Genomic DNA, 115,343 nt, shown 5'->3' with positions numbered 1-115,343 from the left:
ACGAAGGCGAAGAACGCAACGCCACGTCCGAGCCTGTTACCGAAGAGCCGATTGTTGCGCCAGTCGAAACGGTCGCTGAACCGGTAGCTCAGAAACAGGTTGCCTCCAAATCCGACGAAACGGGTTCAAACAACGATGTGCGGGCAACGCCGCTCGCTCGCAGGCTTGCGCGTGAAGCCGGCATCGATCTGGCTGCGGTTCAGGGCTCGGGTCCGAAGGGCCGCGTACAGAAGAAGGATGTCGAAGGCGACGTCGGCAATTTGAAGCCTGCGATCCCAGCTAAATCGTTTGCAAGCAAGAATGCGGAACCAACCGCGCTCGGCCGGCTCAATGCAGTCTGGCTGCGTGAGGGGGAAGCAGGGCGTTTGCCGATTGTTCTGCTCCACGGTTTTGCAGCTGATCTCAATTCGTGGCGGGGATTGTTTGCAGGTGCATCGCTCGGCCATCCTATCCTGGCGCTTGATCTTCCGGGACACGGTAATTCACCGCGTACCGTTCCTGAAAGTATCGATGACATTGCCGCCGCAGTGGAAGCGACACTCGGGTCCCTGAGCGTGAGTTCGTGCCTTCTGGTTGGGCATTCGCTCGGCGGTGCGGTGGCGACCCTCATCGCAGCGCGCGGTGTTGTCGATGTGCGTTCCTTGCTGCTGATCTCGTCGGGCGGGTTGGGACCCCAGATCAACGGTGCCTTTATCAAGGGGCTTGTCGGCGCGAAAAGCGAAGCCAGCATCGTTCCCTGGCTGAAGCTGCTCGTCGTCGACGAGAACCAACTGACCAGGCCGTTCATCAATGCAACAGTTGCGCAGGCTGCCGATACGGAACTGCGCAATACGCAGGAAGCGATTGGCGCCCGATTCTTTGCAGATGGCACGCAAACCTTCGAGGTTCGCTCAAGCATTGCAGCTCTTGCGATGCCGGTGCGGCTTATCTTCGGAGCGGAAGACCGGGTTATTCCCGTTGCTCACGCGCATGGTCTGCCGGGCAAAGTTGGCGTCCACATCTTCGCAGGTTGCGGACATATGCCACAAATCGAGGAGCGGGCTGCGGTGCTGCAAATCCTGAAAGAGTGCGCAGCCGCTGCCTAACCAAGATAATCAAGAACAGCACATCGCTTTGCAGCGATGTGCTGTCTCTCATTCCGCTTGCACCTTTTCACGGAGCATCTGTGCGGCACTTTCTTCATCGGTGATGAGAACGGTCGGTTTCAGAAGCTTTATTGCCCCAAGCAGGGCTGCAATCTTCTCTTTTCCGCCTGATGTGAGGATACGCTGCGGCGTCTTTTGAAGGCTCTCGATCTTCGCCGACATGACACGATCATGGACCGGATCATCGACGATCTTGCCGTCCTTGTCATAGAAGTGGAACAATACGTCGCCGACGGCACCGTTTTCGATGAGCGACAGTTTCTGCGCCTCATCGATCAGTCCCACACGATAAGATGTGCTGCTGGCGGTTTGAATATCGCCGACGCTGAGCAGAACCATGTCCAGTTCTTCGGCCATGTCGAGCACGGTGTTCAGGCCGCAGCGCTCAATGAGGGCAATGCGGGTTTCCTTGCTGTCGACGAGAGCCGGGGCGGGAATCAGATAGCCTTCGCCTTGAAAAATCTGCGCGAATTGCCAAGCAAATTCCGGCGGATTGGAACGGCGTGGCTGTACGATGCCGCCGAGCAGGGAAATGACCTTCAGATCGTTGAGCGGACGCGCGCCGATATGTTGCAGGGTGCTGGAAAGGGTACGTCCCCAGCCGACCCCTATCGTCATGCCGTGCTGCACCTTTTCAGAAAGATAGGCGCCAGTGGCGGCGCTGATCGGCGGGATAGGGTCGATATCAGGCGAAGAGAGGGGAGCGACGATGGCGCGCTCGAGGCCGAAGGTCTTTTCAAGCTCGACCTCAAGAGATGTCAGGCTTGCCAGCTTGCCCTCGATAGTAATCTTTACTTCATTGCGAGCACGGGCATCAGCCAGAAGGCGAACGATTGTGACACGTCCTACCCCGAGCGCTTCCGCAATGTCATTCTGGGTCATTTGTTCAACATAATACATCCACGCAGCACGTGTCCGCAGCCGGCTTGTACGGTTTTCGGCGGCCACACCTTCCGATCCGATGATGAGATCTGCCGTTTCCGGATTCTTCTGGGTCTTTCTGCCAGCCTTTTTCAAAACCATCCCTCAAATTAATGGCGTAATACTGCATTATAGAAGCGCTGTTCTTACACCGAAACTATTGCTTTTCCGAATGAAGGCAAACCATAATTCATGAGTCCGATCCATCCTGTCACGATGTGCCGCCGTCAAGGAAACTGAACATGTTACGCACTCTTTCGGAAGAAATCGCAGTCAATCTGAAGGACCGCCTGCGTGAGGTTCGATACATGATTCGTTGCAATCGCCACGACAGCTTGCCGGGTGCTCCACGACATAGCGATATACCGTCTCCTGAACTGTTGCTGGAACATGCGGCAAGCATGATGGACAGGGCGCTGACGACAGCCGAAACTATTTCCATTTCGCTGATTTCGTCGGACCCGAAAGTACATAACAGCGCGCCGCATGTGAAAAGCCTTTCGGTTTATTTTGGCAGCAGCGGGGAAGGGGTACGCGCTTTCCGCAAGGATATGTATTATCTCACCAAGGAAGTGCTGCGCCGCCATCAGTTGCAAAACGTGCTTATTCAGGAAGCCGCATTTGTAACGGTCCATGCGAGGATGATGCGAAAACACGGCTCGTTGCTGAAGAGCGCGTTTTGCGCAGAAGCAGGTGAAACAAAAATTGCGGCAACGTCAAAAGCCGTGACCGCCCTGTTTCTGGAAATGCTTGGCGAAAGGCCGGTACGATTTATTTCGATGGATGGTCATTGCGACCCGCAGGCCTTGCGCAAATTCGAAACGACCTGTTTTGCAGCGGTGGGACTTGCCTGCGGTCTGGCCACTGCAAAGGCGGCCGATCTGACGGGCGTCGATCCTTTGGAAAGTGCAATTCTGGCGCTGGACGTGCGCCACGATCGTCTCATGCAGGCATCAGAAGATCGCGATCAGACGCAGCTCGAAACTTTGTTCCAGACGCTAATTGCTCATCTTCCCTGACCCCGGGGCAGCCGGCTGAAACATATCCAAGATCAGCTTCTTTGCCCGGGGAATTGACGCCGGGCTCATGCTGAGTTCGGTCAGCCCCATTCGCAGGAACTCACCGATGAGTTCCGGCTTGCCTGCCGCCTCGCCGCACATGCCGACCGTGATGCCTGCTTCCGTTCCGGCTTTCGCAGTCATCTCGATTGCCGCCATTACAGCCGGGTGGCTTACATCGTTGAGTTTCGCAACGGTTGGGTTGAGTCGGTCCGCAGCCATTACATACTGTGTCAGGTCGTTGGTGCCGATGGAGAAGAAAGCCGCTTCCTTTGCAAGTTCTCGCGCCGCGAAAACCGCCGCCGGGGTCTCGATCATCACGCCAAGATCAAATCCGGCAAAAGCCTTGCCTTCGCTTTCAAGCTCGCTGATGCATTCGCTGATAAGGCGTTTGGTTGAGCGGATTTCTTCGACATCCGAAACCATCGGCAACATGACTTTGAGATTGCCGTTAACCGCTGCGCGCAAGAGCGCGCGCAACTGCGGCTTGAACACGTCCGGGCGGTCCAGGCACATGCGGATGCCGCGCCAACCCAGGAAAGGGTTTTCTTCCTCCGGAAATTGAATGCCCGCAATTGGCTTGTCACCGCCTATATCCAATGTGCGAACGATGACGGGGTTCGGTGCAAAGGCTTTCAGAAGCGCCGAATAGGTTTCGGTCTGCATATCCTCTGAAGGCAGGTGAATATGCTTCATGAAGAGAAGTTCGGTTCGGAAAAGCCCGACACCCATCGCGCCGGCTTCAAGGGCGACTTCGATTTCTTCCAGCGCACCCATATTTGCCGCGACTTCTATGATCGTGCCGTCGGTTCGGCGTGGGGTGGCGGAGCGGTAGGCATCCAGCGCCTGCTTTTCCTGCAAGGCCCTGGAAATGCGTGCTTCAATTTCGTTGCGGGTAGCGTCGTCAGGATCGGAGTGAACGATGCCTGAACTTCCATCCACCGCTACGGTTTTCGCGTTTCGTAGTTGTTGCACGGCGCTTCCGAGGCCCAAAACTGCTGGAATGCCATGTGTGCGCGCAATAATGGCGACATGCGATGTCGCACCTCCATGTCCGCAGACAACACCTTTGATCTTCTTGAGTGGCGCGCGCGCCAGATCCCAGGCGCCGATGTCTTCGGCAATCAGCACCGAGCCTTCCGGCAAACCTTCCAGATTGACGTCGTCTTTTCCGAGAAGCGCAAGACAAATCTGACGGCTGACAGCGTGAACATCGTCTGCCCGTGCGTTGAGATAGGGATCATCAAGGGTCGCGAACTGCCCCGCAACTGTCGAAGCCGCGGCGAGCATGGCTGAAACAGCATCGAGACCGCCGCGAATAAGCCCAAGCGCTTCATCCGTCAGGCTGTCATCCGCCGCAATATCCTTTAGCGCTGCGATAATGCCTCTGTCAGTGTCAGCGAGATCACCGCTGGAAAGGGAAGCATCCATCCGCTGCTGTACGGTAGCGATGGCGGCTCTGAAGTGAGCAATTTCAGCCTCTATTTCAGCCGATGCCAACTTTCGGCCCAAAGGCTTGATTTCTTCGGGAAAGAACGGAAAAGCTGTGCCCAGAGAGATGCCTTCGCTTGCGCCGACACCTTTTATCTGCCCTGCGGGAAGCACTGGGTTGATCGCGGCTTGCAACGTGGTTTCGGCTTCAGGTGCAGCCGAAGGTTCAGGTGTGACGGGGGTTGCTGTTTCCTCCAGCCCCGCCTGTGGGTTTTCCAGATAGCCGATCAAGGCTTCGATGGCTTCAATCGCATCTGCTCCATCGGCACGAACGGTCACCTCATCGAGCTCTTTGACGCCAAGCAGCATCAGCTTGACGGAGCTTTTGGCGCTTACGCTTTTCCCGGCCTTGGCGATTTCAATATCACTCTCAAAACCCTTGGCCAGTTTAACGAAGCGGGTTGCAGGGCGCGCATGCAGCCCCTCACGCACCCGGACGATAGTCGAGCGTTCCATCTATGTAAGCCTCAAATCGATACTGAAACCTCCCAACGTCCTCGGCGTTGGAACCTGTTCCAATTATCTGTTTTAACACGCAATCTTAAGCCTTGGGAGGTCCGGTTTCAGCCGCCTATGGTTATAATCTGCCCTTCCTTCAGAGCAGCGACAAGCTCTTCGCCCGCTATTTCACTGGCACAGATTTCACCGGGACGATCTGTCGAATCTGCCCCCGTGAATGAAATGACGACATGTCCGATTTCGCGCACTTTTTGCCAGGCGCTTTCGCCAACGGCGGTGATTTCGGCCTTGAGTGCACCGATTGCGATCTTCGTTCCTATGGCAGGAGCCGAAGCCTCGGGGCCTTCCTCCACCACGTGGAGGACAGATACTTCCGCCAGTTCCGGGGGGGAACCGTCAGCAAACAGGATGAGAACGCCGCCTTCAGCGAGGTCCGCGACTTCCGGGCCGATTGCGGTGATCCGCGTTTTCAGATGTATCGACATAGAGGCGGTCCTTTCTTTCTATGGTATTCGATGCTTGGCGAAACCGATCGGAAAACATCGTTACTGCACGTGTTTGGGAGGGTGCCCGCCGCCGCCTTTGCTGCGGCGGGCTGAAAGTTCAAAGCACCGCGAGGCTGACCAGCCATGCGATCAGAACCGAAAGCGGGCCCATGATCTGACGGCTGATCAGAACTGCTGGCACACCGATCTCGATGGTCTTGGGTTTGGCTTCTCCGAGCGCCAGACCGACCGGCACGAAGTCGCAACCGACCTGCGTGTTATAAGCAAACAGGGCGGGCAAGGCCATCGCCGGTGCGATTGTGCCGTTTGCAATTTGCGGGCCGATAATCGCCACGCCGACGACCTGCGCGATAACCGCACCCGGTCCGAGGATTGGCGACAGGAACGGCAGCCCGCAAATTGCGGAAAGCACCAGCAAACCGACAATATTATTGGCCAGCGGGCCGAGCGGCTGTGCGAGAATATCGCCGATGCCGGTATAGAGGATCAGGCCGATCAGCATCGTCACGAAAGCCATGAACGGCAGAACGTTACGGATAACCTGATCGATTGTGCGGCGTCCGGCCTGGAAGAAGATGCCAACGACGCGACCCATGACGCGGCCGATGCTGCTGATAAGTCCGACAAGGCCGCCTTCGCTTGGCTGCTCCACAGGCGCTGGCTTTTCTTCCTCAACGGCAGCTGCAGCCGGAGCTGCGGCGGCTGAGCCATCGGCCGGAACAATGTTTTCCGGCTTCACGCCTGAGACATAGATGTCTTCGGTGATGAATTGCGCCAACGGTCCTGCCTGTCCGACCGGCGTGATGTTCACGGTCGGGATGCGCTTGCGTGGATAGACGCCGCAACGGGCTGTGCCGCCGCAATCGACAACCACGACTGCCATTTCGCTTTCGATTGGTGGTGAGCGAAAGCCGTCAACGGCTTCCGCGCCTGTCAGTTCGGCGATCTGGCGTGCAAGCGGATGGATACCGCCGCCAGTGACCGAAACCACCTTGTTGCGCTGATCGGTCGGCTGAATGACAAGCGGGCCACCCCAGCCGTTTGAGCCGCGGGAAATCTTGACTGCCTTATAGGTCTTAACCATGGTTTTCTCCCCCGTGCCGACTTAAAGCTCGATGCCCTGACGCCGCGCCATGATGGCGGTGATGCGTTCAGTGAGCATGCCTTTGAGGAGGATCACCACGAGACCCACAATGGCGTACCAGATGGCGACATTGATGTGATAGCCGGTTGGAACCGCGCCTTTTTTCTCAAGCTCCAGAAGGGCAACCAGAACGCCACCCCAGACAAAATATTCGCCGGGATTGATATGCGGGAAGAGACCCAGCGGCGGATGGACGTAGGACACAGCCGCATCATAGAAGGCGGGTTTGTATTTTTCGTCCAGGAACGAGCCGAATGTGTAAGCCATCGGGTTAGTCAGGAAGAATACCGAAAGAACCGGCAGAACCGTGTAGCGGGTGAGCGCAATTCGCCCCGCGCTGCGTGCGATGCCATGCACGCGCTTTTCGCCGACCAGTTCGGTTACGGCATAGAAGGCGGTCATCAGCACGACGAGTGTGGGAATGATGCCGGTGACAAACCCTGCAAAAACTTCGCCGCCTTTCTGGAAGACGCCAATGAAGTGCTTGCCGATGGAGGCAAGCCAGCCAAGCTGCTCTTCCTGCTGGACGTTCTGAAGCCGTTCCTTGAACTGATCCACGGTAATCCCGCTGCTACCAGCGTCGCCCGGCGCGGTGGTGGTTGCTTGTGCAAGCTGCAAAAGGTCATTTCCGGCGTGCTCTGCGGCATGTTTGCCATGCAGCGCCGCATCGGAAATCATGCCGCCAGCCATGTGTATGGATTGAATTGTTACGTCGGCGTGTTGCGCCAACATCGTCACTATCGACATTGCTCCTCCTCGATTGCTTGTTTCAGGCAAGCAACTCCTATGCTCCCACTGCCTTCAGACCTTCGAGTTCGATCCCGTCGGATTGGTTACTTATGCGACCGATCTGCTCTATCGCCTGCGTGGCGGCAGCCACCACTTCAGGCGTTCCTTCTCCAATAGCGGGATTGTCCTGCAATTCGCCGAGACGCATTCCCTCAAAACCTTCGCGGCGGATGAATTTTGCAAAAACCGTTCTTCCGCTCATCTGGAGGAAGCGTCGCACAACCAGGTTGCGATCTACGACGATCAACACGATGACACCTTTGCCGAAGCGTCCCCGTACATGCCCCGCGCCAACAAAGCCGTCGGAATATTTCGAAGTGATGCCCTTCATCACATCGGAGTAGTGACCCATCTGGAACCAGACCCCAAGCGACTGGAAGCCCCACAGCAAGGCGAGCGCCAGCAAAGCCCATTGCCAGATAGCCATCTTGTTCTCCTCCCACGAAGGGCGAACGCGATATTTTCGGAGTTCGCCTTTCGTCAATTAGAGAACATTTGTCTTCTTGAATGTCAATATGTATAATTTTATCGTTACCGGAAGACGAATGAAGACTGACATTTCAATTGGCTTCGCGTAATGTCGCCTGCAAACAGGAGGCCGCTTGCGCTATGGATTTGCTGCTTAGGGAACAAATGGCATCGATGCCCGATCTGCGTCATCGACTGCGTCAGCTGCGTTGGTTCAGGGCGACATTTCGCAAGCATGCAAGCCTTCTGCATGATCTTTATGGTGTTGAATACGATATTAATGAGAAGAAGCTCACCGAGGCGTTTTTGAACTGGGTGGAGCTGGTCGACCAGAACAAGCGTTTTGCCAAGGTGGATCGCAAGGATTTTATCACCTTCGCAGCTGGCCTTGTGCTGCGTGAACTGATCCGTTTGTCGCCCGCGAAGGTCGTCTCACCGCCAAATCGGGCCAGTGGCGACGCTGCGCGCCTTTATGAGATCGTCAGCTTCTGGCCCGAGGGTTTTCTCTACACCAACTATTGCATCTGCGCCATTGCCGCCGTGCAGGAACAGGAGTTCGGCACGGTTCCGGATATAGATCAATGTGCCGACGAGTTGCGTACATGGTGGTCCTATAAGGAAAATATCGCCGAAATGCCCGGGTATGCCATTGCATTTCTCGATAAGTTTCTTGGTGGAGAGCCCAACTGGGTTATGCCTGATCTGGCATCCGCACGCGCAGCGGTGAAGCGCGCGCTGGGCGCAGATAAACCGGTTACGGAAATCCGGAATAAATAGTCGCTGCTTCACTCTGCCGTCTCCCCCTGTTGGAGGGGGAAGGCCGTCCAGGTGTCGCGGCTTTTGACTGGTTCAATCCGCCTCTTGGACATAATGTGGACAGAGCATTTCCAGCAACTTGTGAAGAACAGGAAATAGCTCTTATCGGCATAGACGGTTGCCAAAAAACCATATTTAGCCAACAAGGGTTGGTATCAAACGCTCAGCGTCAAGAATGGAACGTCACTTGAAACGCATCAAAATCGGCTTGGTTTGTCTCTTTCTGGCAGGTGTTTTGCCAGCGCATGCTTTTGAAGCCGGTTCTCCGGCCCTTTTGAAGCCTTCGCCGGAGCAAGTTCAAGCCGCTCATCTGACAGCGGAATTCCTCACACGTTTTCACTATCGGCCTGTCCCGCTCGATGATGCGTTGTCGGTTCGGATCATGAACCGGTTTATTGACTCGCTGGACCCGGATCGCCTCATCTTTCTCCAGGCGGATGTCGACAAATTCCTGACCGGCAGCAAGGAGATCGACGATGCTATCGACCGGCAGGACCTGACCATTCCCTTTTCCATTTTTAACGTCTACCAGACGCGCATCATCGAGCGCATGACGTTTGCGCGCGGTCTGCTCAAGCAGAATTTCGATTTCAGCAAGCAGGAAAATTTCTCCATCGTGCGCGACAAGGAGCCGTGGCCGCGATCGAACGAGGAAAGCGATGATCTATGGCGCAAGCGCGTCAAGAATGACTGGTTGCGTCTGAAGCTCGCCGGCAAGGATGATGCGACTATTCGCAAGACGCTCGATAAGCGCTATGAGAATTCCATCGAGCGCACGTACAAGTATAAAAGCGATGATGCCTTTCAGTCATTTATGGCTGCCTATACGACATCAGTCGATCCCCATACCGACTATTTCGGCGTCAAGGCTTCGGCCGAATTCGACATTTCGATGAAGCTGTCGCTGGTTGGTATCGGCGCTGTGCTTCAGGAGAGAGACGACTATACGACAATCCGCGAACTTGTTGCCGGTGGCCCGGCGCAGTCGTCGGGCAAGCTTTCCGTGGGCGACCGTATCATCGGCGTTGGTCAGGGCAAAGACGGTCCGATCAAGGAAGTGATTGGCATGCGCCTCGATGAAGTTGTACAGATGATCCGCGGTGACAAGGGATCGGTCGTGCGGCTCGATATTCTTCCGGCCGATGCCGGCGCCGACGGCAAGCACCATGTCATCACGCTGGTTCGTGACAAGATCAGCCTCGATAAGCAGGCCGCAAAGAAAACGATCCTTTCGGTAAAGGACGGAGACGTTACCCGTAAGATCGGTGTGATCACTCTCCCGGCGTTCTACGAAGATATTCAAGCGCGACGCAAGGGTGACAAGAACTACAGGAGTGCGAGCCGCGATGTTGCCAAGCTGATCGCCGAGTTGAAGCAGGATAAGGTCGATGGTGTCCTGGTTGATCTGCGCAACAATGGTGGCGGTTCGCTGAGCGAGGCGATTGATCTGACAGGTCTGTTTGTCGGAAAGGGACCGGTCGTCCAGCAACGCAATGCAAACGGCGAAGTCAAGGTTGAAAGCGACAATCTCCCGGCTCCCGCCTGGAAAGGACCGCTGGGCGTGCTCATCAATCGCGGCTCTGCTTCCGCTTCAGAAATTTTTGCTGCGGCAATACAGGATTACGGCCGTGGCGTGGTCATCGGCGAACCAAGTTTCGGCAAGGGAACCGTGCAGACCGTGGTCGATCTCGATGAAGTGGCCAACAATCCCAAACCGGAATATGGTGAGCTTAAATTTACTGTAGCACAGTTCTTTCGTGTTGACGGTGGAACGACGCAATTGCGCGGCGTGACGCCCGATATAAGCCTGCCTGGGCTCTTCGATCTCAAGCTTATCGGTGAATCGAGCTTCGACAATGCTTTGCCTTGGTCGCAGGTAAGCGCCGCGAAATACAAATCATCCGACGATATTAAGGCGTTGTTACCAAAGCTGCGAAAACTGCATGAGGAGCGTGTGCAGAAATCCCGAGAGTTCCAGGACTTTGTGGAAGATGTTGCGGCGCTCAAGGCACAGCGTGAGAAAACGGTCATCTCCCTTAACGAAACTGTGCGGCGCAATGAGATGACTGCTCAGGAAAATCGCGCCAAAGCTCGCGGAAAAACCGATGATGGTATTGATACGCAGATTGACGACGGCCTGCAGTCGAATGAGCGAAGCCTGAGTGCTGATTTGGCAATCGAGAAAAGCCGCCAAAACGCCACTGATGTTCTGCAAAAGGAAGCCGCTGCAATTGTGACCGATCTGGCGGTCCTGCAAGGCAATGCGCCCCAACGTGCGGCAAATTAAAGCGGCCGCCGGGGCCGCTTTCTCCGTTCCAGTATAAAAAGAAGCCGACCGCGAACGGTTCGGTCGGCTTCGAGAGAACTTGCCGCGTATGGCGGCTTCCAACTTAACGCACTGATGCGATATCAGCAAAATCGATTATTTTCCCATTTCAGGCGTAAGCGGCTTTCCTTCCGGCACAAAGCGCAATCCCGTTCCGAGCGGACAATCAAAGACCAACGGGTCAGATAGAGGCTTATAGGTCGATGGAGACAGCCTTCTAAACGTGAGGGTCGCGGTATCGTTCGGTTTCACTCTGTATTGATTAATTTCTGTAACGGGCGTGCCATCGGGCATGACCGTAAAGTGGGTATGAGCATAAGCAATAGTGGAGTTTGGCTCGGGGAGTATCAGGAAGCTACGGATAGGAAGCCCTCCAATAGGCTTTCTATCGGACTTGCTTGTTCCCGACTTGAGTGTGCATTGGTTTAGATCGAGAATGGAAGTCGTGGGGACTGCATTCATAAGCCGGTCGCGCAGTTGTTCGAACTGCGATGGTGTGTCTGCTGCCAGAGCATAGCCTGGTATCAAACCTAAAATGACGGCTAGTGCTGAAAAAGTTTTGCGCATCTTCTGACCTTCCAGAGTAAAGTGGGACGAAGCATCAGACACCATCAGTTTTTACTCAATCCCAAACATTAGGTCGCGATTTCGCGGACGAGATAACAACTGGTACACGCCTGCTCTGGCCTTTGATGACAAAACACCCAGCCGGAACCAAAGCCCGCCTCCAGCCAGGCCCGAAACAGCCATAGCCTTGGTCGCAACGGCATGAATAGCCCTATAGTTTTCTTGCGCCCGTCCAACGAGGCATAGGACATTTTGAGACGCCATGCTCTTGAAGTGACGGGCGGCGATCGACAGAGAAGACCCGGCTACGCAATGCCTCCATCGATATAAACTTTCCGCGCAAGGGACCGGGCGAGCTTGCCCGAGGACGTATAAGGAAGTGTCTTTGGTGGCACGGTGACAATTTGAGCATGCAACCCAAATGAAGAGCTTATGCTTCCTTTCACCTTCTTCAAGACGAGATTTTTCTTGTCTAAAAGAGTATATGGCAATTCGATCAAAATGACGATTTCAGTTTCGGAATCCAGCTCTACGGAAAACGCGGCCGCACGCGTCAGTATTGACCCGGAAGCATCAACGGCTGCCAATTCAATATCTTGTGGCCAGATATTACGTCCGTTATGGATTATCATCTCTTTGGACCGGCCCGTTATGACGACTTGTCCGTCAGTGAGATAGCCGAGGTCTCCTGTATCCAGAAAACCATCTGCGCTCGCAGACGAGGCGTGAGCCGGCCCTTCACTGATATAACCCGACATAATACTGGGGCCCCGGATCAGCACGTGGCCGAGATGCCGATCGGGAAGAGGCTCCTGCTGGTCATTAGTCACAATTAAATCATGACCGGGCAATGGCCGACCACAAATCACAAATGTCTTTAACGCGTCGGAGGGATCATCAGGATTTGCTGGAGTGGCTATATTTTTGTCCTCCAGTATTCTTCTATTTACGTGATCTGTCTGCAATCCTCGCGAGAAGCTCACCATCAACGTAGATTCCGCCATCCCGTAACTGGGCACAAATCTGGCCGGGTCAAATCCCGCCGACGCCATCGTTTCACCAAAAGACCTTAGAATATCGTGGTGGATCATGTCGCCTCCTACACCAGCGATCCTCAGGGCAGAGAGATCAATCGCTGGTCTGGAAAGTAGGAAACGTTGTTCGGCCAATCTGTAAGCGAACGGCGGAGCATAAGTAATGGTGGACCTGTTACGCGACATGAGTTCCAGCCAAACAGCGGGCCGTCTCGCGAAGGTTGACGGTGAAATATAGTCCGCCGAAATCCGGGCAAAGAGTGGCGCAAGAGAAAAACCTACCAGTCCCATGTCGTGATAAAGGGGTAACCACGAGAATGTGCGATCCGAATGCTCTATTCGAATACACTCCTCAAGCATGCCCTTTATGTTATTTGCCAAGGCGGCTTGCGAGATCGCAATGCCTTTTGGTTCAGCGGTCGAGCCCGACGAGAACTGGATATAGGCAAGTTCATCCTTTTGCAGCGGTTCGGGCGGTTGATTTCCGGCGCCTGTCTGGACAGCTGTAAACGAAATGGGAGGTATACCCGCTTCGCGTTCCAGTTGCTCCGATATGCTTGCAAGATTATCGGGCAGGCAGATCACCGAGGCATGAGCCGTCCTCGCAAGCAAAGAGATGCGTGAAATATAGGTGGATTTTCCTCCAAGATAGATGGTGTGCGGAAGAGGGCAGGGGACCAGCCCGGCATATTGGCAACCGTAAAAAATGAAGAAAAACTCAGGGCAAGTCTCGGCAGCAATGGCAACCCGGTCTCCCCGAGAAAGACCCAGAGATCGCAATGCCTGCCCCATTTTGATGGCTTCTTCGCGCAAGCTTTTGTATGTAAATGCGTGTTCCAATTCCCCCTTTTGGTTGTAAATACGGACATCGTTATCTGTCTGCGCGGCTAAATCGAGAGCTTCCGCGACGGTCCCAAAACTGCCGAAGGAAAGGACAAGCGGAGCGCCGGTTCTTTTAGTCCGCAATCAAATAGCCTCCTTATACTACGCGCCTGACGAAAGGCAGTCGTTTCTGCTCCTTTACGCTGTCATCGTATTCGCGCTGGATATCTTAGCATCCAGCCAGTGAAAGCGTACCGGTTGTCCACCTTCCCGCAGCATCTGGGACTTCCAATGAAACGCTGGAGGGGCATCGCTTGTCAGTTCCAGCCGAACCTTATCGAGAAAGACGCTCAGGAACGTGGTCACTTCAACCATTGCGAAATGTTTCCCTCCACAGATGCGTGGCCCGATGCTGAAGGCCATATTGCCGCCTGATATCTTCTGGTTTTTATGACTGTCGATATTCAGCGCCCATGGGTCGGCTCTAAAACGCCTGTCGTGTTGAACTCCGATGAATGAAATCATGACATTCTGTCCGGCTTCAATGTTCTTGTCGCTGAGTTGGTCCGCATCAATCGCGTAGCGGGCTACGATAGGAGTCGGAGGATAAAGCCGAAGCGTTTCGGATACGAATTGCGAAAGCGGCTCCAGCGACGATAGATCTTGCCAGCTTGGTTGCCGCGTAAGCCAGAAATTTTTGGCCAGAGAGCGTAGGCGCTCCTGTATGTCAGGATGTTTTGCCAGCAAATAACAAAGCCATCCCATCGCCGCAGCGGATGTTTCAGAGCCGGCTGCGATGAAAGCCATCAGCTCATGTTCCAGAACGACGCGGTCTTCCATTCTCCGATCAGCGTCCAGCAGGTCGTCGAGCAGCGATGTGCTGGGAGCGCGTCCGTCACGAAAGTAATGAAGCGCGTGCAACATTTTCTTGCGCAACTCGGTAAGCTGGAGGAGCCTTTCCCGGTAAAGTTTGCCCGTTCGTCCGTGAGGGACGAATGAATATTCAGAACCGTATTGCATCAATTGAGCCAGAAGTGAAAGATCGAGCTCGGTCTCTTCCAATTTGGCTCCAAAGAAGTTGTCGATCAGTACACTCGCCGTCATGGTTCGCAATATGTCATCGTCGAGCGTCTCACGCGAAAGGCTCTGCGCAACCAGACGATCAAGCGCGGCAAGTGCGTAGTTCCTGGCCAGACTAAAGGTCTTTTCCCGGTCGAATGTGTTGAAATAGGTCTGAGTTAATTGTCGCCTGATTTCCCAAGCGCGTCCATCTTCCGAAAAACGGGACGCGCCAAGCATCTGGCGAAGCCAAGCCATGTTTTTTCGATAATTCTTGGCATTCCTGCGCAAAATATAATCGGCTTCTTCCAGTCGCTGGATGATCAAAACGTCAACGCCACTGAGATTTCTCACAACGTTTTGCCCGTTATATTCCTCGGCCAGTTGATAAAGCTGCGCGCATATTTTCGAGGACGGATTCATGGCTGTCGATTTTGAAGCAGCTGCGCCAGATCTTTCACCGACCGCATCTCAAGCAATTCTACCGGATCGACCTCATGGCCAAGGCTCTTTTCTATCTCCAGGACAATTAATTCGAACGTCAGACTGTCCAGCTCTCCGAGAGAACTGATGTCTGCATCTGTCTGAATGCTTTCCTTTGGGATGAAGAGACACCCAGAAAGTATATCTTTGGCTCGTTCTACATAATCGACGGTCGTGTCCATATTATTTTTTCCGAACAACTGCATTAGGCGCAACACGGTGAGGTTCTTTTCCTCCACGCGCATATTTATATGATGCAAACAGAAGTATATCGAGGCGCTTTCCGTCCGATGCGCGGCACTCCTGTTTTAAATGGCCTTCAAGTTCAAATCGCGGGTTGTTCTTGAAGTTGAAGAGCATTGCATAGTTCCTCGCCAGAATACGCGCGGTAAATTTTTCGATGTCCCGTGTTTCGTAAAAATGATCAATAACGGCATCTATCGTGGACCACAGTACGTGCTTTCCCAAGTAGTGCTTATCGCCGATCCCGGTTGTGATACTGCCGATCTTGTGATGTCGATTTACGTCGATTGTGTAAAAGCCAACGAGGGCATCGCCCGAAAATATTCCGAGAAAATAATTATGGAAGTTATCGAAGCGTGAGACAAAAGACCTCAGACTTTCCAAAGTGAAATTGAGGTTCTCGAGATTAAGGCCGCGCAGCATCTCAGCTTTATTGAACCACTCGAGAAACTCATCTGTGACATCCCGGGGTAAGAGTGTGCGGACGATGTAGTCGTTAGTCTCCAGATTGATGCTGTTATCAATCTGCTTTTCGCCCGGTGCCGGGGGAGCCGTTTGCAACGGTATAATGACCGGGCGTTTCGGGATAGAAAGAACCACCATTAACCTCTCCCTGTCTGTTGAGGGGCCGCCGTGTTGGCAGGCAAGGCCCACTGTGACCAGATTTTTTGAGACAGAAGAACAACACTCGCGACATCAAGCCATCCGGAGCGAAACCAACCCGCTATTGTCTCAACTGGGAGCGAACGATAGGCGGGCTCGTTGATGGCCAGAAGCCGAGCTGCCGTCGCATTCTGGCCCGCTGGGCCCACAAACTGCACCAAGCTTTGCGTTAGCACACCGCTGTCTCGCAGCAAGCTGGCGAACTCTGCTCCAACTATTCCGTCATGATATCGTTGCTGCGCAGCGGATGCAATTTCACGCAGAAGCGGGGTTGGGTTTCCTGCGCTATCAAACAAGCGGATGTTTTTGTGCGAATCTGCATTTGGGATGATGGCCTGACAATCCATGTCAGCAATCAGGACACCATTGTCCTGATCAGGCAGTTTTTCCAATGTGAAAGGATAGAGCTGGAAGGTCCTTGGGATGTAATGACCGGGCAACCATTGACCGTCTTTTTGCACAAAGGCATTCACCTTTCCGGAAAGGCTCATTATGACAACAGGAACGACGTTATCGTTTTCCAGGAAAAGTACGGGATAGTGTTTTGCCGCCAATGGAATTTCATTGAATCCTAACGGGACGACCGCGATTTTCTTAGCGAAATCAAAATTTTGCTTTTTAAGAAAGCCATAATCACGATGGGTTTCTGCACATATTATACATGGTTTGCGAAAAAGAAGTGTTTGGGTTGATTGCACCATCATATCCACTTCATCATCTAGCGCATATTTTTTAGCATTTACTGGAAGTCTTTGAAACGGAATGTTTCTTCATCGGGATTTGACCTTCCGACGGATGTAATCGAAGAAGAATGTGTCGGCGCAGAAACACACTAAATGACGATATCTCCGTTTATTAGAGTTTGTAAATATTATCTGTTTATTTTTTAGGATATTCTATTATTATAGCGACAAAATGGGATTTTTCAATTGAGGTGAATTCTACGCAAACGGAGCTCTGCCAATGAGGGAAGGCATCGTCGTTGCAGGGGGGGGGAGGCTACTCTACAGTACGTGGTATAAAGCAGCGGCTGACTGCTTCCGTTGCGTTAATTCTATTCACTATCGATCCAATTTCTGGTGCTTATGCCAATGATTGGATCGGACCGCCTGACGGCGACTTCTTTCTAAACGGCAATTGGAGTGATGGCGCCGGGCCGCAAGGCGGGACGTCGGTGTTTGCCTCTGGGTCCGCAAACGGAACGATTGACTTGGCAAATCCCATCAATAGTTCGCTCGCGCGAATTATTGGAACCGGAGCCGGAAGCGATGCGTCCGTGGTCATTAATTTTCTGACGCAGGATTCAAATCCCGGCTCAATCGACCTGGGCGCAGGAAGTGGCCCCTTCTTGCTGGGCTCCAATGGCGCAAATGGATCTCTGACTCTGGTCCTGGATGGACCCACTCATATCGGCCTGTCCGCGGAGTCTTTTATTATTGGCCAGAATGCTGGCAGCGCGGGTGTTCTGAACCTGATCGGAACGGGAAAAGAAACCGGTGTTCCGCCCGAAGGGCCTCTTGAACTTGGCTATTCCTGCTATTCCTGCGCTCCGATGTTCAACTTTTCGAATGGAGCAATAGTAATCGGGTCCGAGGAAGGAACCGGCACGGTGAATGTTCAGGGGGCGTCTCTGGGCATTGGAGCTTATGGCCTGGCGATCGGCGACGGTGTTAGTAGCAATGGCACTCTCAATGTGCTTGCCGGGGGGAAGCTGGGTGATAATTATACAGGCGTCGGTGGCACCGTGGTCATTGGTAATAATGGAGGCGCAGGGCAACTGAACGTTGACGGGACCACTGCAACAAACAGAAATGAGGCGCCTGTAGCCCTGCTGAACAGGGGATTTACCATCGGCAACGGCGCGGGCAGCGTGGGCTCAGCGAACATACTATCGCAGGGGAAGGTACATAGCTTTATCAACTACAGCCTTGCAAACGATCCGTCCCTGACCCGTGAAGAACTGGATACCCGCGTTGGCGTCGATGGAGGCAGCGGTCGTATTTTCGTATCTGGGTCAGGGTCGGTATGGTATCAGTCCGGCGTTGCCCAAAACTATATTGGCGGAGCAGGTACTGTTGCAACAGATCCTGGGGTTTTGAGGGTTGGGCAAAGTGGTCGCGGGGAAGTGTCCATCGCCGATCAGGGGTTGGTGAGAATTGGTTCTGCCACCATTCTCGGGCAGGATCTTTACGAGGCCGATCGGTATCGCAACGTCTATGAGCTGCAAGATCACATTTCCACGGGCACTCTCATTCTTGGTGCTGAAAGCTCCGGTACCGGCGTCTTGAGCATCGGCGGTGCACAGGGGCAGCCTGCAATGGCACCGGGGCGCCTGATGGCAAAGACGGTCGAGTTTGGAAATGGTTCTGGTCTCATTCGGTTCAACCACACCGATATGAATTATGTCTTCGACATATTTACCGATGATTTTTTTGGTATTTCCCACGGTGATGTAAACATCGCCCTTGTTGGAGCGGGAACTATTGAGGCTGCTGCAGGCCGTACTTTGTTGAACAATGACCATACCGAATTTACAGGAACCCTGCAGCCGAGCAGCGGCATTCTCCAAGTCAATGGGGATATTTCCACCGCCTCAGCGAATGTTCTGTCAGGCGGCGTGCTGGAGGGGGTCGGTATCGTAGGAGACACCAATAATGCTGGTGTAATTGCGCCCGGAAGAACGCCGACTGGAGCACAAGGCAGGTTGGACTCAATTGGAACTCTGACCATTGCAGGAAACTATAATGGAGCAAACGGAATAGTTGCCATAGACGCCGTACTTGGCGACGACAGTTCGCTGACCGATATGCTGGTAATCAACGGCAACACGGCGGGTTCCGGTCGGGTAAAGGTGACAAATGTGGACGGCCCCGGTGCTCTTACAAATGATGGCATCAAGATCATCGAGGTCGGCGGAAATTCATCGGCCTTATTTACCCTCTTGGGAGATTATACTTATGAGGGCCAGCAGGCCGTTGTTGGCGGAGCGTATGCCTACCGACTTTATCAGGGTGGTGTATCGACGCCGAGTGACGGTGGCTGGTATCTTCGCTCTGTCTTGAAGCCTGTTGAACCTGAGCCTGGCCCCGGGGGCGAACCTGAGCCCGAGCCGGAGCCGGAACCTCTCTATCAGGCAGGTGTGCCGACCTATGAAGCCTATCCGCAGTTTCTGTTGGGGCTGAACGGCCTGCCGACATTGCAACAGCGTGTGGGCAATCGTTACTGGAGCAATTCTGGCAACGTCATGTTGTCCGAGGGGGCAGACCCTGTCGGTTCGCCCTATGCTCCCCCCGAGGAGGCGGGCGTATCCATTGAGAATAATGGTATCTGGGGACGACTTGAAGGCGCTCATTCCAAATTTGAGCCTCGTTTCTCTCGGTCAGACACTGCTTATAGCTTCGACACCTTCCGTATGCAGGCCGGTATTGATGGCCTGTTTGCGGATAACGAAGACGGAAAGTTAATTGGAAGTCTGAGCGTGCATTATGTGCACGGCAAGGCTAAGACACGTTCTGTCCACGGCGATGGAGAGATATCGACTGATGGCTATGGGTTAGGAACGTCGTTGACGTGGTATGGCAACAATGGCTTTTATGTCGATGGCCAAGCCCAGGTGACCTGGTATGACAGCGATCTCAATTCCACTCTTGCCAATTTCGGATTGACTGATGGCAATGACGGATTTGGTTATGCGCTTTCACTGGAGAGCGGCAAGCGTATCGCACTAAGCGAAAATTGGTCAGCAACGCCGCAGGCCCAGTTGGTTTATTCTAACGTGGACTTTGATAGCTTCAGGGATGTTTTCGGTGCCAAGGTGATGTCTGATCGGGGTGACAGCCTGCAGGGCCGGATCGGCTTGAGCTTGGAGCGCCAAAACTCCTGGTACAATGAAAAGGGCCTCGTCAACCGGACCCATTTCTATGGAACCGGCAACCTGTACTATGAGTTTCTGGACGGAACGAAGGTAGATGTCGCGGGCACGAGCTTTGCATCCGCAAATCAACGCCTGTGGGGTGGTGTCGGCTTTGGCGGCAGTTACAATTGGGACAATGACAAGTATTCGATCTACGGCGAGGGCTCGATTAACACCAGCCTGACTGAATTCGCTGATAGTTATACCTATAAGGGTAATATAGGTCTTCGCGTAAAGTGGTAACAGGATAAAGTTAGAAACGTTCATCTTTGCATGTCAAAGGTGCTTAGACCGTTTTCCTATCTGAATAAATCGGAATGGCGTTACAAATTTCTGTGGTATCGTTATCAGCAAGTCGAGGTCACACTTCTTGGTCGGGCACGACCGGGCGCGCAAGAGCAGACTGGCTATGCAGTAGGGCAAAACTGTCATGATCTTTTGGAAATGCACCAGTCCAGGTTCGACAAAACAACTCGATCTTGATCCTGCACGGCTGGTTTTTATCGACGAAACACGGACCGCAACAAATATGGCGTGTTCACACGGGCGCTGCCTCCAGCCTTCTTTACCTGGAAGCTAAAAATGCTCTTGCATTCTGCGGATGCAATTCAGCATGAAAGGGAAATATCTTATAAGTAGATTCGACTATTGAGATATGGCATGCGGTTGTTTCCAGAAAAGTATTTTATCGATATTTTTTATCATACAACAGGCGGGAGGTGGTGCGCGATGAAATCCCGCACGGCCAAAACGAGTTGATTCAGTGGTTGATCGTCATGATAAACTGGCACTATCTGCCTTATCAGCGACTGGAGAGCGGCAGTTCCATTTGCTCGATCTTTTCCGGGTTGCATGTCATAAGCCTGCGCTGCGGCAAGCAATTCGATGGCAATGACAATCTCAAGATTGGCCAGTATCGCAAGCGCCTTGTCGGCAGCGGGGGTCGCATGGGTCAGCATATCTTCCTGAAGCGCGGACGTGATACCCCCATCCAAACTGGCTGGAGCGGCGAGACGGCGGTTCTCCGCAACCAGAGAAGCAGCGGTATACTGAATAATCATGAAGCCTGACGACACGCCGCCCGGTTCCGCAAGGAAGGCCGGCAGGCCGCTGACCAACGGGTTAACAAGGCGATCTATTCGCCGCTCCGATATTGCTGCGAGTTCGGCGGCGGCCACCCCCAGACTATCCATTGCCAGTCCCAGTGCTGCTCCAACAGCATGAGCTTGAGAATGAACTTCTGGATGTTCCGGAGTACCGGCTACAACGGGGTTGTCAGTTACGCTTGCTAGCTCCCGGTCCACTACGCGTCCCACTTCCTCGTGTACGTCATGGATGGCGCCATGAATCTGGGGAACTGCTCGCAGACTGAGCGGGTCCTGCGTGCGAGAACCGGCCGAAGAAGCCAAAAGCTCACTGCCGTCAAGTAGCCGTCGCAATCTTTGGCTCGTTTTCTCGATGCCAGCCGATTTGCGCAGCGCGAGAGGCGCTGCAGCAAAGGGATTATTCTGCGCGCCCAGCATCTCGTAGGTCAGTGCAGCAGCTGCATCCGCCCAACCAAGAAGTCGTTCCAATCGTGCAAGTGCCAAACTGGCCAAACCGGTCGCGCATGGCGTTCCATTAACCAGAATGAGCCCCTCCTTGGCTTCGAGTATAATTGGGTCTAACCCGACACAACGCATGGCTTTGTCCCCACTGATACTACGACCGTCTACCTGAGCACTGCCTTCACCGATTAAAACCAAACCGATTGCGGCCGCGTGGGTAAGATAGCCAACCGATCCCTTTGACGGTATCTGTGGCAGAATATCCGCATTCAGCAGGGCTATGAGTGCGCTGAGCGTTTTCGTGCGTATGCCCGAATAACCATGTGCCACATTGGCAATCTGAGCAGCCATGATTGCTCGTGTCTCTTCTCGCCCAAGGATAGGCCCCACGCCGCACGAATGGCTGAGCAAAATATTCCGTGACAGTTGTTGTTGATCGTGACGATCAATCACCTCGTCGCAAAGCGCTCCGACCCCGGTATTAATTCCGTAGCCTCTTATTTCCTTTTCGATGATTGCGTCGACAATCGTCCGTGCGCGCTTCACCCTGAGCAATGCCCCTTCCGACAACGCAAGGCTGTTGCCTGCGGCTATAGCTGCAACCTCACGCCATCCCAGCCCGGCATCCAGTCGTGTTATGCTATGGGCGTTCATCGGGCTATTCCCCTCATTGAATTGTCAGGTCTAACGCCGCATCAAAGAGACGGCTAAAAGCCTGCTTTTGTGTAACTATCTTCAAATTCTGTGCTGCGGCCACTCAATGGATTTTCATCCTATGGCGCACGCCGGATTGGTCCAGAGATCGGTAAGTCAATCCCATTGAGCAGTTTGATTAGTGTCTCGTTCATTTGGTAGCATGCTCGGGAAGAATGGCAATATTCATGCCATGATCTGACGAGTTTCACTCTCCCATTTTTGGTGCGACTTCCCATGGTGAGCCTCACCACGCTATGCCGTCATAGAATAGCTATTAGCGCCTCGGCTGCGTCTCCATCTATGATTAGGCCATTCACGATCCCACTTTTGAGCAGTGCTTTGGCTGCGGCGGCTTTTTCCTGTCCGGCGATGAGCAGGACCACTTGAACCTTCTTTAACTCGGCAAAGCTGAGAGCAATGGTACGCTGGTTCATCTCGTGCTCGACCTGCCGCCCATCCTTGTCAAAAAAGATACCGTTGGTGTCACCGATGGCACCGGCAGCACGCAGGCTCTCCAGTTCGGATTTGCTCAACATGTTCTGGCGGCGCAGCAGCGAATCCTCTGTCAGTTCACCGGCGCTGATGAAGCAGACGGAGGCTGTGCGAGCGATCTCCATCGCACGAGCCACGGAGCGTTGCGAAATGAGAACTTTTCGGTCTTCTGCGGAATCGGCGATGAAAGGAACAGGCAGGAAGAAGCCTTGCCCGCCTGTTCGTCGCGCCAGCATGTGCACGACTTCGAACGGATTGTAGGCTGAATTTGCGGTCAGCGATCCCATGACGGAAATGAAGCGCGCCTGCGGTGCACGTACACCGGCAAGTTGCAATGTCATCTGTTCAATGGTTCGCCCCCAACCGGTGCCGATGGTCGCTTGCTCATTGTCGGCGAGAAAGTTCTTCAGGTAAGTCGCGGCGGCGACACCAACGGCGCGGAAGGAAACCTGTTTGCGGATTTCCGATGCTGTGTCTTCATCAGCGTGGAAGCCAAATGGCGGTGTTGAAATACAAAAATCCAGACCGTACCGACGCATCAATTCGTTTTCTACCGGTAATGTCCCAGCGTTCTGATGATCAATGGAGATGCTGACCAGACCGCTTTCGCGGGCTTCGCCCAGTATCTTGTTCACGCGCGCCCGGGTCAGGCCCAGTCGGGATGCGGTCGCCTCCTGGTTGAATCCTCCAACGTAATAGAGCCACGCCACACGCACCATAAGGCTGTCTTCGGATTCGTTCATCGGTCCCTCGCTTCGATCGTACGCCAAAATTACAAATGTATTTTCATTTGACATTTGTAATTTGACGACGCTTAATACCAATCGTTCCGGCGGACAAGAGCGCGAAAGAGCGGACAGGTCAATCGGAATGGAACCTGAAGCAGAGGCGGCGGAATGGCGGTCCTGGAGGAGCAGGGACGGACATTCGCCGGTGCGCCGGGTGTGGAGGAATGGCGGAAGGGCGATGACGCCTTTCGTGACGGGCACTGAACAGCTCGAACTGAACTGAATGTGTGCCGGGAAACAGCAATTCAAAGCTAGATGTGGAGCCAACCACATGGCTTTTGGGAGGAAAAAATGGGTTCGGGACTTTTCAAGAAGACACTGGCTGTCGCAGCTCTGGCCATGCTCATGGGTACGGCAAGCGCGTCGGCCACCAACGTGGCCTGGGTGCATTCCAACGCTGCGGCGCAGTCCGAGCAGCGCGCAAAGGCAGGCTTTGACGCTTGGCTGAAGGAAACCAACAAGGATTGGAGCATCAGCGTTCTGGATAGCGGGGGCTCGGGTGAACGCACGGCATCGAATATTCAGGACGCCGCTTCGCGCGGTGTGGACGCGATCATCGTCAGCATGTCGGATTTACGCGCCTCGCGTGCTGCCATCGATTCAGCTGTTGCGGCCAAAATCCCGGTTTTCGCCATCGACAGCGGTCAGGTTGACGGCGTTGTGGTCGATGTTACCACCAATAACTGGGCAATGTCAGCGGATGTATCGCCCTATTTGCTCAATGAAATGGGCGGCAAGGGCAACCTGATCTTCCTGCGCATGGCCGAGCACCACGGCACGCGCAAGCGCGGCGACGTGATGGAAACCGTGCTGAAGGAATATCCGGAGGTGAAGGTCATCGCCGAGCACAATATCGACTATACGGCGTTCTTCGAAGATACGACCAAGACCATGCAGGACTATGCATCGCGGTTCGGCGAAGACATTAATGCCGTCTGGGCTCCGTGGGATGAGCCTGCACAGGCTGCCATCAACGCTTTGAACGCCGCCGGATTGAAGAATGTCAAAGTCATCGGCATCGATGGTCATCCGCAAGCTATCGAAGAAGTCTGCAAGCCTGACAGCCTGATGATCGCAACCGTTTCGCAGCCGTTCGAAAAGATGGGCGCGCAGACCGGCGAATGGATCGAGAGCATTGTGGTCAAGAAGGAAGACGCGGCAAAGGTCATTCCGTCGAAGACCGTTTATCTCGATGCGCCGCTTGTCACCAAGCAGAACTGCAAGGACTTCCTCCCGAAGAAGTAGGCAAGCCCCCAAAGTTGCCTGCGTCTGGCCGGAGCGTGAACGTTCCGCGCTCCGGCCCCTTTTGAGTGAATTGAATTCATGGGAGTTCTCCGATGGCGGTAAGCCTGTCGCAGATCGTTATGTCCTATCCTGGAACGCTGGCGCTGGACCAGGTGAGCGCCGAGTTCCGGTTTGATGAGGTGCATGGACTGATCGGAGAAAACGGCGCCGGAAAGACCACTCTGGTCAGTATTCTTGGCGGCAGCAAAAGTCCGACTTCCGGCACAATCACCATTGATGGTACGGAGGTGAAGCTTTCAAGTGCCGGTGATGCTCTGCGCAAGGGCATCGCGCATGTGTCGCAGGAAGGCAGCCTCGTTCCCGGATTGACCGGTGCGCAGAATATTTTGCTTGGCGATGAGCCGCGTCTGGGGCTTGGTGTCATTGACAAGCGCAAACTGTTGTCGCGCGCCAGCGATTTGCTCAATCGCTGGTTTCCGCAAGTTTCCCTCGATCTCGACCAGCAGGTCGACATGCTGCCGATGGCTGACCAGAAAATCATCGAGATCGTCCGCGCGTTGCGTGGCAATGTCCGGCTGCTCATCCTTGACGAACCCACTGCGACCTTGCCCGCACGCGAAAAGGAAAGCCTTTGGGAGATCATCAGGACCTTGCCACAGCAAGAGGTCGGTATCGTCCTGATCAGTCATTTTCTTTCCGAGATCAAGGCATTGAGCGATAGAATTACGGTTCTGCGCGACGGTCAGCATGTTGCGACGCTTCAGGCCACGGAAGCGAGCGAGGCGGGGCTGATTGACTTGATGCTCCAACGCTCCGGCGGCAAGACGGCGATAGGCCAGGAGACCGGCCAAAGCCGCAGTTTCGGCCCTGCGGTGCTGGAAGTTAATGATTGGCGTGCGGGCGGGCTGCACGTTGACAGCTTTTCCATCCGTGCCGGTGAGATCGTGGGCCTGATCGGCCTGACAGGCGCTGGCCATTTTGGTTTCGCCCGTTCGCTCTATGCGGCAAGCGGCGTCACCAGTGGCACCTGTCGTTTTCAGGGAGAAACGATTAACCGGATCGATGCACGCACCATGCAGAAAAAAGGTGTCGCGCTGGTTCCCGATCATCGCATGGAATATTCGCTGATCGGCGATTGGGATGTGCGTGAAAACCTTGCTATCGTGCATCCGTCATTTGCGGCTCTGGGCGGCACGGGCGTGTTGTCAATGCGTCGGGAAGCGCAGGAAGCCGACCGCACCATGCAGCTTCTGAACGTAAAAGCGCATTCGCGTAATCAGTTCGTGAAGGATTTGAGCGGCGGCAACAAGCAGAAAGTGTCGATCGGCAAGTGGCTTTACGGCGCAGACGATCACTACCGGCTGATGATTTTCATTGAGCCGACGGAAGGTGTCGATATAGGCGCAAAGCGTGAAATTCACGCGCAGATGCGCAGGCTCGCCGACAAGGGTGTGGCCATTCTGGTCACCTCGTCCGACCTTCTGGAAATTGCCGACGTGGCAGACCGTGTCATCCCCTTCGTGAATGGCTCTCCGGGTGCAGAAATTCCGCGTGAGGCCTTTTCCGAAGCGAAGTTCATTGCCGCAATGGCAGGAGTCATTCAATGAATACACAGAACCCCGCCGTTGCCCCGCAATCTTCGCGTCATGCGCAGAGCTTTGGCAAAAAGCTCAAGGGCGAATGGCTGCTGAAATATTCTACGCTCTTTGTGTTGCTCCTCCTGTTTGCGGGCTTCTCGCTGACCGTGGACCGCTTTCTGACAGCCAATAATCTGCTCAACATCCTTCAGCAGATCGCCATGCTTACCATTGTCGGCGCTGGCCTGACCTTCGGGTTTGCGGCGCGCGAAATGGACCTTTCGGTCGGCTATATGGTTGGCATGGCGGGGATATTGGTGCCGTTGCTTTTGGTTGCTGGCACGCCACTGCCTTTGGCGTTGCTGGCCGGGTTGGGGGCTGGATTTGTCGTGGGGGCCGTTAACGCCGCGCTTGTCACCCTCATCGGCGTGCCTTCATTGATTGCGACACTTGCGGTCGGCTCCATTCTTTATGGCATCAACTTTCTCATGACTGGTGGACGGGCGATTTATGGCGGTCTTCCCGCCAGCTATCTCTGGCTGGGACAAGGGCAACTTTTCGGTATTCCCGTGCTTGCCTATGCAATGGTCATAGTCGTGTTCGTCGCCTGGTTTATCATGGAGCGCACCGTTTTCGGCCGCTACATCTACGCGGTCGGCGGGAACCTCAAGGCCGCTGAACTTTCCGGGGTCAATGGCCGTTTCTATCGTGCGGCTGCCTTGATTGTCTGCTCGATTTTTGCAGCGGTCGCGGGAGCGCTTCTGGCCGCGCGTCTCGGTTCCGGCCAGCCCAACGCCGGTGAGCGCTATCTTCTCGACGGCCTTGCAACGGTTTTCATCGGTATGACCATGTTCCGCCCCGGCACGGCAACAATTGCCGGAACTTTCTTTGGGGCGCTTTTCATTGGCGTCATCAATAACGGCCTCAATCTGATTGGCATGGACACCTACATCCAGAGCATCGTCAAAGGCCTCATCATTCTCGTCGCGGTCGCGGTCGTTTCGCGTACCACCAAACTAAAGCTCCTGTGAGGCACTGAACCGGACATCATGAAAAATTTGCAACAGACAGGTCTGTCGGAGGCGCACGTGCAAAATCCGAGTAACTCCAATCTTCTCGAACTCTACAGAACGATGCGTCGCATTCGCACTTTTGAAGAACGTGTCGGCGAGCTCTTCGTGCGCGGTCAGACCGCAGGCTCGATGCTTCATCTTTCCATTGGTGAAGAAGCGGCCGCTGCCGGTGTGTGCGCGGCCATGCAGCCTCAGGATACGTTCACGACCCATCATCGGGGCCACGGTATCTTTCTGGCACGTGGTGCCGATCCCAAGCAGATGATGGCTGAAATCGGCGGCAAGGAAACCGGCTATTGCCACGGCAAGGGCGGTTCCATGCATATTGCCGACATGGCCCTTGGTCATCTTGGAGCCAATGCCATCGTCGGCGGCGGTATTCCCGCTGTTGTTGGCGCGGGGTTGTCGAGCAAGTATCTGAAAAAGAATTCCGTTTCCCTCGCTTTCTTCGGCGACGGCGCGATGCAGCAGGGCATTCTCTATGAGAGCATGAACATGGCGGCCCTTTGGGGCCTCCCGGTGGTGTTTGTCTGCATCAACAACCAGTACGGCATGGGAACGCGTGTCGATCAGGCCACTGCCAACACGGCTTTCGATCAGCGTGCGCATGCTTTCGGTCTCAATGGCGCGGTTGTCGATGGCATCGACGTCGAGGAAGTCAAGAACGCGGCTCAAGGGTTGATCGACGATGCGCGGCTCGGCAAGCCCGGCTTCCTGTCGGTCACCTGCTACCGGTTCTTCGGCCATGCGCGCATGGACAAGAGCCCTTATCGCGCAGAGGCAGAGGAACTTGAAGGACGCAAGAAGGATCCGGTGAAGTTCACCCGTGATCAGCTGGTTTCTTCCGGTCTGGCGCAAGAAGGCGCACTCGACGCCATGGATAACGACATTACGGCGGAGATGGACGCCACCATCGATTTCACCGTCGAGTCCAAGGCACCGCCGCTCACTTCAATGTTCAAGGATGTCTACGCCGTCGGAGAACCTGAGCCCGAACCCGTCCGCACCCGTATTGACCGCGTACTTTCCAAGGACGAAGCATAATGATTGCCATGACTTACCGCGACGCGCTGCGCAAGGCGCTGGATGACGCCATGGCAGAAGACAACACTATCGTCGTGATCGGCGAAGAGGTGGGGCGTTATGGCGGCGCTTATGGTGTCACGAAGGATCTTATCGGCAAGTACGGTCCTGAACGCCTGATCGATACGCCCATCTCCGAACCGGCGATTGTCGGTGCTGCTGTCGGGGCTGCAATGACCGGGCTGCGTCCGGTTGCGGAGCTGATGTATATCGATTTTCTCGGCATGACGATGGACCAGCTTGCCAATCAGGCAGCAAAAATCCGCTACATGTTCGGTGGTCAGATTGGCGTGCCGATGGTGCTGCGCACTCAAGGCGGTACCGGGCGTTCCGCCGGCGCCCAGCACTCGCAGAGCCTTGAAGCATGGATCATGCATACGCCGGGTCTGCGTCTGGCCATGCCTGCCACGGTTCAGGACGCTTACCATATGCTGCGCCAGAGCGTGACGAAGCCTGATCCTGTGGTCTTCATCGAGCACAAGGCGCTCTATACCCGTAAGGAAGAGGTCGATCTTGATGCCGAACCGCTACCATGGGGCAAGGCCGCCGTGCGTCGTACCGGCAAGGATATCGTGATCGTCACCTATTCGCGCCAGCTCCACTATGCGCTTGATGCAGCCGAAAAGCTGTCGGCCAAGGGCATTGAAGCAACGGTCATCGATCTGCGCACGCTTAATCCGCTGGACTTCGACACCGTGCGTGAACATGTGGAGCGTGTCGGCAAGGCGATGGTGGTTTCGGAAGGCGTGATGACTGCCGGCGTTGCAGCAGAGCTTGCCGCTCGCATTACCGAGGAATGCTTCGACTATCTCGAACAGCCGGTGGTACGCGTAGCTGGTGAAGATATTCCGATTTCGGTTTCGCAGGAACTTGAAACCGGCAGTGTTCCGACGACCGATTTCATCCGTTCCGTTGCCGAGAGAATGCTGTCATGAATGAACGGATTTTGAAAATGCCGCGCCTTGGCGAGACGATGGAGGAGGGCAAGATTGTCGGCTTCCTCGTCAAGCCGGGTGACAGTTTCAAGCGCGGGGATTCGATCATTGAAATCGAAACCGACAAAACCGTAGCCGAGTTTCCGGCATTGGGTGACGGTACACTCAATGAATGGATCGGTGCTATTGGTGATCACGTAGTCGTTGGCGCGCCTCTGGCCCGCATCGACATTGGTACCGGACCCGATTGGACCAGCGACGGCGACAACGAAGCGCCGGAAGTACCGGCGACGACTGCTCAGGACATTGAATCAGTTCGGGAGCCGGTGGAAACTTCGATCGCCAAGCCTGCGGTTTCGACAAAAAGCGGCGAACGGGTTCGCGCAACGCCGCTTGCTCGCACGGTCGCTCGCCAGAACGGCATCGACATCAATTCGCTTTCGGGCAGTGGACGTCGGGGACGGGTTGAGAAAAAAGACGTGCTCGCGGCTTCCGGCGATTCACAGTCGAATAGTGCCGTGCATTTTGTCGATCTTGCGAAGGGTCGTGTGGCTTATCTGGATCAGGGGCCGAAGAATGGCCATACAATCCTCTTGTTGCACGGTTTTTCTGGTGACCGGACGACCTGGAGTGGCATTGCAGCGGGTCTGCGACGCGCAAATCTCCGGGTAATCGTGCCCGATTTGCCTGCCCACGGACTGACGACAATCGATGCTGCGGACGCGGCTGAACTCAGCACCTTTTTGCCTGCCTTCCTCGATGCTCTGGGATTGGCTGAGGTTGATGTCGTTGCGCATTCTCTTGGTGCTGTCGCGGCTGCCCAATTTGCGGATGCTCATGCAAACCGCGTATCAAGCCTGACACTTGTCGCGCCGGCGGGGCTCGGTTCTGAGGTCGATGCCGGATTTATTTCCGGCATGGCCAATGCAACGACGGCAGGCGAAGTCAGCCATCTGTTGCGCCGTATCGCGGCCAAGCCGGTTGAGCTTTCGCCTGAACTTGCGGCGGAGTTTGCGAAAACCATGGCCAAGGGGCGTCTCAAGGCGCTTTCAGCAGCGATCATCGGCCCTGCGGGACAACGCACCGACATTGTTCCGGTACTGGAAAAACTTTCCCGCAAAAAGCCGGTTCGCGTACTCGTCGGCCTGCTGGACCGTATCATTCCTTGGCAACAGGCGACTGCATTGCCGTCATCCATTGCCGTGCATTTTCTTGGTCAGTCTGGCCATATGCCGCAATGGGACCAGTCCAAAGACGTTCTCGATCTGATTATAAATTCCACGGGAGGCTCCCATGACTGACGATGTCCGGCTTCGCCTGAAAGAAGCGCAAGCACGGCTTGGCGCTTTTGCAAAATCCGCACCCGAGCTGATGAGCGGCTTTGCAAAGGTCAGCAAGACCGCGACAGCGGCGGGCGCCTTTTCATCCGCGCAGCGCGAACTCATCGCGGTCGGTATTGCTGTCGTGAAGGGATGCGAAGACTGCATCCTTTACCACGTGGACGCAGCGATCCGGCATGGCGCGACCGAAAAGGAATTGATCGAGGCGCTTGAAGTCGCTGTTGAAATGGGGGGCGGTCCGGCAGTCATGTATGCGGGCAAAGCGCTGGAAGCATTTCGCGGCCTGAGTTGAAATATGCGCGATGGGGCGTGCGAAGACTGGAGGAGTTTTCGCAGCCGCCCCGGGAGGAATTGAATGGCTTATTTTCTCACCGCCGACGGAGGAACGGAAAGCATCCGGGCGCGGGTTTATGACGTGTCCGGCACTTGCCTCGCAAGCGCGGCGGTTACCTATGAGACGAAGTTTTCCAGCGGTGCGCGTGCGGAGCAGAATCCCGAAGACTGGTGGTCCTGCTTTGTCCAAGCCGCGCGCAAGGCGATAACGGATTCAGCTGTCGACCCATCGGCAATTGAAGCCATCACGCTGGCGACGACCAGTTGCACTGTCGTGGCTCTGGATGCGGACGGCAGGCCGTTGCGTCCTTCGATCATCTGGATGGATGTTCGTGCAAGCGCAGAGGCGGATGCGGTACTCGCCACTGCAGATCAGGCGTTGTTGGCTAACGGCGGCGGGCGAGGGCCGGTTTCTGCGGAATGGATGATCCCGAAGGCACTGTGGATCGCGCGCAATGAGCCGGAAATCTTCGAGAAGGCAGATACAATCTGCGAGTATCAGGACTTCATGACCCTGCGCCTGTCCGGTGAAAAGGCTGCGAGCCTCAACAACGTCTCGCTCCGCTGGCATTATTCGACGGATCGTGGCGGCTTTCCGGTCACGCTTCTGGAGAAACTGGGTCTTAGCGCTCTGTTACAGAAGTGGCCATCCCGCGTGGCCGCGCCGGGTGAGGTCATCGGCGGCCTTTGCGCTTCCGCTGCTTCCGAACTCGGTCTTTCACAGAAGGTGAAGGTGGTGCAGGGGGGAGCAGATGCACTGATCGGCATGATCGGTCTCGGGGTTGCCAAACCGGGGCAGCTCGCGTTGATAACAGGCTCGTCTCACCTGCAATTTGGTGTTGCGGATAAGCCTTTGCACGCGCCGGGCATCTGGGGCAGCTATCCCGACATGGTTTATCCGGGGCGCTACATTATTGAAGGGGGGCAGACCTCCACCGGATCGATCATCGCATGGCTCGGGCGTATGATGAACGGCACCATGGATATGGAAGCGTTGAACGCCAAGGCGGCTGCACTGGAACCTGGTGCCGAGGGGCTTCTGGTGCAGGACCATTTTCAGGGTAATCGCACGCCCTATACGGATGCCTTGTCTCGGGGGGCAATCGTGGGACTGACGCTGGCGCATGAGCCGCATCATATCTTCCGCGCCATTATGGAAGGTATCAGTTTTGGCACCCGCGCCATTCTCGATGCCATGGCCGAGGCCGGTTATCGTGGAGAGGAAATTACCGTCGGTGGCGGTGCCAGCGCATCGCCGCTCTGGTTGCAAATCCACGCCGACACGGCTGGGCTGCCGGTCTGCGTGCCGCAATCGCGCGATGCTCCTTCTGTCGGTGCCGCGGTTCTAGCCGCCCATGGAGCGGGCCATTTCGCAAGTATCGACGACGGCATTGCCGCGATGGTCAGGCCGGGCAAACGTATTGAGCCACGCCCGCGCGAAACGGCACTCTACAATGAAATCTACCAGCAGTACCGAGCGCTTTATCCGGCGTTGAAAGCCGTCCAGGCTGCCTGAGGGATTGTAGCGGGAGGGCGAAATGCTCAAGGATTTTCAACTGGTTGGCAAGCGCGCTGTTATCACCGGGGGCGCCCGGGGTATTGGCCGCGCCATAGCGGAGCTTTTTATCGAAGCTGGCGCAACGGTCATCATCACCGACCGTGATGAAGCGGCGGGTATGAATACTGTGGCGGAACTCAACGCCCGTTGCCCTTCATCTGCAAGCATGTACATTCTGGATGTGACAGATCGCGATGCTGCGGAGCGAACAGCCGAAGCTATTGCTGCGAAGGTCGGCGTTCCCGATATTTTGATCAACAATGCAGGCATCGTTCGGAACGGCCCGGCGAGCGAAACGTCAGAAGCAGATTGGCGCGCCGTGATCGACGTCAATCTTAACGGCGTTTTTTATTGTGCTCAGGCTTTTGGTAAACGCATGGCCGCTGTCGGGCGCGGCGCCATCGTCAATATCTCATCCATGTGCGGCGAGATTGTCGTCTATCCGCAGCCGCAGATTGCCTATAACGCAGCCAAGGCGGGGGTGAACCTCATCACCAAGTCATTGGCCGTCGAGTGGGCAAAACAGGGTGTGCGGGTCAATGCCGTTGCGCCGGGTTACACCGCGACGGAATTGACGCTTGCCGGTCGCAGCAACGAGGAATGGTTTTCAACCTGGATGCGCATGACGCCACAGGGGCGGCTCGGAGAACCACGAGAGATCGCAAATGCCGTTCTGTTTTTGGCGTCCGATGCAGCAAGCTTCGTGACGGGAACTGTGCTTGCAGTGGACGGTGGTTACACCGCGCTTTGATTTTGGGAGAATGAGATGACCGAACAGACAAAAATTGCTCTCGTCACTGGTGCAAGCCGCGGTATTGGCCGGGCAATTGCTCTTGGCATGGCCAAGCGCGGCTTCGATGTGGCCATCAACGACATTGAGCGTCAGAAAGACGCCTTGCAGGAAGTGGCAAAAGAAATAGAGGGAGCCGGTCGCCGCGCGCTAATCGCCTTTGCTGATGTGAGCAGCAAGGCCGACGTCGAGGCGATGGTCAAGAAAACAGCCGATGCATTTGGCCGGATCGATGCGGTCGTCAACAATGCAGGCATTCTGATTGCCAGCGATGTCGAACACCTCAAAGAAGAGCACTGGGACAGCGTGTTTGATGTCAATGCAAAGGGCACGTTTCTGGTGATACAGGCCGTTCTGCCTTACATGAAGCAGCAGAAATACGGCCGCATCGTCAATATTGCTTCCATAGGTGGCAAGCACGGCGCGCCTGAACAGGCCCATTATTCAGCGTCGAAGGCCGCTGTCATGGGCTTTACTCGTGTTCTCGCGCAGGAAGTCGGCACTTACGGGATCACGGCCAACTGCATCTGCCCGGGCATTATCCTGACCGATATGGGGCGGGTCAACCTGGATGATGCTGCCGTGCGCCAGTCATGGCAGGAAAAGACTGCGATGCGTCGCATTGGCGCTCCGGAAGACGTTGTTGGTCCGGTCGCATTTCTGGCGTCCGATGATGCGGCCTTTGTGACGGGGCAAAGCCTCAATGTCGATGGTGGCATCGTGTTAAGTTAAAGGAGCAACACAGTCGGAGAGCGAAAGCGGCTCTGTCCAAAGGGGCAGTTGCAGGCAAATTATGGTTAGGAATCGGAAAGGGAAGTATCTAGAACCTTTTCGATCATTTCTGTTGCCAGTTGCACGAACTTATCCGTGTTTTCGCGTGTCTGATCAAGGCAGGCTTCGAGCCATAATCCATCCAGGATGGCGTGTACACAAATCGCAGCGCGCTCGATTTCTGCGGCCGTGACCTCTCGTCCTTCGGCCGCGAAAACCTCGGCAAGAAGCGGCTCGGTTGCCTGGCGAAGATTTGCATAGCTTTCATCACGCACCGCCATGATCATTGGGTCCACGCGGTTCTGGCTGATGAACGTCGCCCAAAGCGAGAGCATCCGGTCATCGGACGCCTCACCTTCCAGCGTTGCCATGATAAATTGCAATAGCCGCTGATGCGGTGTCCCCTCCCGTCCTTCCAGTATGGCCATACTGGAAGCGGTGATCAGTTCCATCGTTCTGCGATAAGCTTCGACGATGAGATTGGCTTTATTTTCAAAGTGATGGCGTATCAGTCCGTTCGTCACCCCGGCACGCGCTGCAACTGCACGCACGGTCGTCGCCTGAATTCCAAGCTCGGAAATACACTCCAATGTCGCCTCGACCAATTCGCGGCGACGTTCACTTTCCGGGGCGCGTTTGAATAGGCTCGGCATTAAACGCAGATTCTCCTTCAGGTCCTGTCTCGCACATCTGGCCGCAAAGGCAAGTACGAATGCATGTAATTATGCACTTGCATAATAGCATTGATGTGTATAGTTTTCAGCATAAGCGATTGCCCGGGGAGAGGGCAGCAGGGGAAATACAATCAAGCCGAGGAGCATTCGCAAAAGCTAAATCACGCGCAAAGCTGACGGTTATACAGGCGCAGCTGTGCGTGGCGCAATGACTGGCGTCCTTTGATGCGAACCACAGGTGAGGCCCACATTCGGTCCGGGCAGCGGAAAAGGTCATGAGACTTTGCGCTTCACCGTCCGCAATGTGTTTTTAACGATGAATTGACCACCCATGACGCGCCGGTTTGGATGCATTTTGGACGGCAATCTATCGATAGTAATTAACCGGCAAAGCTAGGTTCTAGGGGCCACTTTCCGGAACAATGGAACTATGCCCATGCGCGATCCGCGTTACGATATCTTATTCGAACCAATCCAGATCGGCCCGGTCACTGCGCCCAATCGCTTTTATCAGGTGCCGCATTGCAGCGGCATGGGCCATCGCTATCCCGATGCTGATCGCCACATGCGCCGTATGAAGGCGGAGGGCGGTTGGGGCGTCATCGCCACACAGGAAACCGAAATCCACCCTACCTCCGATATCACCCCGTCCAACCAGGGAAGGCTTTGGGACGACAAGGACATTCCCCGCCTTGTCCAGTTGACCGAGGCCGTGCATGAACAGGGAAGCCTCGCAGCCATCCAATTGGTACACAATGGCATCCACATAGCCAACCGTCTGACGCGACTTTCGCCAATTGGGCCATCGGACATTATGGTCGATGTAGAAGACCCGGTTCAGGCGCGTGCTATGGATAAAAGCGACATAGCCCAGTTCCGCAAATGGCATCGCGATGCAGCGTTGCGCGCCAAGCGGGCAGGATTCGACATCATTTATGTCTATGCCGGTCACGACATGACGCTTATCCAGCATTTTCTGCTTAACCGCTATAACAAGCGCACCGATGAATATGGTGGCAGCTTTGAAAACCGGCTGCGTCTTTTCCGCGAGGTTATTGCAGACACTCGCGATGCTGTGGGCGATAAATGCGCCATTGCCGTGCGGTTTGCCGTGGAGGAGTTTCTGGGCGCTGGAGGGCTGACCCATGATGGTGAAGGGCGCGATGTTATAGCAGCGCTGGCCGACGAACCCGACCTCTGGGACGTTAACCTATCCAATTGGTCGAACGACAGTCAAACCTCCCGGTTTTCGCAAGAAGGATTTCAGGAGGACTTCGTTTCCTTTGTAAAACCTCTCACGTCAAAACCCGTTGTCGGCGTGGGCCGCTATACCTCTCCCGACGCGATGGTGCGGGCAATCAAAAAAGGCATTTTCGATCTGATCGGCGCGGCTCGCCCGTCGATTGCCGATCCCTTTTTGCCGGCGAAAATTCGCGAGGGCCGCATCGATGACATCCGGGAATGCATCGGATGTAATATCTGCACGGCAAGCGATAATACAGTCGCACCGATGCGCTGCACGCAAAACCCGACGATAGGCGAAGAATGGCGCAAGGGTTGGCACCCGGAAATCATCCCGCCCCTTCAGAAGCCGCAATCCGTGCTGGTCGTGGGAGGGGGACCAGCCGGATTGGAAGCGGCGCGCGCGATGGCGCAGCGCGGCGCGGATGTGATGCTGGCCGATGCAGCACAGGAATGGGGCGGTCGCGTTGCGCAGGAATGCCGACTTCCTGGCCTCGCCGCTTGGGGCCGCGTGCGCGATTGGCGCCTTGGGCAACTGCAGCAGGCGCCGAACGCGCAACTCTATCTTGATAGCCGGCTTAGTGCGGAAGATATCCTTTCTTACGGCGTCCCGCATGTGGCAATTGCCACGGGCGCACACTGGCGTGACGATGGTGTTGGCCGGGTTCATCGTGACCCCCTCGATTACCTTGCCGAAGGTGCCACTGCCGGCGTTAACGCGCTCCTCGAAAACGGCGTGAATGCGCTTGCGAACGATGGCCCGATCGTCGTTTTCGACGATGATCGTTATTATATGGCAAGCGTTCTTGCAGAACTTATCGCTTCATCAGGGCGAGCCGTGACTTTCGTCACCCCCGCCTCGATTGTTGCGCCATGGACCGAACACACGCTCGAACAAAGCCGCGTGCAACGACGCCTGATTGAAAAGGGCATCGAGATTATCCCGTTGCATCGGCTTGCGGGACGCACGAAAGATACGCTCGATATCGTCTGCTCCTATTCCGGGAAAATTCGCGCTATTGACTGTGCAACGCTGGTTCCGGTCACGGCGCGTCTGCCAAACGACCAGCTCTGGCATGATCTCCTGGCCTTGAAACATCAATGGATGGATCATGGTTTAGAGAGGGTCGAGCGCATTGGTGACTGCCTGTCCCCGGGTATCATCGCAGCCGCGACCTATGCGGGGCATGGTTATGCGAGAAGCCGTAGTTCCCAACCACTGGAAGCCGATTATGATATTTATCGGTGAGAAATTACCAGTGGCTAGCGTCTCCATTACGCCAAAGATTGTTCACTAAACCGAGCCAGTTTCGTTCCATGAAAATGTTTCAAGTCGACGCCTTCACCGACCATCTCTTTGGAGGAAACCCTGCCGCAGTTCTCGTTCTCGATAACTGGCTGCCAGATGCCCTGATGCTGGCGATCGCTCAGGAAAATAACCTTGCCGAAACGGCCTTTGTCAAAGCTCGTCCAGATGGAGCATGGGATCTGCGCTGGTTCGCTCCAGCGCATGAGGTCGATTTCTGCGGGCACGCCACTCTTGCTGCAGCACATGTTCTATTCTCGAAATCTCCGTGGATAGCGCTGCTCCTGTTCCATACCAGGATTGGAGAGTTACGCGTATCGAAGGTGGCAAACGGATATCGTCTCGATGTTCCGTGTCTGTCGCCCGAATTTATCGAAACACTGCCAGAGGAGATATTAGGCATCTTTGCGGAGCCTGCCATTTGCATTTTCCGTAACTTCGAGAATATTTTTGCTGATCTGGGTAGTGCTGATGCCGTGCGCAACTTTACTCCTGATTTGACGGCCATTGCCCGTCTTGGTTCTGTCGGACTTGTCGTCACTGGAAAGGAAGAGGAGGCGGAAAAGGCGCATTTCGTCTCACGCTATTTTGCTCCCGGTGCGGGTATTCCAGAAGATCCAGTCACGGGATCGATCCATGCAACGCTTATGCCCTACTGGGCATCTCGGCTGGGGCGGACGAAGCTAAAGGCATATCAGGCGTCCGCACGTGGCGGCTGGATCGACTGTGAACTGACCGGAGATCGCGTTTTCTTGGTAGGGAACGCCGTGACTTTCATGGAAGCAACGATTTCCCTGCCGGAAACGCAACCCTGACGGCGTCAGGGCTTTGAGATGCTGACGCATATTGGATTCATAATGACATGGTGGTTGCGATCAACTTTCACATTGGCAGCGAAGCCGCGTTTCTTGAGAACTGAGGACCCGGTTGGCGATTGTTGCTGAAAGGCGGGGCTGTCCGTCGAACGTGCTCACGGTCATTCGTTACGGTCACATGGGATATGAGTGCAGTTTGTATCACCTGCATGTCCTCTGGCGCCTGGCCTCGGTCAAGATTTCGCAGCCTGAAAACAAACGCCGTCCCCTTCGGCATCACATGTTATATCCCGAATACGGTCGCGTGCGTTGTCGCTTATAAAGCAGAAGCTGAAAATCGTACGGATCGATAAATCAAGAATATCACTCTTGGTGTCGCGCAAAGAAAATTTCCGAAACGCCACGCTTGCCGCCCTCCCGTCGTAACTGAATGACAATTGGGATCACCATGCGGATATAGGACAGGAGGTCCTGCTTTGCATATCCGCCCGAAAGACCGGCTTGCATCATCATCATGGCAATCTGTTCATATGCACCCAGGGGCGTGTCGGCATGAACCGTGGACATGGAACCGGGATGGCCCGTGTTGATCGCGCGCAAGAACGAAAATGCCTCGGCGCCGCGGATTTCGCCGACAAAAAGTCGATCGGGCCGCATACGCAGCGAAGCTTCGAGCAAATGTTGGATCGTGACGTCAGCCGTTCCCTGGCCGCCCTTCGATGCGATGAGATGAACACAATTTCTCTGTGGTGGAAACAGTTCACGCGTATCTTCTAGTGTGAGGATTCTCTCTTGCGGATGCACCGATTTCAGGCACGCGTTTAGGAATGTGGTTTTCCCAGACGATGTTCCTCCACTGATGAGGATTGATATGCGTTGCGTGATCGCAGTATGAATAAAGTCATATATCCTATTTTCTTGCAGATAACCTATGAGTTGTCGGTCAATACCGCTCAACCCTCCGACCGCTACAGAAACTTTATCGAGCGATCCACTGTCTCGATATTGTTCCAGGTCCATATTATTGACGACCTGTTTACGGATGGAGATAGAGCCCCCTTCGGGAGCTGCTGGGGGAAGAACCACCTGGATACGCTCTCCGGTCGGGAGTGCAGCGCTGAGGATGGGAGCGGACTTGCTGATAAACTGGTCGGTCGAACCGGCAACGCGCTCGCCTATATTCTGGATTTCTGCTGCGGTTAGAACGTCAATCGCGTGAAACTGCATGTGATCGGCACCGAGGCGCTCAATGTAGACGTGGCCGGGTCTGTTTACTGCGATTTCAACGACTTTGGGATCATCGAGAAACTGCCTCAAAGGTTCTAATGCTCGCTCGAGGAAATAATGCTTGCTTTGTTTCGCCCCCAGCAATGCTATTTGCCCCCGCGTTCACGTTGAATATCCTTTATCGCTTCTGTCACCGGGTCGTCGTACATCGCGGAAAAATCGAGGTCCTGGCGCACGAAAATGAAGATGCGTTCGCCTTGATGAACGCTGATTGTCGGCTTAATGCGCAGACTATCGCTCAGAGCGGTGTTCGCCATCTGGCTGAACGTCTGTGCGATAGTTTGGCGCGCCAGCGCTTCAGCCTGCTGTGCGCCATCATTGCTCTGGCTGGATGTATTATTGGTTCCATATCCCATCAGATAGCTTGCGCCAGCGCCCACGACGGACAGCATGATCGATGCGCCAAACCTTTCGCGCCATTTTTTGTCGACAATGCCTGTGAGACCAGAACGTCCAAGACTGTCACTGCCGATCGAGTTCAGGCGGACAGAGACGCCATCGTCGCGTAGCAAACGCGTCCATATCACGAATATTCGGGTTTGGCCGGTCATGACATCGCTCTGATACTCTCCGATGAGGCGGGTTCCGGCGGGAATGAGAACGCGGCGTCCGTCAAAGGAATAGACATTTTCTGACGTAATAGCGCGAATCTGTCCCGGTAGATCGCTTACAATCGCCGTTTCTAGAATGCCAGGGATCAATGTCCCTTCAGGCACAACAGCATCAATGCGCTTTATCTTTGTTGCTTTCGCGCTCCGTGTTTCCATGGTAGAGGCCGTCGCCAAAAACTTACTGTTGCTATCACTTCCCGCCACACTTGGTCCTGCGTCGGTTCCTCCACCATCGCCGGATGCAACCGCTTGGGAGTGGTCAATCTCAATCAGTTTGGACTTAAAACGTTGCGGAAATTCCTCGACGGTCTGAGGTGCTGCTGGCTCCTCCAACGGGGGCGGTGGTGGAAGGTTGATTACTTCGGGCTGGGAAGTAACTGGCTGTTCCACCTTGCGGGTGAACGAAGGCGGACGGAAGGTATTCGTGTTGAATTGTTCATCCCCGTTCAACAGATTTTCGGGCTTGTTTGATGGCTTCAGGATAAAATAGACCATCGCGACGCCTGCCAGCAGAAATATTGCCATTGCAGCCTTCTGATTGCGCTTGGCATTCTTGTCGCTGACGTTGGCCTCGTCCACGGAGGACAAGGCTTCAAGTTCTGGAGACTGTTTCATCTGTTGCCGCTCCTTCCTCGCATGCGCGCTAGTGGATCAGGGGTAGGGCCCAGAATGTCTGGATCTGGTGCGGCAAAATCCGGCTTTCTCAGATTGAAGATGCATATCCACTGATCGCCGTCACGCAACGTGTACTGTGTGGCCGTTCCGTCCAGCACAAGATATTCGCCTTCCTTGCGGAAATTCCGGAGTGTTTCGGAGAAATTGCTATTCACAGCGAAGATTGCCGGCGTCCGTCCAGTGAATTTAAAGAATGTCTTCTTACCGTCATCGAAAACCATCGACGGCTTCAGCTTCGTATCGCCGGTAAACGAGTAGTCCAGATTGACGTTTGCTTTGTCAATCGCCGAGATGTTGGGATTGGCAGCACGAAATTCAGCCTCCTTGCGGATTGCCGCATTGACGTCCTTTTCAGGATAAATGAACCGAACGCCAAAAATCTTCTTCCCGGCTTCGGGGGCATAGTCATACAACTCAAGAAAATAGATCCGCTTTGTTGTAACGACGTTCATATTTGTCACGACGTTTTTCGCTGTCGGCTTGACGAATAGAATGTTGCCCTTCTCGACCGGAGCGACCTGCCAGCTGTCCGTATCGCCGAGGGAAATGGTCTCGAACTTCTCGTCTTCATCAAAGATGATCATTGTCGATATCCCATATGTCGCGGAAATTCTGACGACATTATTCGGCTGATACACGACACTGGTCACACGCGGATCGAGAGAACCGGGACGGGGCGTTTCGGAGCCGTAGGCATAGGGAAAAATGGCGGCTGAGAAGACTGCCGTCAAAAAGAGGAGCCTTCTCATTCTTTGCCTCCTTCGGTGACCGTTTCCTGATCGCGCCGGTAATTATAGACCTGGAAGCCAAGAGGATTTTCGAAACGCCATTCGTTGGTGGTGGGTTCGGTCGTATAGCGATAGCGCACTACAGATATAAAGTGCTTCGTTCTGGCATCGGTGTCGGACTTCTCGGTCGTGGAAAAACGAACGAGCGCGGTCGATTCATTCGGGAATGTGACGGATTTCACATCGACATATACCTGTTTGTACTGTCCATAGACACGAGCCGGATTGTTAGGGTTCGTGCTGCTATATTGGTTCTGCAGCTCGCGAGCGGCGTCACCGGTCGATAACAGCGCCGCGATGCCATAATTGTCGCTGATCGCATAAGGGTCGTAGCCCTCACGGGTTCGAATGTAGCGTACGACATTAGCCTGCGTGATGGCGCGCGACTCTGTCAGATCCTGCGGCTTGGTCAGGCCGCTTTTGGTTTCAATGTAGCCCGTATTTTTATCAACGACCACGATGACCGGTTCGAAGGATTTCAGCGGAACCAGCATAACGAGCGCAAGCAGCGCACAAATTGACATCAACCCGAATATCATGGTCACAAACCACGCAAGGGTTCTTGATCGCTTGGCTTTCCGGACGATTTCGTTTTCCCAACGGTCGCCATCCTGAAAGTAACTTCTCAATGCAGCTTCTTTTGAATCAGTCATGATCTAGCCGATAAGTTTCGTGGATGTGCGGTCTCACTGGGGCAGACTGTTGTTGCGTATCCTGTTTTGCATTGCTTCCATTTCGCCGCGGCGGATCGGCGAAATGTAGGAGCGGCTGTCGCGATAAAAACGCGAGCCTCTGCCCAAATAGGGACTGTTTGCCGTGCCGGTCCGCGCGATTTGAGGGGAAGTGCCAAAACCGGGGATGTGTTCGATTTTTCTGGTGAACCTACTTATCCCCACGGTTAAACCGCTCGCGATTCCTCGGGCAAGTGCATGAATATTGGCCACAACGAATGCACTAGCAGCGCACAGCAGAACAAAGCCACGCATGTCAATTAAAGTGATCGTTGTAGAGTCGGCGTTAAGCAGCCGGTTTAAATCCGGATCGATTGCTTCAAGGAGGAAGGCGCAAATGACGTAGAGAAATAGCGGAAGCATTGCATATAGGAGCAATTGCTGAAACCAGGCCCGGCCAATTCCGCGGGATTGTTCAAACAGCATGCAGGCAATGAAAATGGGGGCTGTCCCAATCAGTATCCAGGTTACGACCTTGGCCAGCAGCAGTATAGAGAGCGCCAAGCCGATAAAGGATAAGGCGCCAGTCAGTAGCAACAGGCCGACGAGTGATGGCAGGACCGCCAGGTATCCGCTTTTTTGGGCATAGGCATCGGCAGCGAGGTTGGCGCATTTCCAGATGAGCGACAATCCAGCGGTTACGTTGTTGACGTTGGTTCCGAGGATATTCAGTAATGTTGTCCCAAGCTCTTTAGGAGTCTCGTTCAGCCAACTATAGATGGAGTTGTTGACATAACCCCAGTTCCTGATCAGCACGAAGATGACAATCATACGAATTAGCCGACCGACCACCGTAGCTACTGTAATTTGCGACGTACCCATTATGAGCTGCAGGCCGTAATAGATGACGTAAGCGATCAGCAACACATTGAGCAAAGGCGAAATCTGGTTGCTGATAATGCTGTAGGCTTGATTGGAAAATGTGGCGCCGGTCTGGTCCACGCGAACCAGTATATCACCCAGAAAGTCGCTCATCTCATACCCCCGATCTATTGAGCCGTCATTGCATTTATCGCCGCCTGGGCGGTGACGCCGTCACCGTTGACGAGCGCCATTGGCCCGCAATCCCGCCGGGAATCTTCAGCGAACGATGTAAGATTAGCTGGGCGTTTACACGGAGCGGCTTTTTCTTTAACCGCTCCGCATCCAGTTAAAATATTTGCTGCTATAAATAAAGCAAAGATTCCGTACATCGGTTTCATCTGATTAATTTTCTTTATAGCTCATTGCGTCCATGCTGTTAAAAGTATTTGTAACATCTGTTCTGTTTCTTGATTCGCTTGATGCCAGATTTCCATTCAGTACGCCGACTATTTCGTTCAATATTTTTCCGTTCTGAACTTGCAATTGACTGTTTTGGTCTATAGACCCTTTGAGATCTTGAGTTTGTCCGATTTGCTGAGATGCTTGTTGTAACGATGTGTCCCTGGCTATGCTTGCCCTCAAGATACCGGCAATTATTGCACCGAGGTCGACTGTCGTCGTGGCTGATGCTTGAAGTGATGGATTTTTTGTTTTCCCGTCGCCCGGAGTGGCGGTAGTACCGAAAGTGACGGTTGCCATCTTCGATATATTATCTATCGCGGCCGTTGCCGCTTGACTGGCTAAGCTCGGCGTGCTGTTGGCGCTGGTGGAGGTCTGACCGGCTGCTGCGCTTGCCGTTTGGGAGTCCTTTGTGCGGTCTCCAGTAATCGCCTTCAGGGTTTTTTCAACGGTGTCAAGTATTTTTTTATCTGTATCTAAAATATCGCTCGTATTCTTTGATATTTCCTTATCAGTCCCAAGAATTGATTTTGTAGTACTGTCAATACTACCTGTGCTTGTTTCCGTTGCAATATCTTCAACAGGGAAAGCTGACGCGTTTTGAGAGTATAGGAAAGGAGCTGCGACAAAACTTGTAAGCAATACAAACTTTTTCATTTTGGTCTCCATTGTTAAAATCCTTAGTTGGGGTCTATTGCTTCTTTCAGGTCCTCCAGCCACAAAAAATCGGCAGCCAATCCTGAGGATCATCGCCTAGGCGTTCCCGCAGGACAGCGCATTCCTCGACGGTCTCTTTTCTGCCGGAAAGCACCTTAACCAGGTCGGGCATCGCCGAAAGATCAAGACGGGCAATGACGGAATCATTCCCGTGCTTGATGAGGAACGTGCGTTTTTCGGGCGGGGTGTTCTTGATGAAATTGAATTCCTTGAAAGTCAGGCCGAAGCGCTTGATATAACTTTCCTCGTCGGCGCGGGGATTGGGAAAATGGATATTCGTCGACGACTGTTCGATCAGCGTGTGCGAGGCCTTAGCCTTGGCAATATCGGCTGCTGACTGCGTTCCAAAGCCGACAATGCCGTTGAGCTTGCGGATGGTTTTCATCTTGTCGACAATGAAATTGCTGAATGTATCATCCATCAGCAGTTGCCAGCCCTCATCCATGAAAAACATGACGGGATCGCCGTTCAAGAGTTCATCAAGCCGATGATAGAGATACATCAGTGCGGGCGTGCGGATATCCTCGTTGCCGAGGACATTTGTCATGTCAAAACCGAAAACGCTGCGGTCGGAGAATGACAGAACATCATTTTGGGCGTTGAACAGCCACGCCTTTTCACCGTCGATCCATGGGCGCAGGCGCGAGGCCAGATCATTGGCATCCGCTCGCGAGCGGCCGAGTAGAAGGCCGGAAAGGTTCGGCAGATTGCGCTGTGCGGCCGGCTCCTCCATGATGCGGGCAATTGCGCGCTCAAGCGTATCTGCATCTTCCTGGGAAAAGTCGCGGCGATCATTCGCTCGCAGTATCGATTTCAGAAGGCGCAGCAGAAAGTCGCGATTTGGTCCGGTATTTTCCAATTGAAGCGGGTTGAACCCTGTCGGTGTGCCAGGTGATAGAATTTCATAGGTTCCACCCATGGCCCGCACGAAAATCTCCGCACCCCGATCCTTGTCGAAGAAAACGGCCTTCGGTGTGGGTTTGACGCGCATCGCCTGTGCCAGCATGAAAGTCAGAGCAACAGTCTTGCCCGAGCCGGTTGGACCGGTGACAAGAAAATGACCGATGTCGCGACGGTGAAAATTAAACCAGTATGGCGTTTGCGACGTGGTTTCGAGGATCGTGATCGGCAATTTCCAATGCAGGTTATCGGATTGGCCCGTCGCGAAATTATGCATTGAGGAGAGGCCGGAAAAATTGGCCGAAGACAGCATGGCCTTGCGCGCGCGATAGCTATGATTGCCGGGAAGTTGCGCCCAGAAAGAAGCCTCGAGATTCATGTCCTCGCGCAGCCAGTTGACATTCATGTCCGTCAGGCAGCTTCCGAGTTCGGAAACGGTCTTGTTCAAGCCTTCGAGATCGCGGGAAAGGCACAGCAACGAGAAATGATGGATACCGAAGACAGCCTCCTGGTTCATGAGGCTGTTCAGGGCGAAATCGATATCACTTTCTACGGAGCTTCCCGCTTCGTCCGATGCCGATATTTGACGCTGGAGTCGCGTGATACGTTCCTGGGCTATCGGTTTGTCGGAAAGCGTGAAGCTCTGTGTCAGGATGAATTCGTGGCTCACCTGCAGAAGCCCGTCCAGCATTCCGGGGCCTGTATAAGGCGGATATTCCTTGATGGAGAGCATCGCGCCGTAGCGACAATCTTCCTCGGTGGGCGCCTGCGTCTGCATTGCCCGCCTGCCAAAATGCAGGCGCGAAGTCCCGACATAATTGCGGATTCCCATCCGTGGCAATCGCATCTTCCGAGGAATGCCGCAGGTCAAAATCGTGTTGATGAACTCGCAAGATTCGGAATAAGGCTCTCCGTCGCGATAGGTGACGCCCAGCGTGCGCGCTCCGTATTTTTGCAGTTCGCGCGTCATGTTGGAAACGAGTTCTTCGAGTTCCGTCACCATTTCCCGCGTCTGCCGGTCTCGGGCTTCCGCCCCGCCCGATCTTGCGAAGGTGCGGCTGACAATATCGCTCAGGCCAAGCGCACCCCGCATATTGGTGCGAACAACCGAAAGATAAATTTCATTGGCGAACATGCGTTTGCGGCGCAACTGATTCAGGTAGCGGGTATTGAGTTGGTCGCAGAACGGATCATCGAACGTGCCGGTGATTTCAGTATCCGCCTGTCGGCGAACCACTGTCGACCATATGGAAAAACGGCTCGACCCCAGTGCTCGAATGATCGTATTCTGTACGTTCGCACGCATGTTGAGTTCGGCTTGGTCCTCGGTCTGAAAAAAGAGGCCGTCAAGCTTGATGGTCGACATAATCGCACCGTTTTCGAGGCCGATGACGGTATCGGAAATATGCCGCAGATAGGGGATATGGGCTGCCATCGGCCGCTCTTTGTGGGCGGCTTTGCCAAATCCGAGTTCTTCCCTGATGACTTTTAGCATTTGCTACGGTCCATACGAGTTAGTTCCCCAAAAGGACTTGTTGGGGGTTCTCGGCGTCTTGCGGGTGGTAACTTCCAGAATATCGAGGATCTTGTTGTCCCAAGCGCACAGCGAAAACAGAGTGACGTAACTGACTGGGGCAAAAAGCAATGTCCAAAAGGACTTGCTGGCCAGCCACCCGATGATGGTGACGCCGATCACTATAACTACCGCCATATAGGGAACCCCCCACATCGTCGGGGATCGTGTCAGTCCGATGACCAATGGGATCAGTTGCGGCTTAACGTCCTCGTGTTCAGTCATTTATGTCCAACTGTGCTGATCAATTGATCGACGATCGACTGAGCGCCAAATACCAGACCTATACCGAGGATCACGCTACCGGCGAAGAACCAACTTAGGCGACCAGCGAAAGCCAGGAAGCCCAGTCCCGTGACCGCAATGATAGCGAACAGCCGACCGAACGGGCCGTCGATGAATTCTATAATTGCCTGAAAAGCGTTCTGGATCGAATCGAAGCCACCGCCGAGACCGCCGTCCGCCGCCATTGCCATATCTGCTCCGGCAACTTGCATCGCAGCCAGCAGACTGAGGCAGACCGCCAGTTTTGCGGTTGTGACGCGCCAGTCCGTGTATATGCCATTGTTCATTCTTCTCTCCTTTTAAAAATGCATTACGCCGCCCACGAACGTGCCGTTCTTTTTTACGGCGATGACACCGGTTTCGGTTTGGCTGGCCATGTCGGGAGCCGGATTCATATTTTTGCCGGATACCCTGCTTTTCCGGGCTGGCGTGGGAATGCCCATCTCGTAGTTGACGACCTTTGCCACGTAACCGACCGTTTCCTTGAAAGGCGGGATGCCGCCATATTCGTAAACGCGGCTTTCACCTGCATTGTATGCAGCGGCTACCAGCAGCGGATTGCGGAACTCATCCAGAAGGGCACGAAGATATTTCATCCCACCTTCGATGTTGGCTTCCGGATCGCAGACGTCCCGCACACCGAACCGGGCTGCCGTGTCCGGCATGAGCTGCATCGGACCGCGCGCGCCCTTGTCTGAATTTCGGGATCGATCAAACTGGCTCTCGGCCCAGGTGATCGCATCCGCAAACAACTCATCCACCTGATGCCGTCGCGCAGCCTGTTCCACCAGTATCTTGATCTTTTCAGGGGGGAGCGGAGAGGGGCCGCATTCCGGTACCGGCGATGCTGCCGATCTGCTCGACGGTGCATTATTGTTCGCCATACCGGTAAAATATTTAAGCGAACCGGTCGCAGCATACGCGACCGCCGTGCTGCCGCTATCGGTCGGATCCTCGCTGTTTTCTGCGGCTATTGCAACGCCGTCAGCCCCGAGGATGAATTCCCTACTCTCTGACGGCTTGCGACGATCAGATACTGTTGGCACCGATGCTGATTTGCCGTTATTTCCTGCTGACACGCCCCCAGCGCTTCTCAACAGGGAGGGATTGCTTCTGTCGTTTTCAGCAGACCACGCGGATGTAATTCCAACCTGGATCGAGAGCACAGTGCTCGACAGGAATATTTTTAGAATTCCGTCTCCCATCCCTACCCCTAAATTTTTTAACCAATTTTTTGTTTGGTTGAGGTCGTTTTAAATTAAAGAACTAAACAATATATACTCGTACGATCGTATCGTTAGCTAAGCATGGCTTAAAATTACTGGAAATTACAATAATTAGGGAATAATAATTATGGATTTGCTGTAAGGAATAAAAATAATTATCTCTACTTGGATGAGGGTGCTGTTATCTGGGGATTTAACTTTGCAGTGCTGAGAGAAATGCCCAAGTGGCGGCATGTACGCCCGTGACGCCTTGATGTTGGGAGCATATGGCGTGTGAAGGAGGATTATCATTGGTATGCGGAACGACCTGGGAAAGGATAACGAAGCGGGCAATTTTTTGTTCAGCTGTGTGCTGGTTATTTCCCGATCCCGCGTCCTCCGGCCCCAACGGGTATTTTGATCTTCAGCCCACGGTAGCTCTGGAGGCTGGTGGTGGGTGGATCACCGATGGAACCCGGTATCGCCTGTTTGGAGTCCAGTCATTCTCTACCGGCGCGACCTTTACAAATAAAGCGGGCGAAAAGAAGAACCGCGACGATGCTTCACGGGCAGTTTTGGCCGCATACATCAAGGATACCAGGCCAGTTTGCGCCCCCGTTATGAAGGTCGCCGATACCACCACTGTAACTTGCTACGCCGCGATAGGGGGAAATCGCCAAGACCTTGCAATGATATTGATTTCGAGCGGTTTTGCCTTTGCGGAGGTCCGTGAAGATGGTCGTCCTCTGTATGAACCCTATGCTGCGGCCGAGGCGCAGGCACGGGAGCGTCGCGCGGGTCTATGGCAGTTCATATCAAAGGCCGATCACTGAAGCTCGTCCGCTTATAATAACTCCTCTCGACGATGGAAAAGTAGCAAGCAAAAGAAGAAAGCGAAGCAATGAAATCCCTCATCGTCTTCATTTCGGCACCCCTTGTCCTTTCTCAGGCCTATGCAGCCGATAAGATCAAGCCACTGGCCGCTGGAGTACTGCACGCCGCGCAGCCGGCTTTGGCCGCGCCTGTTGCAACCATTAAAGGGCGTGCAGTTGTTATGGACGGTCGAACCCTTTGGTTCGCAACCTATGCTCAACGCGTACGCCTTGCTGACATAGATGCCTGTGAATTGCCCCAATGGACGTTCACTCCTCAGCAGAAAAAGGTGCAGGCAGTCAAAGTCCCGGCACCTGTCCCCTGCGGTCCTCTTGCAAAAGCGTGGCTCAAACGCACCGTAGGAGCGGATGTGGTGACATGCACTGTCGTTGGCTATGACGATGAGGCAGTTGCACGAGCCTATTGCACTGTCCGTAGCCGCGATCTTGGTCTTGAAATGCTTCGCGTGGGTTGGGCACGCGTCGATTCCCCCTTTCCCGCTTATCCGCAATATATGGGGTACCAACGTGCCGCAATGTCGGCTCGCTATGGCATGTGGGCGACCTATGTTCTTGATATGAATGAATGGCGCCGTAAAGCGGTCGATAAAACTCCGGAACGTCAGCCAGTCGCAGACTTCAATCTCTTAGTAGAACGCAAGAGCGAGATTTCACCACCCTTTGCGGATGCACGCAATAGACCCAAAAGAACAGACAGATAGACTGAAGCCCGGCCGATCAGTAGGCATCCCAGTGGTTTTAAATTTTAGATCCTAGCCGCGCTTTGCTTGGTACTTTATCCATGAAGTCTCCGCATTATCGTCCGAGACATTGCGGGTTGCATGAGACATCTTGTTAAAAAACTGGATGCTATAATGGGTCGGAGGTTGATCCTCATAAATTGGATATCATGATCCATCTGCAAGTGACGGCAGTTACTTGATAACACTGCCTTCTTTGAATGCCGCAACGGGTCGATCCCCTATCCGTAGCACAACAGAATTTCGGAGCGTCTTGTCTTGCCCCGAACGGTCTGAAAGCTCGCGAACGATTGTCATCGGCGAACTGGCTCTTGGGAAACGTGCGGGCCACCTCAACGTTGGCGAGAGGGCGGACACCGAATGAAACGCTTTGAAAGCCCATCATTCCCTTGGTGATCCGCGTGACATTTCAGGGTCGTTGATAGCTCGCAACCCAGCGAGATTGGCTCCCTTTCAGGAGTGCCATTGGACGTGATCGCTTTTTAAAAAAATGCGCTCTACAGGCAGGTTTCGGCGTTCAGATGACAAGAAATCAATGGCTTTGCCATAGAGGACTACCACTCGATACAAGTAGATCTATTGGCTCCACCCTTGATATACAGGTTTCCTCAACAAGCCAGGAAGAGGCTGTGCGGCGTGTGCGCGGAAAAACGAAAAATTGCGACATTGCCTCATAACACACAACTCCACTGAAATCAGGTTGCGGCATAGAGTGCCGCTAATTCGCGTTCTCACCTCTGTTCTGAAGAAGGGGAGTTTAAGGTAAATATGGCACTCACGACACTATTATTTAGCAAATTGTTGGACTGTTGACCCAATGTCAACCCTGATAACTTGAGACGATTACCGATAAATAACAACTTCGAATAAAACATACTTATAATAATATATAATGTTAATATACAATATATACAAACTTAGTTGCTGATTAAACAGGTGATTTCGATTTCAAATTTACAAAATAAATGAAATTTTTATGGAAATATTATGATTAAAGAATGCGTTACTGTATCATCGAAGTCAAAAATTTTGTTTTTTTGCGTCTGTCTAGCTCTTTATGAATTAATTGTCTATGCTGCCAGTGACGTCATCATGCCTTCAATGTTGAGGATCGCTGACCAATTGGGCGGCTCTCCTCTCGATGTGCCGCTGTCGCTCAATCTTTATTTGCTCGGCGGAGTTGTGGTCCCACTCATTATAGGTTCGTTGTCAGACTATTATGGGCGCCGCAAACCAATGATTGCTGGCTGCTTGTTATCCGCATTTGCCTTTTTCGTCACGGCATTTATCGGTTCAATGACGATGTTCAAAATACTACGCTTTATTCAAGGCATGGGAATCGGATTTATCATTGCCATCGGCCTCCCAACCGTGCATGAGACTTTTACGGAAAAAGATGCAGTGCGAGTGTTAGCGATCGTCTCCAATGTCGCAATCCTTTCGCCACTCGGCGGGCCTTTTGTTGGCAGCGTTCTCCTAAATTACATCGATTGGCGGGAAATGTTTCTAGCCATGGCTGTCATTACCCTTCTTTTGAGTGCCGGGCTGTGGTTGAGCATGCCAGAGACGGTAGATATCGAACACCGGGGCGGACGTTATATACAGCGCACGCCGCTTGGCATTCGCGAAATTGCCCGTGACTACAGGGCTTTGCTGCTAATCGGCACTTCCTGCTTGGAGGTGCAGCCCTCGGCTTCGTGGGCCTTCCTCTGATTTCTTGGATTGCCCTGTCGTCTTTACTTCTAATGCATAGCCTCGGGTATAGCGGCCTCGAATATTCACTCTGGCAAATACCGGTTTTCGGTGGTCTAATTGTTGGTAATTTCGCGCTCGGTATTCTATGCAAACGCTTCAGCCTCACGACGGTATTGTGCGGCGGGATTATTGCGGTCGCAGGTGGAACAGGGGGGGCACTAACCGCAACATTATATAACGACACTCCAATCGCACTTATTTCTGGATTCAGTATTTATGCTGCGGGCTTTGGTATTTGTAGCGCCATCATTTATCAGCAGATACTCGCGCTGACCATAGGCGCAACTGGAAAAGCATCAGCCTTACTCGGAGTACTCAACGTCACCATCTACGCGATCGGGGGAGTATTTCTGACAGTTATGGGCGCCGGAGACAACCTGAAACATTTCATCATCCTTGTTTCCATTCCTGCGGTGATCGCCGTCACGTTGCTGTTCTCCCTTTTGGTGACCTCCCGAGTCACCACCGCCGAAAGCGCAAGCTAAAATCACCCGTTATTTCCATCATCAGGTCGATATTCACATGGATAATATTAAACGGCTTTGCTCTCTCAAACATCCGTATGAGCAGTCCATAGAGGCTGAGCAGATTTTTTCGGATGCCATGCGCGAAGTTGTCATGCATCATCGCGCTTCAGCTGACGGTTATGCCACTTGGCTGGATAGTCAGGGCTTCAATGCCAGGACTATCGAAACGATGGAAGACTGGTCAAAACTTCCGCCGTTATTTGCAAACTACTTTAAGAAGAATCTTGTTATCAGCCAGAGCGGCGAGGGCGCACTTGAACTTACATCGTCCGGCACAAGCGGGCAGAAGAGCCGAATGCGTTTTGACGAACATAGTATTGGTTCGGCTCAATACATGGTCGCCAAAATCTTTGACTATTATGGATGGAACACACCGGATCAGCCGTGCAACTACCTGCTGATGAATTATGAACCAGCGGGGAACGCCAAACTTGGCACTGCGTTCACCAGCAATTTTCTGAGTTCCTTTGCCCCTGTTAACAGCGTTGCGTATGCGCTGCGCCATACGGGTACTGGATATGAATTCGACCCGTTTGGTGTCATGGAAACCTTGAAGCGCTATGCTGCGGACGGGCTGCCAGTCAGAATTCTGGGTTTTCCATCTTTCATGTGGTTCGTGCTCGAACGCATGAGAGCACTGTCGCTCCCGCCCTTGCGCCTGCATGAGGGTTCCCTCGCGTTTTTTGGTGGCGGTTGGAAAACCCATGCAGATCAAGAGATTCCGAAGCACCGACTCTACAAACGCATGCAGGAACAATTAGGTCTCGCCGACGAAAGGTGTCGCGATTCCTATGGAGCGGTGGAACATCCCGTCCCTTACATCGAATGCAAAAACCATCACTTTCATTTGCCCGCTTATTCCAGGGTCAGCATTCGCTGCACACGCAGCTTCGTTCAAAAGGGATATGGTGAGAGTGGATTCCTGCATTTCCTCTCACCTTACATCACTTCAGCACCCGCCCACAGCATTGTAATGAGTGACCTTGCCACGCTGCACCCGGCGGAAAGCTGCGGATGCGGCCTCGAGACCGATTGGTTTCACCTGCTGGGCAGAGCCAGCAAGACGGCGGCCCGAAATTGTGCTCTTTCCGCCTCTGAATTGATCAAGGATATTTGATATGTATCTGCTCAACGGAACATTTCACGCCGCTTTCAATCCGACCGATGTTGTCGATTTTCTCCTGAAAGATGTTGATCAGACCCTGACGCAACCGTTTCCTATTGAAGTGCTTTTTCAATGCTGTGATGGGTTCGTCGCGGGCGTGGATAATTGCGCGGATGAACTCCTGCTTTCGCAGGCGCAATGTGATGAAATCAAAAACTTCTGCAACTCGGCGTCGCTGCGCGAAAAGCTGCAACGAGAACTGGGGGAAAGTCCACGCAGCCTGCGCCGGATCAATTACAGACAAAGCCATTTTGAAAATTGGGCGCCTGTCGGCATAGTCCTCCACATCACTCCCAGCAACTCGCCGCTGCTTCCTTTCTTCGCGCTGATCGAGAGCCTGCTGGTGGGAAACATCAACTGGCTTCGCCCGGGACGGGGTGATGCGGATCTGACAGCAAGGCTGCTGAGCAAGTTTCTCGAGTTCGATACGAATAGTGTGCTTGGCGCTTATCTGGCTGTGATACCAATCCGATCCACGCAGCTGAATCTTCTGCTTCCGCATGTCGATGCTGTATCTGCATGGGGTGGTGACAAGGCTCTTAAAACAATTCGCGACCAGCTTCCAATCGGCTGTCGGTGGATCGATTGGGGGCATCGTATAAGTTTTGGATATGTCACGCCGGACGTCGTAAACAATAGCCTCCTTGAGGCAATCGCCGACGACGTTTGCAGAAGCAATCAACAGACCTGTTCGAGCCCGCAATTACTATTTGTCGATAGCGGAGACGAGCAGGTTTTGCGAGAAATAGGTGAAGGCTTAGCCGCTGCATTTGATCGGCGCGCGCAATGTTGGCCTATACTGGAACCTGATGAGCAAGAAGCTGCCGATATCACGATGAGCAGTGCTTTCGTCAGGCTCGATAATGGTTTCGCCGACACCGCAGGACACGTCTGGGAAGGGACCGGGTGGAGAATACAATGGGCGCACAAGGCTGCGCTTGATCCGTCTCCTCTGTTTCGCACCCTTCTCTTGCGTCCATTGCCGGCAGGCGCGATTGTCCGAACATTGAGACCATGGCGGAGTTACCTACAGAGCTGTGCTCTTGCCGCCAAGGAATCCGAACTCGCTGAAAAGACCGATCTGTTGCTCGCTGCCGGGGTCAATCGCATCGTTGAACCGGGGCGCATGCAGCAAAACTATCAAGGGGCGCCGCATGATGGCGTGTATGCCCTCGCCCGATTGGCCCGGCGCAACTCGGTGACGCTCAATCCAGACTTGGTTCGCGGACGTGCCGCACTCAACCAGACCATGCCGCCAGCGATCAATCTGGATAGGGGCGACATCATGGATAAGGTCGCCTTTCAGACAAATCCGATCAGTGAGCGCGCGCAGCTTTTCTTTCGTAGCGGCGGCAGCAGCGGCAAGCCGAAACACGCTGGGTTCACATATCAGGACTACCATCGACAGATGCGTGCAGCCGCCGACGGCTTATACGCTGCCGGCCTCGATCCCATTCGAGACCGCGTGATGAACCTGTTCTACGCCGGCTATATGTACGGTGGCATGCCATCTTTTACTACAATTCTGGAAAAACTCGAGGCGACCCATTTCCCGATGGGAGCCCCGAAAAATGACGATTATAGTGAAACTGCCGACATATTGATTGCACAAAGGGCAAACACGCTTATCGGCATGCCCAGCACCATATTCCAGCTGTTTTTCCGGGAACGTGAAAAACTGCATAAATATCGCGGCATTGAGAAAATCTTCTATGCCGGGGAACATCTCTCAGTACAGCAGCGTAGTTTCATTCAGTCATTTGGCGTCAAACTCATTTGTTCCGCAATCTATGGCTCCGTTGACGCCGGGCCTCTTGGTCATGCGTGTTCCGCTTCACCTGATGGTGTTTTCCATCTGCTCGCGGATGTTCAGTCACTGGAGATTGTCGCTATGGACGACGACAAGCCGGTTGCTGAAGGTCAGAGCGGCCGTCTGATTTTCACCTCACGTGAGCGCCAGGGGCAGCACGTCGAGCGTTATGAAATCGGCGATGTCGGCCGCTGGGTGACCGAACCTTGTGGTTGCGGCCTGAAATCTCCACGCTTCCAATTGGAAGGACGACATGGCCAGATTGTACGTATCGGAACACGTCTCCTCAATCTCTCTGCTTTGACAAACCTCGCGGGCGTACCTGTGCAGTTCATTCTACATCAGGATGAAACAGGTTGTGATAAGCTGACTGTTCTCGCCGACGGTGATGCCGACGCTGTTCTGAAAGCAATATCCCAGTATACGACGCTTGCGACAGCTGTAGTTGAGGGTGTGTTGCGTCTTTCGGTCAATCCATGCCCTGCGTCGCAATTTGAATTGAATCCGCACAGCAAAAAGACCGCTCTTTATCTTGACAGGCGCTCACAAGTCCGGATCCTGTCGGCATAATTTAATCGGTATCAATTTTAAGCAATCAAAGGTTATTTAAGTGTATTCTCTTGAGGAACTAGTTGATTTTAGCCGACGGAATTCTCCATTTTTCGCCAATCTTTATAGAAGCATTTCACTTCAAAACTACACGCTCAATGACCTCCCTCTCATAGATACAACAGAATACTGGAAAATGGAGCGCGGAATATCGGATTGGTCTGTGCTCACAGGCCCGGTTGGCAGCGGAATTGTCTTTAGAAGCGGCGGAACGACCGGTGCGAGTAAGCTGTCCATATTCACTCGAGAGGAATGGAACGCTTTTCTGCAGACATTCTCAAGCGGCGTTTCATCAATCATTGAGCCCAATGATCGAATTGCCAACCTCTTTTTCAGTGGGGACCTTTACGCCAGCCTGTTGTTTATTCATGGCACCCTGGGATTTGTTGAAAAGCCGGTGTGCGAGTTCCCTTTCACTGGACAGACAGCCTTGGCTGACGTGTCAGAGGGGATCGTCAATTATCAAATCAATGTCATCGCAGCTCTGCCGGCGACCTTGCTTACACTTAGCGAGTGGCTCATAGAACGAGGGAAAACCCTCCCCCAAATAACAAAACTGCTTTACGGCGGTGAGAGCCTTCTCAAGCCACAACTTGGTGTCATTGCGCGTGCCTTTCCTAACGCGCGCTGCAACTCCATCGGCTGCGCAAGCGTGGACGCAGGACTGATTGGCGCCAGCACGCCGGACTGTGATGCAGATGAACATCGCTGTTTCGATGGTGCTACTCTTATCGAGATACTCGATGAACAGGACGGGACAGCCATTTCCGAACCAGGCAAACCCGGAATGTTGGTGGTGACCAATCTGCAGCGCAAACTCATGCCGATCATTCGCTATCCTGTTGGCGATCGCGCTGTATGGGTCGAGAAGACTGGCCAGACCAACCGAAAATTCCGGCTGATGGGACGCAGCAGTTTAGGCAAGCGTATCAGGATTGGTTACGTCTCTCTTTATCCGGATGATATCGACGCATTCATAGCTGGTACTCTCGGAGCATGTTCATGGCAATTGGTCATTGATTACGCCGACCCGGTCAACATTGTTAACGTCAGAATTGCGCAGCCCGACAACGAAGACGCAGCAGCCAAGGTCCTTGAATTCGTGCGCCTCAATAATCCGCCACTGGTGAAACTTGAGGCAAATAGCCAGGCCGAGTTGCGCTGTACCTTCTGCAACCACTCCGATCTGGTGCTGAATAGTAGAACTGGAAAGTTACTGAGGGTCGTCGACAACAGACCCTATCAAACAAATCCGGTGAACTAAAGAGGAGCTTTCCATGCTCACGATACGAGATTTTGATCCTGCTGATGCTGAGGGAGTGAGCGGGCTGTTTCGAGCCGTATATGGCGACAAGTATACATATCTCAAAATCTACTTACCGTCACAAATACGCGCGAGCAACGCATCTGAAAACTGGCGTTGCGCAGTGGCTGTCGAAAATGGAATGATCGTGGGCCATGCCGGATTGGTTCGCACGTCACCGGAGGACGATGTAGCTGAACTAGCGCTGATCGCAGTCCATCGAGAGTTTCGGGGACTGGGTATTGCGACACGGTTAGCTGAACATTTATGCGCCACTGCCTTGCAGATGGGTATCCGAGCCTTAACAATTAAGCAGGTTGCCTCGCACCTGATAACCCAGCGTATAGCGACGGCGCTCGGTTTTTTAACGACAGGGCTCATCCTCGACTATGTGAGTTCCCCCTTCGGTTATACCGAACCAGAAAGCGTGGTTATTGGTTGTTTACCGATAAAGGCATGCCCATTACCCAAGAATTGCTTCCCCGAGAAGTATCCCAACTGGCTACCCAGATTGGTCAAACAGTTTGGAGAGCACGCACGCAACAATTCTGTCATTAAACCGGCTGCCGATCTTCGCGGCTATTCGATCGCCGTTGATAATGTTGATGAATTAATTGCTTTGCCGCCACATCAGGTTGCCTGTCTAGAGATTCCCGTAAACCAAGAACTCTCCAGAACAGTCGAACGCTTTCTTTCTCTCGGATTTATCAATGCTGGATTGCTGCCGACGGCTGGCGGAGATTGGTACTGGCTGATGCAAAGGAACAATCAACGCCACCGCCCGGGCATCATGGAACTGTATTGTTCCGATGCTGCTGGGGTGTATGCTGATATGCAGAGGGAAATCTGCCACCAGGCTACGTGACGGTTTCGAAATTTCCATGGTTTCCGTCACTAAAATCGATACCAATCCTGCAGCGCGGAGATCTATCGGCAGCAGCGAGAACCATCCGCACCGCGTGGGAACGAATTTCCGGTGAAAACCTGTTGCTATTGCTTTGCTCATGCCGGCTCCAGTTTCTCACGAGATGATACCTCCTGCAAAACCCGGCGCGGCTCAGAACGATCCTAGGTATGCGTATGGCCGCGGGAGGGGCAGTGTTGCCACATGCCTTGTACCACGTCGCACTTGCCGCTGCGTTCACAACCCAGTTCTGAAATCAGTCGCACCAAGAGTGAAAGAATGCGGCGAGCCTTGTCAGCAGGTCAGCTTCGGGACAGCATTCAAAAGCATTTGCGTGTAGGGCTGCTTCGGCTGAGCGAACACTTCGGAAACAGTGCCTCGTTCAACGATCTTGCCGTGATGCATGACCACTACGTGGTCACAAAGATGGCGAACCACCGATAGGTCATGACTGATAAACAACAAAGTCAGATCAAGGCTTCTTTTCAGTTGCAACAACAGATTGATGACCTGCGCCTGAATAGACACATCCAGTGAAGCGACCGGTTCATCGCATACAATGAATTCCGGTTGCATTGCCAGTGCCCGAGCGATAGCGATGCGCTGCCGTTGCCCGCCTGAAAACTGGTGCGGATAGCGATCCGCCAGAACAGGATCGAAAGCGACGGCTTTCAGCCAACGCTCGACGTAAGCCCGTGCGTTTTTTTTCGTGCAGAGTCCGTGCGCGATAGGTCCCTCTGCAACAGACTGAAATATAGTACGGCGAGGGTCGAGCGATGCAAAAGGATCCTGAAAGATCATTTGAACCGAAGTGCCGATCTTGCGATCATCCTCGCGGACTTTGCGACCATCGACAAGGACACTGCCGGATGTCGGTGTGGAAATACCGCAGATGATACGACCGAGGGTGGATTTTCCAGAGCCGGATTCCCCAACCAGCCCCAGTACTTCCCCGCGCGCGATAGTAAGCGTAGCAGACTGAACGGCATGAACGGCATGGCTTGGTTTGGCGAGACCGAGCCGCTTTGCAAAACGGCCAAGAGAGCCAACCGGCTTCTGGAAGATCATCGTGACATCGTTGGCGGCAACGAAATCGGGATTGGAACCAGCGGGCCGATTTTTCCTTGCTTCTGTGATAGAAAATTGTCCGGATTTTTCGGTCGCGCTTGATGTCAAAAGCTCTCCCGGTTTCTTTCGTGAGGGAAGAGAATCGAGCAATCCTTGTGTGTAGGGATGCTTGGGCGAGCCGAGAACGTCCGCGACGCTCCCCGTCTCGACAATCTTGCCTAGTCGCATAACGGCTATCTTTTTCGAAATTGAGGCAACGGTTGCGAGATCGTGGCTGATCCAGATCATCGAAATGCCAAGTTCAGAGACGAGGGCCTTCACTTCTTTCAAAATTTCCGCTTGCACAGATACATCAAGCGCTGTCGTCGGTTCGTCGGCGATGACCAGTTTGGGCTTGTGAAGCAGTGCGATAGCAATCGCTACGCGCTGACGCATACCACCTGAAAACTGGTGTGGATACTGATCGACCTTCTTTTCCGGTTCGACAATGCGTACACGCGCCAGCGCTTCGATCGCTCTGCGACGGACTTCAGCGTGTGAGACTTTTTCATGCGCACGGATTGCCATTGCGATCTGATCGATGACTTTGAGAACCGGATTAAGGGTCATCATCGGATCCTGAAAGACCATCGAGATTTCCCTGCCGCGAATGTTGCGCAATTGGCTTTCCGGCAGCCCGACCAGCTCTCTGCCTTCCAACCGGATTGAGCTTCCGGATTGAATTTTGCCTGGCTTGTCAATCAGGCCAATCAGAGAGAAGCCAGTGATCGATTTGCCAGAGCCGGATTCCCCTACGAGGCCAAGTATCTCGCCCTTGCCAACCTCGAACGAGATGCCGTCGACAGATTTCACCGTGCCGCTGTCGGTTTCGAAATAGGTTCTGAGGTTATCGACTTGTAACAAAGCGGTCATTTGCGCAACCTCGGGTTTAATATGTCTCTGATCTGATCGCCCATAAGATTGATGGCCATGATCAGAACGATGAGTGCAAGGCCGGGATAAATGGAGATCCAATACCGGCCTGACAGAAGATACTGGAAGCCATTGGCAATCAGCATTCCAAGGGATGGCTCTGTCGGCGGAAGACCAACGCCGAGAAAGGAAAGTGTCGCTTCAAGTGAAATAGCCGAAGCCACTTGCACTGTCGCTACAACAATGAGCGGCGGTAGGGAGTTGGGTAAGATATGCCTCGTCACCACGTGCCAGCCGCTCATAGGTACGGACAAGGCAGCCAGAACGTAATCTTTCTGCAGTTCTGCAGATGCAGCCCCGTGCGCCGTACGCACGAAATAGGCGTATTGGGCAAAGACGAGGGCCAGAATGAGCTGCCACTTTCCTTGGCCGAGCACGGCAGCAACCACGAAAGCCAGAAGGATTGCGGGGAACGACAACTGTATATCGACAAGGCGCATGATGAACGTTTCTGTCCTGCCGCCAAGATAGGCTGCAAAGCAGCCGACAACAGCGCCGAGGCTGAATGCGATAGCACCTGCTATCAGCCCCATCTCAAGCGATATGCGCAAACCGTAGATAATTGCTGACAGCAGATCACGCCCCTGGCTGTCGGAGCCGAGCAGATAGTGCATGCCATTGGCGCCGACAAAACCGGGAGGGCGACGTGCATCGCGCAACACTAGTGATTTGAGGTCGTAAGGGTCTTGCGGCGTGATCCAAGGGGCGAATATCGCCAAGAGAGCAATGACTATAACCACCGCAAATGCGATCACAGCTACCTTGTTCTTTGAAAAAGCTCGCCAGAACGCCTTCAGAGGGGAAGTAGCGCTTGTTGGGACAGTAGATCGGCTCGACGTTGTGTCAGTCATTTCAGCGACCTTTCTGCCGCAGGCGTGGATCGAGGGCGGCATAAGCCAGGTCGACGCATAGGTTAATGACGACGAAAAGGATCGCGACCATCATCAGATAGGCGACCATGACCGGACGGTCGAGCGAGGCGATGGAGTCTACGATAAGCTTGCCGAGACCCGGCCAGTTGAAAATTGTTTCCGTAACAAGGGCAAAGGCAAGTGTCGATCCAAGTTCCAGACCAAACACTGTAACAAGCGGAATGGAGATCAGCTTCAATACATGACGATACAGGATTGTACGTTCCGGAATTCCCGCCGCACGCGCGAACTTGATCGTGTCGGTCGTCATGATCTCGCGCGTACCCGCCGCTGCCAATCGACACATCATTGCCATCTTGAACAGAGCGAGATTGAGAACTGGTAGAAGGAGATGGGACCAGCCATCCCGGGTTAGAAAAGAAAAGGGGATGCCTAAAATATCGACGGTCGCACCCCTCCCGCCTGCGGGCAGCATACCAAGCTGAACCGCAAACACCATGATCAGCATCAAGCCGATCCAGAAGGTGGGAACGGAGAAGCCGAGTATCGAGCCAGCCATGATTAGCTTTGAAACAAACCCGTCGGGCTTGTACCCGGCATAGACGCCCAGAGGAATACCGATCAGAGAGGCAAGCAAGACTGCAATTACTGCGAGTTCCAGCGTGGCAGGTAGTCGTTGCGCAATGAGCTCGCTGACCGGCATGTTGAAGACGAAGGATCTGCCGAAGTCGCCGCTGACGATCTTGGCTACAAAGTCGGCATATTGTTTCCAGAGCGGCTGATTGAGGCCGTACTCCTCGATAACTCGCTGGCGGATTTCCTGTGTAACATCCGGCGATATGAGCACGTCGACGGGATTGCCGATGACGTAAACGCCAATGAAAACAAGGATGGACATGACCATCAGAACGATGAGCGCCTGTCCCGACCTGCGGAGAATGAATGAGGCCATAGGCTTTTCTCTGGCTAGTGCCCCGATAGCTGCATTCGGGCACGGTTTATGAGGAATGAGGAAAACGGGACTGGCGGATTAATGCCAATCATGCTCGATCTCACGGCGCGTTTCCTCAACACCGACCTTCCAGATTTCCATCATATCCTGATCAGGCCTTTGGAAGACGCCGTGATAGTTGCCTTCGGCGATGCGTTCGCGTTTTCTGCCTGCATCGACACGTGCGGAAGCGGCAAAATCGATGCGTTCTTTCTGGAAATTAGGGATTGGCGCGCCTTCCAGACGGGTCCATGGAAAATTCTCCATCCAACTGGCGTGGCTGGCGGCGGGGTCGATCTCCAGCACTTTCGCCATGGTTTTCGGCGCGCGCCACCAGTCGTGAAGCTTGACGGAAGTGTCTCGATGACCGTTCATCCATTCCGACAGGAGAGGATTGATCGGCGAATTGCCCCCATGGCCGTTAACAATCAGAATACGGCGGAAGCCTGCATGGTAGACGCTGTTGAGAATGTCTTCGATTACATTGATGTAAGTGCGCAAGGTCAGCGTAACCGTTCCCGGAAAATCAGCAAAGCCGGATGCCATTCCGTAAGGCAGGCAAGGGAAAACCGGAACACCCGTCGGTTCCGCTGCTTCGACTGCAACGCGCTCGGCCAGGATCATATCCGTCGCGAGGCTCAGATAGGCGTGTTGTTCGACAGAGCCGATGGGAATGACGCAGCGGTCATCTTCCTTCACACGTGCTTCGACCTGTGACCAATGCATGTCCTGAATGCGCATTTTCGTCTCCTGCAATTTTCCGATTGGCAACCAGAGCGCACTTACCCCTCGCGAGGATGGTGGTGCGACGGCGTCCTCACATTTCGCAATCTTTAATTCGGTTCCATTAGGAACAAAAAAATAGAGTTGACGCAAGAATATTTTTAAATATCGTTCCAAATAGTACTAATTGGAAAATCTACGAGGTTTTGCCGATGGACGATCTATTGCGTACGGCCCTGTACGAAGGGCGCGCCGGGCGGGAAGAGCCGGGGCTGTCGAGCCTTTCCGACGGTGATCCGCTGTATCCCAAGCTTTGGCGAAATCCGTGCTGGCTTTCCTTCCGATTGAACTACCTGGCATTGCGGTTCAACAACCCTGTCTACGGGTTCATCCAGCAGCAGCTTGGTCTGCTGCGGCCTGAATTCGTTGTGCTCTGGTCGCTTTATCTGAGCGACGAGCTGACGTTGACCGAGGTGGTCCGCTCATCCGGCTTTCCAAAAAATACCCTGAGCCGTGCCGTGAACAAACTGGACACGCTGGGCATGATCAGCCGCGATCTCGATCCCAGTGATCAGCGCCGCGTTGCATTAAGACTGACGGAGAAAGGGCGCTCCGCCGTAGAAGCTGTCGAGGGCAGGATGATGGATCACGAGCGGATCATGCTCGAATGTCTGTCACCCGCCGAACGTTTGAACCTGTCCGAAATTCTGACCAAGCTGGTGGTGGCTTCCGAAAACTGGCCGCAGCAACTCGCTGCCGATCTTGAACCGATCGAAGGCGAAGACAACTGAGAAAGCTCATCCTCGGCTGATGGCGGCATTTCGCCGGTCGTGGATTTTACTAATGATCATGCCAATGAGAAAAAGGGGAATAAGATGACCATTCGTTCGATATTGAACACTGCCTTGCTGGCATCAACGCTAATGATGCCACTGTCTGCAATGGCCGCCGATCTCGTCATTGCGACGAAATCCGGACCAGCCTCGATGGACCCGCATTTCACGGCAACTTCCGCGAATGCCGAAGCAACCAAGCATGTCTTCGACACGCTTTTGAAATCGGGCAACAAGCTGGAAGTGGAACCATCACTGGCTGTGAGCTGGCAACCTGTCAATGAAACGACATGGGAGTTCAAACTGCGTGAAGGTGTGAAATTCCATGATGGTTCGGATTTCACTGCCGAGGACGTCAAGTTCTCGATTGAACGCATTCCCAATGTCACCGGGCCAAATCCTTCCACCATTTATGTCCGCCGGGTGAAGGGCGTGGAGGTAGTTGATCCGCTGACTGTCCGTGTGACCACGGTTGATCCAGCGCCGACCTTGCCGAATGATTTCGTGCGTCTATTTATTGTTTCCCATAAGGCTGCGGCAGAGTACTCGACCAAGGAAACGGCTGCTGACGGCTTCAATTCGGGCAAGGCGACAATCGGCACCGGCCCTTACAAGTTCGTCAAATGGGCCCCAACGCAAGATCTGGTTCTGGAGAAATTCGATGGATATTGGGGCGGCGCTCAGCCTTGGGATCACGTCGTGCGCAAGGAAATTCCCAATGACGCTGCACGTGTAGCTCAGCTGAAGGCCGGACAGGTCGACCTGATATCCAAAGTGCCCTCGACCGACCTCGCGGCGCTGGAATCCGATCCCAAGCTGGAGATCGTAAAGGACGAGTCCGTCTATATTCCCTATCTGGAGTTCGATTTCCGCAAGGAAACGCCAATGGTCTGGGATAAGGCCGGAAAGAAACTGGACAAAAACCCGTTTCTTGACCCACGCGTGCGTGAGGCTTTCGATCTGGCTCTTGATCGCCAGACAATTACGGAAGTCGCGCTGGAAGGCATGGGATCCGTTCCGACGCAGATGGTGGCTTCCAATATTTTTGGTTACAACAAGGATATTGCCCCGGTTGCATATGAAGTTGAGAAGGCTGGTAAGCTGATGGCAGATGCCGGTTATCCTGACGGTTTCAAGGTGTCGTTGAATTATGCCAATGACCGTATGCCGATGGAACTAGGGCCGACGATCGCCCAGTTGCTGGCCACGATCAATGTTCAGGTCGATGTCAGTGGCGTTCCAGCTGCAGTGTTCAATCCGGCGAAGACGCGTGGAGAATATTCGCTCTACATGGCATCCTGGGGGACGCTGACGGGTGAATCCAACTATATGCTCTCCTCATTGATGCATACCAATGACCCGGAAAAATCGCTGGGTGCTTTCAATACTCGTGGATACTCGAACCCGGAAATGGACAAGTTGATTGAGGACGCCGGTAGTGAAATGGACGAGGCCAAGCGGGGGACTCTTCTTGAAAAAGCCAATCTGCTCGTTTCGACGGACAGGCCGGATTTGCCGCTTGCCGTCAATTTGTCGGCATGGGGCGTGAAGAAGGACAAGATTTCTTACACACCGCGCTCCGACGAAGATACTTTGGCTATGGATGTCAAGCCGAAATAGAATAGACAGAACCCGGCGGCCCGAGCCGCCGGGTTTCTCATCCCGATCTGCACAGCGTTAGTTAATCTTCCACAACGAGTTATCAGAGATGACCGAATTTGTACCCGTAATCGCATTGCACGGCGGTGCTGGAACCATTCTCAAGGCTAATATGACGCCGGAGAAGGAAGCGGCCTATCACGCTGGTTTGCGTGAATGCCTGCAAGCTGGGCTGGATATACTGCGCCGTGGTGGCAGGGCACTAGATGCCGTGACGGCATCGGTCATTGCTCTGGAAGAAAACCCTCTCTTCAACGCCGGTCGCGGAGCGGTTTTCACGACCGATGAAACGCATGAAATGGATGCCGCCATCATGGATGGCGCAACACGTGCCTGCGGAGCCATTTCTGGAATTTGCGGACCGCGCAACCCTGTACTGGCGGCACGTGCTGTCATGGAACAGACCGAACATGTATTTTTGGCGGGCGAAGGAGCAAAGCGTTTTTGCGAAGCAGCCGGTCTGGAAATGATGGCTCCGGAATGGTTTTCAACCGAACCGCGTCGCAAGGCGCTGCATGATGAAATGGCACGGCGGAGCAGCGGTGCTGCCGATGACGGCGATCCGGCCCGCAAGCACGGCACGGTAGGCGCTGTGGCATTGGATAGCTTCGGACATCTGGCTGCCGCTACCTCTACCGGCGGTATGACGGCCAAGACACCGGGACGCGTGGGTGACAGCCCGGTCATAGGGGCGGGAACCTGGGCGGATGACCAGACAGTCGCGCTTTCAGCCACAGGACACGGAGAATATTTCATTCGCTGGGCCGTGGGCCATGAAATTGATGCGCGGATGCGCTGGGCGGGGCAGTCGTTGGACGAAGCGGCGGGCGCCGTTGTCCGTGAACTTGGCGAAATCGGCGGTTCTGGCGGTCTTGTTGCGGTGGACCGCAAGGGCAATGTCAGCCTGCCGTTCAACAGTCCCGGCATGTATCGCGCGTGGTGTGGTTTGAACGGAGAGATCCATACAGGCATCTATCGGTAGGTAATCAAGTGGAAGCCCGACGGAAAGTGAACTGGCGTATAGGATCGCGGCTTTGTCGTTGCCCTTACTAAGCGCTTTTCTATCTTGCTGTGCTATTTGCGCGCGCTTGATGGTCAGGGAGGAGGAATTACGGTGCGAGGTTGTAAAAAGTTCGGCATAGGCCGCAAGCTCCTCACTTGGAGAGAAGATTATGGTCACAATCCTTTCCATGTATAAGGAAGGGAAGCACTCATCCATTCACGCACGGAGCTTGGGCGTCTCAAGTTGCCACCAGGGAAAGAAAACGCAACTGCATTTTCTGACTGGCAATCGGGGCCACGTTTTGATTTGGTTTATAGCATGGATGCGCTAATCACCAATCGAAGCGGACGCCGAAGGTGCCCGCGGTTGCTGTTTGGTGATCACGCCCGCTATCTGGCGACCAGCGGTAGCTGGCTTGGCCATATAGGCTCACATTCTCCTTCAAGCGGGCAGTTATGCCACCGCCGACCTCGAATGCTGTATCACCGAAGCTGTTTTCAATCGCGGGTGAGGCCGGCCCGAAGAACAAAGTGTCATTGCCTGAGAAGGAGTGCCAGAGATTGAACCGCGCGTAGGGCTGCCACAATGTTCCACGCTCGTCGCGCCGTTTATATTGTAGCCGCGCACCGAGCCTTCCCGTCCAGGCTTTATCCGCATCCCAATTCACATCAGAATAATGGTCATGGGATCTGTCCACTGACACGCCCTGATAGACGAGTTGCGCCTGCGGTTCGATCAGCCAGCGATCATCCTCCCCAAAGTGGATGGGGTAGCCTGCTTCAAGCGATGCAGTATATCCAGTCGCTTTCGTAGAAAGTCCGGCGTCATAAAGCGATGTCGCATCCGCATCGTACCAGCTTCCCTGAACCACCGCATCAAGATACCAGCCAGTCGGACCGAAATGTGTCCAGTAAGCACCAACCGATGGACCTTTCAGCGTCAGTTCGCCCACCGCGAGATTTTGTATGCCTTGCGCGAAGCCACGCACCGAGCTTGAATTGTAGTCCGAGTAAGCGAAATATAGTCCGGCGTGATCTCGATGGCCGCTATCCGTTGTCCGCCGCAGGATATCGAGACCAGTCTGGAACCCAGTCAGATCCCCCCTCACGCTGGCATCGACCGAACCGCCCCATCGATTGCTAAGGTGCTCTGCGAACGCTCGTCCCCAGGCACCATTCACAGAAGTCCGCGACTCCGGTACTCCTCGCAGGTTTTCTTCCTCCCCGACGCGCTCATGCAACGTGCCCAATGTCGCAAGGCCCATCTGCCGTGCAATCGCAGGGATTGGCGCATAGAGCGCAACTTCTGGACGATAAAGCGGGATGTCTGATCCCTCTGTCGTGGGACTCGTTGGCATATCGACAGTATGAGAACGGAGGAACCAATCGTTTGGGGCCGTGCTGCCACCGCGGAAAAGCTGGTATTCATAAGCGCCCGCAGCCACACGCTGTCCAAGCGTGAAGGCGTCGGTCGTGGTGGTGCCGCCATTTGTCACCTGCACCAGCATGATGCCATCGGCGACGGTTTGTTCTCCCGGACCGCCGGTATTGTTGACGAGCACCGATGTTGTGCCGCTGGCCTGAGCGGCATTGATCACCAATAGATTGCTCGGCGAGTTGTCCGCGCCCAGATAGGTGTTGAAGCCGATACGGCTGCCGACATTACCGGTATAGCTGCCAGCGGTCAGCGTGCTGTAGGCGTTTATCTGGGGCAGGAACTGGATCAGACCGGCATTCACAATCGCACCGGTTGCGTTGGAGTCGTCTGTGACGTTCCAGGTGCTGCTAGCATCGATCGTGATATTTGTCGCGTTTCGCGCCAAGCCGGTCCAAAGGCTGCCCTGCGCCAACGACAAATTCGCAGCGTTGCCAGTATCGGCTAGCAGGTCGCCTGTCCATCGTGACGCGGTGAGACTAGCGTTGACGGTATTGCCGGGGCCGATCAGCATAAGACTGCCAGTCCACTGGCTGTTGCTAAGATTATAGGCGAGGGTTGAAGGATCAACGACGACGTCACCGGTAAGCGACGATATGCCATCAATGTTGAGCGTGAGGTTGCTGGTCGCACCGGCGGTATCCTCTGTCACCTTGGCCAGCAAGAGTTGTCCGTTCACCTGAGCAGGATTGATGGCTGTGTTACCATTGATTGAGATGGTACCGATGCCGCCCTCGGCCAGGATAATCGCGCCATTGGCGGTGCTGAGACTGCCGCCGGTGAAGGACACATTACTCGGCGCACCGCCGGCAAGGTAGATGCCCGCAGATCCGGAGCCGTTTACCGCGACTGTGGTGCCGGATGCGGTGAGTGTGCCGCCATTGACGGCTGCAAGGCCATGAGCAGCACTGCCAATGGTGGAAATGGTTGCACCCGTGGCGGTGATCGTACCGCCCGCCATCGCGTGCATGCCGATGGCGTTACTGTTTTCCGTGGCGACTTTTGTGCCGGTCAAGGCGACGATGCTGCCAGTGTCGGTCGAACGAACGCCGTCAGCGCCGCCGGCTACGGCGCTTTCGCCACCCTTGGTTGTTATGGCGCCGCCCATGATCAAGGCTGTGGCGCCCTGGCTGGTGCGAACTCCAATGCTGCCATCGCCCCTGGTGGTTATGTTAGTATCCTGAGCTTGCAGTTTGCTGTCCGTCCCGATCACATCCGCGCCATGGCTCTCAAGGCCCACCTCAGCCACCGGAAACTGGAGGGCTGGCGGATTACCTCCCGTCACGGTGTAACCCGTTGTGACCTCAGTTCCGGTTACGGTGACCCAGCCGGCATCGGCGACAAGCAGACCTGTGCTGGAAGGACCGGTCGTCCGGATTATGGTGTTGGTCAGAATGACGTTGCTGTCTGTGCCGCTTGCCATCGCTCCGGCGGAATTGGGTTGATAGGTGAATATGCCGTAACCAGCGTAATCAATACTGCCTCCGGCATCTGCCCATATGCCTTGGCTGTTTGCGCCGTAGGTGGCAGTGCTGGCACCATTGCGGACGACTATGCTGCTGCCGACACCTCGAGCAAGCATGCCAGGCGCGTTCGCGTTGATTGTACCGCCATAATAATCGCCGGATGCTATAGCGCCTCCGTCCACGGTGACTGTTCCCGCGTCTGTTGCGAACAGCGCCGCGCCGCCGCTTCCATACCCGTTCAGGTAACTGTTATTGAGGATAAGCTTACTGTTGGCACCGGAGGCCACTGCGCTTGGGGCATTGTCGCCGTAGCTATACGTATTCAGATCATTGAGAGTAATGGTTCCTCCGACATCAGCGAACACTGCGGAGGCGGTCGCGCCCCCAAGCATGAGGTCGGTGCGGGTTAGTGTGATGGTCCCGCCGCTGGCTGCATAGGCACCGTGCGCGTTGTCTTGCATCGTGTAGACCTTGCTATCGGTCAGCGTGACGCTGCTGTCAGCTCCAATAGCACTGATTCCATAGGCGCCAGTGTCATATGTGGTGATGGTTGTATTGCTGCCTGCGATCACTCCGCCGTCCTCAGCGTAGAGGCCATGACCGCCTGCGCCGTTCGTAATGACCTTAGCATCAACCGCAGAGGTGCCAACCAGATTGATCGTCCCGCTACCGCTTGCACGTACGCCGTAACCGCTGCCGTTTGCTGTCAGCTCGACGGAAGTGCCAGTATAATTCCCGGTACCGGAAACGTCGACCACCGGTGCAGCACCGGCACTTTCGCGCGCGGTAAGAGCGGGATCCGAACAACTGCCGGAAGAAATACTGACTGCCGCTGGCGCTGATGGCGTGCATTGCGCTATCGCCTCTACAGAGGGCAGCATTGCCGTCATCGCAGCGGCCACGGTCACAGGATGGAAGCAAATGGAGTTCAGCAAAGCTTTCTTGCGCATATTGCAAATCCGCGCGCCAAGGCTCGGGATGGCAACAAGTATTTCCACATGATCAGTACGCAATCGATAGCCCCTCTGTCGCGAAGCATCCTGAGCAGGAAGCAGAGAATCATTTAAGAATAGTAATATAATATACTCGAAGCTAAACAAGCCGGATCAGTTACTTATTGCTATAAGTAGCTAAGATTTTTTAAAAGGGTCAATTAATCTACCCCGTTCCCTAGATGGAGCCCCTTGATCACGCCCTGCATTCGGGGTCGGAAATCCCGGCGTTGGCCGTCAAGTACGAAAAGCGCCACTGCCAACGGCGCAACCGGATCGAAATCGTGTTCGGGCGTCTCAAGGACTAATGCGGTTGGAGGCTGCGGGGTTATCTGGGTGTCAGGAAGCTTCGCAGCTATGCGCGGGGAATGTCAAACTACTTATCCGCAAAGATTGCGCCAGGCATAAGGAAGCAGACCTCGCGGATCATACTGGTCTTCGAAGCTTACTACTGCTTGTCCGGCTCAAGCGCTCTCCTGATCATATCACGATGAACCCACGCTTCCATTGGTGGGCATCCGAGTTCGAGAACTTGGTTTTTCAGCCACTGCGAAGCGAGTATTGAGCTTGCCTCTTTGTTATCTAAGTATTTGCCAGCCTCGGCCGAGGAAATCAAAAAACTATCTACTTCATTATTTTTCAGAGTCACGGGTTCAATGCCGTGGCTTTCAAACTGAGATTTCAATCGCTCCGTTTCTTCCTTTCTTCGCCCGAGAAGAACATAGCAAAGGACATGCTTTAGGCCAGAATAGAACTTATTCAATTGGCCGAATGCTAGATAGAAAAGAAAAAACAGCGCTGCCGTTCCGAGGACGTTCCCGTTCTTAACGAAATACCAGCACATCAAATAGGTGGCAATTGCATCAATCGAATATCCAATTACGTGCGACAGAATGTAATCCTGCCCCCGAAATCTCTTCTTCATGAGTGTTGCCTCATCGTAGAATCAAGTTTCGCTTTAATCGCCGGTTGTGACGTCGGCATCAAGTCTCTCTTAAGTATTAGTTGAGGAATCTTGGAATCGCAGTATGTACTCAACCTCAGGAATGTACCGGGAGAGATTTGAATGCGATTTATCGTTGCAGCTTGCGTTGTTTTGACATTAACAGCGTGCGGGACGCCGTCCGCCGAGAAACAAGTCAAACTAAGCAATAAGACCGAGCAAGAAGCCGACAAGTTTTTGAAAGAAAAAGGCGCTGCAATCGCATTTCGAGCTATGGTTGGCAAAAATTTGTTAGGTAATCCGGCCGAGTGCGGTTCTGTTGCATTGAGACGAGTAGATGGAAAACAGCAGTTCGAGACAGTGCGTGTCAACACTGGTTCGGGGTTCCGGCTCTTCAAAGGATATTCCGCTAAAGATCCTCGCGACGAAGGTTACAGAATCAAGTTCGAACCCATAAAGCCAGGAAAGTATATCGTGACCGCCCTTAACTGCGATTCTGGTTATGTCAATCCGCCTCGTCTTTCCGATGGGACAGATATTGCGGTGGCAGGTGCAAATACCATAACCATCGGTTCGGGCGAACTCGTGGACGCCGGAACCTTGGACTTTAAGGCGAACTTCAGCGGGCGAGGGTTCCTGGTTTCATACCCGTCTGAAAGCGCATATCGGGCCATGGTTCAAAAGAACATGCCAAAAGTCTATTCTAGGATTTCATTTAAGAGCCCTTTTGAAAAAGGTTGATTGGTGCTGTTGGTTGTGATTCAAGCTTTTGATGTGGACACGAGAGAGCCGTGGCCGGATGGCCGATATTCGCAAGAAGCAGAAGCGCTACCCGACGGACTTGACTGATGCCGAGTGGTTGCTGATTGAACCCTTGATGCCAACGGCCGGGCGGCGCGGACGCCCCCGCAAGACTGATCTGCGTGAAGTCGTCAATGCACTTCGTTATCTGGTGCGGTCGGGTTGTGGTTGGGAGATGCTGCCGAAGGATTTTCCGCCCTGGCAAACGGTTTATTGGTGGTTCCGAGCTCTGATGCGGCGCTTCCTGTTCGTCACGCTTCACAACATGGCTGTGATGATTGACCGTGAACAAGCCGGGCGCGAGGCCAGCCCAACTGCCGCAGTCATCGATAGTCAATCAGTCAAGGCTCCCGCCGCCACAAACCGTGGTTTTGATGCGAATAAGAAAATCGTCGGCCGTAAGCGCCATATCGCTGTGGATACGGACGGACGGTTGCTTATGGTCAACCTGACCACCGCCGATATTTCCGACAGTGCAGGAGCGCAGGCTATTCTTGATGCGATCAGAAAGCGCTGGCCGTGGGTGAAGCACCTGTTTGCCGACGGCGCATATGATCGAGCCAGGCTGATGGACAAGGCAGCTTTTCTCGACTTCGTTATTGAAGTTGTACGCCGTATCGAAGGCGCACAGGGTTTCCATGTTCTACCGCGCAGATGGGTGGTGGAAAGAACCTTTGGATGGCTGGTGCGATGGCGACGTCTCGTACGTGACTACGAGCAACGCATCGACGTCTCCGAAGCCATGATCCACATTGCTCTCGGAGCCCTACTCATCAGGCGAATTGCTCATTGAAGACCTTTTTCAAAAGGACTCTAAGACATTCGCCCCGTCAGGCCTGTAAACATTGATATCCCCTGAAGTCGCCGGACTAATTTCGCCTTTGTGAAAACAATCAGACGACTGAATGAGCCCAAAAACCCCCGCTTCGGCGGGTTTTTCTTGTGTAAGCGTGTAGAACCAGATGACCGGCGCCACGATCAGGATTGCAAGCGCACTCCAGACAGCGCGCCATTCCGCACTCTTAGTTCCGAGAAATGACGCCATAACTATAGCCGCGGTCGCCATCACGGTAATCGGCCAATACATTGACATAAAGATGAGGGCAGCAACCCACCAACGAAATGAAATCATATGCGCTTGTAGCTGGCGGGTAGTGTGTCGGCAATATCTCGTGGCGCGATTGCTGTCATGAGAAATATCCAAGCATTGACTGGATATCTGAATTCTGGCTATCGCAGAATTGTCATCCATCGCCATTGGCGGCCTGATAACAAGATACTCCCGGCATCTGTCCGATACCGGGAGTCTTTACTTGCAACTATGATCAAAACTTCACGCGGAATCCAACATTCCCTTTCAGCGAATAGCTGTCGGCAAAGTTGTTGAGGCTGGTGTTGATCAGACCTTCACCGTAAATGGAATACTTGTCGTCGTTCCAGTTGTAAGATCCGCCCAAGCCGATACCGCCCCATGCGCGATCGTTACGATTAGCAAAGCTCACGTCAGCAACTTCGACCCGTGTGCCTTCAAGGAACTCGTAGTAAAGGTTGGCGATGCCATATACATGTGCCCGGTTCAGCATGCCGTTGGCATTCTGCCACGAACTTTCATGATCCAGCGTGAGGCCAATTCGACCTTGCAGGCTGTCGCCCTTGCTGAGATGGATCGCAGTGCCGGTCATATCTTCACGGAAATCATCGAAGTCGACGCTGGAATAGACTAGTTGCGCTTGCGGTGTGAGCGACCATGCCGGATCAAGAGCAAAGCGTTTGCCGCTTTCGATGGAAAATGCGTAGCCAAATCCGTCGTTGCCATCCACCAGAGACTGATTACCTCCAGAAAAGCTCAGATCGCTGTTGTACCAGGTAGCTTGTGCCTGCGCATCGACGTAGAATCCGCTCTCGCCATACCAGGTAAGTGATCCACCAAGGCCGTAGCCTTCTGTACTGATCCGGCCGCCGCCGACCGAGGTGTCGTAAATCGAGGCAGTTTTGGTAAGGCCGTGCGCATAATGGACGCTCACGCCGCCGATCAGCTTCCCGCTTTCATTCTCCATGAACATGCCGTCAACGCCGGCCTGCAATTTGAAGATATTCTGGTCATAATCGACATCGGTTGTTGAGCGGCCGGTCTCAATGTGATTATGCGCCCCTTCCACGCGTCCCCAGATACCATTACCCTCAATATGAACGCCGGCTTCTTCGGGAGCGGCATAAGGCGTTTCGATCGCATCGGCCCCTTGGACAATCACCTTGTTTCCATTGCCAGCCCAAACGCGGTTTCCGACGCGCTGCTGCAGCGTGGAAACACCGTTCAATGCGAGGAGAGACTGCGGGTAGGTCTCGTAAACAGGCGCACCGGCCTGATAGCGGGGGGCGTCGGGGCCGGGTTCCGGTTGCGGTTCTGGCTCCGGATCAGTGTCTGGTTCTGGTTCGACAGGCTTCATCTGCGAGCGCAGATACCAGTTGCCGTCAGTCGGGGTACTAACGCCATTCTTTTCCAGCGTATAGGCGTAAGCTCCAGCGATAACTGCTGCCTTATTGTCCAGCGTTGTGTAATCCCCTAATAGCGTGAATACCCCGTTCGAGATACCACCGACAGAGATGACCTCGATGCCTTCGGTCGTCTGTGCACCAGTTCCACCGATATTGGTCACACGGACGTTGGTGTTACCGGCCGTATCGCCAGCCACAACCAGCTTATCCGTTGCGGAGCTGTCGGCATCTAGAATAGTATTAATATCTATTCTCCCGCCATCTCCAACATAAGACCCTGCCACATTCAATATGGTCCCAGGTGCACCATTTATTCTTACCGCTCCTCCATTTGTTAAATCGGCGACAGTTTGATTAAAGCCATTCAAATCAAGCGTCCCGCCATCTGCAACAATATGCTGGGAATTAGGACTAAATGTATTCTCTGCCCCCGCTTTCAATATGCCACTTCTAATAGTGGTGACGCCATTGTAGTCATTCGACGCGGCAAGGGTAGTTGTCCCGGCATTAATATGGTTCACGGCAAGTTCACCGGTCATTTGTGGCGCAAAGCTGATGCTATCAATATGATCAAAATTAATTATGGCCTGTCCTGAAAGACCAGAAATCGAAGGCGTTTCAAGAACACCTGCAAGGCCACCCGCGCCGATATTAAGCGTGCCAACTGATCCAGCAAGCGAAGCCAAACTGATGGACCCCGTCTTGACCGCTCCTTGATCAGAAATCGTCAACGTCCCCGATCCACCTTCGCCGACTGTCAAGCTTCCAGTATTCGTCCAAGTCGAACCGTTACCGCTGACTGTAACCACGCCTATGCTATTTGCGCCGTATCCAATCATGCCCGCGTTATTCGTCACGCTGCCGCCCTGGATAATCTCAAGCGAGCCTGTACCGCGAAGTCCTATCGCCAGATTGGCAGCATTCCAAGCCGATCCGCTACCAATGACTGACACTAAGCCAACGGAGCCCGCCGCTGATGCGATTGTACCGGAGCCGCTTGAGACAATGCCTTGGTTGTTGATACTCAGTGTGCCGTAAGATCCCCCATTGACCCCGACAATCGTCGAGCCCTTGCTGACGACCTGCCCCCCGTTCATAGTTAAACTGCCAGATGCTTCATATCCGAGGTAAAGCGTCTGATCGGTTTGCATGAGCGCACTATCATTGATAGTTATCGCGCCAGTACTCCCTTTGCCTCCGATGACAATTCCAGCAGTGTTTTCAAGTCTACTGTTATCATTAAGCGTTATATTGCCCAGTCCCCCTTGTGAAGTAGGCGTAGGGGTGTTTCTATACTCACCGCCAACGAACATCCATGATGAGGTAACTATACCATTATTATTCACTTCGAGCGTACCTGTGCCCGATCGACCAACCACGAAGTTATCTTCGCCAATGCTGCCGCGAAGTATACCCCCATTGACAATGACGTTGCCCGTAGAGCCAGACTGCTCTCCGATCCGCACTGACCAATTATAACCAGCTTGAACCGTCCCGCTGTTCAGTATCAGTGTGCCAATACCTGTCGCGCCTATGTTTAGATATTGCTGTGATGAAAGTAGTCCATTGTTATCAATCGTTACATTTCCATTGCCCAAGGAGCCGATACCGATCGACATGGTGTTAGACGATACATTGCCACCACTTATGACTAATGATCCCACGTTATCTACGCCGACGTTGACAGCTGCCGCCGCTAGTGAACCATTGTTGACTTGAACTGTCCCATCCCCTCCAGATGAGCCTATCGTGATGTTGCCCGGGCTAAAAGACTGTCCGTTGCCAACAACTGCGGTTCCTCCATTATCAATTCTTGCACCATTACCATTTGGTGGGGAACCAAGGTCCCAATTATTACTATCCGACCAATTTCCTGAGCCAGAATTTATCCATAGAGTCTCGGCTGCTGACGTCCCAGTGAGGGACAGTACGCTAAAGACAACATATGTAACAAAACCCGCTAGGCGAGAACCGGACAAATCTATCATGGTTAATCTTCCCCAAGATGAAGTTGATCGCATCTCCACAGATGCTTCATCCAATGTTATTGCGCGAACGAATAAATACCGAAGGCTCAGACTATCCCAGCGGTCTTTGCTCGATGCGCTTAATTTTCAATAAATTCAGCCTTCCGACCGAATTAATTAAAACCTATCTCAGTCGAGAACAGCTCAACAAATGCTACTTGAAGCTGGTTTTCTTGAAGAGAATCCCACTTCCTTGAACTTAACTTCAAAATTTTGCCCAAGTGATTGTTATCCTCATTCAACGTCCGGATCTCTTGGACTGCTGCTCTCTTATCTAGTTATGGTACATTAGTTTTCACTGAAATAAAACAGTGTCGCTGGCCGACTTCCCCGTGTGCGTGGACTGACACTGTTATCGACTTAGTGTTGAGTTTCAGGTGCTATTATATTGGCTTCGCTTTTCTTCATTGATTTGAATCAATGAAGAACCTATTTCACGCGCATCCTTCGGAATACTCCGTTTCGGCCATCCCTTGCGGCTATCGTCCACGCGCGCTTAGAGTTCTGAAGCCGGTCAGCGCCTGAATAATTTGTATCCGCTACCAGAAGTATGTGCGTGGGGCACAGCTGACGCACTCACGCGGGCGTGCTTATTGGCGAGCGTCAGTTGCCGCGTATAACGCTGTTTTTCTCCCCTGATATCTGCCGAATGTTAACGGCCGACGTATCCTGAGGTGCACCCCAAATTTGGACCATGGCAAAGAAAACATTTCAGCAGCTTTGAGGTGCAGCTCGAATTTGGGCCACGGGAACTGGAATTTTCCGCGTTTAAGGCTCAAAGGCGTGGCGCTAGACTGGCTCATCAATGGCGAAGGCGAAATGAGCACTGTCGAACTACCTCAGCTTCCGCAGAGGGTCCAAGCTACTGAACTAGAAGCGAAATCAGAGTTTACACTCACACCTCGGTTCGACGTTCAGGCTTCTGCTGGAGCGGGGCGGGTGACGATCGGTGAAAACCCTTTGGAATATCTTGCGTTCCAATCCACTTGGCTGCGCAGCCGTAATATCAATCCAGCTTTTGCACGGATTTTGACTGCACGCGGCGACAGTATGGAGGAGACGATCCGAGACGGTGACGTGTTATTGGTCGACGCCTCAATCAATCGCATCAGAAACAACACTATTTACCTTATTGTTTATGGGGATATGGTTCTCGTTAAGCGCGTCCACGGGCGTTTAAATGGCTCTTTACAGCTGATATGTGCCAATCCGCGATATCCGGCCGAAGAAGTTTCGGGGGGGGGGAGGAGGTTGAGCAGCTGCATGTTGCTGGACGTGTAATGTGGTTCGGGCCGTCAATTTAAATTTGATATCAAAGGCTCGCCCTGCCATTTGATCTTGCGCTGCATTTTTGTGATGGGCGCTTCGCCGATTTCTCGAAAGCCGCGGTTTTCCGGGGTTTTCCGTTCTATATCGCGAAATCCCAATTAATCCCGGAATATCCCGGTCACTGCCATATGATATTGCGGGTTACACGACTCGGTGGCGATTTACGTCAGGCTGACTGGAGGCCGACATGGTCGTGAAATCATAATACTTTGATTTTGTTAATAAAACTGGTGCCGCTTGCGTGACTCGAACACGCGACCCCATCATTACGAAATTTAGAATATATCGTTTGTTCGAGTTTGTCACAATTTTATTCCGCTTGTTAAAATAAGCAAAATCAATGGTTTAACGTTTGCTGAATTTTGCTGGTGATTGACAGGGTTCGCTTGAATTTGCTTTCAGTTGGTTCCGCCGTGGTTCCGCGAAAGTTAATGATGGGGTCAAATTGCCAAAGCTGACTAAGCGTATAATAGACACTCTTGAGCCGTCCGAAACGGGCGAACAGTATCTTTGGGACAGCGAGCTAAAAGGCTTCGGCGTCCGCATGATGCCGTCCGGCGTAGGGTCTTATATCATCAAGTATCGCAATTCCGAAGGCCGACAGCGAAAAATGGTCCTTGGTCGCGTCGGTACTTTGACGCCGGATGAAGCACGCCAGTTAGCTCGAGAAAAAATGGGCGAGGTATTCAAGGGCAACGATCCGTCAGCGGAAAGGGCTCGGCTCCGACAATCCATCACGGTAGGGGAGTTGTGCGACCTGTATCTTGAAGATGCCAAGCCCAGGCTGAAGCCGAACACATATTCCGTCAACGAAGGCCAGCTTCGTACCCATATAAAGCCGCTGATAGGCAATCGTACAGTTGCGGGCCTGACCCGTGCGGACATTATCAAGCTGCAAGCCGATATAGTCGCTGGGAAGACGGCAAAGGAACGTCAGGGAAGGGGTGGTGTGACCACAGGTGGAAAGGCAGCAGCGGCGCGAGCAATAACCATTTTCGGCACGGTATTGGAGTTCGCCAAGAATGGGCTTGTGGTGACAGAGAACGTTGTTCGCGGTGTGAAGAAGCCTAAGGCGGGGAAAAAGGATCGCTTTCTATCGAACGAAGAAATTTCCCGGCTCGGCAAAGCGATGCGCGAGGCAGACGACGAGTCCGAAGTGGCGTTGGCCGCAGTACGCTTTTTGATGCTGTCGGGTTGCCGCCGCATGGAAGTCCTCGCATTGCCTGAAAAGTGGCTCGATCCTGAGAAGGGTTCGATACGATTTGGGGACACTAAGACAGGCGCACAGATACGACCAATCGGCAAGAAAGCCTTTGATGCAATCTCTCGCATCGAAAGTAAAAACGGATGGGTTTTCCCATCAGAGCGCGGAGAAGGGCATTTCGTTGGGTTGCCGCGTGTGCTTGAAAGGCTCTGCGCTAAGGCAAAAATCGAAGATGTAAGCCTACACGTGATGCGCCATACATTCGCTTCGGTCGCCGCCGAAATGGGCTATTCGGAACTGACGATTGCGGGGTTGCTCGGGCATTCGGTTCCGGGTGTGACTGCGAGGTATGCACACGTAGCGGATAAGGCGCTGGTTTCCGCAGCTGATCAAGTGGCGGCAAAAATAGCCGATCTGCTTGACGGCAAACCGGCTACTTCGGGACAAGATTAACGCTCGGATGTTGAGCGGACGGGCTTGGATAGTCGATCATTCGCCCATTGGTCCAAGTCTGATTTCAGGTATAGGGGGCGTCGGCCATCGTATTGCATGGCTGGCCCGCCGCCGCGTGTCGCCATTGTGTTAAGCGTGGCTAACGATACGTCTATCCCGTGTTTCGTGCGCAGATATTCCGGAACGTCCTTCCGGCGAAGGCGAGGGCGCTGGTCCAAGTTTTCCATGATCAGAACTCCCCGACTTTGCGGACAATTGCGGCGTCCATTGCTGAAGCGTATCGATAGGAAATGTCGTCGCCGTACCCAAGATGAGCGTTGAAGCGGTAGCAATGGCCGTCTTCTGGATCATCGAACGCACTCCACCGGACAACACTCATCACACGTACACGACCACAGTCGTTTACCTCATAATATCCGTCACCTTGCCAATCATCATAGGTTGGAACTGTATTTGTCGACTGGTTGACGGTATGCGTCGGCAGGCGTCGGAAGGCTTCGGCAGGAAGCGCAGCAGCGGCGCTCGCAACTGGTAAAAGCTTGAGGAAAAAACGCCGGTTCATGCCGCGTCTCCTTCCGGGCCAATGTCATTCCAGTCCGTGATTTTTTCGAGATAGATCAGCGCGGCGCGAAGTGGCTCTTTGACCATATCGCTAATGATTGCGTCATCGGGGTTAAAAGCCAGTCGCAACGCTTCACGAACCTCCGCGAGGCTCTCCAGCGGCCTATCCCAGTTTTCCAGCTTTAACGCAGGTGGCCCGTAAGTGGCTGCTATCGCTGCCTCTTCGTTCGGGTAGCCCCGCGCCTCCCATCCATGAAAAGCTGCGTCCCCCTCGCGGTACTGGGCGATCACTTCAAGAAGGTTCCCGGGGGCGGGCTGGCTTGGCGGCTCATCGCGATTGGCTCTATTCAGAACATCGCGCACCGGTTCCAGCATTTCGAATGCGGTGAACATTGTGCCGCTCAGCGCGGTCAGAACTCCGCTATCGATAAAGCTATGGTCCTGCAAAGCAGCGTGAACGACGCGCAGCAAATCCAAACCCATTTCCATCTGATCGATAGGCATGCGGGATTTTGCCGGAACAATGATATCTGGCAGGGAATTCATTGTGCAGCCTCCGTAATGCCGTAAGTAGCGTTCATTCGGGCGACTGCAGCATCCATGCGGTCGCGCGCGACGATGGCCAATGTGGTTGCCACGTTGATATCCGTTTTGCTCCGGTGGGCTACATCGTCCCGATACACTTCGTTCAGATGTTCGCTGATCAGGCATACAAGGTCCCGAACAATGTGCGCTTCATGCTCAAGGTCGTTAAGAAGGGCAATTCGTTCGTCTAACAGGCGGGGTTCGGTGCTCATGCTTCAGAGCCTTTCACGACGATCAGCGTTTCCTTTCGGGCTGCGCGGATAGTTTGATCAAGCTGGTTGGTACGGCGCACTTGCTCATTCAGCAGGAAGTCCAGTTGCTTCACCTGATTTTTGCCGAGCCGATAGACGATATAACCGTTCTTGTCGGCATCGGTATCACGTTGCAAATTGTCGAAGACTTCAGCGGCGAGATCGGCAAGAACCTGCATGTAGTAAGCGTCAGCTTCGAGAGCTTCGAATGCGCGGATCGTTTGGATTTCTTTGGACGTGCCTTCGGCGTTTGCCGGAATGTTCTGTTCCGTCATTGGATTTCTCCAGAGAATTGAGAAAGGGTGGAGCGCGGCTGATCGCGCTCGCTGCTATTCGGTCGCTGGTCGGCTTATTTGGCCTTGCGCGTCATCCTGAATTTGCGGTCAACAAACGGATGGGTGAAAAACTGCGCGGTCACTTGTTCGCATTCGCTTGCAAAGCGGTCGAAAAGCGCCGTGATATCCTTCTGCCAGTACACGACATAGGTAGAGCCTTCCGCCTCCTCACGGGAGTTTTTGACCGTACCGGCGGGCTTCGGAGTGTAAGGCGACTGCCGTAGCACCGTATCGATAGTTTCAGCCGATAGGCCGAGCATTTTGCTGATGCGCTTCCTGATATGTGTGATTGCCTCGGCGTTCGCCGGTCGGCTGCTCATTACCGTCTGGGCCTTCTCGACACGTTCGACTTGTGCGCCGATGGTCTGGATCGCTGCCGCCTGCGCCGCCTGCCGTTGCTCGATGGCGTACATCGTCTGGGCGCTGTGCAGGAACATTTCGGCGGGCGTCATCTGGCGTTGCTGGCGAACCGAAAAGTACGTGTCTTCCAACTTCTCATAAATTTCCCATGCTATATCCGTTTCGAGGATTTTGGCATGACGGGCTACGCCCCGTTCGGTCCAAAGCAGCAGACTGCGTGCGTTTTTCCCAACAGACCCGCTAAAAGTTAGGCTGTTCTTGATCTCTTTCAGTTCCGTGCCGGTCACCTTGAAGAAATGGACGCCTTCAACAAAACGATCTTTGTTGCGGCTGAAATTCATAGCGATGTTGTCAGCATCTGTTTCAAACGCGGTGGCGAGCCGTTCGGTCGTGAGAACTCGCTTCCCCTGATATTCGAGCGGCGAGAACCGCAAACGCTCAATCTGTCCATTCTGGACGGCTGGATTTCCGGGCAAGCCGGTGCTATATGAATGGTTGTCCATAATACCTCCGATGGCGTTTGGACGTTTCGGAGCCGCCTGCCAGCGGCTGCTGATTTTGAAAACGGCGATTGAACGGGCCTGCCAGCCTATTCGGTTGCCGTTTTCGTTTGTGGGGAAGGCTTGAGAGCATTCCTCAAGTGGAAAACAATTTCCGCATTCATTGTTCTGCAGCTTTCCTTTGCCGCTTTCTGAATTTGATCCCGCATCCCGTCAGGGAGGCGTATAATCACTTTGTCTTGTCCTTGTCTCATTCCTTCCTCGCTATTGAATGGCTATTAGCCACTTATTAACCATGGCTAATAGCTATCCTTGTGTCAAGCAATAAAATATGGCTAATAGCCTTCATGACAAAAGAGCCGCTACAACCTCAAGATAAATACGTCCTCCGTCTTCCAGACGGCATGCGCGACCGCATAAAACTCGCTGCGGAAAAGAATAACCGCTCTATGAACGCTGAGATTGTCGCCACGCTTGAGGAAGCTTATCCGCCTCCACTTGCGGCTCCGTACTACTTTCCCGGCTCCGATATTGGGATGTTGGTTCTCCATTGGAATTCTCGTTCGTGGGCTTTCATAGACTGGGAGAACTGGATGCATTTGAAATTCGGGGAGGTGGACGCGAGTTCCCTTCCCAATGCGTCTGATCAACACAACTATTTTGTTACGGCGGTTTTGGATAAATCAGGCAAACTTTGGAACCTCATTGTTAATAACCTACTTATTAACGGTAACCGATTTGATGACGCTGGCTTCCAACTCCTGACGAAAGAGGAAAGGTCTGAATATAGTCGCCTCATGTCGGCAGCGACCGCTACCGCTATCGATGATAAGCGCCTGAATGATCTTCGTAAAAAGATGATCAAGGCCTACCGTTTGCCAGATGACTCGATACCGAAATTGAGGGATGTTTTGATTGGGATAGCTCCGGCCCCCGTCGTGGACAAACTCATCAAAGAGCGCATTGTAGAAAACTCCCTTTAGCATTCATTGCACCGTGCAGATCGGCGCGCCCTCGCGGCGCGCTTCTTCGTGCTGGTAGCTATCAAACTATGGTAAACTCATACTAACTGTCAACAATGAATATTATAAACTCATATATTGCGATGGTGTGCGCATAATTTCGCTCAGCGGCGAGGATGTGAAGAACGGTGATGGAGATAAAGGGTTCTTGCTTTGTTCACGTTGGTGAGTCATTCTGCCGCAACGTAAGGGAGTATCGTGTTAGCGGTGAGGTCGCAGAATGATCACATATGAGAAGCGTAAATTATCGCATCGCGATGAAACGTTGGCTCGGTTGCGCGGTATTGCAGGTGAACTATCGCTGTTGGATATGCGTAAGATCGTTGAGCGCGATGCTACTCTGAAGATGATTTTGCTTTTGCCGGAGCCTGTTCTTGATGAGGCTCTTGCTGTTGGTAGGGCGCTGCAAGCTTGCGCAAAACATCGGCATAGCTCTCCTGAAGGTCTGGAGGCAAGCTATCGTAAGCTATAAGAATTTCGCGGTACTTTGATGCTAAGTCAACCATTGGCCCTGTACCGCGCATCAACCATTCAAAGCGAACTTTGAACTTTTTGGCATAAATTTCGCCCTTGTCGGCTCGGAAGCCAGAGCTTCCATTTTCGTGTCCCGCGTATGTTGGGTATGCGATACCCAGAGCATCGGCAGCTTCCCTTGCGGATGCGTAACCGGCCTGGCGTCTCGCTGTTGCTAATCGTTCGTGTAAATCCATCATGCTGTGAGTTTATCATATAAATCTATTAATAACTCATTGACAGCAATCTATGGAAAAGTCATAGTTTGCGCATGCTTCAGGAAATCAACGTCAAATCACTTCGCGAAAGCCTCAACCTCTCCCAGACTGAATTCGCCGGAATAATTGGCGTGTGTCAGGGAACGGTATCGCTTTGGGAAACAAAGGGAGCGCCGAAGCGCGGCGCTGCCAAAAAAGCGCTGCTTAACCTCGCCCTATACGGGCCGCTTCTTCTGAAAAAGGAGTCGAAAGGTTGAGCCGGTCGCCTCTCACGCACGCGCATGCACGCGAGAAGCTCCTTTCAAGCGTAGCGAGATTTCCGCGCACTGCTGCCGGTCGCGCCATGATGCGCGAGGCCTATGAGCTTGCGTTCATGCGCAATCCAGCTGAGCCGATGAAGATTGCGGACCTCAACTGGGACATTTTGGCCGGGAAGCTTAGCTTGGCACTCGCGAGGTCGCGATGACGCTGGAGCCTGCGACCATTGCCAAGCTCGGAAAGCTGATACCACGCCTTGCCAGCGAGCACGATGGCGAAGTTGTGGCAACCGTTCGGGCTATTCGCAGGGTTCTGGAAAGCTCGGGTGCTTCACTGCACGACCTTTCTTCGGCGTTCCGGGCTGATGAAGATCGGAGCGACACTCTGCCAGTTTCGCATCAGGATATTCTCCGGGTCGGCCCGTATCTGCTCGAGCATTGTGAGCTCAACGACAGGGAACGCGAGTTCGTTCTCTCGTTGGTCATCTGGGCGCGGCGAAAGCGCAGAAAATTCACCGTCACCGAAAAGCAAGCTGCTTGGTGGGCGGTCATCCTTTCAACGCATATGCAGAGCGAGGTCTAACCGTGGCTCGTATTCGTTCAATACCTATCGCCATCTTTACTGATGAAGACTTTGTTTCTGTCAGTGCATTTGCACGACTTCTGTTTGTCGGGCTTGGCTCTATTGCTGATGGCCGGGGAACGTTTTCTTGGAGGCCGCTTTCCATAAAAATAAAAATATTTCCCGCCGATGACGTTGATGTGTCCGCACTGCTTGCAGAGTTGGAAACCGCCAATCTGATTTTCCGCTTCGATAGCGGGGCTGAGTGTTGGGGCGTGATACGAGATTTTCACCATTTCAGAGGGGGGCGGAAAAATGGCGCGAATTAGGTCCGTTCATCCCGGCCTCACATCAGACGAGTCCTACATGTCCATGAGCATGACGTGCAAAGCCGCATGGCCTATTCTGTGGACTGAGTGCGACGATCATGGAATTTTCGAGTGGAAGCCGATTGTTCTTAAGGCGCGGATTTTCCCTGCCGACAATGTCGATTTTTCCGAGGTTTTGGCCGAGCTCGTAGAGCTTGATTGCGTTCGACAGTTCGAGGTCGGAGGCAAGTCCTTCGGTATTGTCAGGAATTTTGGCAAGTTTCAGAGACCGAAAAACCCATCATACAGGTATAGCCTTCCCATAGAGCTACAGGAATATGCATGTTTCAAGGCTGCTAATTCTAGCAGTCCTAGCCCAGTCCTAACCCAGCCCTACCCCACCACTGCCGAAAAGTCTCCGCAGATGAAGGAGGAAGGAGGTAGTAGGAAGGTAAGAGATAAATCTCTCGGTCAAACGCCACGCGACAAGCGCATGGCGGAGATAGATTTGGAATTCTCAGAAACCTTCTGGAAGGCCTATCCTCGCAAGGCAGCAAAAGGGGCGGCAGAAAAGGCGTTCCGGTCGGCCCGCAAGGTAGCCTCGCTTGATGAAATCATGGCGGGCGTTGAACGCTATGCCAAGGAACGTGCCGGGAAGGACAAGCAGTTTACCGCGCACCCGGCGACGTGGCTCAATGCAAAAAGCTGGACGGATGAGCCGGAAAGCAGCCGTGACCGGCAGGCGAATGGTGAGCCCTCCCACGCATTCCTGTTCGGGCGAGGCTGATCATGAGCGATATTCAGGACGCCCTCTCGCAGCATGGCATCCAGCTGCGCGACAGCCGACCGGGTAGCCACAAGGTTGTTTGCCCGCAGTGTTCAGCCTCACGCCGCAAGAAAAATGACCCGTGCCTGTCAGTGACGGTTGAAGCGGATGGTCGCGCTGTGTGGAAGTGCCACCATTGCGATTTCTCTGGGGCAACCGGTGGCGAAGGATACCGGCCACATCGAGAAAAGCGTACCTATCGAAAGCCGGAGCGGGTTCAGGACCCACAACGGCCTGACAGCTTGTTCGCTTGGTTCAAGAACCGTGGCATATCCCCGGAAACTGTTCTTCGGATGGGGATATACAAAACCCGTGCATGGTTTCCGCAGACCAATCAGGAAGAGGATTGCATCGCGTTTCCTTACGATTGGCAAGGCGAACTCCGAAATGTGAAGTATCGCACAGTCAGGAAGGAATTCCGGCAGGAGAAAGACCCGGAACCAGTTTTCTATAACGCGGACAGCATAGCCGAAGGCGAAGACCTGATTATCTGCGAAGGCGAAATAGACGTTCTCGCCTTCATCGAAGCGGGCTTCAAACACGTGGTTTCGTTGCCGAATGGCGCGCCGTCTGGGCCAGAGACAAGCGACAAGCGATACGAACCGTTCGGAACCCATTGGGATGCGCTGATGAAGGTTCGCCGGTTCCTGATCGCCAGCGATATGGACACGCCGGGGGAAACACTGGCGCAGGAGATTGCCAAACGTGTCGGGCGCGACCGGTCTTTCCGGGTACGCATGCCGAACCTCAATGATGTTCAAGTGAAGGACGCCGACGAATGCTTGGTCGAGCATGGTGCGGACGTGCTTCGCGAATGTGTCCATCTGGCGGAACCGTGGCCGATTGACGGACTGCACGCGGTCGATGATTTTTACGACGAGGTGATGGACCTTTACCACGGCAGAGGTCCGCTACCGCTCTCGACCGGCTTCGGCGAACTGGACAAAGCGTTCAAGTATATCCCCGGCCAGTTTATCGCGGTGACGGGCATCCCGAACCATGGGAAATCCCGCGTGCTCGATCAGATCGCCGTACAAACCGCGAGCAGTCGTGGGGAGAAATGGGCGATGTTTTCGCCGGAGACAGGGAACAGCAATCACATTGCGGATTTGTGCGAGATATGGGCAAGAGGTCCTTTTTTCGACGGCCCAAATCCTCGCTTATCGGAAGCCGATGTGAAAGCGGCACTTGAGTGGGTGCGCCAGCATTTCTTCATGATGGGCGCGGTCGAGCATACTCCTTCGATAGACTGGTTGCTGGAAAGGGCGAGAGCGGCGGTTCTTCGCTATGGCGTCAAGAATATCGTCATCGATCCCTATAACGAGCTTGAAGCTTCGCGGCCTGACAAATTGACCGAAACAGAATTCGTTTCGCAGCTGATTTCGAAGTGCAAGCGCTTCTCCAAGCATCACGAATGCACAGTGTGGATGGTGATCCACCCGACCAAACTGAAATCCAATAATGACGGCGGGAAAGAGCCTGTACCCGGGCTTTATGATTTGGCCGGTAGCGCTCATTGGCGAAACAAAGCTGATGCTGGCTTGGTCGTTTATCGCGATTACGAAGCGGAAGTTACCTATGTGATCGCAAAGAAGATCAGGCGACAGCCCATGTGTGGCAGGCCCGGTTCGGTCAAGCTTGAATTCATCGGCGCTGATCGACGCTTCAGAGACATTCCCGACAGTTACGCCTCACTTGGAAAGGAAAGCATATGAGCATGCTTCGCCCGATTTATGCAATCAGCCTGAACGGGTTGTCGCCAAATGAGCCGGCGACCGGTCAGCCAATTTTCGAAAGCGTAGATCCTTCAACGCTTCACGTTGACGGCGCATATCAGCGCGATGTCAGCGAACGGGGTGTGCGCCAGATCCGCCGAATGATTGAAGGTTGGGACTGGAGCAAGTACCAGCCACCGGTATGCACTTATGCCGAGGATGATGAGGGGAGAACCATCCTGAAGGTTCTCGACGGTCAGCATACCGCAATTGCAGCATCCAGCCACCCGAGGATTAAGACGCTCCCGGTGATGATTGTCGAGGCCTCCGACATAGAGGCACAGGCAAAGGCATTCATCGGCCAAAACACTGACCGGCTGCAGGTGACGAAGCTTCAGCTTCACCAAGCGGCATTGATCGCCGGAGAAGAAAACGCGCTCGACATTCAACAGGTCTGTGATCGGGCAGGCGTTCGTCTCCTGTTGGCGAACAATGGGAAGTACGAAGCGGGCGACACGGTGGCAATCAGCGCCGTTACAGCGGTCGTGAAAAAGTACACGGCCATCAATGCCCGCAAAATTCTCGAAATTTTGGCAAAGGCTGAACTGGCGCCGATCTGCACGCCACATATTCGCGCAGCTGAGCATCTGATGACTGCTCCGGATTACGCCGACAGTTTCGAGCCGGAAGATTTGACCGCCGCAATCGTCGCGCTCGGACCCAAAGCCGATGCGGAGGCGAAGCTTCTCGCGATTTCGCACAAGATACCGCACTGGAAGGCGCTCGCCGTCATTTGGTTCAAGAACACGAAGAAGCGGAGGAAGGTTGCATGAGCCTTTTCAAGCGCATCCGTGGTTGGTGGTGGCTGTATCGGGTCAAGCGCCACATCGCCAAATCCAAGCACGCACCGGGTCGCGCTCATCGCGCATGGCTGGAGAAAAGGACGACGCTATGAGTGAACAGCAATACTTGAAAACGTCCTACGACGATAACCCGATCATGTACGGCGCGTTTGTTGGCTGCGTGAGCTGGGCGCTTGGGAACCCGGAAATCATGGCTTGGTTTCGTGAGGAAACTGGCGACCGGTTTCAGCCCGCAAAGAACGCTATTGAGCAGATGATCGATAAAGCCACCGGTAATGATTTGGCTTTCCTTCAGCGCTTCTCCGACTGGGTGGAGGTCAATCTGTTCGGTACGCCAGCGCAGGTGTTTGGGGGTGCCGAATGAATGCACATTCCCCGCTCAAATTGGACATTGAGAAATTCCGCAAGGTTTACGCCTTGGTTTCCGGCGGGGCGACCGATGGGGAGCGGAAGGCTGCAAAAGCACGTGCTGAGACAATCGCCAAGAAAGCGGGCCTGACGCTCGAACAGGCTGCGTCAAAATTGGACGTGCCAAAGACCGTCACGAAACAGGCGTCAAATCCATTTGAAGATTTCTTCAATAGCCCAGAAATGCGTGCACAAAGAGCCGAGCGCGAACGGAAGGACGCTGAAAAGCGCCAGAAGGTTCTTCAGGAATATGGATCGGTTAAGGCTGTGTTTGATCCGACGCCATGGGAAATAGCCCTTCGGACAGCCATCGAACCATTTTCAATCACCATGTCATATGCCTGCATTTCTGGCATTCAGCGCCATTACACGGCGTTCATGGACGGTGAGCAGGCCGGAATAATGTTGAAAGGAACAGAGCGGGCCAAGACCGCGATTGCCTCCGCATTTCCAATGCCGATGACGATCCGAACAGCGATGGACGAAATCAAGGCGTGGGACAAGCAGCGGTGGGATCGCGCCTTGTTCTTTGAATATTACGAACAGGAGCCAGAGGTTTATGTGCGCCAAAGGCTTGTTGAGGATTTCATCGAGAACGAGCCGGTGCGGTGCTGGGATGATCTGGAAGCCCGTTTCGTGTGGAAGAAATACGAATTCGAGAGACAGTGGATTGACCCTACAGAGCGGGACGATCCTTTTATGGATCGTATAGAAGCCGACTTCGCCATTCTGCGCGGACTCTATGAGAACAGTGGTTCGCAATCGGCTTCCGTCCAAACTGGACGCCGCACCAACGCCGACAAGCGCGCCGCCGTCCTGTCCATGTTGGACGCCAGCCCAGATTTATCCAGCCGCGAGATTTCCCGGCGTCTTGGCGTGAGCCCTCAGACAGTTTCCAACTGGCGAAACCGTGTTGTCAAAAATGGACAGGGGGTGAGCGAATGAGCGGCTATCACCGAAAAGTGCGGGAGTTCGGTCGCCCTGAAACCATTGCGGAGCGCAAAGCCCGTCTCGCGTTCGACCGTCAGCACCCATGGACACCGGTTTCGGAAGCCGTGATCGACGGGACCGTCTGTGAACTGCTTTTCAATGACATGGCCGGAAATTTTGATGGTGGCGACCGGCGCTTTGTCTTCGTCAAGGAAAACCGTTGGGGCTTCCAGAGGTGGGTCTGTATCAATGATCGGTACACGCCTTCTTGCCGTCCATGCGGCTTTAGACCGACCGAACATGTTCTCAGCATGTATGAACTCATGAAATTTGCGCGCAGGGCAGGTGTTTGAAATGGTGACATACAGTAAAAAGCTTCGGGCAAGCGCAAAGCTGCCGCCAGTTGGTTTTGAAGGTGCGAAGGAAGCCGCTGCCGATGTTCGCGTTACCGGTCGGCGCAAGACAAAACGCACCATCAGAGCGCGGCCCGGAACATTCGAGTGGGTGTTCGGCAGGAGAACAGCCGACATTGCATTGTTTCATGCGGGATCGCACTTTGCCCGCCTTTGGGAAATCGCAGGCACAGCAGACGCCAGATCGCCAAACTATGAAGGCGCAAGCGGCGGATCGCAGAGAGGAATATCTGACAGGCGGTGCGAAGCATTGTCCGAACTGAATGCTTCGGTCAAAAAGCTCGGGGAGCCGATCACACAACGCCTTACTCACTATTGTGTGCATGGTAAAACAGCCGCAGAAATTGCAAGCATGTACGGCGTTGGGGATCGCGAAATGGCTCTTGTGCTCAAGCAGGATTTGCGGGACTGCGCGAGATACTTCCGTTTCCTGTCTGTTCCCGTTGTGGATAAGAAATCATAGGCATCGTACCGGTTGCGAAACGGTTTGACATTCGTAACGAACTATGCGAGACAAGTGTTATACGGAAGAACTGTATTTAAAGCGGCCTTGAGCCGCTATTTTCTTTTCAGCAGTGTGGAGCACCGGTAGCTCATCTGGCTCATAACCAGAAGGAAGTGGGTTCAATTCCCGCCACTGCAACCAGTTTCCGCGAAAGCGGTCATAAGCAGCTAGGGCTAATTGGGGTGGTAGCCAATTGGTCGCGATGCTCCGGCTGGCGTTGACGAGTTAACCATCGTGCGCCAGCGCAGGTTTCGAGGCGATGCCTCAACGGAATGTGCGAAACGCGGTGAATGCCAAGGCCGTCCTCCCCGCAAGGGTGTAGAGTTACCGAGAGATTTGGCGCTCGGCGCACACAGAATGCGATCTATGGGCTATGGGTTGGCGGGTGTCTCACCGATGCCAACGTGTTAAATGCCCGTCCTTCTGAGGGTGAGACTACCATTAGGGGATCGCAGCCTATACCGCACATGGTGATCGGTGCTGTTCCGGGATAGCAGCCCAATTGCGAACCGATCACAGACAAAGTGGCCCGGCTATGTGCGGGAACAAATCAGGACAGCGGCGCTGAAGGCCCCGCCGGTAAATTAAGCGATCGAAGACTTTTATCTTTTAGTATCAATGGCATAACCATGCCGGTTCCGCCGTCGCCTTCGGGTGGCGGCTTTTTCATTGGAGAGGCAGGCGATTAAACGCCTACCTCAATTTCGTGTCTGGCGGCTTGAGCCAAGAATGATGAGCGCGTTAACCCGCGATCCTTGGCAACAGCGTCAATGGCCTTCAGAACGCCGCGTTCAAAGGTCACGTTCACGCGCACCACGGCGCTGTCATCCTCGATAAACGGAACGGAAACCAGATAGGCCCCGGCGTTCAATTCGGCCCGCACGTCATCACGAGATACGATATTGGCGTGACTGGACGGATCGGGCAGAGCTTCGTCTTCTGCGAAAAGCTGAAGGGCTTCAATCGCGTTCTTGACGATATCGTCAGCCTCATCAGAAGCGGAAAAGACGCCCGGTATATCAGGAAACTGAATACCGTAAGCGCTGTCTGCATCCTTATGCACCAATGCGAAAAAGTGTTTCATCCTGTGTTCCTTGTAGAGTGGTCGGAGGGCGAGCCTCAGACGGGGTAGAGATTGTGATGCAGGATGGCAGGCTGGTTATTCCCAGCCCGCCTGTTTCGCTATCGCCTTTGCCGTTCCTTGTGGAAGGTCTTTCTTAGGGTGGGGGACTATCACGGTTCGGTCCCCTTTTCTGAACTTGTGGTGAGAACCTTTCACCGAGATTAGTTCGAACCCTTCGCTTTCAAGGCGTTTCACAATCTTTTTGCTGTCTCGTAGCATCGGCCCTCCGTGTTGTTTCGATGTGTATATAAATACACAAAAGGCCAAATGTAGTCAAGTGAAATGTGTAAGATAATACACACATAATGGGAGCGGGGAATTCTGACCTAGATCACCGGGCGCTAGGGCCAAGGCTTCATTCGCGGCTTAGAACCATCGCTCCCGCTCCGGGGTGGCTCCCCGCATTATAGGCGATAAGTGAAGCAAGCCCGGTAATGATCCAGCGTAGAATGAGGATTGCGGCATGACTGTTTTGAAGGTGGTCGGTTTCGATACTCGGGAGTACCGGAAGCAGGAAGTCGTTGAGATGGCGCGGGAGCTTCTTGCCGCTGCCGAGGCAGGCGAGATAGTTGACCTGGCTTATGCTTCTTGCAAGGCGGACGGAACATTTGAGAGTGGATACACGCCGACCGACAACGCGCCATTGCGTCTCGGCGCAGTGTCCCGGCTCCAGTACCGTCTCAACACGACGATGAGCGAGATTGACGAATGAGCAAGATGCAAATTTGCGCGTTGATCCTGCTGGTTGGGCTGTCCGCTTGTGCGTCTCGTTATCAGAGCCATTGCGGTTTCGTGGACTATCTCAGCGATAGCCGGTGCAAGTAATGTTCAGATGCATTCTGCGTTTCCTCGGGTGGGTTAATCGAAAGCCGGGGCAGATTTGGCCATTCCCCTTTGCTGGATTTGAACCACTGAAAAAGGACAAACCAATTCTCATTGATCGTGAGGGCGTGGCTTATCTCCCGTCGCGTCGTGTGGTTCTCAAGGCCAGAAAGAGTTGAACATGAACAGCGTTCGCAATGTGCGCCGACACGAAACCGAGCAGGGCATCTATCTAATCCGCGATGTTCAAGACGAGGCTGGCCGCTTCGCCGGTTGCGAATATGCAGTGAAGTCTGATGACGGCACTGTATGGAAGCCATGCGCTGAAGGAGTCCTTTTCGCTGATATCGAGCCATACGAGGCGCGGGCATGACAGAGGAAGCACCAAAGCCCGGTAGGCCTTCAGACTATACGCAGGAGGTAGCCGACCTGATTTGTGAGCGCATTGCGGACGGTGAAAGCCTTCGCACCATTTGCGATGATCAAGGAATGCCTTCTCGCACGACCGTTTTCAAATGGTTGTCCCGGTTCAATGAATTTGCTGACCAATACGCACGCGCACGCGAGGCTCAGGCAGACACGCTTTTTGATGAAATCCTGTCGATTGCCGATGATGGTCGTAATGACTGGATGGAAAAGACAAACAAGGACGGCGAAGTCATCGGAGAGGTTTTCAACAAGGAGGCCGTTCAACGCTCATCCTTGCGTGTCGAGGCGCGCAAATGGATGGCTGGCAAGCTCCGCCCGAAAAAGTACAGCGAAAAGCTTGACCTGAATGTTTCTGGCTCTCTCCAGACCACGCCAGAGGAACAGTTGAATGCTCGAATTGCTGAATTACTCGGAAAAGCAGGAGTTGCAATCGCTGCTGGCGGAACTGGAGCGCCGGAAGAGGACAAATAAGCTCAAGAGCTACGCGCCATATGCGAAACAGAAAGAGTTTCACGCAGCGGGCGCAACGAAATCTGAGCGCCTGTTCATGGCAGGCAACCAGCTCGGAAAGACGATAGCAGGCGGCGCGGAATGGGCCATTCATTTGACCGGTCGTTATCCTGACTGGTGGGAAGGCGCAACGTTCGACAAGGCCCCGGTGCTGTGGGCTGGTTCTGTTACCGGTGAAAGCACTCGGGACAATCCGCAACGCATTCTGGTAGGCCCGCCAGCGATTGAGGAGCAATGGGGAACGGGCTTTATCCCGGCTGACTGTATCGTGTCACGCACAAGAGCGATGGGCGTTCCCAATCTGCTCGATAGCATTGTGGTGCGATGGGGCGGCGGTGGAGACATTCAGGCAGATGAAGCGCTGTTGTCGTTCAAGGCTTACGAAAAGGGTCGTGAGAAGTGGCAGGGGCCAACGGTTGATGGCGTATGGTTCGATGAGGAACCGCCAGAGGACATTTACAGTGAAGGCCTGACCCGAACGAACAACGGACAGCGCGGACAGTTCGCACAGACCACATTCACGCCGTTGCTTGGCATGTCCACGGTTGTTTCGAGGTTTGTCATGCCAGCAGCCGACGACATGGCTACCGAGTCCCGCAAGGTCATTTCGATGACGATTGACGACGCGGAGCACTATTCGCCAGAGGAGCGCGCAAAGATCATCGCGAGCTATCCGGCGCACGAAAGGGAAGCCAGAGCCAAGGGTATACCGACACTCGGAAGTGGTCTTATCTTCCCTGTTCTGGAAGAAGATATCACGGTTGAGCCGTTCGAAATCCCGGCTCATTGGCCGCAAATCGGTGGAATGGATTTTGGTTGGGATCACCCGACCGCTGCCGTAAGCCTCGCGTGGGATCGTGACGCGGACGTGGTGTATGTCACGAAGGATTATCGGCAGAGCCAGGCTACGCCAGTAATTCATGCAGCAGCTTTGAAGCCTTGGGGTGACTGGTTGCCGTGGGCATGGCCGCACGATGGCAACAACGATGTTGCGGCAGGCAAGAACCTTGCAACGCAGTATCGGGAACAAAGCCTCAATCTCTTGCCGGAAAGGGCAACGTTTGAGGACGGATCGAACAGCGTTGAAGCTGGCTTGATGGATATGCTGAGCCGGATGCAAACCGGTCGCTGGAAGGTGTTCCGGACATGCGCGCACTGGCATGAGGAGCGCCGTTTGTATCACCGGAAGAACGGACAGGTAGTGAAAGAGCGGGACGATACGATTTCCGCCTCTCGCTACGCATTGATGATGCTGCGATTTGCGACGGTTTACACACCGGCAACCAGCTGGAAATTCACGCCTCGTAAGGTGGTTTGATCTATGCCAAAAATGACGAATGAAGAACTTGCCGGTATCGTCGGCGGGTTGCTGGATGACTGCGACAATTATTATGACGGTCATATCAAGCCCGACTTGCAGCGAGCGCAGGAATACTATGATGGCGACATGAAGGACACGCCTTCTGATGAAGGGCGTTCCAAGGCCATTTCGAAAGACGTTCGTGCAACCATCAAAAAGATGCTGCCGTCTGTCTATCGTGTGTTCTTCAGTTCGGACAAGACAGTAGAATATGCCCCTGTTGCCTCAGGTGATGAGGATGGAGCAGAGCAGGCAACGGACTATGTGAATTATATTGTCCTGCCAGAAAGCGGCGGTCAGCAAGCAATCTATGACGCCATGCATGATGCACTTCTGAAGCGAAACGGAGTGCTGAAATGGTTTGTAGAAAAACAGCGCGAAACGCAAACCACGACGCATGAGGGGCTGGACGAAGAAGCAGCGTACATTCTCGTTGCTGACGACAGCCTCGAAATTGTCGGCGCGGATCAGTCTCCAGACGGGTATTACACGCTTCAGGTAAAGCGGAAGATTGAGAACAAGCGGGTGGTTCTGGAATGCGTGCCGCGCAGTGAGTTTCGCATTCATCCCGACGCCAAGTGCATTGATGACAGTCCTATCGTGGCTCATGTCACAACAAAGCGCCGTGGGGAACTGATTGAGGCAGGCTACAGCAAGACAGTCATTGAAGGGCTTTCCGCCGCTGACGGCGCTGATTTGCTCGATCTGGAAGAAGACAGCGAGAACAAGCGAGTTGTCGGCACGACTTCGCAGGGTCATCACCCGTCAATAGACGAAATTGAACTGGTCGAATGCTTTGTGCGTGTCGATTATGACGGCGATGGGATTGCAGAACTGCGCCGGGTGATAATGGCCGGTGGTCGTGGAGAAGATCACATCATTGAAAACGAACCATGGGATGACATGGTGCCGTTTGGTGATCTGGTTGCAGAGCGCGAGCCACACCAGTGGGAAGGCCGGTCGATCCCCGATGACATTGAAGAAGTTCAGCGCGTCAAGACGGTGCTACTTCGCAATACGCTGGATAACATCTATTGGCAGAACAACCTCCAGCCGATTGTTCAGAATGACAGTGTTGAAAACCCGGAAAGCGTGACCAACCCACGTTTTGGTGAGCCGATCCGGGTCAAAAGTGGCAAGAGCGTTGCGGACGCAGTAGGCTACAGCACAGTTCCATTTGTGGCGGCTCAGTCTTTCCAGATGCTGGGGTACATGGATGAGGTTGTAACCGACCGAACCGGCATTTCTGACGCGGCGAGCGGCCTTGCCCCTGATGCGTTGCAGAACACCACGGCCAAGGCCTCCGCAATGATTGAACAGTCAGGCATAGCCCAGACTGAAATGGTGGTGAATAACTTCGCCAAAGGCCTACAGCGGGTCTTCAAGGGAGTGTTGCGTCTGATTGTCCAGCATCAGGACAAGCCGCGCACAGTGCGCCTTCGCGATGAATGGGTGACATTCGATCCCAGATTTTGGGATGCGAGCATGGACGCATCCGTAAACACCGGTTTGGGTGCTGGCACGCGGGAACGGGACATGATGGCCCTTCAGATGGTTATGGGACTTCAAGAGAAGCTGCTCGCCAGTTTCGGAGCGGTCGATAATCCGTTTGTTAAGCCGATGAACCTCTGGAATGCTGTTTCTCGCATGGTTGAAGCAGCTGGTTTGAAGACAGTCAGCCTGTATTTCAACAAACCAAGCGAAGACGAAATCGCAAAACTTGAGGAAGCGGCCCGCAATCGTCCCGATCCGGAAGCAGTCAAGCACAAGAACGCTATCGAGCTCGAAGAAGCCCGGGCGAAAACTGCCGTTACTCGCGAGCAGGCACGTGTTGAGGCAAACCGCCAGATAAAGCAGGCGGAAATGATGCGCACGTCAGAGGACAATGCGCAAAAGCGGGCGGCAGACGCACAGCGCGACGAGCGGCGGGCATATCTGGAGCAGCAGAAACTTGACGGGATGCTTGCAATCGAGCGTGAAAAGATCGCCTCGCAGGAGCGTGTTGCCATGTACCGCGCTGATCTCGAAATCAAGAAATCACAAGCCTCGGCCTTCGCCTTGGCACTTGGTCAGGGGAGGGCGATCTGATGAGCACCGATAGTAACGATGCAGGCTTTCTCATTGAGCACCCGCTGATTGTCCGGTTGTTCGATGAACTGGAGCGGGACGCAACCAACAGCGCGGTTTATGCCGCTCACAACGATCACGAAGCACGACAGGCATTTTGTGCCGAAGTGCGTGCAATCAGAGCTTTGCGCACGAAGCTAAAGGCCTTGGCCAATCAAGGCACAGCTAAACCGGCGCGCAGAGGTGCGGTGGCATAAGCCACGCACTCACCCGACAAAGGAAATACCAAAATGGACGGCGAAGACACCAACCTGCCAGCTGGCGGGAGTGATAACGCACAACCCTCAGACGCTCTCGACACGGCGCTTGAAGCCATGTTTGACAATGAAGGAGAGGCCGACGCGCCCAACTCCGGCAAGTCAGGCAAGGAACCTGCCACCGACGACGACGAGACGGGTGACGCCTTGGAAAACGGCGAAGAGACCGGGAATGAAGACGATGGAGAACACGACGAAGACGGTGACGGAGACGAACCCGATCCAGACGCGGAAACCATGGTCACGCTTGCCGATGGTACTGAAATCTCCCTCAAGGAATTGAAGGGCGGATATCTTCGGCAGGGCGATTATCAGAAGAAGACGCAGGAACTTGCCAATCAGCGCAAGGAAGCCGAAACAAAGCTTCACAATCTGGTTGAGCAGGAAACGGCGTTCTCTCGTCAACATCAGCAGTTGCAGACCACGCTCGACGGACTGGTTGACTATCTGGCAAATCGTTTGCCGGAAGAACCGTCAGCCACGCTGGCAATGACCAACCCAGCCGAATACACGCGCCAGAAGGCCATGTATGAAAGCGCGGTTGGAGAGTTGCAGACCATCCTTTCGGCCCGGAGACAGGCCGAAGTGCAAGGGGATCACTTCACCTATCAGCAGCATCAAAAGCGGCTTGCAGCCGAAAATGAAGCTCTGGAGGCGGCATTCCCTCACATCAAGAACGCTGAAAAGCGAGAAGCCTTCAACAAGGATGTTGCGGAAACCGCTGCGCAGCTCGGCTTTACAACCGAAGAACTGAACACGGTTGTGGATCATCGCATGTTGAAGCTCGCCTATTACGCAAGGATCGGTCTCAAGGCGATTGAACAGCAGAAGGCAGGCAAGAAGAAGCTGGAAAGCGCTCCGGCGCTGAAGCCAGGTAAGAACCGGCCAACTGTGAACCCGTCCGGCAAGGCGCTGCAAAATTTCAAACAATCTCGCTCCGTCGATAGCGCCAAGAAAGCGCTCGATGCATTCGACTGGAGCTAGAGCCGTTTTCCACAGGAGACAAACCAATGGCTCAAGCAGCAGGCACTACCGATACCTATGATATCAAGGGCAAGGCAGAAGACTTCCGCGACGTGATCTATACCGTCGCCAAGGAAGAATGCCCTTTCCAGAAGCTCATCGGCACGACCTATGACGTTTCGGCAACGAAACATCAGTGGCAGACCGATACGCTTCGCGCTCCGGCTTCGAACGCCAAGCCAGAAGGCAACGAAGCAACCTTCCAACCGGTCGAACCGACCAAGGAAGTGGGCAACTACTGCCAGATTTCGGACGAGACGTTTATGATTTCCGATACCGCAGAAGCGGTTAAGAAGTACGGGCGCAAGTCTGAAATCAAGCGCCAGACCGTCAAGAAAGCCAAGGAGTTGGCGCGAGACATGGAATTCTCCATGGTCGGGACCAAGCAGGCATCCTCGGCTGGCAGCAACGCAACGCCGGTTCGTCAGTCAGGTTCTCTCTGGACTTGGCTTTCCACGAATACGGATCGCGGTGCAACCGGTGCGGACGGTGGTTATGACGAAGCGACCGGCCTGACCGTTGCCCCAACTGACGGCACGCTTCGCGCCTTCGCTGAGGATCAGGTGAAGAACGTTCAGCAGTCTGCATTCGATAACGGCGCGAAGCCGACCGTCATCATGATGCATTCCTCGCTGAAAAAGACGTTCTCCAAGTTCACCGGTATTGCTGCCATTCGTGCTGATGCACCGGCAAAGCGTACAGGCGATGCACAGGCCGTCATCGTTGGCGCTGCTGACGTGTATCAGGGTGATTTCGGATATCTCTCCGCAATTGCCAATCCTTGGCAGAGTGCGCGTGATGTGGCGCTCCTCGACCCCGAAATGTGGGAAGTGGGCTTCCTTCGCGGCATCAACCAGAAGCCACTCGCAAAGACCGGTGACAATGAAAAGCGTCTGGTCAACTGCGAATGGACGCTGGTCGCCAAGAACGAAGCATCCAGCGGCGCTATCGCGGACGTTGAAGCGGCCTGATCGGGCCACTTAACGAAGAACTGAAACGGGGGCCTAGGCCTCCGTTTTTCGTTTCAACAAGGAAAAGCACCAATGAGTGACGATCAGAACCAGACAACGACTGCTCCAACGAGCACCGGCGCGGCAAACCCTGCTTCCGACAATACGAAACCCAAGGCTGAAAAGACTTTGGCCGTTCGCCTATTGCGCGGTTACTTCCCGGAAAGTGGCGTGAAGCTCAAGCCCGGTGAAGTGCACGAGTTGCCGATTTCGGTTGCGAAGAAGTTGGTCAATTCCCGCAAGGCAGAGCTGCCAGACGATGAAGCTTGATCGCCCATATCGCCACGGCGAAGTGATCGAGGATGACCCGGTGCGCGGATTTCGGCGCATCTGGTACGACATTGACGAGAACTATGGAGCGGTCAAGACAGAATACTACGCGACCGATGCGCTTCTTGATCAGAACGCGGCGGAACGTAGCGAGGGACGGAAATGGGGCGACTTCGCAAAGGTCGCGTCAATCCCCCTGAATGTCTTTTACCGTGATCTGTTGCCTGCCGTTCGTGTCGGTGATGACGATTACATTCGCCGCTATCTCCAGAACTCCGACAACGCCAAGTGGCGGACAAGAGACAAGATATGATAGCAGACTACGCTGATCTGTTGGTGACGGCTGGTGAATATGTTGGCCGCAACGACTTTGCTCATATATTCCCGCGCCTTGTTGGGCTTGCTGAAATGAAGCTCAATCGTCAGTTGCGCGTTGCCGATATGGAGCGGACAGAAGCCGTCACAGTTACGGAGGGCTCTGGGCCGTTGCCTGAAGGTTTCTTGGAAGCCCGTTCGGTGCAAACAGCGTCAGGCAGAGTTTTGCGTTCCTATTCCATTCAGGCGCTCGAAAGTGCGGCTCAGGGTTGCCCGGACGTTCCTTTTGCATTCGCTGTGCAGGGACGAAACGTGATTATCCGGCCCGTCTGGAGCGGCGTGCTGACATTCAGCTTTTACGGCAAAATTCCGGGCCTATCGCCAGCCAATCACAAGAACTGGCTGCTGGAAACCGCACCTGACATTTACCTCTACGCAGTGGTGGAAGAAATCTCAATCTGGGCAAAAGACCCACAGGGAGCAGCTGCCGCAGCGGGCATCAAAACCCAGATGCTCAGTGATTTGCGCAGTGATGATGAACGTTCCCGTTTCGGTCAAAACCGCGTGCGCATCGGTGGGGTGACGCCATGACAATTATTACGGCAATCAACGCTGTCTGCGATGTTGTTTCGCTCGACCGCTTCGACACGGTAGTGGGTAACACCGACCCGAACGCGCAGACGATGCTTGAATTCGCGCAAGAAGCCGGAGAGGAAATTGCTCGCCGGGGCGACTGGTCGAGAATGGGAAAATCAGTACCGGTTACGAATAATCCGTTTCCCTTGCCAGAAGATTTTCAGCGTTTGGCTGCTGGCGGAGCTGTTCAACTCCAGTCTGGAGATTTCGCACGCCAGATCACAAACGAAAGCGTATGGCGCGTTATTCAGAGCACGGCGTCCGAAGTGCCGTTCTTCTATCTGACTGGTGGACGGGCGAACTTTTCTCCCACTGGATCGTCGGTATTGGCCCAATTCTTCTACGTTTCCAAGAATTGGCTGAAGGACGGCAATAACGAGCGGTCGATCATCACAAAAGACGACAATGCCACCCAGTTTCCTGACCGCGTGCTCACCAAGGGCATTATCTGGCGCTGGAGGAGGCAGAAGGGTTTGAGTTTCGATGATCAGATGGCCGAATTCGAAGCCGATTTCGCCTTGGAACTGGCTGCAGATCGGGGAGACCCGCAATGACACTTCGCCCAAACCGCAAACCTTCGCCGTTAAAATCGTCTAATCCCGGCGCAAGTGCGCAGACCGGCACGCCGATCACGTTCCCCGCACCAAATGGCGGATTGGTAACGAACACTGATTTGCTTCAACCAACCGCTGGCTCTGCTTCCGTCCTGCTCAATCTTTGGCCAACTTTAAAGGGCGCGCGGGTGCGCGGCGGTTCAGTGAAACGTGCGTTGCTTGATGGTTTGGGAAATGTCCAGTCAGCTTTCAATTACCGTTTTGGCGGAGTTGATAAGCTGTTCATGGCGACCGACACGGGCATTTTTGACGTGAGCAGCCCGCCTGAGCCACCGGCACTGACGCCCGCCAGTCTTGGAGGGCAAACCTCTGGCCTTTGGACAGCGGTACAGCACACCTCGCAAGGCGCGTCGATGATGGTCTGCGTAAACGGCTCTGATCCTCGGCAGCTTTATAACGGGAACGATTGGGTTACGACCCCAGCGATTACCTTTGCTGCTGGCGACACCACAACCACAAGCCAACTGAACTATGTCTGGCTCTTCAAAAACCGGGAATTCTTCCTGAAGAACGCCAGCATGGACGCCTATTACCTTCCTCTGAATTCCTTCGGTGGAGAGGCGAAACCGTGGCCTCTTGGCGGTGTGATGAAAAAGGGCGGATCGCTATTGACGGGCTTTAGCTGGTCCATTGAAAGCGGCGACGGCCTCAACGATATGTGCGTGTTCATTTCCACGGAGGGGGAAGTGGCCGTCTATTCGGGCAGCAACCCGGAAAGTGTGGACGATTTCGCGCTGAAGGGTGTTTATCAGATCGGGAAGCCACTCGGGAAAAACGCTTGGATACGCGCCGGGGCTGATGTGTTGATTGCCACGACTGACGGCCTTATTCCCATGAGCCAGGTTTTCCAGCGCGACAGGCAGGCGTTAAGCCTTGTTTCGGTTAGTCGTGAGATTGAGGACGATTGGCGCGATGCAGCCAACGCAACCGGTACAGGTTGGACAATTACTCAATGGCCAGAACGAAATCTTGTTTTCATCACCTTTCCAGAAAATTCCGTGGTGCAAAACAGATGCTTTGTTTTGAACGTCCTGACCGGAAAGTGGGGCATAACTAGCAATTGGAACGCAAGCTGCTTCGGGACAATGCAAGGTAGCGTTTTCTTCGGCTCGACCGATGGTACGGTATGGCAAGGAGATATTACCGGGACCGATGACGGCCTGACTTTTACTGCCGTCTATCTTTCGCAGTTCCTGAACGGGGGGAACACCGGCCAGCGCAAGACCGCTTCACTTGCCCGGATACTGGTTCGCGGCAAGGCAAGGCCGAAGGTTATGCTCTTCGCCCGCGCTGATATGAATAAGTCCTTTCCGGTCAACAGTGCTGTTTCCGAAGGCAACGCCAACTCCTCGGAATGGGATGTTGGTCTATGGGATCAAGCGGTTTGGGATGGTGTGAGCGAACGGCAAGACTTCTGGTATCGCCAGAATGTCCGTGCGTCGGGGGATACCATCGCACTCGGGTGCGTGATCACTTCAGGCGGGCAATTCGCACTGGACGCTGAGTTAAGCATTGGAACTGTCCAGATTGAAGTAGGCGAGCAAAGCGCATGATTATCGTCTACGGAGGGGATGCATGCCCTGAAATCAACGAGGGCATAGCGAGCTTTGTTTCTGCCAATATCCCGGGATGTGAGCGCGGGTTTGCCAACTTTACTACAATGGGTGTTGTTGACGGAAGCCAACTCATTGCGGGGGTGGTTTATCATAACTGGTGTCCCGAAAGCGCCGTTATCGAAATGTCGGCTGCTTCAGTCAGCAAGCGTTGGCTGACACGTAAAACCCTCCATGCAATGTTCACTTATCCCTTTGAACAGATCGCCTGTCAGATGGTCGTTTTGCGGGTTTCGGAACGAAATGAACCCATGTGCAGAATTGCGAGTGCCTACGGCTTCACTTCAACCCGTGTTCCCCGGCTGCGAGGCCGGGACGAGGCGGAAATTATTTTCACACTGACGGACGACGCTTGGCGTTCGAACCGCTTCCATAAAAGGCAGGTGTAGTATGGGAAAACCCAAAGCGCCCAAGGCTCCAGACCCAAAAGAAACCGCAGCGGCCCAGACCGGCACCAATATCAGCACGGCAACGGCCAATGCATGGTTTCAGCAACCCAATCAGGTGACGCCGGACGGCTCGCTGACGCGAACTCAGACCGGTACGCAGACGATCTATGATCCCAGTTCAGGCAAGTCGTATCAAATCCCGACGTTCACCGATACCGTCACCTATTCGCCCGAGCAGCAACGTATTGCGGACGCCAACAATGCGACCAATCTGAACCTCGCTCAGCTGGCACGTGACCAGTCGGGGCGTCTTCAGGGACTGCTCGGCCAACCGATCAATCTTGACGGCCTTCCTGCCGGTGGTGATGCTTCGAAAATCACCAATCCGAACTATCAGCAGTTCGAAAGTGGCCCAGACCTTCAGACAAGTTACGTTGATGACTTTTCGACAGACAAGCAGGCCGTTCAGGATGCGATGATGGGCCGACTCCAGCCGAAAATCGATCAGGAACGCGCAGCGCTAGAGCAGAGGCTTGCCAATCAGGGCATTCAGTTGGGAACTACGGCCTATCGCGAGGCAATGCGCAATTTTGATCAGGGTGTGAACGATCAGCGCACCTCTGTGCTTCTTGCAGCTGGGCAGGAGCAGAGCCGCCTTGCTGGCCTCTCTCGCGATCAGGCTAGCTTTGGAAACTCTGCGAAACAGCAGATGTATCAGAACAAGAACACAGCAATTGGCGGAAACAATGCGCTTCAGGACCAATTGCTGAATTCGCAGCTTGCGCAGTTCAACGCGGCCAACACACAGCGTCAGCAGGCATTGAACGAGCGGTACGAAGAACGCGCTCGACCGATCAACGAAATCACCGCGCTCATGAACGGTGCACAGGTCAGCAAGCCGCAGTTCGGTGGCTCCCAGATACAGGGCATCCCCACGGTCGATTATGCCGGTCTGGTTCAGCAGAAATATGCGAACGATATGGGCGCGTATAACCAGCAGATGAGCCAGATGAACGGCTTTCTTGGTGGATTGACCAGCTTGCTAACGACACCTTTCAAGCTCTCGGACGAACGCGCCAAGAAGGATATCGAGAAGGTTGGCCGCGCAAACGGCATGAACGTTTACGAGTACCGTTACAAGGGCGAACCTGAAAGCTCTCCTAAGCGCATCGGCCTGTTGGCGCAGGAAGTCCGAAAGAAGAAGCCGGAAGCTGTTGCGAAGACGCCAAGCGGGCTTCTCGCCGTCAACTATCAATTGGCTCTTGGAGGAAAATAATGTCCCTTCCATCTTTCATTTTCGGCCAAGGCACGCCCTACAAGACGCCGGAACAGCTTCAGGAAGCTCGCCGCCGCGTGCGCGACCTCATGAGCGGCGGTCCAGAGCAGTACTCGCGGCCCGGCGGCTGGCTCTATGCCCTCAGTGATGGCTTGGGCGCGGCATTGGAGCAGCGGAAAATCAGCCAGGGCGAGCAATACGCCGACGAACAGAGACAGAAGGGCAGCGCGCTTTTCTCGCAGATGATGAACGGCTTTGGCAATGCGCCTGCTTATCCATCCTCTGTTGCTGCCGGGGCTTCACCAACGAGCGGTGTTGCAACGGGAACGGCTATAGCATCGACGCCAAAGGCGGCTGAAATCAAACAGGGCCTAGAAGCTCGCGGCCTTCCTTCACATGTTGCTGACGCCTTTGTCATGAATTTTCAGGATGAAAGCGGCCTGAACCCGGGCATTAATGAGAAAAATCCTATCGTTCCTGGCTCTCGCGGTGGGTATGGCCTTTATCAGCTGACCGGCCCGCGCCGGGTGGCCTACGAACAGTTTGCGCAGCAACGCGGTGTTGATCCATCGAATACCGATGCGCAGCTTGATTTTCTAGCTGGCGAGCTTGGACTTCCAGTTCAAGGCGTTGAAAATTTGCCATTTTTTGGGTCTGAAGGAAAGGCGGCTCGCTCTATTCTATCGGCTCCAGACACGGCAACGGCGGCGCAGGCCATCGTCAATGACTTCTTGCGTCCCGCCCCGGAACATCGAGCAGCGCGGGCGGCGAAATATGCCAAGGCTGGCGGCGTGCAAGTTGCAAGTCTTGACCCCTCTATAGGTATTACTCAGGCAGGAGGGGCAACAATTCGAGCCGGTGATTATGGCCCATCGTCGTTCGCTGGAAATGCTCCAGCCGATGGCGCGCGCGCTACATTCGGTGGGCCACAGCTGACTTATGATGATGGTGGATTGCGATTTGTCGATGAAGGTGCGCAGCGTGTCGCCGCGCAGTCTGCGCCTGCCGTGGCCCCATACGATTTTACCGGCAATCCGCAGCTTTCGGCGGCAAGTGGTATGCCGTTTCAGGGCGGTCAGCCGCAGCAAATGACTGCGCTTCCACAGCAACCGGCTTCGCAAGCGCCAGCCGGCCCATCGGCTGAACTGCTACGCCAGAATGATATGGCGTTCGGTGGCGCTCTGGCTCCGCAAGCGCAGGTTTCTCAGCAGGTTGCTGACGCCTCTGGTTATTTTCCTCCAGCGCCGTCAATGGATCGTGCACCGGTACAGCCGCAGGCCGTGCCACAGAACAATAATCGCCTGCAACTGCTTGGGGAAGTCCTGAGCAATCCGTTCGTCCCTGAGGAACAGAAACGTATTGCGCAGATGATGTTCCAGCAAGAAATGCAGCAAGGACAGGAAATGCGACAGCAGCAAGCTGCTCGCGAAAACTGGCTGTTTCAACAGCAGTATGAGGAAGCGGCGCAGGCGCGTGATCCTTTGCGGCAGGCACAACTTATCGAGGCGCAGGCGAAAGTCAAAGCGCTCCAAAACCCTGATGCTATGTTGCCGGATAGTGTTCGGGCGCTGAATATTCGTGCGCAGCAGGCCGGGTTGGTTCCGGGTACTGTGGAATATCAGCAGTTCATGATTAGCGGCGGAAAAGGGCCGCTTGTTACGGTAAATAACGGGCAAAACGGCAGCGAATTTGTGAAAAAGAGCGACGAAGCAGCTGCCAAGCGGTTTGACGATATTGTTATGGCCGGTCAGACTGCTCCTCAAACGATAGCAGATATGCAGCAATTGCTCGACCTTGGCACCCAGATAGGAACGGGCAAAGGTGCTCAGGTGTTAGCAGCTATCGGCCCCTACGCTGATGCCCTTGGTATCAAAATTGATGGGCTAAATGACATTCAGGCGTATGAGGCGATCACCTCTCGCCTTGCTCCTCAAATGCGGGCTGTTGGCTCCGGTTCGTCGTCTGATCGTGACGTGGCGATGTTCCTCCAGAGCCTGCCGAACCTCCGCAATACGCAAGGCGGCAATGAAATTATCGCCAACACGATGAAGGCCGTAGCCCAAAACAAGATCAATGCCGCTGAAATCGCCCGTCAGGCTCAGCGCGGGGATATCACTTGGCAGGATGCTGACAGGCAAATCTCCCAACTCCCAAATCCCTATGAGTTGTTCAAGCAGTTTCAATCGGAAACTCAAAAGGCAACAGGCGGCTGGAACGATGTTGGCGGCGGCGTGAAAATCAGGGTGAAACCATAATGGCAATCTTTGAAATCCAAGGCTCTGACGGCAAGACCTATGAAGTCGATGCTCCAGACCAGAATTCGGCACTCAACGCATACCGCAGTTTCTCCAGCGGTCAAGGCGGCAGTCAGTCCTTTGAAAATGACGGCACGGTTGGCCCGACGAACTGGCGAAAGGAAGTGATCGGCCATGACGGCAGCGTGAATGCTGACAATGTGATGCGAACGTTCATTACGAGCGCTCCAGTCGTTGGGCCTTTGCTGGGCAAGGCTGGCGCTGCGATTGATGCGGCACTGGATAAGACGCCTATCGGTAGCAATGTCATTCCCGGCGATACTTGGAGCGAGCGCTATGAAAACGCACTCGCCAGCCAGAAAGGCAAGGACGAGGCTTTCGGTAGGGAGCATCCTTATGTTCAAACCGGAGTGGGCATTGCCGGTGGAGTTGCTGGTACAGCACCTCTGATCATGGCTGCACCGGCTGCATTCGGTGCTGGCGGCGGTGGTTTGTTGGCGCGCTCATTGGCGTCCGGTGCGTCTGGCATGACATTGGGTACAGCGGATAGTGCTATCCGATCAGACTTTGATCCGGAAGCGATGAAGTGGGGATTTGGTGCTGGGTTGGCGTCTGGGCTCGCTGGTCCAGCGGTCGGGCAAATGGTCGGAGCCGGTGCTCGCAAGGTCGGTAACGTGCTTGCCGCACGATCCGCCGCGAAATCCGCCAACATGACACCCTCGGCGCTCTCTAAACTCAATCGTGCGATTGGCGCGGACGGTCTGGATGCAATCGGCGTTCGAACGCAATTGGCCGATTTGGGGCCTGATGCAATGCTGATGGACCTCGGCCCTAACCTCCAGCGCCAGGCCGGTGCGCTGGCAGCTACGCCGGGACGCGCTCAGGAAATCGTTCGCAATGCTATCGCGGGCCGCAACGCTGGAGCAAATCAGCGTGTTATCAGCGGGCTGGATGATGCACTTGGTCCGGTTTCCAATCCACGAGCGATTAATGACACAATCCGGGAAGGGCAACGCGCCGTTGGTCCCGCCTACGGGGAGTCCTTCAGGCAGGCACTGCCGGTTGATACGACGATACTCGCAAATGAACTGGAAGGGCAGGCATTCAAAATGCGCGGTCCAGCCCAGAAAGCCGCGAAGGAAATCCGCAGTTGGCTGAACATTCCACAGGGCGACGCGCTGGACAGCAACCCTTACACATTATTTCAAACGAGAAATGCGATTGACGGGCGTCTTGCGACCGAAACCAACCCGCAGGCTATTCAGGTCTATACAAATGCGCGGAAGCAGATTGATGATACGCTTGCCCGCAACGTTCCCGGTATCAAAATGGCGGATGCCCAGTTTCAGGAACTCGCTCGCCAGAATGAAGGTCTTCGCATGGGCGTAAAGGCGCTCGATAGTGGCCGCGAAGCCTTGCGACCCGACGAATTGCGGCAGGCGATAGTCGAGGGTGTCAATCCTGAAGGATTGATGGTCGGCCCCTCGGCGCAAACTTTCCGCATGAAGCAGGCGGCACGCGCAGATATTGATCGGCAGGTAGGAACGAAAGCCAATGACGTTGTTGCGTTGAAAAACGTCCTGAAGGGAGAGGGCGACTGGAACCGGGATCGCATCGGTATGCTGTTCGGGCCGGATCGTGCTGAGCGGGCATTGAACCTGCTCGACCGGGAAGCGCGTTTTGCAGATACAAGCCAGATTGTTACCCGCAACAGTGAGACAGCTGCTCGAAATGCTGCCATGCAAGAACTTGGCGCGGAAGCTGCACCGAAATTTGGAATGAGAGAAGCGACTATGGCTGGGGGTACGATGGGCGCGGCGCGGTCAGCGGCAGTTCGGGCCGTCGAAAAGGTAGCGGGTAGCATTTTGAAAAACAGCCGAGGCGCGAACAACGCCAGCTTGGCCGAAGCAATTGCAGGAAATCGTGAGGCAGTTGTAGACGCCATTATGAGGCTTCAGGCCCGTCAAGGGCAGCTACCGGCGTCAAAGATCGATAATGTCGCGCGAATGCTTCTTCTCAGTTCCGGATTGAACGCTGCCCGTATTTCTTCCGGTTTCTAACTTCTGGATAAGAAAAACCAGACCAAGCGTGAAAATTACGCCAACTCCAAAGCCGACTGGGAAATCTCCGGAAAACCAGTTCTGCAACGACAAAAAACCCTGATGGATTGCAACCATCAAGGCGATGAAAATAACGACACAGGCGATTTGGGCGATACGGCTCATGGCGGCCACCATGCCTCAACATTGAAGAAAAGGGAAGTATCCATGTCAGACAGTGAAGCGAGAAAGATTGAGGCGAGCGCAACAGAAAAAGCTTGCCGCGAGCCACGCATTAAAAAAGAGGATCTGGAAATGTCTGAACGTGAACTTCGTCTCGAATGCCTCCGCCTTGCCCTCAAAGATTTCCAAGGAAGTCCCGAGAAGGTGGTTGAACGGGCGGAGGCATTCTCGCTGTACATAGTGACCGGAGCCAAACCGGAAGAGTTTCCTAAAGAGCCGGTAGGTTAATGCTAAAGATTTTTAGTGAGCCAAGCAGTAACTTTATCTCCGTAACCGTTTGACCAAGTGCAGTCACTGGTTAATTCTCCAACAAACAATCGGTCGTTGTCATCAAGACATGGTTGCAGTTTGTTGTAGATTTTCTCGGATGTGTCAGAAGTTACGACTATCCAAACAGACTTCTGCATGTGCCAGTGAGTTCCGTACGATTTTATCTTCTCGATAATGCAGTCGTAGTTCTGGCCCTGCTCTTTAAGATCGTACGCTACAACGTATGCACTCATTTTAGCCTCCCCAAAAAGTTGCGGTGCTAGAGAAGCTGAGTCGCTACTTAAAGTCGAGATTGTCAGCCGTCCATTTTGGGCGGCTTTTTCTATGGAGAATGCCATGCCAAGAACAGATGGCGTCTATACCCCGCCAGCCGGGACCAAAGGTGTGCCGGACACGACTATCCGCAGTGCGCCGTACAATGCACTGGTCGATGATCTTACAGCAGACGCGAATAATGCTCGACCAATCACCGCTGGCGGAACAGGTGCAACAAACGCGACAGACGCACGCGAAAATCTAGGCGCTATTGCCAGCGCTGATATTCTCGCTTCACCATTGAAAGACGCCCCTGTTGATGCTGACGGTTTAGTTGTGACCGATAGCGAAGATGAGGGTAATCTAAAGCGGGTGCTTTGGTCAAAGGTCAAAGCCTTGATTAATTTGACCAGTGTTGGGGCGACAGTCGCCGCCGCAAACGGTAAAGCCACGCCCGCAGATGGTGATTTTGTTGCGGGTGTCGAGGCTGGCGGTTCGACCATGTATAAAATTACATGGGGGAACATAAAAACGTGGATCAAAAGCTGGATCGTCAAGGCAGACGTTGGACTTGGTAATGTTGACAACACGTCTGACGCCAATAAGCCTATCAGCACAGCCACGCAGAATGCATTGGACGGAAAGCTTAATCTCAGTGGCGGCGTATTAACTGGCGCATTAAGAACTATCTCTACTTTCGAAGTCCGCGCAGTAATACCGAAAATTTACATGATTTCTCCGGGGGCTGTTATCGGCTATCGGATGGAAGCAAACATTTCTGACACGGTTGATGGCGGGTGGCGCGTTGCTAATGGCTATTCTGGCAGTGCAATACTGGAGGCATTCAGCTCTGGAAAAGTTAATATCCCCGGCTGGCTTGAGGTCAGCGGCATGGGCAATGTCAAGACTTACGTAGACAGCCAATCTTACGCCAGAACAAAAGACTACATGCTTGCGGAAACACTGCCTGTTGGCGGGTACGCATTCGCAAAGAAAATTCTACAAGGGACCATTCAGCCGTACAGCACTGTCGCGGGGTCCGATCTGGATTTGGCGGGAACTACTGCCAATAGTGGCGGTATTGGCTTCGGGACGTGGCAGGTGGTCGGGGCGACCCTTAGCCCAGGAAACGCTACTTTGGTGAAAAGGATCGCGTGATGATTATCGAAAACGTCATTGAACTGAAGTGGCTGGATGCGGAACACACCATTCTTGGCGGGGTAGTCGTAACTTCAGATTTGGGAACGATACCGGTTTGCATCCGTGACAACTACGATACCCCAGAAGGGCGGAAACTGTGGGATGATGCGTTAAGCGGCAATTATGGCCCCATTCTAGAGTATTCAAAACCTGACCCGGGGCCAGAGCCCGCTCCCGACGAAATCAGCCGACGCCAGTTCTTCCAATATCTGGCCGTTATCGGGATCATCAGCAAGGAAGAAGCTCTTGCGGCAATGCAGGGCGGGGTTATCCCGGCACCATTGCAAGCCATCATCGATCAGCTTCCAACGGAAGACGACAAGTTCAACGCTCAGATGTTCGTTGTCGGCGCTCAGAACTTCAATCGCTTGCACTGGCTGACGGACGTGGTTCGACAGGCGATGAATTGGACGCTGGAGCAGCGGGACGACTTCTGGCGCGAGGCCGCGAAGCTCTGACATTTCGCAAAATCCTACGATATCCGCCGCCCTCGAGGCGGTTTTTTTGTGCCTGAAAGGTAAAACCAATGAATATGACCGCTGGCGATACCCGCCTCTTGATTGAGTTGGGGCGAGAGCGTGGACTATTGCGAAACCAACTCGCCTACGTCCTTGCGACGGTTCGACATGAGACGGGCGGGAAAATGAAGCCCGTCCGCGAAAACATGAACTATCGGGCCGAACGCATCCTTGAGGTGTTCGGAGCCAAGCATTCCGCGAAGGTCACGAAGGCTGAAGCGCAGACGCTGGCCGGAAATCCTCAAGCCTTGGCTGAACGTGTATACGGCCTCGGCAACCCGAAGAAGGCCGCTGAGCTTGGCAATACGCAGAAAGGCGACGGCTATAAATATCGTGGCGGCGGGTATGAGCAGCGTACAGGGCGCAAGAACTTCCGCCGCGTGGGTCTGGAAAGCAATCCGGACAAGATTGTAGATCCCGCTGAAGCCGCCCACGCTGTCATCAAAGACATGGTTGAGGGCAACTATACCGGTGCGAAACTATCGGACTTCATCACTCTCCAGAAATCAGATTTCACCAATGCGCGCCGGGTCATCAATGGCTTGGATAGCGCGGCGTTGATCGCCGGGTATGCCCGGGATTATGACGATGCCTTGCGAGCCGAAGGGTATGGTGTCGGCAATGCATCGCCCTCAGAGGGTCCAAGTAAGCCCCCGGAAGCCCCAAGTTCTCCTCCGACCTGTGATCCAGCGCCGCAACCCAGCGGACTCGCCGCGCTGGTTGTGAAGCTAATCGCTGCAATTGCGGCCGTATTCAAAGGGAAACCCCGTGAGCAAGTATAACAAGTTTCTCGCCGCTGTTGTCATGGCAATCCTGGCTTTCATTCGCTCGTACTTCGGCATCGATCTGGGAGTTGACGACGCGACCGCAAACGCCATCGTTGCCGCGTTTACTGCGCTGCTAGTCTGGCTGATCCCAAACAAAGCACCCGCCAAGAAGGAGCAGCGCAATGGTTGAGCTCATCCTATCGCTGGTCGGCGGCGCTCCTGCCTGGCTGATTTATGTCATCGCCGGAGCGTTCGGCGTTCTTGGCGTTTATTTCAAAGGTCGAAGCGACGGCAAAGGCGTGGAGAAATCCCGCCAGACCGAAGCAAACACCTCAGCTAAGAGCTTTGCCGATGAGATTGACGCTGCTGTGGCTGGTCGCGAGCCTCAGACAAACCGGGAAAGGCTGTCGAAATGGTCAAGGTAATTGCTCTGGCCGCTCTCTGCGCACTCTCGGCCTGTGCCAGCCCGCAAGGCTCATTCTGTCTGGTCGCGAGTCCTTTGCGGCCATCCCCTGCCGCATTGGCGGCTATGACTGATCGAGAGGTATCCGCGATGCTGGCTCATAATGAAAAAGGCGCAAAAATGTGCGGGTGGAAGGCATGACGCCAATGGACACAGAAGCACCTACCGTCAACCGCATGAACGAGCTTCCAGACCGGACAAAAGAATTTCTGTCCAAACTGGACGAAGACGATATCGATACGCTCGAAGATGCGATGAAGTTCTATGCAACTGTGCGCACAATGGGGCATGTCGTGAAATGGATGGCGATTACTGTCCTAGCAATCATTGTTGGTTTTGCCTCGTTATATGAAAACAGTCTCAAAATCTGGGGGTGGCTTTTCCACAGATGACGCCAACGATTTCACTCATTCGCGGCCTTCACCCTATTCGTGAGGGCCGCAATATTTTCGTTGAGGTGGAAGGGCAACGGGTCGAGCTTTCTCCGATGCAAGCAAGCCTCATCGCGCAAGCTTGGTGCGCAGCGGTGGGAGGGGCGTTTGTTGCTTCATCGGTCGAGGCCGAACGCCTTTGCAATGATCCCCGCAATCACGACAGCGGGCAACAGAATGAAGGTGATCCGTAAAATTAGATCGGCGCGCTTATTCATCGTGAGAACGTAAACGGATTGGGGGGGGGCGAAAAGATAGGTTTGCGCAATATGGGAACACTTTTCAGTGTGGTTCCATAATGGTTCCGCGAAAATGGCATTCCGCATATGCGCTTGCCCTAATGTCATTAAATGCTTGGATTTTAAGGAGTTTTTGGTGCCGCTTGCGTGACTCGAACACGCGACCCCATCATTACGAATGATGTGCTCTACCAACTGAGCTAAAGCGGCCCGGAACGTTGCGTTCCAATTTCCCGAAGGAAGCCAACCGTTTCCGGCTGGACGGTGCGCTGATAACCAAAAGCAGGGAGGAAAGCAAGGCCCAAATCAAACAATCTCTATGTTTGTTCAAAAGCTTTTACAGCACGGACATCACAGGCATCCGGCAATGTGGAAACAAGGCCATTCTGACAGATGCAAACGGCATTGCATTGTGAATGTGAACGGTAAGGGTCCCGCGCCAGCCGTCTCGCCAGCGCGGTACCGAAATAAGCCGGGAATCATGTACCCTCGCAGAGACGCTGGCGCGCTTCCTTATATTCCCGCTCAAGGCGATCGATCAGTTTTCCGGCAGGTGCAACTTCATGGATCGCGCCGATGCCCTGGCCGCAGCCCCAGATATCTTTCCAGGCCTTGGCGCCTTCGTGTTGCGCCGTCTCGAAATCCATCTTGGAAGGATCGGCTTCCGGAAGGTTATCGGGGTCCATGCCCGAATTGGCGATGGACGGCTTCAGGTAATTGCCCGCAATGCCGGTGAAGTAGTTTGAATAGACGATGTCGGATGAAGTCGAATCGACGATCATCTGCTTATATGCATCCGTTGCACGCGCCTCCGTCGTGGCAATGAAGGGCGAGCCGATATAGGCGAGGTCGGCGCCCATGGCCTGCGCGGCCAGGATCGAGCCGCCATTGGCGATGGCGCCTGAAAGGAGCAGGGGGCCGTCGAACCAGGAGCGGATTTCCTGCACGAGCGCGAAGGGCGACAGCGAACCCGCATGGCCGCCCGCTCCCGCCGCCACCGCGATGAGGCCATCCGCACCCTTGCGGATCGCCGAATTGGCGTGACGGTTGTTGATGACGTCATGAAGGACGATGCCGCCATAGGAATGGATTGCCGCATTCACCTCCGGCACGGCACCGAGCGAGGAGATGACGATCGGCACCTTGTACTTCACGCAAAGGCCGAGATCGTGCTCAAGGCGCTTGTTGGAACGGTGCACGATCTGATTGACGGCAAAAGGTGCCGATGGCTGGTCCGGATTGGCATTGTCGTAAGCGGCAAGCCCTTCGGTGATCTCCGCCAGCCACTCGTCGAGCTGCGCTTCAGGACGGGCATTGAGCGCGGGAAACGAACCGACGACGCCTGCCTTGCACTGCGCCATAACCAGAGCCGGATGCGAAATGATGAATAGGGGAGCGCCCACCACCGGGATGCGCAATCTGCTTTTCAGAATATCCGGCAAGGCCATCTTCAATCGTCCTCCATGATTGACGTTTCCGTAAACGTAATAGTTCTAGCATCTCCATGCCCAACGGCAATATCAAAAGCGTGCGAACCGGTCTGTCGTCGTCAGTCATCTTTCGGACATTGCAATAGAACATGCCGAACCGGGTCTATATGGGATTCCCTCTTTATGGCGCCACCTCCAAAAGGAATCGCCGCTATAGTTGAGGATGTTTCGCGCACCTGCAATGGGTGCAGTTTGGTATTGCAGAACTATACGGATGGGGGAAAACCGCATTCAGAGTTAATATTTGGTGTCTCTGTTAAGCTTATCGGCTAGTCAAAGCGGGTGATGAACAGGTAAATGCCTTGATTCAGACGTTAATTTCGCTGAGGCTTATGAAATCGTCTGCATCGGGAACCGCCAGCTCCTGTTGAGGGCGTGATGAAACGGCGGGAAAAACGAACAAGGGAAGAGCAGCCTTTGGAAAGTATCGAGCGCGCGATCAGGAATGCATTTGCCAAGGCTGACGCATATAATCCGGCGACCCGCCAGCGAATCTATGAATCGGCCTGGGGTGCGCATGAGCGCGCGCTCGCGACGAACACCGCGCTCAGCGACGCGCAAAAGGAACAGCGTCGCCAGAAGCTGAAGGACGCAATCTCCGGCATCGAACAGGAATTCAAGACTGGTGAAGATAAGAGCGCTCGTCACGAGCCGACGCTCGATGCTCCGCTGAGGGAAGACCCGGTTTTGGGCGACAGGGTGGAGCAAACATCGCCCGCGCTCGATACCGGCGATATTCGTTCGACTTCGCGGCAGAAGAAGCGCAGCAATTCAGACCTTGGCTATGAAGGCGGCGTCTTGCGGAAGGATCGCCGGAAGAAGAAGCGCCATTCGCCTTTCTACAGCTACGGCATTCCGGCGCTTGTGCTCGCAGTAGCGGCTTTTATCGGCTATTCGCTTTATAACAGCTTTATCGATCTGAGCCGCGGACCGGCGAACAATCCGCTGCATGGCGAGGGCAATATTGCGCCTTTGAAAGAAGGCGAGGAGCCGGGCGGGTTGAAATGGATAACCATCTTCCAGCCCTCTGAGGCCACACGCATGTCCGTCAAGGGGCGCGCCACGGCTGAAATCAGGCAGGAGGGCAC

General features: G+C 54.1%; 114 protein-coding genes, 2 tRNA genes and 1 pseudogene (2 of these 117 cut by a window edge). 72 read left to right on the top strand and 45 right to left on the bottom strand.

The annotated features are described in order from the left end of the window. A protein-coding gene (locus J9800_RS04560) for an acetoin dehydrogenase dihydrolipoyllysine-residue acetyltransferase subunit (RefSeq protein ID WP_114217041.1) crosses the window boundary here: on the top strand, positions 1–1,085 show its 3' portion. Its footprint begins 232 nt before the window's first position; only the last 1,085 of its 1,317 coding nucleotides appear in the window; the start codon falls outside the window, past its left edge; it ends in the stop codon at positions 1,083–1,085. 48 nt (positions 1,086–1,133) lie between these two features. Here the strand turns inward: J9800_RS04560 and J9800_RS04555 are convergent, their stop codons facing one another. Beyond that, on the bottom strand, positions 1,134–2,162 hold the full coding sequence (locus J9800_RS04555; RefSeq protein WP_114217087.1) for a sugar-binding transcriptional regulator: 1,029 nt from the start codon (positions 2,160–2,162) through the stop codon (positions 1,134–1,136). Between the two features lie 146 nt (positions 2,163–2,308). Between J9800_RS04555 and J9800_RS04550 the strand changes: the two genes are divergently transcribed. After that, positions 2,309–3,085, top strand: coding sequence for a hypothetical protein (locus J9800_RS04550; protein ID WP_114217042.1), 777 nt, complete (start codon positions 2,309–2,311; stop codon positions 3,083–3,085). On the opposite strand, the gene ptsP is transcribed toward J9800_RS04550, so the two are convergent. The 5 genes from ptsP to J9800_RS04525 all read right to left on the bottom strand — a co-directional run bounded on the left by ptsP (position 3,065) and on the right by J9800_RS04525 (position 7,940). Further along, on the bottom strand, positions 3,065–5,071 hold the full coding sequence (gene ptsP, locus J9800_RS04545; protein ID WP_210845628.1) for a phosphoenolpyruvate--protein phosphotransferase: 2,007 nt from the start codon (positions 5,069–5,071) through the stop codon (positions 3,065–3,067). The genes J9800_RS04550 and ptsP overlap by 21 nt on opposite strands. Positions 5,072–5,178: 107 nt before the next feature. Next, the gene (locus tag J9800_RS04540) at positions 5,179–5,559 is read right to left on the bottom strand and encodes a PTS glucitol/sorbitol transporter subunit IIA (RefSeq protein WP_112590116.1); all 381 of its coding nucleotides are present in this window, start codon (positions 5,557–5,559) and stop codon (positions 5,179–5,181) included. Positions 5,560–5,677: 118 nt separating this feature from the next. Then, the gene (gene srlE, locus J9800_RS04535; RefSeq protein ID WP_006471858.1) at positions 5,678–6,664 is read right to left on the bottom strand and encodes a PTS glucitol/sorbitol transporter subunit IIB; all 987 of its coding nucleotides are present in this window, start codon (positions 6,662–6,664) and stop codon (positions 5,678–5,680) included. 21 nt (positions 6,665–6,685) lie between these two features. Beyond that, positions 6,686–7,471 (bottom strand): PTS glucitol/sorbitol transporter subunit IIC, encoded by a 786-nt coding sequence (gene srlA / locus J9800_RS04530; RefSeq protein ID WP_210845626.1) that lies wholly within the window; start codon positions 7,469–7,471, stop codon positions 6,686–6,688. Positions 7,472–7,508: 37 nt separating this feature from the next. Next, entirely contained in the window at positions 7,509–7,940 is a 432-nt protein-coding gene (locus tag J9800_RS04525; RefSeq protein WP_114217045.1) for a transcriptional regulator GutM, read from the bottom strand. Between the two features lie 182 nt (positions 7,941–8,122). On the opposite strand from J9800_RS04525, the gene J9800_RS04520 reads away from it, so the two are divergent. Then, positions 8,123–8,758 (top strand): hypothetical protein, encoded by a 636-nt coding sequence (locus tag J9800_RS04520; protein ID WP_112590127.1) that lies wholly within the window; start codon positions 8,123–8,125, stop codon positions 8,756–8,758. A 214-nt stretch (positions 8,759–8,972) separates the two neighbouring features. After that, the gene (locus tag J9800_RS04515; RefSeq protein ID WP_114217046.1) at positions 8,973–11,084 is read left to right on the top strand and encodes a carboxy terminal-processing peptidase; all 2,112 of its coding nucleotides are present in this window, start codon (positions 8,973–8,975) and stop codon (positions 11,082–11,084) included. 135 nt (positions 11,085–11,219) lie between these two features. Here the strand turns inward: J9800_RS04515 and J9800_RS04510 are convergent, their stop codons facing one another. The 6 genes from J9800_RS04510 to J9800_RS04485 all read right to left on the bottom strand — a co-directional run bounded on the left by J9800_RS04510 (position 11,220) and on the right by J9800_RS04485 (position 16,698). Further along, entirely contained in the window at positions 11,220–11,690 is a 471-nt protein-coding gene (locus J9800_RS04510) for a VirK family protein (RefSeq protein ID WP_162707475.1), read from the bottom strand. Positions 11,691–11,995: 305 nt separating this feature from the next. Then, positions 11,996–13,690, bottom strand: a complete 1,695-nt coding sequence (locus J9800_RS04505; RefSeq protein ID WP_114217047.1) for an AMP-binding protein — start codon at positions 13,688–13,690, stop codon at positions 11,996–11,998. Positions 13,691–13,744: 54 nt separating this feature from the next. Beyond that, the gene (locus J9800_RS04500; RefSeq protein WP_114217048.1) at positions 13,745–15,028 is read right to left on the bottom strand and encodes a cytochrome P450; all 1,284 of its coding nucleotides are present in this window, start codon (positions 15,026–15,028) and stop codon (positions 13,745–13,747) included. Further along, positions 15,025–15,270 carry an acyl carrier protein gene (locus J9800_RS04495; RefSeq protein ID WP_114217049.1) on the bottom strand — a complete coding sequence of 82 codons (246 nt, stop codon included), beginning with the start codon at positions 15,268–15,270 and terminating at the stop codon, positions 15,025–15,027. The genes J9800_RS04500 and J9800_RS04495 overlap by 4 nt, the downstream gene beginning before the upstream one ends. A 1-nt stretch (position 15,271) precedes the next feature. Then, a complete protein-coding gene (locus J9800_RS04490; RefSeq protein WP_205315987.1) occupies positions 15,272–15,934 on the bottom strand; it encodes a GNAT family N-acetyltransferase in 663 nt (220 codons plus the stop codon). Continuing rightward, positions 15,934–16,698 carry a SapC family protein gene (locus tag J9800_RS04485; protein WP_114217050.1) on the bottom strand — a complete coding sequence of 255 codons (765 nt, stop codon included), beginning with the start codon at positions 16,696–16,698 and terminating at the stop codon, positions 15,934–15,936. Before J9800_RS04485 ends, J9800_RS04490 begins: the two co-directional genes overlap by 1 nt. A gap of 848 nt (positions 16,699–17,546) precedes the next feature. Here J9800_RS04485 and J9800_RS04480 point away from each other — a divergent pair. Continuing rightward, positions 17,547–20,150, top strand: a complete 2,604-nt coding sequence (locus J9800_RS04480) for an autotransporter outer membrane beta-barrel domain-containing protein (RefSeq protein WP_114217088.1) — start codon at positions 17,547–17,549, stop codon at positions 20,148–20,150. A 458-nt stretch (positions 20,151–20,608) separates the two neighbouring features. Here the strand turns inward: J9800_RS04480 and J9800_RS04475 are convergent, their stop codons facing one another. Beyond that, positions 20,609–22,108, bottom strand: a complete 1,500-nt coding sequence (locus J9800_RS04475) for an HAL/PAL/TAL family ammonia-lyase (protein WP_114217051.1) — start codon at positions 22,106–22,108, stop codon at positions 20,609–20,611. 302 nt (positions 22,109–22,410) lie between these two features. Continuing rightward, complete coding sequence (locus tag J9800_RS04470) at positions 22,411–23,385, bottom strand: sugar-binding transcriptional regulator (RefSeq protein WP_114217052.1); 975 nt, start codon at positions 23,383–23,385, stop codon at positions 22,411–22,413. A 336-nt stretch (positions 23,386–23,721) separates the two neighbouring features. On the opposite strand from J9800_RS04470, the gene J9800_RS04465 reads away from it, so the two are divergent. From J9800_RS04465 to J9800_RS04420, 10 genes are all read left to right on the top strand, one after another. Further along, a complete protein-coding gene (locus tag J9800_RS04465) occupies positions 23,722–24,675 on the top strand; it encodes a sugar ABC transporter substrate-binding protein (RefSeq protein WP_114217053.1) in 954 nt (317 codons plus the stop codon). 92 nt (positions 24,676–24,767) lie between these two features. Then, positions 24,768–26,282, top strand: a complete 1,515-nt coding sequence (locus J9800_RS04460; protein WP_114217054.1) for a sugar ABC transporter ATP-binding protein — start codon at positions 24,768–24,770, stop codon at positions 26,280–26,282. Beyond that, a complete protein-coding gene (locus J9800_RS04455) occupies positions 26,279–27,283 on the top strand; it encodes an ABC transporter permease (RefSeq protein WP_114217055.1) in 1,005 nt (334 codons plus the stop codon). Before J9800_RS04460 ends, J9800_RS04455 begins: the two co-directional genes overlap by 4 nt. 57 nt (positions 27,284–27,340) lie before the next feature. Next, positions 27,341–28,369: a thiamine pyrophosphate-dependent dehydrogenase E1 component subunit alpha gene (locus J9800_RS04450; RefSeq protein ID WP_114217089.1), complete on the top strand. Its 1,029-nt coding sequence runs from the start codon at positions 27,341–27,343 to the stop codon at positions 28,367–28,369. Next, positions 28,369–29,343, top strand: coding sequence for an alpha-ketoacid dehydrogenase subunit beta (locus tag J9800_RS04445; protein ID WP_162792704.1), 975 nt, complete (start codon positions 28,369–28,371; stop codon positions 29,341–29,343). The genes J9800_RS04450 and J9800_RS04445 overlap by 1 nt, the downstream gene beginning before the upstream one ends. Next, positions 29,340–30,644 carry an acetoin dehydrogenase dihydrolipoyllysine-residue acetyltransferase subunit gene (locus tag J9800_RS04440; protein WP_114217057.1) on the top strand — a complete coding sequence of 435 codons (1,305 nt, stop codon included), beginning with the start codon at positions 29,340–29,342 and terminating at the stop codon, positions 30,642–30,644. Before J9800_RS04445 ends, J9800_RS04440 begins: the two co-directional genes overlap by 4 nt. Further along, positions 30,637–30,975, top strand: a complete 339-nt coding sequence (locus tag J9800_RS04435; protein ID WP_114217058.1) for a carboxymuconolactone decarboxylase family protein — start codon at positions 30,637–30,639, stop codon at positions 30,973–30,975. The genes J9800_RS04440 and J9800_RS04435 overlap by 8 nt, the downstream gene beginning before the upstream one ends. Before the next feature lie 63 nt (positions 30,976–31,038). After that, complete coding sequence (locus J9800_RS04430) at positions 31,039–32,532, top strand: FGGY-family carbohydrate kinase (RefSeq protein ID WP_114217059.1); 1,494 nt, start codon at positions 31,039–31,041, stop codon at positions 32,530–32,532. 22 nt (positions 32,533–32,554) lie between these two features. After that, complete coding sequence (locus J9800_RS04425) at positions 32,555–33,325, top strand: SDR family NAD(P)-dependent oxidoreductase (protein ID WP_114217060.1); 771 nt, start codon at positions 32,555–32,557, stop codon at positions 33,323–33,325. 15 nt (positions 33,326–33,340) lie between these two features. Next, positions 33,341–34,096, top strand: a complete 756-nt coding sequence (locus tag J9800_RS04420; protein WP_114217061.1) for an SDR family NAD(P)-dependent oxidoreductase — start codon at positions 33,341–33,343, stop codon at positions 34,094–34,096. A 65-nt stretch (positions 34,097–34,161) separates the two neighbouring features. On the opposite strand, the gene J9800_RS04415 is transcribed toward J9800_RS04420, so the two are convergent. After that, a complete protein-coding gene (locus tag J9800_RS04415) occupies positions 34,162–34,788 on the bottom strand; it encodes a TetR/AcrR family transcriptional regulator (RefSeq protein ID WP_114217062.1) in 627 nt (208 codons plus the stop codon). Positions 34,789–35,239: 451 nt separating this feature from the next. Between J9800_RS04415 and J9800_RS04410 the strand changes: the two genes are divergently transcribed. Further along, positions 35,240–37,300, top strand: coding sequence for an oxidoreductase (locus J9800_RS04410; RefSeq protein WP_114217063.1), 2,061 nt, complete (start codon positions 35,240–35,242; stop codon positions 37,298–37,300). Positions 37,301–37,368: 68 nt separating this feature from the next. After that, on the top strand, positions 37,369–38,172 hold the full coding sequence (locus J9800_RS04405; RefSeq protein WP_114217064.1) for a PhzF family phenazine biosynthesis protein: 804 nt from the start codon (positions 37,369–37,371) through the stop codon (positions 38,170–38,172). 363 nt (positions 38,173–38,535) lie between these two features. On the opposite strand, the gene virB11 is transcribed toward J9800_RS04405, so the two are convergent. The 11 genes from virB11 to J9800_RS04350 are packed head-to-tail and all read right to left on the bottom strand — an operon-like array spanning position 38,536 to position 48,207. Next, the gene (gene virB11 / locus J9800_RS04400; RefSeq protein WP_286167642.1) at positions 38,536–39,543 is read right to left on the bottom strand and encodes a P-type DNA transfer ATPase VirB11; all 1,008 of its coding nucleotides are present in this window, start codon (positions 39,541–39,543) and stop codon (positions 38,536–38,538) included. 2 nt (positions 39,544–39,545) lie between these two features. Next, on the bottom strand, positions 39,546–40,685 hold the full coding sequence (virB10, locus tag J9800_RS04395) for a type IV secretion system protein VirB10 (RefSeq protein WP_114217065.1): 1,140 nt from the start codon (positions 40,683–40,685) through the stop codon (positions 39,546–39,548). Continuing rightward, positions 40,682–41,494, bottom strand: a complete 813-nt coding sequence (locus J9800_RS04390) for a TrbG/VirB9 family P-type conjugative transfer protein (protein WP_112590177.1) — start codon at positions 41,492–41,494, stop codon at positions 40,682–40,684. The genes virB10 and J9800_RS04390 overlap by 4 nt, the downstream gene beginning before the upstream one ends. Next, complete coding sequence (locus J9800_RS04385; RefSeq protein WP_114217066.1) at positions 41,491–42,186, bottom strand: VirB8 family type IV secretion system protein; 696 nt, start codon at positions 42,184–42,186, stop codon at positions 41,491–41,493. Before J9800_RS04385 ends, J9800_RS04390 begins: the two co-directional genes overlap by 4 nt. 33 nt (positions 42,187–42,219) lie before the next feature. Beyond that, positions 42,220–43,239: a TrbL/VirB6 family protein gene (locus J9800_RS04380; RefSeq protein WP_114217067.1), complete on the bottom strand. Its 1,020-nt coding sequence runs from the start codon at positions 43,237–43,239 to the stop codon at positions 42,220–42,222. 14 nt (positions 43,240–43,253) lie between these two features. Continuing rightward, positions 43,254–43,466, bottom strand: coding sequence for a hypothetical protein (locus J9800_RS04375; protein WP_114217068.1), 213 nt, complete (start codon positions 43,464–43,466; stop codon positions 43,254–43,256). Positions 43,467–43,470: 4 nt separating this feature from the next. After that, positions 43,471–44,184 (bottom strand): hypothetical protein, encoded by a 714-nt coding sequence (locus J9800_RS04370; protein WP_162792705.1) that lies wholly within the window; start codon positions 44,182–44,184, stop codon positions 43,471–43,473. 46 nt (positions 44,185–44,230) lie between these two features. After that, a complete protein-coding gene (locus tag J9800_RS04365; RefSeq protein WP_114217070.1) occupies positions 44,231–46,639 on the bottom strand; it encodes a VirB4 family type IV secretion/conjugal transfer ATPase in 2,409 nt (802 codons plus the stop codon). A 3-nt stretch (positions 46,640–46,642) separates the two neighbouring features. Further along, entirely contained in the window at positions 46,643–46,942 is a 300-nt protein-coding gene (locus J9800_RS04360) for a VirB3 family type IV secretion system protein (protein ID WP_114217071.1), read from the bottom strand. Then, complete coding sequence (locus tag J9800_RS04355) at positions 46,939–47,289, bottom strand: TrbC/VirB2 family type IV secretion system protein (protein WP_114217072.1); 351 nt, start codon at positions 47,287–47,289, stop codon at positions 46,939–46,941. The genes J9800_RS04360 and J9800_RS04355 overlap by 4 nt, the downstream gene beginning before the upstream one ends. Before the next feature lie 12 nt (positions 47,290–47,301). Then, positions 47,302–48,207 (bottom strand): lytic transglycosylase domain-containing protein, encoded by a 906-nt coding sequence (locus J9800_RS04350; protein WP_114217073.1) that lies wholly within the window; start codon positions 48,205–48,207, stop codon positions 47,302–47,304. A 311-nt stretch (positions 48,208–48,518) separates the two neighbouring features. Between J9800_RS04350 and J9800_RS04345 the strand changes: the two genes are divergently transcribed. From J9800_RS04345 to J9800_RS04310, 8 genes are all read left to right on the top strand, one after another. Further along, positions 48,519–49,040, top strand: coding sequence for a thermonuclease family protein (locus tag J9800_RS04345; RefSeq protein WP_286167644.1), 522 nt, complete (start codon positions 48,519–48,521; stop codon positions 49,038–49,040). 68 nt (positions 49,041–49,108) lie between these two features. Beyond that, positions 49,109–49,801 carry a thermonuclease family protein gene (locus J9800_RS04340; RefSeq protein ID WP_114217074.1) on the top strand — a complete coding sequence of 231 codons (693 nt, stop codon included), beginning with the start codon at positions 49,109–49,111 and terminating at the stop codon, positions 49,799–49,801. Between the two features lie 1,026 nt (positions 49,802–50,827). Then, positions 50,828–51,553 carry an MFS transporter gene (locus J9800_RS04335; RefSeq protein WP_210845624.1) on the top strand — a complete coding sequence of 242 codons (726 nt, stop codon included), beginning with the start codon at positions 50,828–50,830 and terminating at the stop codon, positions 51,551–51,553. Beyond that, positions 51,538–52,080: a hypothetical protein gene (locus J9800_RS04330; protein ID WP_210845622.1), complete on the top strand. Its 543-nt coding sequence runs from the start codon at positions 51,538–51,540 to the stop codon at positions 52,078–52,080. The genes J9800_RS04335 and J9800_RS04330 overlap by 16 nt, the downstream gene beginning before the upstream one ends. Positions 52,081–52,117: 37 nt before the next feature. Continuing rightward, positions 52,118–53,239 carry a LuxE/PaaK family acyltransferase gene (locus J9800_RS04325; protein WP_210845620.1) on the top strand — a complete coding sequence of 374 codons (1,122 nt, stop codon included), beginning with the start codon at positions 52,118–52,120 and terminating at the stop codon, positions 53,237–53,239. A 1-nt stretch (position 53,240) separates the two neighbouring features. Next, a complete protein-coding gene (locus J9800_RS04320) occupies positions 53,241–55,667 on the top strand; it encodes an acyl-CoA reductase (protein WP_114217077.1) in 2,427 nt (808 codons plus the stop codon). 40 nt (positions 55,668–55,707) lie between these two features. Then, positions 55,708–56,970 carry a phenylacetate--CoA ligase family protein gene (locus tag J9800_RS04315; protein WP_162792706.1) on the top strand — a complete coding sequence of 421 codons (1,263 nt, stop codon included), beginning with the start codon at positions 55,708–55,710 and terminating at the stop codon, positions 56,968–56,970. A gap of 13 nt (positions 56,971–56,983) precedes the next feature. Then, the gene (locus tag J9800_RS04310; RefSeq protein ID WP_114217078.1) at positions 56,984–57,874 is read left to right on the top strand and encodes a GNAT family N-acetyltransferase; all 891 of its coding nucleotides are present in this window, start codon (positions 56,984–56,986) and stop codon (positions 57,872–57,874) included. 333 nt (positions 57,875–58,207) lie between these two features. Here the strand turns inward: J9800_RS04310 and J9800_RS04305 are convergent, their stop codons facing one another. The 4 genes from J9800_RS04305 to J9800_RS04290 all read right to left on the bottom strand — a co-directional run bounded on the left by J9800_RS04305 (position 58,208) and on the right by J9800_RS04290 (position 62,557). After that, positions 58,208–59,995 (bottom strand): dipeptide ABC transporter ATP-binding protein, encoded by a 1,788-nt coding sequence (locus J9800_RS04305; RefSeq protein WP_286191504.1) that lies wholly within the window; start codon positions 59,993–59,995, stop codon positions 58,208–58,210. Further along, positions 59,890–60,804, bottom strand: a complete 915-nt coding sequence (locus J9800_RS04300) for an ABC transporter permease (protein WP_286167645.1) — start codon at positions 60,802–60,804, stop codon at positions 59,890–59,892. The genes J9800_RS04305 and J9800_RS04300 overlap by 106 nt, the downstream gene beginning before the upstream one ends. Before the next feature lies 1 nt (position 60,805). After that, a complete protein-coding gene (locus J9800_RS04295; protein WP_112590220.1) occupies positions 60,806–61,777 on the bottom strand; it encodes an ABC transporter permease in 972 nt (323 codons plus the stop codon). Between the two features lie 78 nt (positions 61,778–61,855). Continuing rightward, positions 61,856–62,557 carry a creatininase family protein gene (locus J9800_RS04290; protein WP_114217080.1) on the bottom strand — a complete coding sequence of 234 codons (702 nt, stop codon included), beginning with the start codon at positions 62,555–62,557 and terminating at the stop codon, positions 61,856–61,858. Positions 62,558–62,751: 194 nt separating this feature from the next. Here J9800_RS04290 and J9800_RS04285 point away from each other — a divergent pair, with 194 nt between their 5' ends. The 3 genes from J9800_RS04285 (at position 62,752) to J9800_RS04275 (ending at position 66,013) form a co-directional block, all read left to right on the top strand. Beyond that, positions 62,752–63,330 (top strand): MarR family winged helix-turn-helix transcriptional regulator, encoded by a 579-nt coding sequence (locus J9800_RS04285; protein ID WP_112590225.1) that lies wholly within the window; start codon positions 62,752–62,754, stop codon positions 63,328–63,330. Positions 63,331–63,414: 84 nt separating this feature from the next. After that, entirely contained in the window at positions 63,415–64,992 is a 1,578-nt protein-coding gene (locus J9800_RS04280) for an ABC transporter substrate-binding protein (protein WP_114217081.1), read from the top strand. Between the two features lie 88 nt (positions 64,993–65,080). Further along, a complete protein-coding gene (locus tag J9800_RS04275) occupies positions 65,081–66,013 on the top strand; it encodes an isoaspartyl peptidase/L-asparaginase family protein (RefSeq protein WP_210845618.1) in 933 nt (310 codons plus the stop codon). 352 nt (positions 66,014–66,365) lie between these two features. Here the strand turns inward: J9800_RS04275 and J9800_RS04270 are convergent, their stop codons facing one another. Continuing rightward, positions 66,366–69,884, bottom strand: coding sequence for an autotransporter outer membrane beta-barrel domain-containing protein (locus tag J9800_RS04270; protein WP_114214661.1), 3,519 nt, complete (start codon positions 69,882–69,884; stop codon positions 66,366–66,368). Between the two features lie 237 nt (positions 69,885–70,121). Here J9800_RS04270 and J9800_RS04265 point away from each other — a divergent pair. After that, positions 70,122–70,231 (top strand): annotated as a pseudogene (locus tag J9800_RS04265) (IS5/IS1182 family transposase); the annotation flags it as partial. Positions 70,232–70,374: 143 nt separating this feature from the next. Here J9800_RS04265 and J9800_RS04260 read toward each other — a convergent pair. Beyond that, positions 70,375–70,851 (bottom strand): hypothetical protein, encoded by a 477-nt coding sequence (locus J9800_RS04260; protein WP_114214662.1) that lies wholly within the window; start codon positions 70,849–70,851, stop codon positions 70,375–70,377. A 141-nt stretch (positions 70,852–70,992) separates the two neighbouring features. Between J9800_RS04260 and J9800_RS04255 the strand changes: the two genes are divergently transcribed. Beyond that, a complete protein-coding gene (locus tag J9800_RS04255) occupies positions 70,993–71,610 on the top strand; it encodes a hypothetical protein (RefSeq protein ID WP_210845616.1) in 618 nt (205 codons plus the stop codon). A 31-nt stretch (positions 71,611–71,641) separates the two neighbouring features. Continuing rightward, positions 71,642–72,463, top strand: a complete 822-nt coding sequence (locus J9800_RS04250) for an IS5 family transposase (protein ID WP_104757563.1) — start codon at positions 71,642–71,644, stop codon at positions 72,461–72,463. Between the two features lie 9 nt (positions 72,464–72,472). Here the strand turns inward: J9800_RS04250 and J9800_RS04245 are convergent, their stop codons facing one another. Together J9800_RS04245 and J9800_RS04240 are read right to left on the bottom strand one after the other, a co-directional pair. Then, positions 72,473–72,928 carry a hypothetical protein gene (locus tag J9800_RS04245; protein ID WP_210845615.1) on the bottom strand — a complete coding sequence of 152 codons (456 nt, stop codon included), beginning with the start codon at positions 72,926–72,928 and terminating at the stop codon, positions 72,473–72,475. Between the two features lie 67 nt (positions 72,929–72,995). Then, the gene (locus J9800_RS04240) at positions 72,996–76,154 is read right to left on the bottom strand and encodes an autotransporter family protein (RefSeq protein ID WP_286191501.1); all 3,159 of its coding nucleotides are present in this window, start codon (positions 76,152–76,154) and stop codon (positions 72,996–72,998) included. Positions 76,155–76,880: 726 nt separating this feature from the next. Here J9800_RS04240 and J9800_RS22020 point away from each other — a divergent pair. Continuing rightward, a complete protein-coding gene (locus tag J9800_RS22020) occupies positions 76,881–77,474 on the top strand; it encodes a S24 family peptidase (RefSeq protein ID WP_286191500.1) in 594 nt (197 codons plus the stop codon). A 493-nt stretch (positions 77,475–77,967) separates the two neighbouring features. After that, positions 77,968–79,179 carry a site-specific integrase gene (locus J9800_RS04230; protein ID WP_210845612.1) on the top strand — a complete coding sequence of 404 codons (1,212 nt, stop codon included), beginning with the start codon at positions 77,968–77,970 and terminating at the stop codon, positions 79,177–79,179. Positions 79,180–79,408: 229 nt separating this feature from the next. On the opposite strand, the gene J9800_RS04225 is transcribed toward J9800_RS04230, so the two are convergent. The 6 genes from J9800_RS04225 to J9800_RS04200 all read right to left on the bottom strand — a co-directional run bounded on the left by J9800_RS04225 (position 79,409) and on the right by J9800_RS04200 (position 82,025). After that, on the bottom strand, positions 79,409–79,741 hold the full coding sequence (locus tag J9800_RS04225; protein ID WP_210845610.1) for a hypothetical protein: 333 nt from the start codon (positions 79,739–79,741) through the stop codon (positions 79,409–79,411). Beyond that, complete coding sequence (locus J9800_RS04220) at positions 79,738–80,286, bottom strand: hypothetical protein (protein WP_210845608.1); 549 nt, start codon at positions 80,284–80,286, stop codon at positions 79,738–79,740. Before J9800_RS04220 ends, J9800_RS04225 begins: the two co-directional genes overlap by 4 nt. Beyond that, entirely contained in the window at positions 80,283–80,537 is a 255-nt protein-coding gene (locus J9800_RS04215) for a hypothetical protein (RefSeq protein ID WP_210845606.1), read from the bottom strand. The genes J9800_RS04220 and J9800_RS04215 overlap by 4 nt, the downstream gene beginning before the upstream one ends. Beyond that, positions 80,534–80,851, bottom strand: a complete 318-nt coding sequence (locus J9800_RS04210; protein WP_210845604.1) for a hypothetical protein — start codon at positions 80,849–80,851, stop codon at positions 80,534–80,536. Before J9800_RS04210 ends, J9800_RS04215 begins: the two co-directional genes overlap by 4 nt. Before the next feature lie 74 nt (positions 80,852–80,925). After that, a complete protein-coding gene (locus J9800_RS04205; protein ID WP_210845603.1) occupies positions 80,926–81,705 on the bottom strand; it encodes an ORF6N domain-containing protein in 780 nt (259 codons plus the stop codon). Positions 81,706–81,860: 155 nt separating this feature from the next. Beyond that, positions 81,861–82,025 (bottom strand): Arc family DNA-binding protein, encoded by a 165-nt coding sequence (locus tag J9800_RS04200; RefSeq protein ID WP_210845602.1) that lies wholly within the window; start codon positions 82,023–82,025, stop codon positions 81,861–81,863. Between the two features lie 93 nt (positions 82,026–82,118). On the opposite strand from J9800_RS04200, the gene J9800_RS04195 reads away from it, so the two are divergent. Then, positions 82,119–82,754, top strand: a complete 636-nt coding sequence (locus tag J9800_RS04195; protein WP_210845601.1) for an Arc family DNA-binding protein — start codon at positions 82,119–82,121, stop codon at positions 82,752–82,754. A 374-nt stretch (positions 82,755–83,128) separates the two neighbouring features. On the opposite strand, the gene J9800_RS04190 is transcribed toward J9800_RS04195, so the two are convergent. Beyond that, positions 83,129–83,506 (bottom strand): helix-turn-helix domain-containing protein, encoded by a 378-nt coding sequence (locus tag J9800_RS04190; RefSeq protein ID WP_210845600.1) that lies wholly within the window; start codon positions 83,504–83,506, stop codon positions 83,129–83,131. 71 nt (positions 83,507–83,577) lie between these two features. On the opposite strand from J9800_RS04190, the gene J9800_RS04185 reads away from it, so the two are divergent. The 12 genes from J9800_RS04185 to J9800_RS04135 all read left to right on the top strand — a co-directional run bounded on the left by J9800_RS04185 (position 83,578) and on the right by J9800_RS04135 (position 90,452). Then, a complete protein-coding gene (locus tag J9800_RS04185) occupies positions 83,578–83,781 on the top strand; it encodes a helix-turn-helix domain-containing protein (protein WP_210845599.1) in 204 nt (67 codons plus the stop codon). 205 nt (positions 83,782–83,986) lie between these two features. After that, a complete protein-coding gene (locus tag J9800_RS04180; RefSeq protein ID WP_210845598.1) occupies positions 83,987–84,364 on the top strand; it encodes a hypothetical protein in 378 nt (125 codons plus the stop codon). Between the two features lie 2 nt (positions 84,365–84,366). After that, a complete protein-coding gene (locus J9800_RS04175) occupies positions 84,367–84,672 on the top strand; it encodes a hypothetical protein (protein ID WP_210845596.1) in 306 nt (101 codons plus the stop codon). A gap of 37 nt (positions 84,673–84,709) precedes the next feature. Next, positions 84,710–85,438 carry an LvrA C-terminal domain-related protein gene (locus J9800_RS04170; protein ID WP_210845594.1) on the top strand — a complete coding sequence of 243 codons (729 nt, stop codon included), beginning with the start codon at positions 84,710–84,712 and terminating at the stop codon, positions 85,436–85,438. A 2-nt stretch (positions 85,439–85,440) separates the two neighbouring features. Next, a complete protein-coding gene (locus J9800_RS04165; RefSeq protein WP_210845592.1) occupies positions 85,441–87,192 on the top strand; it encodes a bifunctional DNA primase/helicase in 1,752 nt (583 codons plus the stop codon). Continuing rightward, on the top strand, positions 87,189–88,025 hold the full coding sequence (locus J9800_RS04160; RefSeq protein WP_210845589.1) for a ParB N-terminal domain-containing protein: 837 nt from the start codon (positions 87,189–87,191) through the stop codon (positions 88,023–88,025). The genes J9800_RS04165 and J9800_RS04160 overlap by 4 nt, the downstream gene beginning before the upstream one ends. Further along, positions 88,022–88,147, top strand: coding sequence for a hypothetical protein (locus J9800_RS22015; protein ID WP_286191497.1), 126 nt, complete (start codon positions 88,022–88,024; stop codon positions 88,145–88,147). The genes J9800_RS04160 and J9800_RS22015 overlap by 4 nt, the downstream gene beginning before the upstream one ends. Beyond that, positions 88,144–88,419, top strand: a complete 276-nt coding sequence (locus tag J9800_RS04155) for a hypothetical protein (RefSeq protein WP_210845587.1) — start codon at positions 88,144–88,146, stop codon at positions 88,417–88,419. The genes J9800_RS22015 and J9800_RS04155 overlap by 4 nt, the downstream gene beginning before the upstream one ends. A 53-nt stretch (positions 88,420–88,472) precedes the next feature. Then, a complete protein-coding gene (locus tag J9800_RS04150; protein ID WP_286191495.1) occupies positions 88,473–89,408 on the top strand; it encodes a helix-turn-helix domain-containing protein in 936 nt (311 codons plus the stop codon). After that, positions 89,405–89,746: a hypothetical protein gene (locus J9800_RS04145; RefSeq protein ID WP_210845583.1), complete on the top strand. Its 342-nt coding sequence runs from the start codon at positions 89,405–89,407 to the stop codon at positions 89,744–89,746. The genes J9800_RS04150 and J9800_RS04145 overlap by 4 nt, the downstream gene beginning before the upstream one ends. After that, positions 89,739–90,269, top strand: a complete 531-nt coding sequence (locus tag J9800_RS04140) for a hypothetical protein (RefSeq protein WP_210845581.1) — start codon at positions 89,739–89,741, stop codon at positions 90,267–90,269. The genes J9800_RS04145 and J9800_RS04140 overlap by 8 nt, the downstream gene beginning before the upstream one ends. 108 nt (positions 90,270–90,377) lie before the next feature. Then, a tRNA-Met gene (locus J9800_RS04135) sits at positions 90,378–90,452 on the top strand. Between the two features lie 544 nt (positions 90,453–90,996). On the opposite strand, the gene J9800_RS04130 is transcribed toward J9800_RS04135, so the two are convergent. Beyond that, complete coding sequence (locus J9800_RS04130) at positions 90,997–91,395, bottom strand: type II toxin-antitoxin system HicB family antitoxin (protein WP_210845580.1); 399 nt, start codon at positions 91,393–91,395, stop codon at positions 90,997–90,999. A gap of 75 nt (positions 91,396–91,470) precedes the next feature. Beyond that, positions 91,471–91,653, bottom strand: coding sequence for a type II toxin-antitoxin system HicA family toxin (locus tag J9800_RS04125; RefSeq protein ID WP_139975357.1), 183 nt, complete (start codon positions 91,651–91,653; stop codon positions 91,471–91,473). Between the two features lie 244 nt (positions 91,654–91,897). Here J9800_RS04125 and J9800_RS04120 point away from each other — a divergent pair, with 244 nt between their 5' ends. The 25 genes from J9800_RS04120 to J9800_RS03995 all read left to right on the top strand — a co-directional run bounded on the left by J9800_RS04120 (position 91,898) and on the right by J9800_RS03995 (position 112,720). Beyond that, on the top strand, positions 91,898–92,146 hold the full coding sequence (locus tag J9800_RS04120; protein WP_139975356.1) for a hypothetical protein: 249 nt from the start codon (positions 91,898–91,900) through the stop codon (positions 92,144–92,146). Between the two features lie 291 nt (positions 92,147–92,437). Beyond that, positions 92,438–92,629 (top strand): hypothetical protein, encoded by a 192-nt coding sequence (locus tag J9800_RS04115; protein WP_210845578.1) that lies wholly within the window; start codon positions 92,438–92,440, stop codon positions 92,627–92,629. Next, positions 92,626–93,156 (top strand): terminase small subunit-like protein, encoded by a 531-nt coding sequence (locus J9800_RS04110; protein ID WP_210845576.1) that lies wholly within the window; start codon positions 92,626–92,628, stop codon positions 93,154–93,156. Before J9800_RS04115 ends, J9800_RS04110 begins: the two co-directional genes overlap by 4 nt. Next, positions 93,074–94,513: a terminase large subunit domain-containing protein gene (locus tag J9800_RS04105; protein WP_210845574.1), complete on the top strand. Its 1,440-nt coding sequence runs from the start codon at positions 93,074–93,076 to the stop codon at positions 94,511–94,513. The genes J9800_RS04110 and J9800_RS04105 overlap by 83 nt, the downstream gene beginning before the upstream one ends. Positions 94,514–94,516: 3 nt before the next feature. Next, the gene (locus J9800_RS04100; protein WP_210845572.1) at positions 94,517–96,643 is read left to right on the top strand and encodes a portal protein; all 2,127 of its coding nucleotides are present in this window, start codon (positions 94,517–94,519) and stop codon (positions 96,641–96,643) included. Next, the gene (locus tag J9800_RS04095) at positions 96,643–96,879 is read left to right on the top strand and encodes a hypothetical protein (RefSeq protein WP_210845570.1); all 237 of its coding nucleotides are present in this window, start codon (positions 96,643–96,645) and stop codon (positions 96,877–96,879) included. The genes J9800_RS04100 and J9800_RS04095 overlap by 1 nt, the downstream gene beginning before the upstream one ends. A 33-nt stretch (positions 96,880–96,912) precedes the next feature. Next, positions 96,913–97,923, top strand: a complete 1,011-nt coding sequence (locus J9800_RS04090; protein WP_210845568.1) for a hypothetical protein — start codon at positions 96,913–96,915, stop codon at positions 97,921–97,923. Positions 97,924–97,949: 26 nt separating this feature from the next. Continuing rightward, positions 97,950–98,933: a DUF5309 domain-containing protein gene (locus J9800_RS04085; RefSeq protein ID WP_210845566.1), complete on the top strand. Its 984-nt coding sequence runs from the start codon at positions 97,950–97,952 to the stop codon at positions 98,931–98,933. A 72-nt stretch (positions 98,934–99,005) separates the two neighbouring features. Beyond that, positions 99,006–99,242 carry a hypothetical protein gene (locus J9800_RS04080; RefSeq protein ID WP_210845564.1) on the top strand — a complete coding sequence of 79 codons (237 nt, stop codon included), beginning with the start codon at positions 99,006–99,008 and terminating at the stop codon, positions 99,240–99,242. Next, positions 99,232–99,555, top strand: coding sequence for a hypothetical protein (locus tag J9800_RS04075; protein ID WP_210845562.1), 324 nt, complete (start codon positions 99,232–99,234; stop codon positions 99,553–99,555). Before J9800_RS04080 ends, J9800_RS04075 begins: the two co-directional genes overlap by 11 nt. Next, positions 99,531–100,148: a phage adaptor protein gene (locus J9800_RS04070; RefSeq protein ID WP_353618722.1), complete on the top strand. Its 618-nt coding sequence runs from the start codon at positions 99,531–99,533 to the stop codon at positions 100,146–100,148. The genes J9800_RS04075 and J9800_RS04070 overlap by 25 nt, the downstream gene beginning before the upstream one ends. After that, positions 100,145–100,747, top strand: coding sequence for a phage adaptor protein (locus tag J9800_RS04065; protein ID WP_210845561.1), 603 nt, complete (start codon positions 100,145–100,147; stop codon positions 100,745–100,747). Before J9800_RS04070 ends, J9800_RS04065 begins: the two co-directional genes overlap by 4 nt. Then, entirely contained in the window at positions 100,744–102,360 is a 1,617-nt protein-coding gene (locus J9800_RS04060) for a hypothetical protein (RefSeq protein ID WP_286191490.1), read from the top strand. Before J9800_RS04065 ends, J9800_RS04060 begins: the two co-directional genes overlap by 4 nt. Further along, positions 102,357–102,809 (top strand): GNAT family protein, encoded by a 453-nt coding sequence (locus tag J9800_RS04055; RefSeq protein ID WP_210845559.1) that lies wholly within the window; start codon positions 102,357–102,359, stop codon positions 102,807–102,809. Before J9800_RS04060 ends, J9800_RS04055 begins: the two co-directional genes overlap by 4 nt. A 1-nt stretch (position 102,810) precedes the next feature. Further along, positions 102,811–104,085, top strand: a complete 1,275-nt coding sequence (locus tag J9800_RS04050; RefSeq protein ID WP_210845557.1) for a tail fiber domain-containing protein — start codon at positions 102,811–102,813, stop codon at positions 104,083–104,085. 77 nt (positions 104,086–104,162) lie between these two features. Then, on the top strand, positions 104,163–106,340 hold the full coding sequence (locus J9800_RS04045) for a phage tail tip lysozyme (RefSeq protein WP_210845555.1): 2,178 nt from the start codon (positions 104,163–104,165) through the stop codon (positions 106,338–106,340). After that, positions 106,340–108,400: a hypothetical protein gene (locus tag J9800_RS04040; protein WP_502710099.1), complete on the top strand. Its 2,061-nt coding sequence runs from the start codon at positions 106,340–106,342 to the stop codon at positions 108,398–108,400. Before J9800_RS04045 ends, J9800_RS04040 begins: the two co-directional genes overlap by 1 nt. 102 nt (positions 108,401–108,502) lie before the next feature. Further along, the gene (locus J9800_RS04035) at positions 108,503–108,850 is read left to right on the top strand and encodes a hypothetical protein (protein ID WP_210845553.1); all 348 of its coding nucleotides are present in this window, start codon (positions 108,503–108,505) and stop codon (positions 108,848–108,850) included. Positions 108,851–109,228: 378 nt separating this feature from the next. Beyond that, on the top strand, positions 109,229–110,305 hold the full coding sequence (locus tag J9800_RS22010; protein ID WP_286191488.1) for a hypothetical protein: 1,077 nt from the start codon (positions 109,229–109,231) through the stop codon (positions 110,303–110,305). Next, positions 110,305–110,805 carry a hypothetical protein gene (locus J9800_RS04020; RefSeq protein WP_210845543.1) on the top strand — a complete coding sequence of 167 codons (501 nt, stop codon included), beginning with the start codon at positions 110,305–110,307 and terminating at the stop codon, positions 110,803–110,805. Before J9800_RS22010 ends, J9800_RS04020 begins: the two co-directional genes overlap by 1 nt. Positions 110,806–110,873: 68 nt before the next feature. After that, on the top strand, positions 110,874–111,647 hold the full coding sequence (locus tag J9800_RS04015; RefSeq protein WP_210845542.1) for a hypothetical protein: 774 nt from the start codon (positions 110,874–110,876) through the stop codon (positions 111,645–111,647). After that, on the top strand, positions 111,634–111,822 hold the full coding sequence (locus tag J9800_RS04010; protein ID WP_210845540.1) for a hypothetical protein: 189 nt from the start codon (positions 111,634–111,636) through the stop codon (positions 111,820–111,822). Before J9800_RS04015 ends, J9800_RS04010 begins: the two co-directional genes overlap by 14 nt. Further along, on the top strand, positions 111,815–112,057 hold the full coding sequence (locus J9800_RS04005) for a hypothetical protein (RefSeq protein WP_210845538.1): 243 nt from the start codon (positions 111,815–111,817) through the stop codon (positions 112,055–112,057). Before J9800_RS04010 ends, J9800_RS04005 begins: the two co-directional genes overlap by 8 nt. Before the next feature lie 184 nt (positions 112,058–112,241). Beyond that, the gene (locus J9800_RS04000) at positions 112,242–112,487 is read left to right on the top strand and encodes a hypothetical protein (protein ID WP_286191485.1); all 246 of its coding nucleotides are present in this window, start codon (positions 112,242–112,244) and stop codon (positions 112,485–112,487) included. Next, positions 112,484–112,720, top strand: coding sequence for a hypothetical protein (locus tag J9800_RS03995; RefSeq protein WP_210845536.1), 237 nt, complete (start codon positions 112,484–112,486; stop codon positions 112,718–112,720). Before J9800_RS04000 ends, J9800_RS03995 begins: the two co-directional genes overlap by 4 nt. Positions 112,721–112,899: 179 nt before the next feature. On the opposite strand, the gene J9800_RS03990 is transcribed toward J9800_RS03995, so the two are convergent. Continuing rightward, positions 112,900–112,975: transfer RNA gene (locus tag J9800_RS03990), tRNA-Thr, on the bottom strand. 269 nt (positions 112,976–113,244) lie between these two features. Next, a complete protein-coding gene (locus tag J9800_RS03985; RefSeq protein ID WP_114214666.1) occupies positions 113,245–114,213 on the bottom strand; it encodes an NAD(P)H-dependent flavin oxidoreductase in 969 nt (322 codons plus the stop codon). A gap of 459 nt (positions 114,214–114,672) precedes the next feature. Between J9800_RS03985 and J9800_RS03980 the strand changes: the two genes are divergently transcribed. After that, a protein-coding gene (locus tag J9800_RS03980; RefSeq protein WP_114214667.1) for a hypothetical protein crosses the window boundary here: on the top strand, positions 114,673–115,343 show its 5' portion. 355 nt of this gene lie beyond the right edge of the window; the window shows 671 of its 1,026 coding nt (coding positions 1–671); the start codon lies at positions 114,673–114,675; its stop codon lies off the right edge, out of view.

The sequence above is a fragment of the Ochrobactrum sp. AP1BH01-1 genome (genome assembly GCF_018066705.1).
Classification (GTDB): Bacteria; Pseudomonadota; Alphaproteobacteria; order Rhizobiales; family Rhizobiaceae; genus Brucella.
Note: the sequence above shows the minus strand (reverse complement) of the source record. Positions and strands in the feature narration are given on the sequence as shown.

Coding starts and splice junctions, on each gene's coding strand:
- J9800_RS04550 (WP_114217042.1), top strand. CDS start 2,309: ATGTTACGCACTCTTTCGGAAGAAATCGCAGTCAATCTGAAGGACCGC.
- ptsP (WP_210845628.1), bottom strand. CDS start 5,071: ATGGAACGCTCGACTATCGTCCGGGTGCGTGAGGGGCTGCATGCGCGC.
- J9800_RS04540 (WP_112590116.1), bottom strand. CDS start 5,559: ATGTCGATACATCTGAAAACGCGGATCACCGCAATCGGCCCGGAAGTC.
- srlE (WP_006471858.1), bottom strand. CDS start 6,664: ATGGTTAAGACCTATAAGGCAGTCAAGATTTCCCGCGGCTCAAACGGC.
- srlA (WP_210845626.1), bottom strand. CDS start 7,471: ATGTCGATAGTGACGATGTTGGCGCAACACGCCGACGTAACAATTCAA.
- J9800_RS04525 (WP_114217045.1), bottom strand. CDS start 7,940: ATGGCTATCTGGCAATGGGCTTTGCTGGCGCTCGCCTTGCTGTGGGGC.
- J9800_RS04520 (WP_112590127.1), top strand. CDS start 8,123: ATGGATTTGCTGCTTAGGGAACAAATGGCATCGATGCCCGATCTGCGT.
- J9800_RS04515 (WP_114217046.1), top strand. CDS start 8,973: ATGGAACGTCACTTGAAACGCATCAAAATCGGCTTGGTTTGTCTCTTT.
- J9800_RS04510 (WP_162707475.1), bottom strand. CDS start 11,690: ATGCGCAAAACTTTTTCAGCACTAGCCGTCATTTTAGGTTTGATACCA.
- J9800_RS04500 (WP_114217048.1), bottom strand. CDS start 15,028: ATGAATCCGTCCTCGAAAATATGCGCGCAGCTTTATCAACTGGCCGAG.
- J9800_RS04495 (WP_114217049.1), bottom strand. CDS start 15,270: ATGGACACGACCGTCGATTATGTAGAACGAGCCAAAGATATACTTTCT.
- J9800_RS04490 (WP_205315987.1), bottom strand. CDS start 15,934: ATGGTGGTTCTTTCTATCCCGAAACGCCCGGTCATTATACCGTTGCAA.
- J9800_RS04485 (WP_114217050.1), bottom strand. CDS start 16,698: ATGATGGTGCAATCAACCCAAACACTTCTTTTTCGCAAACCATGTATA.
- J9800_RS04480 (WP_114217088.1), top strand. CDS start 17,547: ATGTTCAACTTTTCGAATGGAGCAATAGTAATCGGGTCCGAGGAAGGA.
- J9800_RS04475 (WP_114217051.1), bottom strand. CDS start 22,108: ATGAACGCCCATAGCATAACACGACTGGATGCCGGGCTGGGATGGCGT.
- J9800_RS04470 (WP_114217052.1), bottom strand. CDS start 23,385: ATGAACGAATCCGAAGACAGCCTTATGGTGCGTGTGGCGTGGCTCTAT.
- J9800_RS04465 (WP_114217053.1), top strand. CDS start 23,722: ATGGGTTCGGGACTTTTCAAGAAGACACTGGCTGTCGCAGCTCTGGCC.
- J9800_RS04460 (WP_114217054.1), top strand. CDS start 24,768: ATGGCGGTAAGCCTGTCGCAGATCGTTATGTCCTATCCTGGAACGCTG.
- J9800_RS04455 (WP_114217055.1), top strand. CDS start 26,279: ATGAATACACAGAACCCCGCCGTTGCCCCGCAATCTTCGCGTCATGCG.
- J9800_RS04445 (WP_162792704.1), top strand. CDS start 28,369: ATGATTGCCATGACTTACCGCGACGCGCTGCGCAAGGCGCTGGATGAC.
- J9800_RS04440 (WP_114217057.1), top strand. CDS start 29,340: ATGAATGAACGGATTTTGAAAATGCCGCGCCTTGGCGAGACGATGGAG.
- J9800_RS04435 (WP_114217058.1), top strand. CDS start 30,637: ATGACTGACGATGTCCGGCTTCGCCTGAAAGAAGCGCAAGCACGGCTT.
- J9800_RS04430 (WP_114217059.1), top strand. CDS start 31,039: ATGGCTTATTTTCTCACCGCCGACGGAGGAACGGAAAGCATCCGGGCG.
- J9800_RS04425 (WP_114217060.1), top strand. CDS start 32,555: ATGCTCAAGGATTTTCAACTGGTTGGCAAGCGCGCTGTTATCACCGGG.
- J9800_RS04420 (WP_114217061.1), top strand. CDS start 33,341: ATGACCGAACAGACAAAAATTGCTCTCGTCACTGGTGCAAGCCGCGGT.
- J9800_RS04415 (WP_114217062.1), bottom strand. CDS start 34,788: ATGCCGAGCCTATTCAAACGCGCCCCGGAAAGTGAACGTCGCCGCGAA.
- J9800_RS04410 (WP_114217063.1), top strand. CDS start 35,240: ATGCCCATGCGCGATCCGCGTTACGATATCTTATTCGAACCAATCCAG.
- J9800_RS04405 (WP_114217064.1), top strand. CDS start 37,369: ATGAAAATGTTTCAAGTCGACGCCTTCACCGACCATCTCTTTGGAGGA.
- virB10 (WP_114217065.1), bottom strand. CDS start 40,685: ATGAAACAGTCTCCAGAACTTGAAGCCTTGTCCTCCGTGGACGAGGCC.
- J9800_RS04390 (WP_112590177.1), bottom strand. CDS start 41,494: ATGAGAAGGCTCCTCTTTTTGACGGCAGTCTTCTCAGCCGCCATTTTT.
- J9800_RS04385 (WP_114217066.1), bottom strand. CDS start 42,186: ATGACTGATTCAAAAGAAGCTGCATTGAGAAGTTACTTTCAGGATGGC.
- J9800_RS04380 (WP_114217067.1), bottom strand. CDS start 43,239: ATGAGCGACTTTCTGGGTGATATACTGGTTCGCGTGGACCAGACCGGC.
- J9800_RS04375 (WP_114217068.1), bottom strand. CDS start 43,466: ATGAAACCGATGTACGGAATCTTTGCTTTATTTATAGCAGCAAATATT.
- J9800_RS04370 (WP_162792705.1), bottom strand. CDS start 44,184: ATGAAAAAGTTTGTATTGCTTACAAGTTTTGTCGCAGCTCCTTTCCTA.
- J9800_RS04365 (WP_114217070.1), bottom strand. CDS start 46,639: ATGCTAAAAGTCATCAGGGAAGAACTCGGATTTGGCAAAGCCGCCCAC.
- J9800_RS04360 (WP_114217071.1), bottom strand. CDS start 46,942: ATGACTGAACACGAGGACGTTAAGCCGCAACTGATCCCATTGGTCATC.
- J9800_RS04355 (WP_114217072.1), bottom strand. CDS start 47,289: ATGAACAATGGCATATACACGGACTGGCGCGTCACAACCGCAAAACTG.
- J9800_RS04350 (WP_114217073.1), bottom strand. CDS start 48,207: ATGGGAGACGGAATTCTAAAAATATTCCTGTCGAGCACTGTGCTCTCG.
- J9800_RS04340 (WP_114217074.1), top strand. CDS start 49,109: ATGAAATCCCTCATCGTCTTCATTTCGGCACCCCTTGTCCTTTCTCAG.
- J9800_RS04335 (WP_210845624.1), top strand. CDS start 50,828: ATGATTAAAGAATGCGTTACTGTATCATCGAAGTCAAAAATTTTGTTT.
- J9800_RS04325 (WP_210845620.1), top strand. CDS start 52,118: ATGGATAATATTAAACGGCTTTGCTCTCTCAAACATCCGTATGAGCAG.
- J9800_RS04320 (WP_114217077.1), top strand. CDS start 53,241: ATGTATCTGCTCAACGGAACATTTCACGCCGCTTTCAATCCGACCGAT.
- J9800_RS04310 (WP_114217078.1), top strand. CDS start 56,984: ATGCTCACGATACGAGATTTTGATCCTGCTGATGCTGAGGGAGTGAGC.
- J9800_RS04300 (WP_286167645.1), bottom strand. CDS start 60,804: ATGACTGACACAACGTCGAGCCGATCTACTGTCCCAACAAGCGCTACT.
- J9800_RS04295 (WP_112590220.1), bottom strand. CDS start 61,777: ATGGCCTCATTCATTCTCCGCAGGTCGGGACAGGCGCTCATCGTTCTG.
- J9800_RS04290 (WP_114217080.1), bottom strand. CDS start 62,557: ATGCGCATTCAGGACATGCATTGGTCACAGGTCGAAGCACGTGTGAAG.
- J9800_RS04285 (WP_112590225.1), top strand. CDS start 62,752: ATGGACGATCTATTGCGTACGGCCCTGTACGAAGGGCGCGCCGGGCGG.
- J9800_RS04280 (WP_114217081.1), top strand. CDS start 63,415: ATGACCATTCGTTCGATATTGAACACTGCCTTGCTGGCATCAACGCTA.
- J9800_RS04275 (WP_210845618.1), top strand. CDS start 65,081: ATGACCGAATTTGTACCCGTAATCGCATTGCACGGCGGTGCTGGAACC.
- J9800_RS04270 (WP_114214661.1), bottom strand. CDS start 69,884: ATGCGCAAGAAAGCTTTGCTGAACTCCATTTGCTTCCATCCTGTGACC.
- J9800_RS04260 (WP_114214662.1), bottom strand. CDS start 70,851: ATGAAGAAGAGATTTCGGGGGCAGGATTACATTCTGTCGCACGTAATT.
- J9800_RS04255 (WP_210845616.1), top strand. CDS start 70,993: ATGCGATTTATCGTTGCAGCTTGCGTTGTTTTGACATTAACAGCGTGC.
- J9800_RS04250 (WP_104757563.1), top strand. CDS start 71,642: ATGTGGACACGAGAGAGCCGTGGCCGGATGGCCGATATTCGCAAGAAG.
- J9800_RS04245 (WP_210845615.1), bottom strand. CDS start 72,928: ATGGCGATGGATGACAATTCTGCGATAGCCAGAATTCAGATATCCAGT.
- J9800_RS04240 (WP_286191501.1), bottom strand. CDS start 76,154: ATGATAGATTTGTCCGGTTCTCGCCTAGCGGGTTTTGTTACATATGTT.
- J9800_RS04225 (WP_210845610.1), bottom strand. CDS start 79,741: ATGAACCGGCGTTTTTTCCTCAAGCTTTTACCAGTTGCGAGCGCCGCT.
- J9800_RS04220 (WP_210845608.1), bottom strand. CDS start 80,286: ATGAATTCCCTGCCAGATATCATTGTTCCGGCAAAATCCCGCATGCCT.
- J9800_RS04215 (WP_210845606.1), bottom strand. CDS start 80,537: ATGAGCACCGAACCCCGCCTGTTAGACGAACGAATTGCCCTTCTTAAC.
- J9800_RS04210 (WP_210845604.1), bottom strand. CDS start 80,851: ATGACGGAACAGAACATTCCGGCAAACGCCGAAGGCACGTCCAAAGAA.
- J9800_RS04200 (WP_210845602.1), bottom strand. CDS start 82,025: ATGAGACAAGGACAAGACAAAGTGATTATACGCCTCCCTGACGGGATG.
- J9800_RS04195 (WP_210845601.1), top strand. CDS start 82,119: ATGACAAAAGAGCCGCTACAACCTCAAGATAAATACGTCCTCCGTCTT.
- J9800_RS04190 (WP_210845600.1), bottom strand. CDS start 83,506: ATGATGGATTTACACGAACGATTAGCAACAGCGAGACGCCAGGCCGGT.
- J9800_RS04185 (WP_210845599.1), top strand. CDS start 83,578: ATGCTTCAGGAAATCAACGTCAAATCACTTCGCGAAAGCCTCAACCTC.
- J9800_RS04180 (WP_210845598.1), top strand. CDS start 83,987: ATGACGCTGGAGCCTGCGACCATTGCCAAGCTCGGAAAGCTGATACCA.
- J9800_RS04170 (WP_210845594.1), top strand. CDS start 84,710: ATGTCCATGAGCATGACGTGCAAAGCCGCATGGCCTATTCTGTGGACT.
- J9800_RS04165 (WP_210845592.1), top strand. CDS start 85,441: ATGAGCGATATTCAGGACGCCCTCTCGCAGCATGGCATCCAGCTGCGC.
- J9800_RS04160 (WP_210845589.1), top strand. CDS start 87,189: ATGAGCATGCTTCGCCCGATTTATGCAATCAGCCTGAACGGGTTGTCG.
- J9800_RS22015 (WP_286191497.1), top strand. CDS start 88,022: ATGAGCCTTTTCAAGCGCATCCGTGGTTGGTGGTGGCTGTATCGGGTC.
- J9800_RS04155 (WP_210845587.1), top strand. CDS start 88,144: ATGAGTGAACAGCAATACTTGAAAACGTCCTACGACGATAACCCGATC.
- J9800_RS04145 (WP_210845583.1), top strand. CDS start 89,405: ATGAGCGGCTATCACCGAAAAGTGCGGGAGTTCGGTCGCCCTGAAACC.
- J9800_RS04130 (WP_210845580.1), bottom strand. CDS start 91,395: ATGAAACACTTTTTCGCATTGGTGCATAAGGATGCAGACAGCGCTTAC.
- J9800_RS04125 (WP_139975357.1), bottom strand. CDS start 91,653: ATGCTACGAGACAGCAAAAAGATTGTGAAACGCCTTGAAAGCGAAGGG.
- J9800_RS04120 (WP_139975356.1), top strand. CDS start 91,898: ATGACTGTTTTGAAGGTGGTCGGTTTCGATACTCGGGAGTACCGGAAG.
- J9800_RS04115 (WP_210845578.1), top strand. CDS start 92,438: ATGAACAGCGTTCGCAATGTGCGCCGACACGAAACCGAGCAGGGCATC.
- J9800_RS04110 (WP_210845576.1), top strand. CDS start 92,626: ATGACAGAGGAAGCACCAAAGCCCGGTAGGCCTTCAGACTATACGCAG.
- J9800_RS04105 (WP_210845574.1), top strand. CDS start 93,074: ATGCTCGAATTGCTGAATTACTCGGAAAAGCAGGAGTTGCAATCGCTG.
- J9800_RS04100 (WP_210845572.1), top strand. CDS start 94,517: ATGCCAAAAATGACGAATGAAGAACTTGCCGGTATCGTCGGCGGGTTG.
- J9800_RS04095 (WP_210845570.1), top strand. CDS start 96,643: ATGAGCACCGATAGTAACGATGCAGGCTTTCTCATTGAGCACCCGCTG.
- J9800_RS04090 (WP_210845568.1), top strand. CDS start 96,913: ATGGACGGCGAAGACACCAACCTGCCAGCTGGCGGGAGTGATAACGCA.
- J9800_RS04085 (WP_210845566.1), top strand. CDS start 97,950: ATGGCTCAAGCAGCAGGCACTACCGATACCTATGATATCAAGGGCAAG.
- J9800_RS04080 (WP_210845564.1), top strand. CDS start 99,006: ATGAGTGACGATCAGAACCAGACAACGACTGCTCCAACGAGCACCGGC.
- J9800_RS04075 (WP_210845562.1), top strand. CDS start 99,232: ATGAAGCTTGATCGCCCATATCGCCACGGCGAAGTGATCGAGGATGAC.
- J9800_RS04065 (WP_210845561.1), top strand. CDS start 100,145: ATGACAATTATTACGGCAATCAACGCTGTCTGCGATGTTGTTTCGCTC.
- J9800_RS04060 (WP_286191490.1), top strand. CDS start 100,744: ATGACACTTCGCCCAAACCGCAAACCTTCGCCGTTAAAATCGTCTAAT.
- J9800_RS04055 (WP_210845559.1), top strand. CDS start 102,357: ATGATTATCGTCTACGGAGGGGATGCATGCCCTGAAATCAACGAGGGC.
- J9800_RS04050 (WP_210845557.1), top strand. CDS start 102,811: ATGGGAAAACCCAAAGCGCCCAAGGCTCCAGACCCAAAAGAAACCGCA.
- J9800_RS04040 (WP_502710099.1), top strand. CDS start 106,340: ATGGCAATCTTTGAAATCCAAGGCTCTGACGGCAAGACCTATGAAGTC.
- J9800_RS04035 (WP_210845553.1), top strand. CDS start 108,503: ATGGATTGCAACCATCAAGGCGATGAAAATAACGACACAGGCGATTTG.
- J9800_RS22010 (WP_286191488.1), top strand. CDS start 109,229: ATGCCAAGAACAGATGGCGTCTATACCCCGCCAGCCGGGACCAAAGGT.
- J9800_RS04020 (WP_210845543.1), top strand. CDS start 110,305: ATGATTATCGAAAACGTCATTGAACTGAAGTGGCTGGATGCGGAACAC.
- J9800_RS04015 (WP_210845542.1), top strand. CDS start 110,874: ATGAATATGACCGCTGGCGATACCCGCCTCTTGATTGAGTTGGGGCGA.
- J9800_RS04005 (WP_210845538.1), top strand. CDS start 111,815: ATGGTTGAGCTCATCCTATCGCTGGTCGGCGGCGCTCCTGCCTGGCTG.
- J9800_RS04000 (WP_286191485.1), top strand. CDS start 112,242: ATGGACACAGAAGCACCTACCGTCAACCGCATGAACGAGCTTCCAGAC.
- J9800_RS03995 (WP_210845536.1), top strand. CDS start 112,484: ATGACGCCAACGATTTCACTCATTCGCGGCCTTCACCCTATTCGTGAG.
- J9800_RS03985 (WP_114214666.1), bottom strand. CDS start 114,213: ATGGCCTTGCCGGATATTCTGAAAAGCAGATTGCGCATCCCGGTGGTG.